Here is a 115,343-nt window from a genome sequence, read left to right as displayed (position 1 = left end):
GGTGTGGAGGCTTTCATGCCGTAAAGAGCATAATCGATCAAGTGAACGCCCCAATCCGTCATTAATCCACCAGCATAGTCCCAGAACCATCTAAAATTAAAATGGAACCTATTTTTATTGAATGTCCTTTTTTCCGCAGGGCCCAACCACATATCGTAATCCACTCCCTCCGGTACGGGACTATTTGGCACTACAGGTATGGATTGCATCCACCCTTGGTAGGCCCAAGTTTTTACCAAGCGAATCTGCCCCAATTTACCGGAATGTACGTAATTGATCGCATCTACAAAATGGGGCTCGCTACGCTGCCACTGGCCTATTTGCACCATTCTATCACTTGCATTTACTTTGGCAAGCATGGCATCGCTCTCTGCTACTGAGTTGGCAATGGGCTTTTCGCAATACACGTCTTTGCCTGCATCAATGGCATCTGTAAGTTGTAGACAATGCCAATGGTCCGGAGTTCCGATAATGGCAATGTGAATATCTTTGTCCTCTAGCAGTTTTCGGTAATCGGAATACCATTTTGGCTTTTTGATACCTCCTTTTTCCAGTTCTGCCGTTTTTTCGCGAAGTACATTTTCATCTACATCACAGAGGGCAACAATTTCCACTTCGCTGTTCTGGAGCATGGAACTTAAATCGGAAAAGCCCATACCCTTACAACCTATAAGACCAACCTGTACTTTATCGTTAGGACTTGTGTTTTTCCGAATTGATGCCAATAACTCGGTAGGAAATACCATTGATGCTCCCAAACCTGCCACATACATTCCACCACGTTTTACAAATTGTCTTCTTGTTCCCATATTCTGTAAAAATTTGGAAAAAGATACAAAAAAACGTCCCTTGAAGTTTAATTTTCAAGGGACGTTTTTGAATTTAATGTATGTACTTTCGTTTACTTCTTTTCGGCGGGAGCGTTCAATTTTTTACTCATTTCCATAGAAATGGCTGAGCGGTCGAACTTTAAACGGCCTGCCATGGTTTCGATGACACAGGAAAAATCATTGTCGTTCAATTCCACGATTTTGCCGTGCAGCCCACTTTTGGTAATGATTTTATCACCTTTTTTTAATTCTGAAGCGAATTTTTTCTCATCCTTCTGACGTTTCATCTGCGGGCGAATCATAAAAAAATACGCCACGGCAAAAATCAATATCAGCGGTAAAAACTGTCCTATATTTTCCATTTAGGTCTTTTAATTATTTAATAGGGCCTGCTGGTGTAGCTCCCGGTGCTTGAACAAATGCCTTGATTCTCAATATTTCTGAACCTTTAGCTGTATTTGCGTTTACGGTAATTGTTTTGGTGACCTGGTTTTGACCAGATCCGTTGAACTTAACCAACAACTCTCCTGTTTCTCCTGGTGCAATAGGGTCTTTTGGAGGGTTTGGCACGGTACAACCACAGCTACTTTTAGCATTTGTAATGATCAAAGGGGCGTTGCCGGTATTGGTAAATGCAAAAGTTGTTTCTTGTGGAGTTCCCCGTTGGATCGTACCGAAATCGTGTTCAGTTTTCTCAAAGGTCATTACGGGAACATTTTTTGCTGCTTCATCCCTGTCCACAGCACTCTCAACGTTGTCAGCAACTATTTTTTTTGATGCTTTGTCCTTGCATGATACGCCCATTATGGCGGCTACCATGATCAAACTTAAAATTGTTGTTATTCTTTTCATGATTAAAATTTGTTTTTCCAAAATTAAGGAATAATTGTTTATTGTAAGCCTCTACCTATTTTTTGAAGCCTACCATCTGATTTATACTCTTTTACCAACTTGTCCAAAACACCATTAATAAAAATGCTGCTCTTTGGTGTGGAGTATTCTTTGGCAATCTCCAAATACTCGTTCAAGGTTACTTTTTCTGGTATGGAATGGAAGTTGAGCAGCTCACAAATGGCCATTTTTAAAATAATGGAATCTATCTCTGCGATACGGTCGTTGTCCCAATTGGGTGTTTTACCTTCGATTTCCTTTTCCCATTTGGCATCGTTGAGCAATGTCTTGGTTAACAGTTCGTTGGCAAAATCCATGTCCTGTTGGTCTTTTAGTAAAGCTGGTAAAAAGAAACGGTCCCCGGAATCCGGTTTGGCCTTTTTTAAACGCTTTACCAAAAATGTGTTCACAATGGGGAAGTCATCCACCCAAGTTAACTTATCATCCTCAAAGTAATCGTAAATTTTTTCGTTGGGCGCTATAATTTCCTTGAACAGTTGAATAACAATATTGCGGTCGTCCGCATAGCTGTCTTCGCCATTGGACATATACTCCTTATAAATATCGCTGGTAATAATTTCTTTATGAATGATTTTTACATATTCATCATTCATGTACCAATTGTCCAATTTTCGCTTGGAAATCTCGTTTTTCAAGACCTCGTTGTTCACCAATTGCAGCAACAAACGATTTTTTATAAACTTTTCGGGGTTTGGGTAGTTGTCTTCTTCGGTGGCCACATATTTTTTGGAAGCGTGGCTCACATGTTTTTCCGCCAAACGATGGAGTTCGGCCAAAAGGCTTAAAATCAAAAGGTATAGAACGTACATGTTTTCTATACTAACTCTCAAAAACTTTTCTTGTTTTTGCAAGGATTCATCCTTGGATTGCACCAATGCATAGATGCACTGCATTACTTTTACTCTGATGTGCCTTCGGGTAAGCATGTTTAAAGAACTTTTAAAGTCATTGTTTGGCTTTCACTCCGCAAAAGTAATCTTATATTTGAATCTTACCTACCAAAGTTACTTTCTTATCAGTTTTATAACGTTTACTTTGTTTGGTATGGTATATATTTGCGGGATTGTCGCTGTACATTTACCCTAAAAATCACTTTTTTACCTTTTTATGAAGGAACTGAAACACCTAAATAAATATTTTAAAAAATATTGGCTCAAACTTTTTTTGGGGATTCTCATTACCATAATTGCCCGTGTTTTTTCCTTGGTAATGCCTTCGTATGTGAACAAATCCATACAGGCAGTCGAAGATTTTGCATCGGATGTGATCAGCCTTTCGGATGCCAAGGGATTATTGCTACAGTACATTCTCATTATCGTTGGAGCTGCTATTCTTTCAGGACTTTTTACTTTTTTGATGCGCCAGACCATCATCAACGTGTCGCGCTATATTGAATACGACCTAAAAAACGAGGTTTTTGACCATTATCAGTTACTTAGTCTCAATTTTTACAAAAAAAACAGGATTGGGGATTTAATGAACCGAATCAGTGAAGACATCAACCAAGTTCGTATGTATGGCGGCCCTGCCATTATGTACGGTATTCAAACCTTAACGCTTTTTGTGTGCTTGGTCCCCCTAATGTTTATAAAGGCCCCTACCCTGGCAGCCTATACCTTGCTTCCGTTACCTATTTTATCTGTTTTGATTTACCAGATCAGTAAAATTATCCACAAAAGAAGCACCAAGGTCCAAGAATATTTGTCCACCCTGTCCACTTTTACGCAAGAATCCTTTTCGGGGATTTCAGTAATAAAGGCATACAGCATTGAGCCCCGAATAAATACAGAGCTTCGTGGATTGGCGCAAGAGGGAAAAGATACCAGTATGGCCCTAGCCAAAGTGAACGCTTGGTTCTTTCCTTTAATGATTTTATTGATAGGTATCAGCAATGTGTTTGTGATATACATAGGTGGACGCCAATATATAAATGGGGAAATTGAGACCATTGGGATCATTGCCGAGTTTATTCTTTACGTAAATATGCTTACATGGCCCGTTGCCGTTGTGGGGTGGCTTACATCCATAGTACAAAGGGCAGAGGCTTCGCAAAAAAGAATAAACGAATTTTTAAAGGAAGAGCCTTCCATTAAAAACCAAGTAAAAAAACCGACCCCGATTATTGGTGGAATTGAGTTCAGAAATGTGACCTTTACCTACGAAGACACCAATATAACTTCCCTCAAAAATGTTTCATTTACTGTTGAAGCCGGTCAAACTGTGGCTATTTTAGGAAAAACAGGTGCAGGGAAATCAACGATATTGGATTTGGTGGCCCGCTTGTACGACACCTCTTCTGGAGAAGTATTGATTGATGGCATTCCTGTTCAACAACTAAACCTTGATAGCCTACGCAGCTCCATTGGCGCCGTACCCCAAGATGCTTTCTTGTTCTCGGATACCATTGAGAACAATATTCGTTTTGGAAATGAAAATGCTACGCACAACGATATTGTGGAAGTAGCCAAAAAAGCTGTGGTACACAAAAATATCCAAGGCTTTGCCAAAAAATACAATACGGTTCTGGGCGAAAGGGGCATCACATTGAGCGGTGGCCAAAAACAACGGGTTTCCATTGCCCGTGCCCTTTTAAAAGACCCCAAAATCTATCTTTTTGATGATTGCCTATCCGCTGTGGATACTGAGACCGAGGAAGAGATTCTCAATAATTTAAAAAGAGTATCGGAAAGTAAAACCACGCTTATTGTAAGTCACAGGGTATCATCTGCCAAGAATGCCGATAAAATCATAGTGTTGGACAACGGCAGCATCATTCAAGAGGGTACCCACGAGGAATTGAACAATACCGAAGGGTATTACAAAGACCTCTACATCAACCAACTCTCGGGTAAAGATTCATAAAAAAGTTGCTGAATTAGCTTTTTTTTTACATTTTTGATGACATAATTCAACATAGTACTAAATACACTATACCATATGGGCCAGAAAGATACAATGGATCAGGAAGAGATTTATTCGAAAGTCTTAAGAGCAGGAAGAAGAACCTATTTTTTTGACGTAAGAAGTACCAAGGCCGGAGATTACTACCTTACCATCACCGAAAGTAAAAAGTTTACCCACGACGATGGTTCTTTCCACTACAAAAAGCACAAGATTTATCTGTACAAAGAAGATTTTAGTGCTTTCCGTGAGATTATGGAAGAGATGATGGATTACATTATTGACGAAAAAGGTACCGAGGTTATCTCCGAACGCCATCAAAAAGATTTTAAAAAGGAAGAAAACAGTTTTAGTGAAAACGGGGCTGCATCGGGCAACTTTACCGATGTAAGTTTCGACGATATCTAAAAACATCTCCTTTAAAAAAAATTAAACGACCTGTATTTTTTGCAGGTCGTTTTTTTATTTTTACCATATACGACCTTGTGCAATTCTAAAATTTAAGAACAATGGCTAGGACTCCCAGTAACATGCTCCCTTTGGGCACCAAGGCTCCCAACTTTGAACTGTTGGACACCGTTTCCGATAAAAAACGCTCTTTGGACGAGCTGAAAGGAGAAAAAGGGACCTTGGTAATGTTTATTTGTAACCACTGCCCTTTTGTGGTTCATGTAAACCCGATGATCGTAAAGTTGGCTCAAGAATATCAGGAAAAAGGAATTGCCTTTGTGGCCATTTCCAGCAACGATGTGGAAAACTATCCACAAGATGCCCCGCATTTAATGACCGAGAAAGCCAAAAAGGAAGGCTATACGTTCCCCTATTTATATGACGAAGCACAAGAAACAGCAAAGGCATACGATGCGGCCTGTACTCCCGATTTCTATCTCTTTGATGCGAATTTGTCCTTGGTCTACCGCGGCCAATTGGACGACTCCAGACCGGGAAACGGAATTCCACTTACAGGAACGGACCTTAAAAATGCAATGGATGCCGTCCTGAATGGTAAAGCTGTAAATTCCGAGCAAAAGCCAAGTCTGGGCTGCAATATTAAATGGATCAACACCTAGCACTATAATAAAGAATGACTCTTACTGTTCAAAAAAACATGGTAAGCTTGGAACCCGTTATCCAAGATAACTTAAATGAATATTTGGCTGTTGGCGTAAAATCGTACTGCGAACATTACCTACATCTTTGGGAAAACGAAGATCCAACCCCCTATATTTCGTATGGACTGACCAAAGAAGTTGTTGAGCGTGACCTTCAGGACCCCAATGCGTTCAACTATCTAATTCAACAAAACAATAAAAACGTTGGTATCCTTAAATTGGTAAAAAACTGTGGCATCGATGAAATTGCAGATACAGATGCGCTTAAAGCAGAGAAAATTTATTTACTGAAAGAGCACTCAGGTAAAGGAATAGGCAAACAAGTGCTTCAATTTATTGAAGATACGGCGAGAGATTTGAACAAGAAAATCGTTTGGTTGGATGCCATGCAAAAAGGAAACCCGATTCATTTCTATCAAAAAAACGGATTTACCATCAAACGGGAGAGCGAGGTGGTTTTGCCCCGCGTTAAACCTACCGAGAAGGCCATGTGGATCTTAACCAAAAACCTTTAGGTTACCACCCTTCGCGCTTTACCAAGTTTTCAATATGGGCAAAATGATGATTGCTGTGCCAAGCGTAGCGAGCTATGTTTTCTTCCAAAGTGGTCTCTTGGTTTCCATCGGGGTGTATAAAGCTTCTTTTTAAATCTCCTTCGGAAAGCCCTTTCAGCAAATAAACCAACTTGGCGTGTATGGCACTCAAATGGTAAAGCGACATTAATATGGGCGCGGTACGGGTATCGAACAATTCGGCCCAAGCCTTTTCATCGTAGGCTTTAATTATAGGAGTATCTTCCGTAAGTGCCCATTTAAAGCGAATATAACTATTGTGATGGCTATCGGAAATATGATGGACCACTTGGCGAACAGTCCACCCCCCTGGTCGATAAGGGGTTTCGAGCTGTTCCTCGGACAATGGAGTAACCAAATCGCTCAAACGTTGGGGCAACTGTTCCAAAACAGAAATCCATTCCTCCAAATTATTTTTTGTGATGATATCAGGAACCTCAAATTTTCCAATAGGGTAACGTAGTTGTTCCAAAGTTTCTTTTTTATTCATTTTGATTGAAGTTAGCGAATTACATTGTTTTTTTCAGAGAAACGGTTTAGACTTTTTCGGATTGAAAGATAGCGCTAAGGATATTTGTCTCACGGAACCTAAATATTATGGCCCAAGTACAAAGTCAATATAGAAAGTAGCTATCAAAAAATTAATCGGGCAAATACCAATTAAAAATACCTCCTATTCTTCAATCGACCCAACTCATCCCCCAAACCCAAAACCAGGTTCAAAATCCAAGGAAATGGTTTCTCCCCCATTCGCAATGGATTTGTAAATGGCTTCCACGATTATCATATCGCGTTTGCCCATTTCACCAGGCGCTTTGTTGGGCTCGTCGAACAATACATGCCGTGCAAAATCGTCCATTTGCAATTTCTGCTGGCTCTCGTGCGGAAATTTAATGACATCGCCATTAGAGGTCACTCCGCTCAACGGACCATAATTGTTGGCCGGTTGTAGCCGAAACCAGCCCGAAGTCCCGGAAACATACATCGCATTCGCATTAAAATTGTGCGAAGTGGAAATGTTGCCCACTGCCCCACTCGGGAATTTAAATTGTGCCGTAATGGTCTCATCGGTTTCCTTAAAATATTCTGGTCGGGTGCTAAATTCCTGTGCAGCAACCGAAATAGGGTTCTCACCCGTACCATAAATAGCACTTTGCACGGCATACACGCCCATATTCATTAAAGCGCCCCCTCCCGAAAGTTTTTTGTCCAAACGCCATTGTTCTGGATTGCCCGTGGAGCGGTAGGCGGCATCTGCGGAAACAAACAAGACATCGCCAAAGGTTTTTTCCCTGACAAATTCCTTTACCTGCTGCGTATAGGGCTCGGAATGTAAGCGATAACCCATGCCCAGTTTTACGCCAGCTTCTTTACATACATTTATGATGGCATCACACTCTGCCACGCTAATGCCCATAGGTTTTTCACAGATAACATGCTTGCCTGCTTTAGCGGCACGAATACTAAATTCGGCATGCATACTGTTGGGAAGCACCACATATACCACATCAATTTCGGGGTTGTTGGCAATATCATCAAAATTTTGATAGTTGTAAATGTTCTTTTCAGGAATACCGTATTTATTCGCCCAAACCTTTTCCTTTTCGGGAGTTCCGGTAACAATTCCTGCCAAATAGCAATGTTGGGTATCCTGCAAAGCAGGCGCTAATTGATAGGTGCTGTAACTACCAAGTCCAACTAAGGCAATGCCCAGCTTCTTTTTATCCTGATTGGCTCCCATGGCACAGGCAAACGGCACCGATGATAACAAGGCGGCACCTCCTATGCCTTTTGCGGTCAGGGTATTAAAATTTCTTCGGGTGAGACTCTTCATGGAATATAGATTTAGTTAACGCTATTAAATTTACACATAATAGAACAATCGAATGCACCTTCATGCATTTTCAGAGCTTTTGTCTGTATAAGAATCTTCAAATTCCCTATTTTTATGAACTCGACTAATTCAACCCGTAAAAATGAAAAAACTCGTATTGTTAGGCATGGCGTTTTGCACATCATTTGCCTTTGCCCAAAGTAGAAAATTACCCGTTGACACCACAGTAACCACACAACATTCCGTAACCATCAACGGTTCCAACATTGACTATACCGCAACAACAGGAACCCAACCCGTTTGGGATGAATTGGGAGAACCGATTGCATCCTTGCATTACACTTACTACACTAAAAACGGTGTGAAGGATAGGTCTTCGCGACCCTTGTTGATTTCCTTTAACGGCGGACCGGGCTCCGGTTCCGTTTGGATGCACTTGGCCTACACAGGTCCGCGTATTCTTAAAATTGATGATGAAGGGTATCCCGTGCAACCCTATGGCGTTAAGGAAAACCCGTATTCTGTTTTGGACGTAACCGATATTGTTTACGTAAACCCTGTGAACACGGGCTATTCACGTACCATTCCCGAAACAGGAAAAGAAGTGGACCGTAAAAAATTCTTCGGAATCAATGCAGATACCAAATATTTGGCCGAATGGCTGAACACTTTTGTATCTAGAAACAACCGTTGGAACTCCCCTAAATATATTGTGGGTGAAAGTTACGGAGGTACCCGTGTTATGGGCCTTTCCTTGGCACTTCAAAACCAACAATGGATGTACTTGAACGGCGTAATTATGGTTTCCCCTGCCGATTACAAGGTATTCCGCGACAACGACCCTGTTTCCAGTGCATTGAACCTTCCTTATTTTGCTGCCGCAGCATGGCACCACAAAGCCCTGCCATCCGATTTGCAAAGCAAAGACCTGTTGGAAGTGTTGCCAGAGGTGGAAGAATTCACAATTAATGAATTATTGCCGGCTATCGCCAAAGGTGGTTTTATTCCTGAATCTGAGCGTAAAGCCATTGCCGATAAAATGGCGCTTTATTCCGGATTGGATGCAAAAGACATTATTGACCACAATTTGGATGTGCCTACGCAATTCTTTTGGAAAGCTTTGTTGCGAGATAAAAGCGGATACACGATCGGGCGTTTGGATAGCCGTTATTTGGGAATCGACAAAACATTGGCAGGAACCCGACCCGATTATTCACCCGAGTTGACCTCTTGGCTGCACAGTTTTACCCCTGCCATTAATTATTACTTGCAAGAAGAGCTTGATTTTAAAACTGACATTAAGTACAATATGTTTGGCCCTGTACATCCTTGGGACAATGATGATGATAACGTAAGGGACAATCTACGTCAAGCGATGGCACAAAATCCATACTTGAACGTTTTGGTTCAATCGGGTTATTATGATGGCGCCTGCACCTATTTTGCGGCCAAGTACACCATGTCGCAAGTAGACCCTAGCGGTAGAATGAAAGACCGATTTGAGTTTAAAGGATACCGTTCCGGTCACATGATGTATTTGAGAAAAGAAGATTTAAAATCGGCCAACGACGATATTAGAGCGTTCATTTTAAGAACCCAAGCCAAAGGAAAGAGCGCGAAATATTAATAGATTCAACAAATGATAATCCCATTATGTATTATGGATGAAATTCGTCAGTTCGAGTGATTTTTTGGTGGTTGAGCGAAGTCGAAACCAAAGAAAAATCGTATCGAGAACCAGAATTTCAAGCCTAAAACAACTCTCGATACAAAATTCCTCTGGAATTTTACTCGAATTGATGGTTTCTGGCTCAAGAAACCTTTAAAAGATATAATGGTATTGATAAATTTTAAAGCGGTATGATTCAAAAGTAATCGCATCGCTTTTTTTCTTAATTCATTTTGATTGAAATTCCCTATTTTTAGAAAAACCACATATAGTGAAAAAACAAACCATACTTTGGATGATGCTTTCTTTTTTAGGATTAATGAGCACTTCTAAAATCAATGCCCAAGATTGGCCCAATTTGGAAAAGTATAAAAATGCTAATACGGAATTAGCTGCATCAACCGAAGATGAAAATCGCGTAGTTTTCATGGGCAATTCCATTACCGAAATGTGGAAAGATGCCCATCTTGATTTTTTTAAGGACCACCCTTTTGTAAACCGAGGCATCGGCGGACAGACCACGCCACAGATGCTGCTTCGTTTCCGTCAAGATGTGATTGATCTAAATCCCAAAGTTGTCGTTATTTTGGCTGGAACCAACGATATTGCGGGCAATACAGGCCCCATGTCGCTGAAACAAATACACGACAATATCCTTTCCATGGTGGAACTGGCAAAAGCAAATGGCATTAAACCAATAGTTTGTTCCGTACTGCCTGCTTACGATTACCCATGGCGTCCAGGTTTGGAGCCGAACATTAAAATACCAAAGCTCAACAACATGCTCAAGGCTATGACGGAAGCCCAAGGAGTACTGTATTTGGATTATTTTTCCGAAATGGCCGATGATAGAAATGGACTACCATCCGACTTGACCACAGACGAAGTACACGTGACCAAAGCAGGTTACGACATCATGGAAAAAATGGTGAAGGAAGCCATTGATACGGTTCTTAAAAGCGAATAAAATGAACGATGCTGATTTTATTAAGGCTTTTGAAAACGGACAATTCCCGCCGGAACAATTCAACCATAAAGCCCATATAAAACTAGCTTGGATTTATCTTAACTTGTTTGATGAGGAAACTGCCATCGTAAAAACTTGTAAAGCCATCAAGAATTTTGATCGATTACATGGAGATGGCACTAAATATCACACAACCTTGACCGTGGCCGCTGTAAAAGTGGTGCGACATTTTAAGCAAAAATCGAGCGCAACCAATTTTGAAGAATTTATCGTTGAATTTCCGAGATTGATTACCTCGTTCAAAGAATTATTGTTCCAACATTATGGTAAAGATGTTATTGCAGACCCAAAGGCAAAAACCACCTATTTGGAACCCGACCTACTTCCGTTTAACTAAAATTACTTGCCTTGAATTAGTTACCTTGCAGCATGCAAAACGGTAAAGTTAGCATCATCATTCCTTTTAAAAACACCGCAAATTTTTTGCCCGAATGTTTGGATTCCATTGTGAATCAAACGTATGCCAATTGGGAGGTTTTGGCCGTTAACGATCATTCTACCGATGAGAGTTTTGAGCTTCTCTCCGACTACTCCAAAAAAGATGGGTGCATAAAAGTCTTCCAAAACAAAGGCACGGGGATTATTCCAGCGCTCCAAACGGCATACGCCCGAAGTAACGGAAGCTTTGTGACCCGTATGGATTCCGATGACATCATGAAACCTAACAGATTGGAGGTAATGGTGAATGCTTTAAAAGAAAATGGAACTGGTCATGTTGCTGTTGGACAGGTAAAATATTTTTCTGACCGGGGCATCAGCAATGGTTACGAACGCTATGAGAAATGGTTGAACCAACTCACATCAACTGGCAATAATTATGATGAAATTTATAAAGAATGCGTAATTCCCTCCCCTTGCTGGATGGTTCACCGAGAAGATTTTGATAAGTGCAATGGTTTTCGACCCAACCGCTACCCGGAAGATTACGATTTATCCTTTCGATTTTATGAACATGGATTTAAAATTATTCCATGCGCCCAAGTACTGCACCTTTGGCGTGATTACGCTACCCGCACTTCCCGCACCCATGAGCATTACGCACAAAACTATTTTTTGGACATCAAACTCCATTATTTTTTAAGGTTGAATTACGATGTAACCCGTCCGTTGGTAGTTTGGGGAGCTGGATTTAAAGGGAAGAAAATTACAAAAGGGTTAAAAAAGCGAGGTCTTGATTTTGTTTGGCTGTGCGACAATCCAAAAAAAATCGGTAAACAAATATATGGTAAAGAACTCGTCCACTTTGAGGCATTACAAGAACTGGACAATCCACAAAGTATTATCACCGTTGCCAATGAGGAAGCCCAAAAAGAAATCAGGGGCTACTTTTCAGAATTGGGCAGATCATCTATGCAGGATTACTTCTTTTTTTGCTGATTCAACCTTGTTTCGAATTAGATTCCTCACATTCGCCCAAAATGATAAGTACAAGTATCTTTTGTCATTCCGTGCTTGACACGGAATCCATAAACCGCGGAACCCCTGAAACTTGCTTGTACTGGCAGGTGGACGAGTACTCAAGGTGCCGGTTTGAAAAGTCATTTAACAATTGCTTCGAGCTATTCGTGAAATCCATCTCAAAAAAGATGCTTTGCCTCGCCTACAATCATAATGGGTTCATTAATAATTGTTCGTTGGTTATTGTTGAATGTTCATTGACAATTGATAAATGAAGTTTGAAATCAGAATGTTTTAATGCCTATCTTTGATCAAGCAATGTTGGGAATGCAGTTTAAACATCCAGAAATTCTTTGGGCACTTTTTCTTCTAGTCATACCCATTTTAATTCATTTATTTCAGTTACGGCGCTTTACCAAAACCCCGTTCACCAATGTGGCCATGCTACAAAAAGTGGTTTCGGAGTCCAGAAAAAGCAATACGCTTAAAAAATGGCTGCTGCTGTTTACCCGTCTCTTATTGTTGGCTGCCATTATAATTGCCTTTGCGCAACCGTTTACCTCGGCCACAACAGCGCTTCAAGAAAAGGAAACCGTTGTTTATCTGGACGATTCTTTCAGCATGCAAGCCAAGAACAATGGCATTTCACTTTTGGAAAAAGCTGTCCAAGATTTAATCAAAAACATTGACGGAGATACGGAGTTCAGTCTGTTCACAAACGAAAAAGCATTCAATAATGTTCGCATAACTGACATTCAGAATTCGTTGCTATCGCTCCCCTACTCGTACAAACAACTCAACCTGAACGAAATTGGCCTAAAGGCCAACAGTCTGTTCTCCCAAAACAGTAGTAGTATAAAAAACTTGATCGTAATTTCTGATTTTCAAGAAAGGGTATCCGATGGAAATACCGATTTGGATACAAATTTGGTGGCTCATTTTGTTCCGATGCAGCCGCAAGAGATTCAAAATAATGTATCGATTGATTCCGTTTTTGTGGATGATGGCTTGAACGAACAGGCCAAATTAAAAGTGTTTCTTTCTGGAGGAAACGAGAATAATGCCTTGCCCATTTCTCTTTATAATGATGAGGAATTGATTGCCAAAACTGCTGCAAAATTTAAATCAAATGGAGATGCTGAAGTCGAATTTACCATTCCGGCCAGTGAAGAGTTAAACGGACGTTTGAGTATCATCGATAATGCATTGGGGTACGATAATCGGTTTTACTTCAACATCAATTCCAAAGAAAAAATTAAAGTTTTGGCCATTAGTGAATCGGATAGCGATTATTTAAAGCGATTGTTCCGAGGCGACGAGTTCGATTTTCAAAAATATGCCTTGAATCAACTGGATTACAGTAATTTGGATAATCAAAATGTAGTGGTTCTGGATAATTTAGCCACAATTCCAAGCGGCCTTCAAAATATCTTGCGCACTTTTAAAAATGATGGTGGCACCTTGATTATAGTTCCTGCGATCAACAGTAATTTATCCTCTTACAATACGTTTTTGTCCAGTTTATCCACAACACAATTTTCGGAGAAAATCACATCCGATGCCAAGTTGACCACCATCACTTTTGATCACCCGCTGTACCGAAACGTTTTTGAACAGGAAGTGACCAATTTTCAATATCCATCCGTAAAAGAGCATTTCAGCATACAGACCACTTTGCCCAAAGCTTTGTCCTTGGAAGGCGGCGATTCGTTTTTGTCCGGGGATGATGGACTGTATGTTTTTACAGTTCCCTTGGCATTGGATAACTCCAATTTTATCAACTCCCCGTTGATTGTGCCCACCTTTTATAATATGGCACAATCGAGTTTGCAAACACCAAAGCCCTATCAAACCCTTGGTGAATCAACTACGGTGGATATTTCTGCTCAAATAGGTAACGACGATATTTTAGAGGTCTCCAAAGCAGGTTACGGGTTTATTCCACTGCAACAAACTTTTCCAAATCGGGTGCGGCTCACTTTTGACCAAAATCCGACCGAAGATGGGATTTTTTTCATTTTACAAAACGAGCAAAGGCTACAAAATATAAGTTTTAATTACCCCAGAGCGGAAAGTCAACTCAAATATATGGATATCGGAGCATTGGAAAATGCAAACACTATGGATTCCGTTCCCGAACTATTTGAATACTTGGAAGCGGAGAACAACATTACCGCATATTGGAAATGGTTTGTTATTTTAGCGTTGCTTCTGGCGCTTATTGAGGTACTCATTCAAAAATTTGTTACATGAACATTCTGCTGAAGTCTGCAAAAATCGTATGCCCAGAGAACAAGGAGCTTCACCTGAAGAAAAGGGATATCCTTATTAAAAAAGGAATTATTGAGAAGATCGGTGCGGCTGTGGAAGCTCCTGCCAATACCAAGGTGGTAGAAAAAGATAATCTGCATGTATCCCTCGGTTGGTTCGATAGCAGCGTGAGTTTTGGCGAGCCAGGATTTGAGGAACGGGAAACCATTGCAAATGGATTGTTTACGGCCGGTAAAAGTGGGTTCACCGATATTGTGCTGAACCCAAACACGAATCCCGTGCCCGATACCAGTTCTGATGTGGTATTTTTAAAAGAGCGCGGAATTGGAAAGGCTACAAAAATTTATCCTTTGGGTACCTTGACCAAGAATTCCGACGGTGTTGATCTTGCGGAGCTTTATGACATGAAGAATGCGGGAGCCGTGGCCTTTTACGATTTCAAAAAACAGGTTTCCAATCCCAACCTATTAAAAATTGCATTGTTGTATGCCCAAAATTTTGATGGATTGGTGTATTCCTTTCCTCAGGATGGCGACATAAAAGGGAAAGGTGTGGCGCACGAAGGTGAAGTCTCAACAAAATTAGGACTCAAGGGAATCCCTGCACTTTCGGAAGAGCTACAAATTGCCAGAGACCTTTTTATATTGGAGTATACGGGTGGTAAACTGCATATTCCGACCATATCTTCAGGGGGTTCGGTAAAACTTATCGCAGAGGCCAAGAAAAAAGGGTTGGATGTAACGTGCAGCGTGGCCATTCACAATCTATTCTTTTCGGATGAGACCCTAACGAGTTTTGATACCCATTTTAAGGTGTCGCCGCCCCTTCGGACAAAATCGGATTGTAAGACATTGATCAAAGGAGTGAAAAACGGAACCATAGATTTTGTGACCACAGACCATATTCCGATGGATATTGAGCACAAACGTGTGGAATTTGATAATGCAAAAAGCGGAAGTCTTGGGCTAGAGTCCGCTTTTGGAAGTTTGAACACCATTTTTGAGTTGGAAGAAACCATTGTTTTTTTAACCAAAGGACGTTCTCGGTTCCAAATAGTGCCTCCTGCCCTAAAAGAAGGCTCCAAAGCATGTTTAACCCTGTTCAATCCTGATGGGGAGTACACTTTTGAGGCAAAGAACATTCTTTCAACCTCAAAGAATAGCATGTTCGTAGGTTCCACATTAAAGGGCAAAGTTTACGGAGTCATCAATAACGGTCAAAGTACACTATAATGAGTAATTCCACCCCAGGAAAAACCACGGCAGTCGTAGCATATATTACCATTGTGGGCTGTTTGATTGCCATCACCATGAACATTGAACCCAAAAATGCCTTTGCCCGTTTTCATATACGGCAGGCCTTTGGAATCCATATCCTTTTCCATGCCTTGGCAATATTGCTAACGTATACAGGGTTGGTTTATCTATCTATTCCCATCTATATTTTTTATATTGTAATCTGGGTGTTTGGCTTTTTGCAAGCCCTTAACGAAAAAACAAAACCATTACCAGTATTGGGAAAATACTTTCAAAAATGGTTCACATTCATATCATAAACTATAATAATGTCCTTAAAACCCCTATCGCTAACATATTTATTACGACCATCCTCTAAAGTTTCCGGCAAAATACCTGCGCTTTTTATGTTACATGGTTATGGTAGCAATGAAGAGGACCTTTTTTCCTTTGCATCGGAATTACCCGGAGAGCTGATGGTATTTTCCTTAAAAGCACCTTATAATCTTGAGCCATTTGGCCATGCTTGGTATGCCATTAATTTTGATGCAGAACAAGGCAAATGGAGCGATGATGAACAAGCTAAAGAATCTAGGGAAAAAATTGTTGCTTTTATGGACGAAGCCATTGAGGCATACGATTTGGACAAAGATAATATCACACTATTAGGATTTAGCCAAGGAACCATTTTAAGTTATGCAGTTGCCCTATCGTATCCGGAAAAAGTGAAGAACGTGATTGCACTGAGCGGATACATCAACGAAAATATTTTGGTGGACGGCTATGCTGAAAAAGACCATAGTAAACTAAATTTTTACGCATCGCATGGGCAGGTGGACCAAGTGATTCCTTTGGAATGGGCCCAAAATTCACCAGAATTCCTAGAAAAATTGGGTATTCCGACTACTTATCAGGAGTTTCCTGTGGGACATGGTGTTTCCCAACAGAACTTCTTTTCCTTTAAAAAGTGGTTAGAGGGACATGTTTGATGCTCGGTGTTAGAAGTTGGAAGCACGATGCACGAAGTCTTGTCTCTTGTGTCTTGGTTCTCTTTTCTTTGCTCTTGAACTTGAAGTAAGCAGTGGCAGTTTGCGGTAGGCACTAACCCAATAACTTCGTAACTTTGAACTCCTAACTCTGAACTCCGAAGCCAATAAGCACATCCGTCTATTTTCTATGTTCTCTCCCTTTTGGCACTGATTAATTACTGCGGAGCATAAAGCAAATGTTCGGCCAAGGTAAAGTCCACGCTCAAATCATCTTTTAGTTCATATTTTATAATAAGGTCTCCCCAATATTTTCCATCGGAAAAATCGGCCAAAATCCATTTATGGTTCAACACCTTGATTTTATTGATTTTAAAATCGCTTTCCATTCCTTCGTAGGGAATTAAAGGATTATCCCCTTTTTGTTCGTTGGTTTCCAATAACTTATCCTGAATATAGCGTGATGGGTCTTCTATATCCAAATGATCATAATAGGCAAGGGCATCATCATTGTTTTCCAAAGTAAAGTACTGCATGTCGAGAACCTTAAGGTGCATGGTTTGCAGGGAATCCTTAAGTTCTTCCACCTCAGTCTGTAGTTGTTCAACATCGGAGGTCAATGCTTTTTGCATATTATTTCCTGTTACATATTGAAACAGGGCCAATAATGCGGCAAAAACAAATAGGTATAGAAAAATTCTACTCTTCATGGATTTTGAAAATTTTATGGATCCTTGATTATGGTTAATGTCACATCGTGTATGGTCGAGATGTTCTTGTCTATCTTTCGACTGCGCTCAAGATAACAATCCAACACTTTGAAACATGTTATCATAACGTATTAAGGGCGTCTATATTTTTATTTTAAGGTTATCGTAGGCCAAATGTATGTTTTTGGGGAGACTTTTTTCAACTTCATCATGGAACCCCAATAAATGACTGATATGGGTAAAATAGGTTCGCTCCGCTCCCACTTCCTCGGCAAACTCCAATGCTTCCTCCAAATTAAAATGGGAATGGTGCGGATCTATCCTTAGCGCATTTATCACCAACACTTCGGCTCCTTTTATTTTTTTGATTTCCTCCTCCTCCACCCTTTTTACATCGGTCATGTATACAAATTCGCCAAAACGATAGCCAAAAACTTTTAATCTGTTGTGGTAAGCTTCAATGGGAATAACTTCCAAGCCGCCCAAAGGAATTTTTTTATCCTTGAAAACTTCATAAACCTGTACGGCTGGTGCACCCGGATATCTATCTTCATCCGCAAAAATGTAATCGAATCGTTTCTTGAGGGAATCAAGCACTCTGGGGTGTGCATAAACAGGAATGTCTCCTTGCCTAAAGAAAAAGGGGCGAATATCATCTATGCCTGCTGTATGGTCGGCATGTTCGTGGGTAAACAAAATTCCATCCAACTTATCTATTGGGTTGGCGAGCATTTGTTGCCTAAAGTCGGGGCCGCAATCAATCACGTAGTTATAATCTTTCCAAGAAATGAGTACGGATACACGCAGTCTTTTGTCTTTTGGATCATTGCTCAGGCAAACGGGGTGTTTGCTTCCGATTATGGGGATTCCCTGTGAAGTTCCCGTACCCAAAAAAGTAATGGTCATCTTATCATCCATTAAATCCAAAATTATAACTTATTTATTTAATAGATTGATTGAAGAGTGTAACTTTGTTTTACTTTAAAAATTCGGATATGCCTAGCGTACCAAGCAGAGAAAATGCTTTTGAAAATATTCCTTCCATAAAGGCCAAGACCCTTAGGATCAACTTGAACCGTGATATTTATGGAACATTTGCTGAAATTGGCGCCGGACAGGAAACTGCCAGACATTTTTTTAGGGCAGGAGGAGCTTCTGGAACCATAGCAAAGGCGATGAGCGCTTACGACAAATCTTTTAGTGATGCCATTTATGGCATTGAGGAAGATGGTCGCTATGTTACCCAATCCCGGTTAAAAAAGATGTTGGATCACGAAATGAGATTGGTCGAGGAACGGATCAGTAGGGACAGTAATCCGGATTATTTGTTCTTTAGTTACGCCAATACTGTGGCTACCATCGATTTTTCCAAACGTTACAAAGGGCATGGATGGGTTGGACTTCGTTTTCAGTTGGACCCTGACCAAAAGGAATATGACGAAATCGTACTTCATATTCGTTTTAAACAAAATGAGGCAAGACTACAGCAAGAAACCTTGGGCATTTTAGGTGTAAACTTGATTTATGGAGCGTTTTTCAAGTTCCATAAGCCCAAAAAACTTTTAAAATACCTATACGATCATATCGACCATGATACTTTGGAAATTGATATGATCAACTTCACAGGACCCAACTTTGCGGATGTTGATAATAGGTTGATGAGCCTTCAGCTTATTAAAAATGACATGACCGACGCGGTTATGTTTGGTCCCGATGGAAACAACTTGCTGCCTGCAGCCGTGTTGTACAAGAAAAATATCTTGGCATTACGGGGTAGTTTTAGGCCTGTTACCAAGGTGAATATGGACATGTTCCAAAAGTCATACGATATTTTTATTCGGGAACAGACCGTGGATATGGAAAATGCCATTGTTGTTTTTGAAATAACCTTATCCAACCTAAAGGCATCTGGAGAAATCGACGAGCAGGATTTTATGGACAGGGCGGAGCTATTGTGTTCACTCGGACATACAGTATTGATTTCCAAATTCCAAGAGTACTATAAATTGGTAGAGTATTTTAACAATTATACCAAAGCCAAGATTGGATTGACCATGGGCGTGAACAATTTAGTGGATGTATTTGATGAAAAATACTACCGTCACTTAAGTGGTGGCATTTTGGAAGCTTTCGGAAAATTGTTCTTTAAGGATCTTAAGGTGTACCTGTATCCGATGAAAGATCCAGAAACGGGTCAAGTACTCACCAGCAACAATGTCAAAGTCCATCCTCGTATGAAGGAATTGTACAAATTCTTTAAGTACAATGGAAAAGTGATGGATATTATTGATTATGACCCGGATGTACTTCATATCTTTTCAAGAAATGTGCTCAAAAAGATTATTAACAATGATGATGGATGGGAAAAAGAGCTGCCAGAAGGTATTGCTGAAATAATAAAAGAGAAAAACCTGTTTACCAGAAAGGTTCTTGAAGAGAAGGAAAAATAAAATAAAAAGGCGCTTATTCAGCGCCTTTTTATTTTAAAATGTCAGTTCGCGCGCAGTCAAGAACTTTTAATGCCTATTGTTCCATAGCATCTCGATTGCCCGTCCGTCCGGCAGGCGGGCGCTCGATGAGACAAATACGTTTTACGCATCAAGTAATTGCGCAGCGTGATCTTTCGTTTTCACTTTGTCGATAACATTTTCCACTACACCATCTCCATTGATCACGAAAGTAGTTCTGTGAATACCATCATACTCCCTGCCCATAAACTTTTTAGGCCCCCAAACACCAAAGGTATTGATCACGGTATGGTCTTCATCGGCCAATAAAGGAAAAGGGAACTCATATTTGGTCTTAAAGTTTGACTGTTTCTTTTCCGAATCGGCACTTACGCCCAAAATTTCGAAGCCTTGATTTTGCAATTCTTTATAGTTATCCCTTAAATTACAGGCTTCTGCCGTGCAACCAGGTGTGTTTGCTTTGGGATAGAAAAAAACGACAAGTTTTTTGCCCTTATAATCACTCAAATTAATTGTATTGCCGTCTTGGTCTTTTGCTGAAAAATCAGGTACTTTATCTCCTACTTTTAACATATTCATTTGCGTTGCTCTTGAATTAATTGTTTAATATTTATATTAACAAAGTTAAACAAATATGACCAAACAAGAAAAGGTTGCGTTCACAATCAATACCTTGGATAAACTATATCCTACTATTCCTATTCCGTTAGACCATAAAGATCCCTATACTTTATTAATAGCTGTGCTGTTATCGGCCCAAAGTACGGATGTTCGGGTCAATCAAATCACCCCTCTTTTATTTGAAAAGGCGGATAACCCTTATGATATGGTAAAACTTTCTGTGAATGAGATTAAGGAAATCATAAAACCTGTAGGACTATCCCCCATGAAATCAAAGGGAATATATGGGCTGTCCCAAATTTTGATTGAAAAATACAATGGTAAAGTCCCTCGCGATATTGCGCTGTTGGAAGAATTGCCAAGCGTGGGACACAAAACAGCCAGTGTTGTGGTTTCCCAGGCCTTTGGAATTCCTGCTTTTCCGGTAGATACCCACATTCACAGGCTCATGTACCGTTGGGGGTTCAGTAATGGGAAAAATGTGGTGCAAACCGAGCGTGATGCCAAACGCTTATTTCCAGAGGAGATTTGGAACCGTTTACATCTTCAGATTATTTGGTACGGTAGGGAATATTCACCGGCCAGGGGCTGGGATTTGGAAAAAGACATTATTACCAAGACGATTGGAAGAAAAACCGTGATCAACGAGTATTATAAAAACAAAAAGAGCCGCTAGTTGCGGCTCTTTTCGTCAGTTTGATCCTTAAATTAATTCAATGTTACTTCAAACTGGTGTTTTTTGTAGTCAACTACATGAATCGATTTTGAAAAGCTAAGCAAAAAATCCACTGTTTTCTGACTAGCTTTTACCGTTTTTACGGATTTTTGTTCTTCAGAGTAAATGTTTTCCATATTCTAGCGTAAGTAATTGTTTCCATTATATAACGGCGCTAGTTTGGAAATATTGCAGACTTCGACGTATTGCTCGATTAATTCGTTAAAACGATGTTTTTACGCTCTACAATTTTTCTTAGATTAATGAGTGCATAACGCATCCTTCCCAAAGCTGTATTAATACTAACATTGGTGTTTTCGGATATTTCCTTAAAGCTCATATCCTTGTAAATACGCATGATGAGCACCTCTCTTTGATCATCTGGCAATTCATCGATCAAAAGTGTTAAATCACTTTCTATTTGATCTTTGATGATTTGCTTTTCGGCATTCAACTTCTCATCGTGGATAACGGAAAAAATGTTGAAATCATCACTGCCTTCGAACTTGGGCATTCTTTTGTTTTTACGGAAATGATCTATCACCAAGTTGTGCGCAATTCGCATTACCCAAGGCAAGAATTTGCCCTCTTCGCTATATCTTCCTTTTTTCAAGGTTTTGATCACTTTTATAAAAGTGTCCTGAAAAATGTCCTCTGCAACATCTCTGTCCAAAACTTTGCTATAAATAAAGCTGGTAATTCTTTGGTTATGCCTGTTAATCAGGATTTCAAGAGCCTTTTCGTCTCCGTCAATGTAGTTCTTTACTAAAATCGAATCTTTAATCTGTAGTTGTTCCATACAAATTACTTTTTTTGGGTTAAAACACAGTCCTCCCTTTTCTAAGAAAGACTTTAGTTATTCAGTTTTTAATCTTTAAAAAAGTAATTATTCTGTATAGGCCTATCAGGATTTTAATTACACTTCAAATATAGATAAATAGGCAGGCGACCTAAAATCTATGTTGTGAGTTGCCGATTTTTATATGTTAACTGATGCAATATACGTATTAAGTGTAGTGTATCGTATCTTTGAGACCCTAATTTTAACAAATGTCAATCAATATAAACGTAGATCCCAAGCAGCATATTATCATTAAAGGTGCCAAACTGCACAACCTTAAAAATATTGATGTGGTTATTCCAAGAAATAAGTTGGTGGTAATCACAGGATTATCGGGCTCTGGTAAGTCGAGCCTGGCTTTTGATACGCTCTATGCCGAAGGCCAGCGTAGATATGTGGAAAGCCTATCGTCCTACGCGCGACAGTTTTTAGGGAAATTGGACAAGCCCAAAGTGGACTATATTAAAGGTATAGCCCCCGCCATTGCCATAGAACAAAAAGTGAATTCTACGAATCCACGTTCAACTGTGGGAACCACTACCGAAATATATGACTATCTAAAGTTGTTGTATGCCCGTATCGGTAAAACCCTATCCCCTATTTCTGGGAAAGAAGTAAAGAAACATACCGTTACGGATGTTATTAACCATATTAAACGATTAAACGAAAGGGACAAACTGTTATTGTTGGCGCCCATTAAAATTAAAGAAGAGCGAGAGCCTTTAAAATCGTTGGAGCTTTTTTCCAAGCAGGGTTATGCCCGTATTAAGTATAAGGGCGAGGTCATCCGAATAGATCAAGCTCCAGAAAATATCGGGAGGGAGTTTGATTTAGTGGTGGATAGAATCATTGTTAAGGATGATGAGGATTTTTATAACCGCTTGGGAAATGCAGTGGACAATGCCTTTTTTGAAGGAAAAGGGCAATGCGCCATCGAAAACCTTCAAACTGGAGAAGTAAAAACGTTTAGCAACCAGTTTGAGTTGGATGGCATGAAATTTTTAGAGCCTAACGTTCACCTGTTCAGCTTTAACAATCCGTATGGTGCCTGTTCCAAGTGTGAAGGATATGGAGACGTAATCGGTATTGATGAAGACTTGGTGATACCCAACACGGCACTTTCCGTTTATGAGAATGCCATTTTTCCATGGCGTGGCGAAAGTATGGGGTGGTACCGCGATCAATTGGTGAATGCTGCGTATAAATTTGATTTTCCAATCCATAAACCTTGGTTCGAACTCTCCGAAGAACAAAAACAACTGGTTTGGGACGGCAACGAACACTTTATTGGCATCAATAAGTTTTTTGAACAGCTAGAAGAGAAAAGTTATAAGATTCAGAATAGGGTGATGCTTTCGCGTTATCGTGGAAAAACCAAATGTTCCGTATGTAAAGGAAAGCGACTTCGCAAAGAAGCCGATTATGTAAAAGTGGGAGGCAAATCCATTTCGGACTTAATCGAATTGCCCATCAATAAACTGGTACCATTTTTTGATGAGCTTCAACTTTCGGAACACGATACGGCCATTTCCAATAGATTACTGAAGGAAATCACTACACGTTTGGACTTTTTGGATAAAGTAGGGTTGAGTTACCTCACGCTGAATCGAAAATCGAACACGCTTTCCGGTGGTGAAAGCCAGCGCATTAATTTGGCAACCTCGCTGGGAAGCAGTCTGGTGGGTTCCATGTATATTTTGGACGAACCCAGTATCGGGCTTCACCCAAGAGATACAGAAAATTTAATAGAGGTACTCAAATCACTCAGGGATTTGGGCAATACCGTCATAGTGGTAGAACACGACGAAGACATTATGCAGGCCGCAGATGAGATTATTGATATAGGCCCCGAAGCGGGAACCCTTGGCGGAAAAGTGGTGGCCACAGGAAATTGGGAAACTATTCTTAAATCGGATTCGTTGACGGCATCCTACCTTAATGGAACCATGGAAATACCAGTTCCCAAGGAGCGTAGGAATTCAAAACACTACATTAAAATAAAAGGGGCAAGGGAAAACAACCTGAAAAATATAGATGTCACTTTCCCATTGAATATGCTCACCGTGGTCACTGGCGTATCCGGAAGTGGAAAAAGTACCCTCGTCAGGAAAATATTGTATCCCACCATATTAAAAGAAACCGGAGGATATGGAGAAAAAGCAGGTCAGTTTTCGGCAATGGAGGGGAAATATTCCCATATAAAGCATGTAGAGTTCGTAGATCAGAACCCTATTGGTCGTTCTTCGCGCTCCAATCCCGTAACATATATAAAGGCTTACGATGACATTCGAAGTCTGTTTGCTTCACAAAAACTGAGCAAGTTAAGGGGATACCAGGCCAAGCATTTCTCATTTAATGTTGATGGTGGTCGGTGTGAAAAATGTAAGGGCGAAGGTGAAATTACTGTAGAGATGCAGTTTATGGCAGATGTGCATTTGGAATGTGATGCATGTGCAGGTAAACGCTTCAAAAAAGATATTCTGGAAGTCCAATTTGAAGGAAAAAATATTGATGACATCCTCAACATGACCATTGACGATGCCATTACACATTTTTCAACCCACAAACAAGACAAGATAGTAACCAAACTGAAGCCCTTGCAAGATGTAGGCTTGGGATATGTGGCTTTGGGGCAGTCCTCCTCTACCCTTTCCGGCGGTGAAGCGCAGCGTATAAAACTGGCCTCATTTTTGGTAAAAGGGCATACTAAGGAAAAAGCCTTGTTCATTTTTGATGAACCTACCACAGGTCTTCATTTCCACGACATTAAAAAATTGCTTAAATCCTTTGATGAACTTATTGACAAAGGACATTCCGTAATTGTAATTGAGCATAATATGGAGCTCGTAAAATGTGCGGATTACATCATCGACCTTGGTCTCGAAGGTGGCGAAAAAGGTGGTAATTTAGTGGTGGAAGGCACCCCCGAAGAAATTATCAACAATAAGGAATCTTACACAGCAACGTATTTGAGGGAAAAATTATAAGAAGTCGGATGTCGGAAGCCCGATGCACGGAGTCAGAAGTACGCAGCACACAGTTTGTAGTAACTCAATAACCGAACAACTTAGTCCGAAGTGTCACGTTGAGCGCAGTCGAAACGTCCGAGGTCGGAAATATGCAGTTTGCAGTAACTCAAAAACTGAATATCATACATAACGCCCCCTAACTCTGAACTTGAGTCTTGGTTCTTGGCTCTTTTCTCTTTGTTATTGAACTTGACACTTAAGTTTGTGCTTGATGTCCAAAGCTAGAAGTTAATAAACATATCTGTTGTTGCAAATTCGTGAAATTCTTGTCCACTCCAGAAAAAACACCCCTAAAGTCCCCTCAAGGGGACAATTGTTCTTGAACTTGACACTTGAACTTGCGCTTTTTGACGGACTACTATCCACTACTTACTACATACAGATTTGGAATTTCATGTTCAATATTTATCATTTATGAGTACAAAAACATATATTTTATACTGATTATCAGTTGTTTACAATTTTTGGCACGCAGATTGCGTACTTTAGGGTGGATGTAAATAGTTGCATCTAGAACGTAAAACCTTGTAGTATGAAAAAGTTAGTACTCATTATAGCAGCGGTTGTTTTTGGAATACCAAGTATCCAAGCAGAAACAACCAATACAGTGGCTACTGCCACCAATTATCGATATGGAAATTCTTTCATCTTTGTGGAAGATGGAGTAACCTTCTCGGTTTATCCAGATGGTGAGTTCGATTTCTACATAGACAACAGGGTAAATGTAGGTGTTGGAGCCAGAATCGGAAACGTTGGTATCACCTTTAACTCAGGATATAATTACAACCCTTATGTACAATATGATGATTATGGTGCCGTGATCCAAGTTGAGAACACCCCTATTTTTTATGATTATTACGGACGTGTTTCACAAATAGGAAATGTGGAAATCTGGTACAACAATGGTAGGGTTCGTAGAATTGGTGGATTGCACGTTTACTATAATGGAGGGGTTTTCAGTCACTATACAGGTTACATCAATATTTATAACAGAAGGTATGTGTACAGACCTTTCCATAGATATTTTGCAAGACCTTCCATTGGATTCTGTAATGTATATGCAAGACCATACAGAAGGTATTACAGACCTGTCAGATATACGTACTATGCGCCTTACCGACATAACACAAGACGTGCGTATGTCAAAGTAGGTAAAGTGTATAGAAACAACAATAAGTATAGAAGAGACAACATCTATAGAAATGATAGGAGAGTTTCTGTTCACGGCAACAATAATAGAAGAGCAGTAGATTATGGCAGGAGCAATGTGAGAGTAGCTCAAAATTCTGCTAGAAGAGGACATACTGCCGTTAACCGTTCCAGTAATAATGGAAAAAGACAGAAAGTTGTTTCCAGGGATTCCAGAAGCAATAATTATAGAAAATCAAATAATGTAACAAGATCTGGAAGAACAACGGCTTCCAATAATAAAGTAACGCGCACGCCCAATAAAAGAAGTGTGAGTTCCAGAAAAGTGGCCCCTAGTACAAAAGGCAGAACTGTTAAGCGTTCTACCCAGAGTACCTATAGAAAACCCAAGACCACATCGAGAACACGAAGTAGGTCTACGGTGAGCAGGGGAAACTCTTCAAGGAAAGCCGTTTCCAGAAGCACTAGACCGAGTATCAGGAAAAGTTCTGTGAGTAGAAAAACAACTTCTAGGCCAAGTGTGAGCAGAAGCTCTAGCAACAGAAAAAGTAGCGCTAGAACCAGTAGTTCAAGAGGTGCTTCCAGAAGAAATAATTAGATAGTTTTTTTAGGTTGGTTAGTTGTTTACCCCGTAGCCGGATTTATTCGCTACGGGGTATTTTTTTTTAACCATTTGGACAAGATGCCCGTAACATCTTCCGAAATATTAAAACGATACAAAATACCCACATACATGACAACAATAAGCAATGACTTTAAGCCAATATTGATGATAGGGTGAAAAGGAAACTGCAACAAATAAAAAAGGCACGATAACAAAACCAAGGTCGCAAAAACCTTGAACGTAGCCTTAGTAATGGGCAAAAAATCAAACTTTGACTTTACAAATATCACTTTGGCCAGATTAAAAATGAAAATGGAGAGAAAGCTGGCCAATGCCGCTCCTTCTATCCCATAAACAGGAATCAACCAAAGATTAAGCAAAATAATGGCCAAAGCAAAACAAATCCCTATCAACAGAATAACCTTGTAATATTCCGAATAATACAAAACGGCATTGATGTTGCCCAAAAGTGAATCGAAGACCTTTGCCAAACCAATTAAAAGAACAATAAAAAAACCACCTCGGTAATCTTCCGGAAGCATCAGGAACAAATCTTCAATGTTCAAAATAATCAATACAAACAAGAGCCCAGATGCAATAAAAGAAGTCAGCGAAGTCTTCTTGTACAATTGCTCAAGTTCAAAAAAGTTGCCCGTGTTCAAATAATTGGCGGTCATCGGATAGGTAATCTGGTTCATGGCCCTGGCCGGCACAACAATGCTAGAGGCAATATATCCTGCAACACTATAATAGGCCACATTATCCAAAACAATAAACTGGTTGATCATAAATTTATCCACCTCCAAAAGTATCAATGCTACAGAACCGCCCAAAATCATCAGTATACCATACCCCAAAATAGTTTTGGATTCCTTGGGAAACTTAAAATCCAACACAGGTCTATGCAGTCTAAAAGCGTACAACTTCATACAAAGGGTACGGAGCAGATATACCCCCACCAAGGCCTTTAGAAAAAAATCCAGCGAAATCACTTCAAAGTACAACAAGCCCAACAAGATGGAAACACAAACCCTGACAAAGACCTCTTTCATGAAATTACCAAACACCGATTTAAAATACACCTTGCTCAACGCAAAGAATATCTCAAAATAGGCCATGGCCATTCCCACCAAGAACACATACCAAACATAATCCTTAACAATTGGATTTTCCTTAGACAAGAACAACGCGATCGGCTCATAAAAAAACCATGTCAATAGTGATAAGACACCCAGAACCATCAATGGACTTAAAAGCATTAAGGTTATAAAACCATTCTTGTGCTGCTCATTTTGGGCACTGTAATATTTTATAGTGGCATTGTGGGCCCCCAGTGCCATTAAAGGCATTAATATGGCACCCGTAGCCAATATAAAAGTTACCAGACCATAATATTTGGGCGCTAAAATATTGGTGTAGAGGAACAGGGTGTTCACGGCCCCGAACGCAAACCCGACAAAAGTTGTTACCGTATTCTGAAAGGATTGTTTTAAAACGATTCCCATTAGATAAATTTAGCCAAAGACTCCGTTAATGCCTTTCTATGATATTGTTCAACCCCTTTAGAGTTGCAAAGCAAAGTTCCTTTTTGATAGTGTTTAAAGGCATCCAAAAGTACATTTTTTAATGCCGCTACATCATAATGCAAACAAGTATTTCCAGCTTTGTGTTGTTCCACCATGGCTCCGGCCTCCCACCCTTTTGGGCCAATCGCCAAAATGGGACGCTTCGCATTTAGGTATTCAAATAATTTTCCCGGAATGATGCCTTTGGTCTCTTCGGAATCAATCTCCAACAACAAAAGTAATTGCGATTTTTGCTGTGTTTCCAAAACTTTATCGTGGGACAGATAACCCAATTGCTCCAAATGATCATCCAGCCCAAATTTTTGGATGGATTGCAAAACCTCTTCCCCTACTACCCCAGCCAATTGGATTTTTGTGTGCTTTTTAAACGTTTCATTTTCCTCCATCAACTCCTGAATGGCCTGCCATAACCCCAATGGGTTTCTTCCAGTTAACAACGAGCCAATATGAGAAATGGTAAATGCTGAATCCAAAGGTCCTGGTTGTAGCTCATCATCAAAACCATTGGTGATTACTTTAATGGGTTTGGGCGTGATGTGCTCAAATTCTGTTTTAGTGGTTTGGCTCGTTACCACGACCTTATCGGCGGAAACAAGCACTTTCTTCTCCAAAGCTTTGTGTTTTTGTTGGGAGGATTTCGTCAACCGTAACTTTTTATGATACCCTATTGATGTCCATGGATCACGGAAATCGGCAATCCATTGGATATTGTATTTTTTTTTGAGGCCCAACCCGATTAAATGTAGACTGTGGGGCGGTCCAGTGGTAATTATGGTTTCTATACCCTCATCTGCAATAACCTTTGCCAAATAGGAAATAGACGGTTTTACCCAAAGCTTTCGGGCATCTGGAATAAAAAAATTGCCACGAACCCACAACAACAACTTTTCCACCAATGATGGGTCATCCTCCTTGATAATCCCCGAGCTAATGGTTTTGGTCTTCTTTTTTGAGAGCAGTGAAGCCCAGCCGTAAGGCTCTTTTATGGGTTGCTTAAGTATTTTAACATCTGGAACTTCCACAATCAACTTTTCATCCACAATGGGATAACTGGGATTTTCGGGAACATACACAAAGGGCTCAAAATCAAAATCGGGCAGATACTTAACAAACTTAAGCCAACGCTGTACCCCTGGTCCCCCTGCCGGAGGCCAATAGTACGCTATGACCAAGGTTTTTCGCATTAGGATGCTTCCTTTTTCCTAGGGAACAGGGTGAAGCCCAGTCCCCCAACAATCATCAATCCCAAGAGAATATTGGCAGCCAAGGTAATCTGGCTTCCCGTTTCCACCACTTCGGGTTCAAACTTGAACTCGATTTCATGTGTGCCAGCGGGAACCTTCATTCCACGAAGCGCATAATCCACTTCATAGTGTTTTTGCGGTTCTCCATCAATAAATGTGTTCCAGCCCGATGGGTAGTGCATTTCCGAGAAAACAGCAAAGCCGTCGTTGGAATTGTTGGATGTGTATTTTAAATAGTCGGGGCGGTAATCCACCAATTTAATCTGGGCCAAGGAATCGACCGAATAACGAAACTTGGTCAATTCAGGATATTGCTTTGTGTTGACCACTGCCTGTGTTTTGGAATTGAAATCCTTAAGTTTCAAAATTTCCTCATTGGCCGATGAAACGGGGACCAACTGATTAACAAACCATGCATTGCCATTGGCATCGGGGTTCACCGCAGGGAAACTATTACCTTCCTCATCTTGTTGAATAATATATTTTACATTCAACATATTCAACACCTGAAGATTGTTTTTGTACAGATGAAACTCGAACAAATTTTGAAGTGCCCGGGGTTTCGCCGCATGATACCCACCTACTGATTTATGGAAATAGGAAGTACGTGCCCCATTTAAACCTTCTTGAGGGTCAAAAACACGGTAAATGGAATCATCCTGCTGAATCATTTGGTCTATTTGATTGGCTTGGAAAGGTTGATTTACCTGATGCTGACGCACAAAGTCACCCTCATTCACATAACGGAGATCCACCCCCACCAAATCAAACAAAATCAATGCACCCAAGGCAAAAACTAAAATGTTTTTATTGATTTTTTCTTTGATGAAAAACCACAGCGCGGCAGCTGCAAGGGCCACATAAATTAATGACCGAATGGTATCGCTGATATAAACGGCTTCACGATCACCTTGGATCATGGTCATCAATTCATCGCCAAAATAACCACGATAGGTTTCGTCGCGCAGTCCTTCAAAATCAAAGAATCCTTTCAACAAGAAAATAAAGATGCCCAGTCCTACGGAAATAAAGAAACCTAGCTTTAGTGCTTTGAGCTTTTCTTTTTGGTCGACCGATGATTTAAACAATTCCCGTATTCCCAAAATTCCGAGTACAGGTAAACAAAGCTCCAATACCACTTGAATGGAGGACACCGCTCGGAATTTATTATACATCGGGAAATAATCGATCATAAAATTGGTGAGCAACGGAAAGTTTCTGCCCCACGAGAGCAGCAGGGATAAAATGGCACCCGCCAACAACCACCATTTCTTTTTACCATCCACCAGAAACACACCCAACAGAAACAAAAAGAACACAATGGCACCCACGTACGCAGGAGCCGCTACAATAGGCTGGTCTCCCCAATATAAGGGCAAACTGCTAGAGAACTCAATAGCTTTTGATGGTGATAATCCTTGGTTGGTCAAATATTCATAGGCTTTGGAATCTTTGCCCAAATCTTCTCCGCCCGAACCTCCGAACAAACGTGGCACAAACAAATTGAGGGATTCTGCAATCCCATAGCTGTATTGGGTAATATAATCGTAGTCCAAACCTGTGGAAATGGCTTTGTCACTTCCATCAGGGTTTATGGTCAATTCCGATGTCCCCCTAGTACTCCAATCGGCATATTCCTTGGTAGCCATAAGACTGGTCGCATTGGTGAAAATGGACAGCACAACGGCCAAAATCAAAATGCCTACGGAAGCAAAAAAGTGTTTGAACTCTTTTTCCTTGATGGCGTAAATCAGATATACCAGACCCATCACCAACACCAAAAGCATAAAATAATACGTCATTTGGTAGTGATTGGCACTTATTTCCAAGGCCATCGCCAATGCAGTCAGTATAAATCCTAAAATGTATTTTTTTCGGAAAACGAGAATAATTCCACCCAAAACCAAGGGTATGTACCCCAGAGCATGTGCCTTGGCATTATGTCCCACCCCTAGAATAATAATTAGATAAGTGGAAAAGCCAAAGGCCAATGCCCCCAATGCCGCCAACCTAAAATCGACCTTAAGGCATAACAGCAAAATGTAAAACCCTATCAAATAGAGAAAAAGATAGTCGGCAGGTCTGGGTAAAAACCGAATCAAACGGTCCAATTCCTTTACATAGTTATGCGGGTAATTGGCACCTAATTGGTAGGTGGGCATCCCACCAAAAGCGCTATTGGTCCAATACGATTCCTCTCCCGTAAGCTCTTTGTATGCATCACGTTCTTGGGCCATGCCCTTGTACTGGGCAATGTCCGACTGATAAATGGCTTTTCCCTGCAATACCGGATAAAAGTAGACCAGCGAGGCAAGAATAAATAAACTGATAACACAAATATGGGTGATGATGGCTTTTGGAGAAAGATTCATGGATAGGTTTTGATAGCGCAAATATTAATCAATTTCCTCAAAATCTATGTATTCTCCAACTTTTTTTGAGGGATTGGATCTACGGGGTGGTTTTTTGGAAATGATGGTCTCCCCTTCTTTTTCTTTAGTATGCGAGTCATCAAAATCTTGTGGGTTGCCAAACTGCTGTCCAAAACGTTCGCTCGTCTTCTTAACTGCATAATTAAGAAGCTTCGGTGCCAACCACTTCAAAAGTAATTTGAGCCCGTAGTATACTAATATGACAATTAAAATCGTTTGTAATAAAACCATATAACCTTAGTTATTGTATCAAAGTTACATTGTTAGTCCCGTAAACCCATCAAACGTATCTTAAAATAGTATTAAAAACCCAGTTATATGGATATTTCCATGATCAAAAAGTCATTATTTCTTTTCGTTCTATTCCCAACATTTCTTACTGCCCAATATACCGATGTCATCAATTCCAATAGGCCTGGAAGGGCCGCCAGTGCTTATGCCGTTGGTAAAAATGTGGCACAGGCCGAGATTGGAATGTTGTACGAACAACAGGATAATGCCGACCTCAATTCAGATTCCAATATTTTTGGGGCCGATTATGCGTTGAGGTACGGTTTCCTTTTTGAAGAACTGGAAATAATTGCTGAGGGATCGTTCATTACTCAAAATATTACTTATCCCGATTTGGGCATAGAGGGCAAGCTGACCAATTTTTCCAGAAACCGGGTAGGTTTGAAATATTTGGTTTTTGACCCTTTTAAGAATCCAGAACGCAACAAACCCAATTTATATAGTTGGAGGGCGAACAATGTATTCCAATGGAAAAATTTGATTCCTGCCGTATCCGTATATGGTGGGGCCAATTTTGTGGTCGGCGACAATCCATTTTACCCTGGCGAGCCTACGGTTTCGTATCGTGGTGGCATCCAAACGCAGAGTAGGCTTTCGCCACGATTTGTTTTGATTTCCAATATTGCTTATGACCGCATTACCACCGATTTTCCCGAATGGCGCTACGCCTTATCGTTGACCCACGCTTTTCGCGATCCACGATGGAGTGTTTTTTTTGAGGGTCAAGGTATTTCTGGCGACCGTTATTCCGATATTATTTTAAGAACCGGGGTGGCCCGTTTGATCAATCCCAATTTTCAGGCAGATTTCCATTTAGGTTCCAATTTTAAAAACGACCCATCCCGTATTTTTGTTGTGCTTGGATTCTCGTACCGTTTGGACTTTCACAAAGACGAGCTTATCCCCATCAACGAGCAACAATCGGGTATGAACGGAAAAATCAAGAAAAACGCCAATAAACGAAAATCCAAAAGAAGAAAGAAAAACCGCGGCGGAACTATAGATTTTTAAGTTTTCCACAAACTTCATTTTTCTACTGCAAGTAATATTCATAATATTGGGCACTAATTTGCAACTATGGTAACCGTTAAGCAGGTACAGTCCAAATCGGACTTAAAGCGTTTTGTAAAATTTCCTTTTTCGCTCTACAAAGATTCTCCGTATTGGGTGCCCCCTATCATTAAAGATGAAATGGCATCTTTTGACAAGGACGTAAACCCTGTTTTTAAAACGGCGGAGGCCAAATTCTTTTTGGCCTACAAAAACAACAAGATTGTGGGACGCGTAGCAGCCATTATCAATTGGTTGGAAGTTAAGGAACAAGGCTTGAAGAAAATGCGGTTCGGATGGTTCGATTTTGAGGACGACTTTGAAGTATCCAAAGCCTTGTTGGACAAGGTGCATGAAATTGGCAAGGAAAACCAGCTCGAATACATAGAAGGTCCCGTGGGCTTTTCCAATTTGGACAAAGTAGGCGTGCTTACCGAGGGTTTTGACCATATCGGAACCATGGTGACCTGGTACAACCACTCCTACTACCAATCGCATTACGAAAAACATGGATTTACCAAGGAAAAAGAATATCGCGAAAGTAAGTTTCCAGCGGCCAATGCCGACCCAAAGTTGTTTGCCAAGGCCAATGTGCTGATCAAAAAGCGCTATGGCCTACGGGAATTGAACTTTGAAAAAAGTGCCGATATAATGCCCTGGGTGGACAAGATGTTCGACCTTTTTAACGAAACCTATGCCAAATTATCATCCTTTGTGAAGATTACCGATATCCAAAAGGAATATTTCAAGAAAAAATACATCAGTTTTATAAATCCGGAGTACATCAAGTTTGTAGTGGATTCGGACGATAACCTAGTGGCCTTTGCCATTGTAATGCCCTCTTTCTCCGAAGCATTGCAAAAAGCCAAGGGAAAATTATTCCCTTTTGGAGTTTTCCACTTGCTCCATGCCCGAAAGCATAGCAAGGATGCGATTTTCTACTTGATCGGCATACATCCCAAATACCAAAACAAAGGGGTGACTTCTATTATTTTTAATGAGTTTCACCATACGTTTAAAAAACGTGGGGTGGTAAATTGTATTAGAACTCCCGAACTGGAAGATAATATTGCCATACAGCAAATGTGGAAACATTTTGACCCGAAAGTGATCAAGCGTAGGCGTACTTATGTGAAGGATTTGTAGCCTTAGCTGTTTTTCTCTCATCCAAAAAGCCCCTATAGCAGTCTCGACCCCTCAAAAGGAGAGGTGAAGTGGAAATCCCAAGGAACGCTATAGCGTAAATACATCAAAGGTGGTCACCATTATCGTCATCAAACGGACTTGAAACGTGAAGCATTGTGGGCTCAGAAACTTGGGTATAGATCATGGTGGTCTTGATGGAATTGTACCCCAAAAGTTTTTGGATGACCCTTATCTCGATACCTTTTTCCAAAAGATGGGTAGCATAACTGTGCCGAAGGGTATGTGCCGTGATATGCATATGTATCTTGGCCCGTTTGCCGCCGATTTCAACAATTTGTTGAAACTGGACGAGGTATATTTTCCTCCTTTTTGCCCCTCGAACAAATAATATTTGGGCAAATATTCCCTATAATAATCCCTGAGCATGTGGAGCGCCTTTTGCGAAAGGGGACTATCCTGTCCTTGTTTCCCTTGGCCGCCTTTATATGCACGACCATCCGTGTCGAATCAATATCGGATATCTTTAAACTTATGAGTTCTCCCACCCTTAGCTCCGCACTATAAGTAAGGGCAATCATACTTTTATGTTTGACGTTTTTTGTTTTATCTATAATTTTTTGCACATCTTCCCTTGCTAAGATTACGGGTAGTTTACTGGGCTTTCTGCTTGGGAACAAGAGTTCTAGATTGATACTTTGCCCGAACATCTCCCTATAATATGGTTTTAATGCCATGGCAATCTGCTTTTGATATGAATAGGACACTTTTTTGGTGTGCACCATTAAATAAAAGTAGCGGTGCAAATCGGTTTCATCTACCCTATCCAAAGGTTTGTTGAAGAAGTGTCCGGCCATCTTCACGATAGAGGTATAGCTATCTATAGTATTCTTGCTATACCTTTTAACCTCCAGTATTTTCACAAAACCGTCAACTGACATGATAAACGAATATATCGAATTCCCTTGAAAAAGTAATATATTTATGACCATTGAATAGGGATATGCGGAAAGTTCCTTGTATCCAGTAGTTGTACACCATTTGAAAAAGACATTCTACATATCGATTTTGATTTTAGTATTCAGCGGAATAGCGAATGCTCAAATATCTGGTCAACTATTTCTAGAAAATTCAGAAATACCTGGAGTTGAAGTATATTTTAAAAATTCGGAGTTGAAAATAAATTCGGATTTTGACGGATTCTTTGAATTGCAAATACCTGAACGAATAGCAAAAGCAGACTTGATTTTAAAAGACCGTGAATTATCAGTTGAAATACGTAATCTGGAATTTGAATTTACAAAGTTGGATTTAGGTAAAATTGAGTTGCCTACTTTTAAAAGTATCGATATTGAGGAATATGAACAACTCTCGGAATTGGAAAAGAAAAGTTGCTATCCGATAAAACACTACGCTAATTTATTAGGTTATTGGTACACTAACAAATTAGAGAATGATTATTTAACCTTGAATTGCAAGAATAAAATAACGGAATTTGAATATAATCCAAAGACTAAAACTGTATCTGAAGATTGGAATTTAATAAAAGACTGTGAATAAAAAACGGTGTACATAGATGCTAACGTCTGTGCTTAACCGAAAATCATTAACTTTAGTCCCGTAACTGACGGTTATACTTGACCGTTGGAAAAGTGACTGCGGCCGCTCGGCCAGTACCGCAAGCGGAACGATTCCCGAGCTATTCTTCCCCAACGGCCACGCAGTACGACTGTTTATTCGCTATATTTATCCCATGTTAAACCAATTAAGGCCTTCGCTCCGCTAAGGATAATAAGCACATTTCTCAACAGTGGCTATAGCAAATCAATCTCCAATAGCTACCTTTAACTGTTGCATACAAATTTAAAACGCTACTCGCCTTAGTTGGGATAGCCATGCAACCAAAAATCAAAAAAATCAACCCCCATAAAAAATCAACCCCCATAAAAAATGAACATATCAGTAGCCCAATTTGAACCAAAAGACGGTGATAAAGCCTATAATCTATCGGTAATCAAAAAACTTGCAAAAAAAGCAAAATCCAAAGGAGCCGACTTAATCAGTTTTCATGAAATGTCGATTACGGCCTATACTTTTACCAAAGACTTAAGTCTTGAACAAATAACGAACTTGGCCGAAGAGGTACCTAACGGAAAAAGCACACAAGAATTGATTGCCATATCCAAAGAATTGGACATTCCTATTTTGGCTGGTCTCGTAGAAATATCTGATGGAAAAATATACAATACATTTATCTGTGTTACTGGAGAAGGACTAATTGCAAAATATCGAAAAATACATCCTTTTATTAGCAAGTATATGTCTGCTGGCGATGAATATTGCGTATTCGACATACTTGGTTGGAAATGTGGAATTTTAATCTGCTATGACAATAACGTGATTGAAAATGTTAGGGCAACGAGCCTTTTGGGAGCAGAATTGATTTTTGCCCCACATGTTACGGGCTGTACCCCATCTGCAATGCCACATCGAGGTTATGTAGCCGATAAATATTGGCAAAACCGCGAAGATGACCCAGTTTCGTTACGAATGGAATTCGATGGCCCAAAAGGCAGACGTTGGTTAATGCGTTGGTTGCCTGCAAGAGCTTATGACAATGGGGTCTATTATGCATTTACAAACCCGATCGGTTACGATGGTGAGCACTTAAAAAATGGCAATTCGATGATAATTGACCCTTATGGTGAAATTTTGTCCGAAATAAAATCCTTTGAAAATGATATTACAATTTCAAAAATAACAAAAGATAAAATTCAACTCTCGGGAGGTTGGAGGTACAAGAATGCCAGAAAACCAGAATTGTACAAAGATATAATTGGCAAAGACCATAAATCGGAAACAACCCCGGTATGGATGAAAGAAAAAAGTAATAGCGATTGAAATAATATCTATATTAACCCAAGTAGAACGACTTGAGTTTAACCATAGCCAAATATCCCCTCGCAAGGCAAGCCCATCATAAAATTTATTCGCCCATAGCCGCAGCTACGGCCGCCGAAAGTCTTTTGTAAGTGCCATTTTCCAAACGCTCCCTAATAGCGGAAAAAGCATCAAGTGTCTCTTCGATATCTTTCATGGTGTGTGTCGCCGTAGGAATCAAACGCAATAAAATCAGTCCTTTTGGAATTACGGGATATACCACAATAGAGCAGAAAATTCCATGGTTTTCGCGTAAATCTTTCACCAAGGCCATTGCTTCTGGAATACTTCCGTTCAAATAAACGGGGGTTACACAGCTAGTGGTGGTCCCAATGTCGAACCCTCTTTCCTTTAGTCCATTTTGGAGTGCGTTTACGTTCTCCCAAAGCTTTGCTTTAAGTTCGGGCATGGTACGTAGCATGTCAAGTCGCTTAAGCGCTCCTTTAACATAAACCATGGGCAATGATTTAGCGAACATTTGGGAACGAAGATTGTATTTTAGGTATTCGATGATTTCCTTATCTGCTGCTACAAATGCACCAATACCTGCCATAGACTTGGCAAAAGTGGCTAAATACACGTCAATTTCATCTTGTACGCCTTGCTCCTCTCCTGCTCCGGCACCTGTTTTTCCCAATGTTCCAAAACCGTGGGCATCATCTACCAAAAGCCTGAATTGAAACTTTTTCTTTAGATCTACAATTTCTTTTAGTATCCCTTGTTCTCCTCGCATACCAAAAACTCCTTCAGAAATCACCAAGATTCCTCCACCGGTTTCATTGGCCAATTTGGTGGCACGCTCCAAGTTTTTTTCCAAGCTTTCAGGATCGTTGTGCTTAAAGGTAAAACGCTTGCCCATATGCAAGCGAACACCATCTATAATACAAGCGTGGCAATCCACATCGTATACAATAATATCATCCTTAGACACCAAAGCGTCGATTACAGACATAAAGCCTTGGTATCCAAAATTCAATAAATAAGAAGCTTCTTTATGTACAAATTCTGCCAGTTCGTTTTGCAACTGTTCATGATAATCGGTGTGGCCGCTCATCATTCGGGCTCCCATTGGGTAAGCAGCTCCGTGTTCCAGTGCTGCCTCTCCGTCCACTTTCTTTATTTCAGGTAGGTTTGCGAGACCCAGATAGTCATTGATGCTCCACGTTATCACATCTTTCCCTTGGAATTTCATTCTGTTGGAAATAGGTCCTTCCAATTTTGGAAAAACAAAATAGCCCTCAGCCTGTGAGGCCCATTTTCCTAAAGGTCCTTTGTTCTCAATGATTCTATCGAATAAATCTCTCATCTACCTTAAATTTAATTCAAATGCAAAAGTATATATTTTTATGAACCTCGCATAACGAAATGTTCAGATATAAAAAACGGCAATGTTTTTCATTGCCGTTCTATAAGTATTATTGGGTATTGGTTTATTTAATATACTTTATTTCTTCTGGTATTTCGGCATTTTGGATGTCGAAAAAACCTTGGTTTTCCATCCATTCGTTACTGTACACCTTGCTCATATACCTAGAACCATGGTCCGGGAACACCACAACAACATTGCTGTCCTCGGTGAACTCCCCTTCGGTGTTCAATTGGTATAATGCCTGAGTTGCGGCACCACTTGTGTAACCTGCAAAAATACCTTCGGTATGGGCCAATTTACGGGCCATGTGGGCACTTTCACCATCAGTCACCTTAATATACCTGTCAATGCTATTAAAGTCCGTAGCTGCCGGAATCAAGTTTTTGCCCAATCCTTCAATTCGGTATGGATACACCTCATTGTGATCAAACTCTCCGGTTTCGTGATATTTTTTCAAAATAGACCCATAAGCATCTACCCCCAATATTTTAATATTTGGGTTCTGTTCCTTTAAATAACGGGCAATTCCGGATATAGTCCCCCCTGTCCCGCTACAAGCCACCAAATGGGTAATTTGACCATTGGTCTGCTCCCAAATCTCGGGCCCTGTACTGGAATAGTGGGCATCTATATTTAACTCGTTAAAATATTGGTTGATGTAAATTGAATTCTCAGTTTCGCTGTGCAAACGTTTGGCTACTTCGTAATAGGAACGTGGGTCATCCGCGCTAACATGGGCTGGGCAAACATATACGTTGGCTCCCATGGAACGCAACATATCGATCTTGTCCGGCGATGATTTTGAACTTACGGCCAATATGCACTTATAGCCTTTGACTATGCTCACCATGGCCAAGCTAAAGCCTGTATTGCCAGATGTAGTCTCGATAATGGTGCTACCCGGTTTAAGAAGCCCTTTTCGCTCGGCTTCTTCAATAATATGAATCGCAATTCTATCTTTTGAAGAATGTCCGGGGTTAAAGCATTCCAGCTTAGCATAAAAATTTCCGGTAAGTGGGGCAGTAATTCTGTTTAGCTTAACTAAGGGGGTACTTCCAATTAGGTCTAGGATATTGCTGTGCGCATTTATCTGTTTCTTCATAACTGGTATTAGGTAGGGAACAATCTTACCTTAAAAATAAAATTATTCCATGCAAATGTAACATTTTTTTTTAAAGGGCTTTTCCCTCAAGGTCTAAAATAAAGGCATATTCCTTCGCCGTTTCCTTTAAAGCCTCAAATCGGCCCGAGGCTCCACCGTGACCAGCATCCATATTTGTATCCAAAAACAACAGGTTGTCGTCGGTTTTATATTCTCTCAATTTGGCCACCCACTTGGCCGGTTCCCAATACTGCACTTGGGAATCGTGCAATCCAGTGGATACGTACATATTTGGGTATGCCTTGGCCTCTACATTGTCATAAGGGGAATAAGATTTAATGTAATCGTAATATTCCTTTTCGTTTGGATTTCCCCATTCGTCATACTCTCCCGTGGTCAACGGAATGGTATCGTCCAACATGGTAGAGACCACATCCACAAAAGGAACTCCCGCGATTACTCCATTATATAGTTCTGGTGCCATATTGATTACGGCTCCCATCAAAAGCCCACCGGCAGAGCCGCCCATGGCATATAAATGTTCCGGGGTCGTATATTTTTGGTCAATCAAATATTGAGAAACATCGACAAAATCAGTAAATGTATTTTTCTTGTTAAATAATTTTCCGTCCTCGTACCAAGGCCTGCCCAAATACTCTCCTCCTCTAACGTGGGCAATGGCGTAGATAAACCCACGGTCCAATAAACTCAACCGTATGGATGAAAAATAGGGGTCTATGGTGGCACCGTAAGAGCCGTAACCGTATTGCAGTAACGGACTTGAGCCATCCAAAGAGGTGTTTTTACGGTAAATTAAGGAAATTGGTACTTTTTTACCATCCCTGGCCGTGGCCCACAAGCGCTCTGTTTTGTAGTTATCTTTATTAAATTTACCTCCCAAAACCTCTTGTTGCTTCATAATGGTTTTGGTTTTGGTTTCCATATCAAAATCAATTATGGCATAAGGTTCTCCCATTTCGTTGTAATAGTAACGAAGTATTTTGGTGTCAAAATCTAAATTGACAGAAGGTCCTGCCACATAGGTTTCACTATCAAAAGGCAAATAATAACTGTCAGAACCGTCCCATTTGGCTATCTTCATTTGATTGAGGCCATTGTTACGCTCTGTAAGCACATAATAATCCCTAAAAATTTCGACATCTTCCAACAAAACATCTTCCCGATGCGGGATAAATTCCTCCCAATGTTCCGATGATGTATGTTTCTCATCTGTTTTCATCAACTTAAAGTTGGTGGCCTTGTCCTTGTTGGTCAACACATAAAATTCATCCTCAAAATGTGATATGCCATACTCGACCCCTTTTTTTCGTGGGGAAAACACCTTGAATTCGCCCTCAGCATCATCCGCATTCAAAATTCTATATTCTGATGTCAACGTGCTGCTAGAGCCAATCACGATATATTTTCTGGATTTGGTCTTGTACACAAAGGTATTGTACGTGGGATCCTTTTCGTGAAAAACCAATTCATCCGCTTCGCTGGAAGTACCCAGCACATGCTTAAAAATTTTATCGGAACGTAAGGTGACAGGGTCTTTTTTGGTATAGAACAGCGTTTTGTTATCGTTGGCCCAAACAGAGCTTCCCGTCGTATTTTCAATGATATCGGGATAAATTTCACCCGATTGTAAGTTTTTCACCTGTATATTGTACTGCCTTCTGGAAATGGTATCCGTTCCAAAGGAGGCCATGGTATTGTCTGGACTGATGGAAACACCCCTCATGTTAAAGAAATCGTGGCCTTGTGCCATTTCGTTGCAATCGAACAACAATTCTTCTTCGGCATCCAAACTTTCCTTTTTTCTGGAATAAATAGGGTATTCCTTGCCCTCTTCGTACCTAGTAATGTACCAATATCCGTCCAATTTGTAGGGAACAGACGAATCATCTTCCCTGATCCTACCCTTCATCTCTTTAAAAAGTTTCTCTTGAAACTCCTTGGTGTGGGCGGTCATTTTTTGATAGTATTCGTTCTCGGCGTTCAAATAATCGAGAACCTGTTGATCCTCCCTATTGTTCATCCAATAGTAATCATCGATTCTTACATCACCGTGCTTCTCAAGTTTTGTTGGATGTTTTGGTGCTACAGGGGGATTTATACTCATGGATTCGTCTTTGTTGTTTTTGCAAGCGGTCGCAAAAATAAGGCATAAAACCAGAATAGAAATTCTTGAATTGATTAGTTTCATGAGATAGTGTTTTAGCCAATTTACTATTTTTGAACTTACGTTTGATAATTATCACTTGTTTGTCCTAGTTTTGTCACCCTGAGCGGAGTCGAAGGGTGAGTTAAAGTGTTTCGACTGCGCTCGACATGACAGATAACCGTAAAGATGTTAGTAAATACATTTAAAATTTAAAGTTATGTTCGGAGATTTAATGGGAATGATGGGTAAAATCAAAGAAACCCAAAAGAAGGTAGAAGCGACGAAGGAGCGTTTGAACACCGTTATGATTGATGAAGAGTCCTCCGATGGACTCCTAAAAGTTACTCTTACGGCCAATAGAGAAATAAAATCCATTGCTGTTGATGATTCGCTTTTGGAAGACAAGGAGCAATTGGAAGACTATTTGGTACTTACCTTGAACAAAGCCATTGAAAAAGCCACCAAGGTAAATGAAGCTGAATTGGCCGCTGTGGCCAAAGAAGGTATGCCGAATATTCCCGGGATGGATGCTTTTATTAAGTAATATGTCAGGTCGAGCCTTTCGGCTTCGCTCAAAACAAACTTAAGTCGAGACCTTTTTGGACTTCTCGACTGCGCTATCCAATGCTTTTCAAAACCTTTAAAAAGTGCTCGTGCATAGCATCGGTATAGTCCAAATGGGTAACAATGCGTAATTTTCCCTGCCCCATCCCTATGATGGATACCTGATTTTTGGTCAATTGTTCCAAAAAAGCTTCGGATGACATTTTATTCTCATTTATTTCAAAAATAATGATGTTGGTCTCGATAGGTTCCACTTTTTTAATGAAATCCAACGATTGAAGCACCTCCCCTATTTCCTGAGCTTTCTTGTGGTCCTCTGCCAATCGTTCTACATTATTATCCAAAGCATAAATCCCTGCGGCAGCCAAATACCCGGATTGACGCATGCCGCCACCAAAAATTTTACGGATGCGCAAGGCTTTGCCTATTTCACCTTTGCTTCCTACCAAAACGGAACCTACGGGACATCCCATGCCTTTGCTCAAACATACACTGATGGTGTCGAACAATTTCCCGTAGGCTTTAGGGTCTTCACCCTTTTTAACCAAGGCATTCCAAAGTCGGGCACCATCCAAATGATATTTTAGATTGTGCTCATCACAAACTTTTCGGATTTTTTTCAACTCCTCAAAACCCCAACAGGCTCCACCCCCTTTGTTCGTGGTATTTTCTATGCAGACCAAAGCGGTTAATGGACTGTGGTAAAAATCGGGCGGGTTTATGGAGGCCTCCACTTGTTCTGCGGTCATCATCCCCCTGTTGCCATCCACCAGTTTACAGGAAACACCACTGTTGAAGCTGACGCCTCCCCCTTCGTAATTGTAGACGTGCGCATATTTATCACAAATTAACTGATCACCGGGATTGGTGTGAATTTTTATCGCCGTTTGATTGGTCATAGTGCCGCTTGGGAAAAATAGTGCGGCTTCCATACCAAAGTACTCGGCAACTTTAGCTTCTAATTCATTTACCGTAGGGTCATTTTTGAATACATCGTCCCCTACTTTCGCATTCATCATTGCCTCCAACATTCCGGATGAAGGCCTTGTGACGGTGTCACTTATTAAATTTATCTCCATAAAATAATTTAGTCCATGCAGTCCATACCAATGGGCGACCCATCTGGAATTTTTTCAACTGGAATAAGTTTGAATTCTGATGGCTTTTTCATGAATGCATCAATTCTCTTGACCATTTCTGCCGATATGGCATTTTTGCCATTGCCCAATAATTGTGTTTTTAAATCATTCAATGCTTCGTTGGCAATGGCGTTTACTTGTGGATGCACTTCATTGTGAGCAGCTAAATTCATAATGTGGTAAAGTACTCTAAAATTGATGGTGTTTTGTACTTCTGCTTCGTAATCATCGCGATGAGAAAGGTCGAATGTACCTTTAATGGTTTCATCCAAAACTTCTTTTAAACCCATTTGACCTTTATCCAAGCTTTTTTGCTGAATCAAACGGGAAGCTCGCTCAGGGTGAAGCAATAGTTCCAAAGTCATATCTGCAGCAGTTTCCGCAACGGAAAGGGCATCAAAACTTACGCCTGTCCTGCCTTTAAAGGATTCTCTGGAGCGGCTAAAACCGATGGCTCTTGGCGGAAAAAGGTCTAATTTGTTCTTAGGAACCGCAATCACCTCGGCGTCCAATGTTTTTAGAATGGATTCCATTGCTGCTTTTTGAACATCTTGATTGACCTGTTTTACAGGCGTTTGACCACCATTTTTAACTGCATAATTATAATCCAAACCACCAATAACCTTGGAAACGGCCTCGGTCTGGTATCTGTGGAAGAAATACAGAGGAACAAACGCATCTTCCAAAACAGAATAGGCTTCGCCTGTTTTAATATTGTCTATTGAAAAGTTTTCTATCGCTTTTTTCCGTATCTCCAACATGCTCTCCAATTCCTGGCTGGCACTTTTTCCATTGTCCCACAAATGGGCCAACACATGTGCACCGCCTTTAGGGCGGGCATCTTGATCGGAAATATAGCGCAATCCATCGTCCTGGGCTTTCTTCAAAATAGCATTCAACGCTTCTTGCTCGTTGGTTTCGCTTGGAAAATCGGAGTAGGCATAGGCTACGGTTACTTTGTCCCATTCACCTATACCAGTATCGTAGGCATTTTTAAAACTGATTTCACCTCCATCCAACTCAAATTGTGGGTGCGGATAATCCATTACAGATGCTTTATTGTTGGTGCTTGCTGCAAAATTATGGGCAAAACCGAGCGTATGTCCTATTTCGTGTGCGGAAAGCTGACGGATTCTTGCCAAGGCCAACTCCAACATAGGTTGATAGTTGTCGTCTCTTTCTTCAAATGGTTGGTTCATCAAGGCCTGGGCTATCATAAAATCTTGACGAATGCGCAAACTCCCCAAACTAACGTGCCCTTTTAAGATTTCTCCGGTTCGTGGATCTACAACACTGGCCCCATAGCTCCACCCTCGTGTGGAACGGTGCACCCATTGTACCACATTGTAACGCAAGTCCAAAGGGTCTGCATCATCCGGTAGCATTTTCATTTGAAAGGCATTTTTGTACCCTGCTGCCTCGAACGCTTGGTTCCACCATTTTCCACCATCCAATAGGGCTGAACGGATAGGTTCCGGGGTTCCGTTATCCAAATAATATATTATCGGCTCAACAGCTTCGCTCACTTCGGCGTTGGGGTCCTTCTTTTTTAAACGGTGTCTTCTTATAAATCTTTTTACCAAAGATTCTTCTACCGGTGTGGCATAATCGTAATAAGAGAATGGGTATCCCCCGCTTCGGGGATCAAAAAGCCTTTTCTCAAAATCATCATCGGGCAATTCAATCAATGAATGGTGTTGTGCCACGGTTACCAAACTGGCTGTAGGCGTTACCGAACGAATCCAATCTCCCTGTGGGTCTCCTTTAAAGGTTAAGGTTACATCAAACTCCACATTTTTAGGGAATGCTTTTGTGCGATCAAAGGCCAAAGCACTTTTGGACTTGTCCAAACTGTACGAACCTTGCTTAGCTCTCTTTAATCGGTTGGAAACTCCATGGGCGTCTCGCATTAAAAAGTCGGTGAAATCTATAAGGTAGCTCCCTTTGGACTCCTCAACAATTTCAAATCCTTCCAAGATTGATTTTGCAAAGGCCTGCTCCACGGATTTTCTTTCCAACTCGTTGTCGGTGATGGCCCTAAACTCCAGATTAGGCTGAACCAGAAGCAGTTTTTTTCCCGCTTTGCGAAAGAATACTACCTGTTCGTTGCCTAACTGGCCACGATCAAGTCCAATATCGTTGCTACCGATGCCACTGCTCAGTGCATAAACATATAGAAATTCTTTTTCGAGCTCATCTACCTGAAGATAGATTTTGTCAGTTGAATCGTCGTAGAAAAAATTGAAGTAGCCATTGAATTTCTGGAAGTCTTTAGCTTTTTCAAAGGTTTGTGCTGCCAATGAGGCACAAACAAAATAAAATAAGGTGATGAGCGTAGTTGTGTTCTTCATAATCTGGTTGATATATTGTTCCTAAAAATATGGAATTCATTTTACATTTCGATATAAGATGATAGACTTATACATTATAGATTCTCTGGGTTCGGTTATTTGAATTTAAAACATACAATCGGAAACTTGTACTTGAAAGTTGGAGATTGAACTAGAACTTGATGCTTGAGCTTGAGTTTGATGTCCGAAGCCCGAAGTCGGAGGTCATTATACAGTCAGCAGTAACTCCCGTCTTTGATATTTGAACTTGAACTTGGGTGCTTGAACTTATCTTTTTCCAAGGTCATGTGCAGAAAGAAACTTATTTTTACCCCAAAATACGATACATGATAACCACAGATCAGCAGAAAGATCTTATTGAGCGCCTTGGTGCGTTAAGGAGGTATCTTTGACATTGATGCCAAACTTATTGAAATAGAGAACGAGGAAGAAAAAACTCTTGCTCCTGGTTTTTGGGACAATCCACAAGAAGCCCAAAAACAAATGCAGTCCATTAAATCCAAAAAAAATTGGGTAGCAGATTTTGAGGAAGCCAAAACCTTGATCGGCGACCTTGAGGTGCTTATGGAATTTCAACAAGCGGGTGAAGTTTCTGAAGAGGAAGTGAGCAAACAGTTTGAAAAAGCCCAATTGGCCATTGAAAAACTGGAGTTCCGCAATATGCTATCGGACGAAGGTGATGAGCTCACGGCAGTACTTCAAATAACCGCAGGTGCCGGTGGCACCGAAAGTTGCGACTGGGCCTCCATGCTAATGCGAATGTATATGATGTGGGGCGAAAAAAATGGCTACAAAATAAAGGAACTCAATTACCAAGCGGGCGATGTAGCTGGAATTAAAACCGTTACCTTGGAAATTGAAGGGGAGTATGCCTTTGGTTGGCTCAAAGGAGAAAATGGAGTCCATCGTTTGGTGCGCATCTCCCCTTTTGATAGTAATGCCAAGCGGCACACTTCCTTTGCTTCCGTATATGTGTATCCGTTGGTGGATGACAGTATCGAGATTGAAGTGAATCCGTCCGACATTGAGATTACCACAGCACGTTCCAGTGGTGCTGGCGGTCAGAATGTAAACAAAGTGGAGACCAAGGTCCAATTGGTGCACAAGCCAACTGGAATCCAAATATCCTGTTCCGATTCACGCTCTCAGCACGACAACAGGGCCACAGCCATGAAAATGTTGAAATCACAGCTGTACGAAATCGAGCTTCGGAAAAAACAAGAGGCACGTGCCGAAATAGAATCCTCCAAAATGAAGATTGAGTGGGGTTCACAAATCAGAAACTACGTGATGCACCCCTATAAACTGGTAAAAGATGTACGTACTGGACAGGAAACCGGAAATGTGGATGCTGTTATGGACGGTGATTTGGACGCATTTTTAAAGGCCTATTTGATGATGATGGGACAAAAAGAAGAACAGGAATAACACAATAATCATGATTAAAATATACCATAACCCACGATGCCGAAAATCCAGAGAAGGATTGGCCATATTGGAAAAATCTGGAAAAGATTTTGAAGTTGTAAAATATTTGGACGATGTTCCCAGTAAAGAAGAGCTTAAAACCTTAGTTGATTATTTAGGAATTTCCCCAATAGATTTGGTACGTAAAACCGAAGCCATTTGGAAAGAAAAATTCAAAGGCAAAACCCTGACCGATGATGAGGTGATCACCGCGATGGCCGAAAACCCAAAATTGATAGAGCGACCCATTGTTGTGAATGGAAAAAAAGCAGTTGTGGGCAGACCTCCAGAGAATATTGCCAAGTTGCTATAACTCTGATATACAGCTACATTTAACAACGAATACGCATATAAATGAATCCTAAATATTATATTTAGCCCATGAAAAGTACACAAACCCTCTTCTTGATTACCCTATTCATAGGTATGTTGGCCATTAACGATATGTATGCACAATATGGTTATGGTTCCCCATACGGTTCTCGCGGCATGTATGGCAGAGGACGTAGTTATGTGCCACAAGCGGGTCCTGTGGACAACCAAAAAGAAGAAACCCCTCCAACTGCAGAGGAATTAGTGGACGAACAAATGCCCTCCATCACCGAGGCAATAGGCTTGGACCCTTTTGAGCAAGCTGTAGTACGCACTTCATTGGTGCAATCTGTGCAACAACGTATAGAGCTTCAAATCTTGGAACTGGAACCTCTTAAAATGAAAGAGGAAATCGAGAAAATAAAGAGACGCCAAGACGCCGAATTAAAGGCAGGTCTGCCTGAAGACAAATACGAAGCCTTTATGGAACTGCAAGAGAACCACTTCAAAGCCAAAAAGAAAAAAAAGAAGAAGAAAAAGAAGAAAAACAGGGATTAACAATTCTTTAAGGTCATTCGCAGGTTCAATTGCGTTGTTGGGGGATTTATATTTCGTAGCCTCCTTTTTTCCTTCAATTTTTGCAGCGTAAAAATCAAACTATGCAAAGGATTATTATCCCGTTGCTGCTATTGACCCTGGCTATTTTTAAAGGGAAGGCGCAACAAGACCAAAAAAACATAACTATTACAGGTAAAGTGGTTGATTCGGAATCTGGACAACCATTGGAATATGCGACATTTGTGTTGCAAAATACGGATAACCCGGACAAAGTTACTGGCGGAATCACTGACCTCTCTGGTAATTTTGAAGTTGAAACCACACCTGGAACTTATAATATTAGAGTAGAATTTATTTCATATAAAACATACTCCCAAAAAGGACAAACGTACAATTCGGATACCAATTTAGGTTCAATTACTTTGTCCCCAGATGTTGCCCAACTTGCAGAAGTTGAGGTGGTAGGTGAAAAAACCACTGTTGAGGTACGTTTGGACAAAAAAGTGTATAACATTGGAAAGGACATCACTACAAGTGGTGGCAACGTTAGTGATGCTTTGGGCAATATCCCTTCTGTTTCCGTAGATGTAGAGGGAGGCATTAGCTTAAGGGGGAACGATAATGTTCGTATCCTAATCAACGGGAAACCATCCGCATTGGCCGGTTTTGGCTCTACCGATGTACTGCAGCAACTACCTGCCGATGCCATAGAAAAGGTGGAGGTAATTACCAGTCCTTCTGCCCGTTATGATGCCGAAGGTACCGCAGGTATTTTGAACATTGTGCTTAAAAAGGAGAAGACCTTGGGCATCAATGGTTCTATTAACCTAACAGGAGGAATCCCCTTTAATGCCAGAGCCACTACCAACTTTAATATCCGAACTGAAAAGTTCAATATTTTTAACACCTTGGGGTATTTTCACCGAGAATCTCCAGGAGGCGGTTACAATGATAATACCTATCTATCCGAACAAAGTGAATTTGATAGAATTTACGAAGACAGAGATATCAGTAGAAATGATGATGGCTTCAATGTAAATATTGGTATGGAGTATTTTATAACCGAAAAATCCTCGATTACCGGTAGCTTTTTCTACAGATGGTCAGATGAAAATAATCTGACTGAAAATGACAATCAACGGTTTTCTGATGGAAGCATCAACAGTAGAACCTTTAGAACGGAAGATCAAGCAGAGAAGGACAACAGCCGACAGTTCTCTTTTAATTACACCAACAATATTGATGATGATGGACAGAAGTTGACTGCTGATTTTCAGTATTCTTATGATAATGAGGATGTTTTGACCGGTATTCGTGAAGATCGTACGGTGCCAAGTGATAGTTTGATAGCACTCGAAAACATTTACGAAAAACAAAAACAGGACGATATTCTGGCTCAGATTGATTACGTTTTGCCCATGGGAGATGCTCAGTTTGAGGCGGGTTACCGAGGTACTTTTGAAAAAGAGGTAAACGATTACCAGTTGGATACCCTAGATCAAGGAACAGGCAATTTCATTACCAATCAAGATCTTACCAACTTATTTACCTATCACGAAAATGTGAATGCACTTTACACCCAATATGGGAACAAGTACGGTGAATTTTCTGTGTTACTTGGTTTACGTTTGGAAAATACGGAATTGAGGGGTGAGGTAGATGCCAGTATAGATAGCCAGGCTTTGGAAGAACTTGTGGGGGAAGATGTTGACCTTAATTTTGATAAGAACTACTTAGGACTTTTCCCTACGGTCAACTTTGTATACGAAATTTCGGAAACCCAAAACATTTCGCTTGGATACAACAGGAGGATAAACAGGCCAAGGGGCTGGTTTATAAACCCATTTCCATCCAGATCTAGTAGGACAAACGTTTTTCAAGGAAATCCAGACTTAGATCCGGCCTTTGCCAATGCTTTTGATTTGGGTTATATGAAGAGGTGGAAAAAGATAACCTTTACCTCTTCTGTATATTATCAACGGGAAACACAATCTTTTGAGTTTATTACCGAAAATACGGGTCAATTTACTTCGGATGGTATCCAGATCATTAGAAGGGTTCCCATAAACCTATCCACCAACGAGCGTATCGGTGCCGAAGCAGGTGTAATGTACAACCCTACTAAATGGTGGAGAATGAACGGTAGTTTCAACTTTTTCACTTTTTCTTCAGATGGAACATTTAACGGGGTCGATTATGGAACAACCAATTCCAGCTATTTTGCCCGTTTGAGCTCCAAGTTTACATTGCCTGGAAAATTAGAGCTTCAGGCCAACTCCTTTTATATGGGCCCAAGGCAAAATGCCCAAACAGAATCCGATCCAATGTTCTCGCTAAACTTAGCGATAAGCAAAGATCTTTTCGATGATAAGGCTACATTATCCTTAAATGCCAGTGACTTGTTCAACTCCAGAAAGCGACGGTCTTTTACACAAACACCTACATTTACATCGGACAGTGAGTTCCAGTGGAGACAAAGACAGGTAAACTTATCCTTTATTTATAGGTTTAACCAACCTAAGGAGCAACGCCAAAGGGGCGGACAACAAGGTCCTGGTGACGATGATGGCGAAGGACAATACTAAGATTAACAAAAAAGCGAGTTTCCCCGAAACTTAAATAAAAAAGCAGCCGAACGACTGCTTTTTTTGCTTTACGTAATTTGATTTTAAACAAGACAAAAAATTAGTTCTCAAACTAAATGAAAACTAATCTTAAAAACAAAAAGAAGCCAATTGGCTTCTTTTTGTTTTTCTTTTTATTCTTCTAGTTGGGCGCGTTTGGCCTCTTTTCTTTCTTTAAACATTTCCCTTAGGTTACCGATCAACCAATAAGGAACTACAAAGGTCAACAAGAATATCATCAACCAAAAACCGATTGTCAAAATTGTTAGAAAAGCTAAAAAACCTAAATATTGGTCAAATTCGAACATCTTTACTCCTTTTGTTTTAACAAAGATACTTTCTTCTTGTCAAAAAAAACAAATACAAGGTCAAAAAAATGTATTTATCCTGCTTAACTACCATATAAATGCCCTATATCCTACCTTTGTACAACAAAATTTTAAACTATGAGCTTTAGGATTGAAAAAGATACCATGGGCGAGGTAAAAGTACCCGCCGATAAATATTGGGGCGCCCAAACTGAACGTTCCCGAAACAACTTTAAAATTGGTGCTCCCGCATCCATGCCCTTGGATGTGGTGTACGGATTTGCGTATTTAAAAAAGGCAGCTGCCTATTCCAATCACGAGCTTGGCGTACTAAGCCAAGAAAAAAGAGACCTTATTGCCCAAGTCTGTGACGAAATACTTGAAGGGAAACATGACGACCAGTTTCCTTTAGTGATTTGGCAAACAGGCTCGGGCACACAGAGCAATATGAACGTGAACGAGGTAATTGCCAACCGTGCGCACGAAATTGCCGGTAAAAAAATTGGTGAGGGCGAAAAAACCATTCAACCCAACGATGATGTAAACAAGAGTCAATCTTCCAACGACACTTTCCCTACGGGAATGCACATTGCCGCCTACAAAAAAATAGTAGAAGTAACCATTCCCGGTGTAGAACAACTACGTAACACCTTACAGAAAAAATCTGAAGGGTTTAAGGATGTGGTGAAGATTGGTAGAACCCACCTGATGGATGCCACTCCCCTAACCCTGGGTCAAGAATTTTCTGGCTATGTTTCCCAATTGAACCATGGATTAAAGGCCTTGAAGAACACCTTGCCCCACTTGAGCGAACTTGCCCTTGGTGGAACCGCTGTAGGTACTGGTTTGAACACTCCAAAAGGATATGATGTTCTTGTTGCAAAATATATTGCCGAGTTTACCGGAAAACCTTTTGTAACCGCTGAAAACAAGTTTGAAGCATTGGCCGCACACGACGCTATTGTGGAAAGTCATGGTGCATTGAAACAATTGGCCGTTTCTTTAAACAAAATCGCCAACGATATCCGCATGATGGCATCTGGTCCACGTTCCGGTATCGGGGAAATTATAATTCCGGCCAACGAACCAGGCAGTTCCATTATGCCCGGTAAAGTGAATCCAACCCAATGTGAAGCCTTGACCATGGTCTGCGCACAGGTTATGGGTAATGATGTTGCCATTAGTGTTGGTGGCACACAGGGACATTACGAGCTCAACGTTTTCAAGCCCGTTATGGCAGCCAACATCTTACAATCTGCCCAATTGATAGGCGATGCCTGTGTAAGTTTTGATGTAAACTGTGCTGCCGGCATTGAGCCAAACCACGAGACCATTAAAACCTTGTTGAACAATTCGCTGATGCTGGTTACTGCGTTGAATACGAAAATCGGTTATTATAAAGCTGCCGAGATTGCCAATACAGCACACAAAAATGGAACAACCCTCAGAGAGGAAGCCATTAACCTTGGTTATGTAACCCCCGAAGAATATGATGAGTGGGTTAAACCAGAAGATATGGTAGGTAGCCTTAAATAGTTTATTTTAAAGACATAAAAAATGCCCGTCCAAAATTGGACGGGCATTTTTATTATGGTGATAGTGTGTGTTTACTATTTCAATTCGAAGCTGGAAGTGCCCAACAATTTCAACTTGTTGTCATAAACATTTACCATGTAATTTCCATCTTGGAAATCTCCACTAGGCTTGTTTATATAGTCACATACGTCCAAAGCATCGTTTTCGTAGTAAAAGTTTGTTCCTTTACTGTACGTAAGGGAGCTACCTTCTTCTGTAGTTTTTGTAAGACCTTCACCTAGAACGTTACCTTGTGGTCCAAGAACTTCGATATAGAATTCTCTGTCTCCAGCTTCGGCGATTAAGTTATCGGCAATCGTAAAACAAACTTTAAATTTATCAGTGGCTCTAGCTCTTCTTGTAGAAACCAATTTACCACTGTTTCTTTCTTTAATGGCGTCAACACTAATAGTGCTTAGATTAAGTGCAGAACCTTTTTCAACAGCATCGGCCAATTGAGTGTTCTGGATGATCAAAGAATCGTTGAAAACTGTTTGTTGTTCCAATTCGGCAAAAGTGCTGTCTCTTTGCATGGCCAACAAGCTGTTGGATTGCGTCAAGGAATCAACTTGTTTCAATAGTTCTTCTCTTTCAGCTTTAAGAACACTTACTTGTCTTCTGTAACGGGAAAGTGTAGCAATGTCAGCTTTCATACTGCTTACAGAATCGATATACTTTGCGATGTTATCTCTAGCAGCAACCAATTCTTCGTTGGTTGCGTTGCTTTCCAAAATAGCCTTGTCGTATTCAGATTTTAAGTTGTTCAAATCCTCTACAACCAATTCCTTCTCTTGAGTAAGGGCTTCTGTGGTTGCTTTTTTATCTTGATAAAGACTAACAGTGTAAATAATGGTTCCCAAAAGAACTACACCTAACAGACCAGCAACTACCTTCAATCCGTTATTGTTATTTTTTGTTTCAGTCATAACTTTTTGTTTTAATTGATTCTCGTTTAAGGTTATTAATCAATCGCATTTGGTTTATATACGCATCAGATTTGTATTTGGATTATTTGATTTAAAATAATGTTCACAAAAAATTACTATTCTGCCCTTTATCCCTTATTTTTAGGAGGATTTAAAAATGATTGACCATGATAAAAAATATACTTTTAACTGCAAGTGCTTTGCTGATATTCCTGATTTCCTGTAAACAGAAGGAAGAAAAGAATGAAAAAACTGCCGAAGTAGAAGAAACCACAATGGAAGTTGAAGCTCCAGTAGCCGCGGAAATAATACCTATTGAACATGCTACAGCCGTAATTGAGTGGAACGGAAATACCATTTATATAGATCCCGTTGGCGGCAAAGCAGCTTTTGAGGGGCAAAAATCGCCAGACATAATTTTTATTACCGATATACATGGCGATCACTTTAATCCAGAAACCTTAAATGAATTAAATCTTGAAGGTGTACAGATTATTGCACCCGATGCCGTAAAACTACAAATGGAGGAAAACTTATCTTCCAAAACAATTACTATGGAGAATGAAGAGACCAAAGAAATCGCTGGTTTCTCCGTAAAAGCCATTCCTATGTACAATTTGCGTGAAGAGGCCAAAGACTTCCATGTAAAAGGCAGAGGAAATGGTTATGTTTTCACCTATGGTGATGAACGTATTTATTTTTCAGGCGATACCGAAGATATTCCAGAAATGCGTTCCTTGGAAAATATTGACAAAGCATTCATTTGTATGAACCTACCCTACACCATGACCGTGGAAAGCGCTGCCGATGCAGTGTTGGAATTCAAACCCAAACAAGTTTACCCATATCACTTTAGAGGAAGACCCGAGGTAAGTGATGTTAAAAAATTCAAAACGATTGTGAACGAAGGAGATTCCGATATTGAAGTGGTACAATTGGACTGGTATCCCAACGATGATTTTTAGGTATGTGAAATAATTACCTAATTTTATCGTTAGAACAACAAACTTAATAACCAAAAAACTTGAATATGGCTCCCAAATCCCATGTTTTAGTAGTTTTGGCAATCTTTTTTGCCGTACAAGCTACCTACTCTAATCAATGTGACAATTTTTACGCTAAAGTAACCTATGCGCTCAGCCATGGCAAAAAAGCCATGAACGCTACGAATTTTGAGCATCAAATGTATTATGCCGAAAGGGCACGTACCGCTTTGGAAAAATCTGAAGCGTTTATGGCCGAATGTAGTTGCGACAAAGCCAAAAACAAAACCTTGGACGCCATGGAAACCTTGGACAAGGCCATAGAACCGGTTGACTGGGAAACTGGTAGGTTTTTCACAAAAAAGGCTCTTGGGGAAATCAACGAATTGATTACAATTATTGACCAATGTACCCTTGGTAATTCAACAACTACAACTGCGACCGTAGATTCTTCTAGTTACTACGAAGAAAATGCTGTTGAAGAAAAAACCAAAACTGCTTCCGTTAACTCTATGGAACTGGAAATGATCAAGGTTTTTGAAAAACATGCCAATGACAAACTCCAATCAGCGGAGCAAGCCATTGAGCAATTGGTGGAACTATCCAGTTCCATTGGTCCAGCCTCTGCGGGTAACAATCAAGACCCTAACAGCTTAGCAGCCCACCAAAAAGCCTATTTGGAAAAAGCAAAAAAGTTATTGGAGGAAGGCATCAAAAATCTCGGCGGAGAAGAATAATTTTCTCCTTTTTTAACGAATCAATTTTTTGTACTTGATACGCTTGGGCATAATATCCGTTCCCAAGCGTTTCTTTTTGTTCTCCTCGTAATCAGAGAAAGAGCCTTCAAAGAAATATACTTGCGAATCGCCTTCAAAAGCAAGGATGTGGGTACAAATCCTATCCAAGAACCACCTGTCATGCGAAATGATCACCGCACAGCCTGCAAAGTTTTCCAGACCTTCTTCCAAAGCACGAAGCGTATTTACATCCAAGTCGTTGGTAGGCTCATCCAAAAGCAACACATTGCCTTCTTCTTTTAATGTCATCGCCAAATGGAGGCGGTTACGTTCCCCTCCGGAAAGCATGTTCACCTTTTTGTTCTGCTCACTTCCTGAAAAATTGAATCGGCTCAAATAGGCGCGTGAATTTACTTGCCTTCCTCCCATCATAATCAATTCTTGGCCGTCGCTAAAATTCTCCCAAATGGTTTTTTCGGGATCAATATTGGAATGCGATTGGTCCACATAGGCCAATTTTGCAGTTTCACCAACGATAAACTCCCCTTTATCGGGAGTCTCCTCGCCCATGATCATTTTAAAAATAGTGGTCTTACCGGCACCGTTCGGGCCAATAATACCAACAATCCCTGCCTGTGGTAGGTTAAAGTTCAAGTTTTCGTATAACAATTTGTCACCGAAAGCTTTGCTTACATCCTTGGCCTCGATCACATTGGTTCCCAAACGTGGTCCATTGGGAATATAAATTTCCAACTTCTCCTCCATCTGTTTTTGATCTTGGCTCAGGAGTTTGTCATAATTCTTTAAACGGGCTTTTTGCTTTGCCTGTCTTCCTTTGGCGCCTTGGCGAACCCAATCCAACTCTCGTTCCAATGTTTTTTGGCGTTTGGAAGCTTGTTTGCTCTCCTGCTCCAATCGTTTCGCTTTTTGATCCAACCAGCTAGAGTAGTTTCCTTTCCAGGGAATACCCTCTCCGCGGTCCAGTTCCAAAATCCAACCAGCCACATTGTCCAAGAAATAACGGTCGTGTGTTACAGCGATAACCGTTCCTTTATATTGTGCCAAATGGTGCTCCAACCAATGTACCGACTCGGCATCCAAGTGGTTGGTAGGCTCATCCAACAAAAGCACGTCCGGTTCTTTCAACAACAAACGGCACAATGCCACTCTTCTACGCTCACCGCCGGAAAGTACGCTTATTTTCTTGTCAGATTCTGGAGTACGAAGGGCATCCATCGCAATCTCCAGTTTTGTATCCAATTCCCAAGCATTGGAAGCATCTATCTGATCTTGAAGCGCAGCTTGCTTGTCCATCAACTTTTGCATTTTGTCCGCATCCTCATATACTTCGGGCAGACCGAACATATCGTTGATTTTATTGTACTCATCCAAAATGGCGACGGTTTCGGCAACACCTTCCTTTACCACTTCAAGAACGGTTTTATCCTCATCCAACTGTGGCTCCTGCTCCAAATAACCAACAGAATAACCTGGAGAGAAAACCACATCCCCCTGATAATTTTTATCGACCCCTGCGATTATTTTCAACAAGGTGGATTTACCCGAACCGTTTAGACCCAAAATTCCAATTTTGGCGCCATAGAAAAAGCTTAGGTATATGTTTTTAAGTACAGGGGTGTTGGCCGTTTTAAAGGTCTTGGTAACCCCAGACATTGAAAAAATGACTTTTTTATCGTCTGACATCTACTATAAATTAAATGGTTTAAGAAAAAGAGGCTATACTCTGCCTTTTAAGGCGTTGAACACCCAAGCTACGGCAAAAAATCCAATTCCAACAGCAGCAAAGCCCCATCCTGCTACTTCATCATATTTAAAAGCTCCAAGTGCTATCATACCCAAACCTACCAAAATCATAATCCATGTGGCATAGGCCAGCACTGTGTTCTTATTCATAATCATTGTTTAAATTTCTGAAGGGTTTCAAATATCGTAAAAATAGATATAATGTAAAGTTATTATTAAGGATTATGTTTCAAAAGGGAAGCTTACACCACTTTTTTCCCTGACCTTGTCCAACAACTCTGATAAATCCAAGCTATTTTGATGTGACCATAGGTCACTTTCAATTTTGTTTTCACGCAAACATTTGTGCACCTCCAAAATCTCGTAGTAGTAGCCAATTCCCGTTAAAGGCAAACTGAACTTATTGGTTTTATCATCTTTTGCCAAGGTATACTCGTCTGCTTCGTGCCATCTAGGTTTTAAAAACAACTGTCCTTTGCTACCTGATATTTCAGCCTCCATTTTAGAATCGCTTGTAAGTCCGCTATAGAGGATTGATTGGGCTTCTTTATAATCAAAAATCATACTGGTTTGGAGTTCTGTTCCATTTTCATGGAACTTGGATGTAGCCATAATATCATCTGGCATGCCCAACAACAAATAAGATAGAAAAATGGGGTAAATACCTATATCCAATATACTGCCCGAAGCTAAATCGGGATTTAATAATCTAGAGTCCAAATCTCTGTCCAAACCGTAAAATGCAAAATCCGCATGGATGTATTTCAAATCACCCACCACCCCTTCATCAACCAATTGCTTTACTTTTTTGATGGATGGATTGAACCTAGACCACATGGCCTCCATTAAAAATGCGTTGTTTTGTTTGGAAGCATTTACCTGTTCCACCACTTCCGCCCTATTGACGCCCATTGGTTTTTCACAAAGTACCCCAATACCATTTTCAAGGGCTTTTACGGACAATTCCTTATGAAAATTATGCGGTGTGGCTATATAAACCACATCTACTGTTCCTGACCGGAACAATGCATCATAACTTCCAAAAGTGTGTTGTACATTATAGTCATTTGCAAAAGCTTCGGCACGTTCCAATGACCTTGATGCCACCGCAGCAATCTCGGCATCATCAACGAGCATAAGGTCCGATACAAATTTTCTAGCTATTTTTCCTGGGCCAACAATGCCCCATCGTATTTTGGTTTCCATAGAGTTCAAAAGTAATAATTATAACTCCTTATCTTTAACCAACTAAATGAATTTTCAAAAAGAATGGATATAAACTTCAATAAGAACGAAGACCACAATAAATTAAAACTTTCAGACCTGAACCGTAGATTGGCCAAAGTGAAACTCGGCGGTGGTAAAAGTCGTATTGAAAAGCATCATGCCAAAGGCAAAATGACTGCAAGGGAACGTATTGATTATTTACTGGATGATGATGGACAATCCATTGAAATAGGTGCTTTTGCCGGGGAAAACATGTATGAGGAACACGGTGGATGTCCCTCGGGCGGTGTTGTGGTAAAAGTGGGTTATGTGCAAGGCAAACAATGTGTTGTCGTGGCGAACGATGCTACCGTAAAAGCGGGTGCCTGGTTTCCCATTACCGGAAAGAAAAACCTACGCGCACAGGAAATTTCCATCGAAAATAAGTTGCCCATTATTTATTTGGTGGATAGTGCAGGGGTATATTTACCCATGCAGGACGAGATTTTCCCTGACAAAGAACATTTTGGACGCATTTTTAGAAACAATGCCGTGATGAGCAGTATGGGAATTACCCAAATTGCAGCCGTTATGGGTAGTTGCGTAGCTGGTGGTGCCTACCTGCCCATTATGAGTGACGAAGCTTTGATCGTCGACAAAACTGGGAGCATATTTTTAGCAGGAAGTTACTTGGTAAAGGCTGCCATCGGGGAGAGTATTGACAACGAAACCTTGGGCGGCGCTACGACGCATTCCGAAATTAGTGGAGTAACAGATTACAAAGCCAAGGACGACAAGGATGCTTTGGACAAAATAAAGAACATCGTAGATAAAATCGGGGATTTTGACAAGGCGGGCTTCAATCGGGTTGAAGCCAAGAAACCGGTCGAGAATCCTGATGATATTTTTGGCATATTGCCCGCATCCCGAAGCGACCAGTACGATATGTTGGAAATTATAAAGCGTTTGGTGGACGATTCCGAATTTGAGCAATACAAAGAGGGTTACGGCAAAACAATACTAACAGGCTATGCCCGCATAGATGGTTGGGCCGTAGGCATTGTAGCCAATCAAAGAAAGGTTGTCAAAACCAAAAAGGGTGAGATGCAGTTTGGCGGTGTCATCTATTCCGATTCCGCGGACAAGGCAACCCGATTTATTGCCAATTGCAATCAAAAGAAGATTCCACTTGTGTTTTTACAAGACGTTACCGGATTTATGGTGGGCAGTAAAAGTGAGCATGGCGGTATTATAAAAGATGGTGCCAAAATGGTGAATGCCGTTAGCAATTCGGTAGTGCCCAAATTTACCATTGTAATTGGCAACAGCTACGGAGCGGGAAATTACGCCATGTGCGGAAAAGCTTATGACCCAAGATTGATTGTAGCCTGGCCAAGTGCCGAACTTGCCGTTATGAGCGGAAATTCTGCCGCAAAAGTGCTTTTGCAGATTGAAAAGGCAAGTTTAGAAAAAAGTGGAAAACCAGTAGATGCCGAAAAAGAGAAAGAACTTTTTGATAACATAAAGCAACGGTACGATGACCAAATATCTCCCTATTACGCTGCAGCCCGACTTTGGACGGACGCCATAATCGACCCGTTGGATACCCGTAAATGGATTTCCATGGGGGTTGAGGCCGCCAATCATGCTCCCATTATAAAGCAATTTAATATGGGAGTGCTACAAGTATAATTTATTTGCTTTGGGCCATTGGTGAGGGAAGAGTAAAATCAAACAAATGCCGATTGGCCCCTTTGGTGCCCAAACGATAAACCTTAATCTCTTTGCTTTGCAATTTGCTGCCGTAGTTGCGGTAAATGGTAACTTTTAGGTAAGAGGGCGTCAATTGTTTGTTGCCATGGTAGGTTGCATTTATCCTCCAGATGCCCGGCAATTCATCATCAAGCAAAAAGTCGGCCATGGAATAGCCCAATTTCTTTTCGGAACGAATCCTCTCTGGCATTTCGGCCAAGGTATGTTTCCAGTTGAAATATTGATTGCTTGGGTTTACAAACTGCAAATCGAACTCGGCTTCCGAATCGTTCCACTCAAAAACAAGTCTAGCAGCATATTTAGCTTCCTTATCCTTTTTTCTATCCTTGATTTTTAAGGTGCTGTTCTCCAGAGTGAACAAATTCTTGATTTCGCGCTTCATGATCATCCCCAGTTCCATACTATCCACAGGCAACATTCCCTCATCCTGAAGATATGCATGCCTTGCATACAAAGTGGTTGCGGACTTGGGTTGATCCAAATTACGATAGCTATTGGCCATATCTATAAAGCTTTGGGCATAATCAGGACGTAATGAATAAACTTTTTTATAGATTTCATGCGCCTTTTCGTACCTCTCCTCGCTCTCCAACGTGTAGGCGAGCGCTTTCAGCATCACTGGGTTTTTATCGGTTACATTTATAAATCTTTCCAAAATTTCCTCTGCAAAGTCCTCCTCCCCGCGTTCCTCATAAAAATAAGTATAGGAATCCAAAAGAAAATACGGGTGATTACCGTAGGTTCCCTTCATTTTACTGTAAATGTTTTTGGCTGTTGCTGCGGATTCACTTTGGTAAAGTCGTTCTAAATAAACGGGCAATGTTTGCGCATCTATTCTTTCTTTTACCTGACCTTCCTTTACAAAATTGTTTCTCAGTCTAGCTTGATCGAAAGGTTTATTGTTTTCACGTGGAGTAACTGTGCCGGTTTTGGTGTTGATTACAACAACACCTCCCACACCAAGTGTACCATACAGGGATGTTGCCGTCAATGAAGATATAAAGGCTATTCTCTTCACATTTCCCAGAAGTTGGCTGCAATTAACTTTAGTCAAAACCACACCATCCACATCGAAAACCGCTATGCTTTTGTGTGAAGATACACTTTGAATCGATCTCATTTTTACAATCAGTTCGTCCGTTGTAAGATTACAAAATGCATTTACACCTGCAAACCGTCCAACAATCAATGAATTCAAGTTGGGTGCTCTATCAATTTCATCTTCACCAATTATTCGTAAAGGAAAACTTGACGTCTCTTGATCCATATAACCAAAAGAAGATTTTATAATTTTAGGGCTTGAATTATATTCTAATTCCATTTCTTTCTGCCCTTTTAAAATAGATTTAGATACGACCACTTCATCCAATGCTTCGATTCTAGGTTGCATGGCTATGTTCAAAATTCGGGTAATATCTTCAACGATAATGGTGACGGTATCCATACCCATGTAGGTATATTGAATTTCTTCACGGGTCTTGGCCATAATTCGGTATTGGCCCTCGGCATCAGACGCCGTTTTACATCCAGTAGCCAAATTGGCAATCTGAACGTTGGACAATGCCAATTTACCATCAGTGACACGTCCTTTGATCTGATTTTGACCATAGGCCATACCAGAAAACAAAATAAATACTCCTGTAAAATATAGCAACCTCATAGCAACTTGAAAATTAGAAGGTTACTAAATCTACAAAAAAATAATCAGTTCCCTAAATGCGATTTTGGCCTTGGGACCAACAATAATTCGGTTTGTCGTCCATTAATGTATCGAAACCCATCTTCACCAAAAAAACCAGGTTCTTCCAGCATTATGCGGATGTCCCTGTTCCATTCGGGGATGTTTACGGTGGCATTCAGTTCAATAGCATAGGCGGTGTTGGGATTTAAGGGATAGTTTTCACCATCATCTTTCATAACCCCGCCTTGTGCATCCCACATACCAATAGTGGTCCCGGCAGAGTGTCCATAGGTACCCAAAGGATGTGTATAAATTGATGGTCTTAGTCCAGCAACTTTCGCATCTTGCAGGGCTTTGGCCAAAATCTCGTTGCCTACCCTGCCCGCTACCATGTTTTGGGTGAGAAAGTCTTGTACACGGTTACCATCATATAAAGCGTTCACCAAAAAAGAGGGGGCTTCGGTTTCTTCTGGTTTAAGTAAGTAGGCCAGTTCCTGGCAGTCCGTATTTAAACGCAAGTAGGTGATTCCAAAATCGCAGTGCAACAGATCCCCTTGTTGGATGACTTCGTCATCTGGTCTTCCCGAAAAAGAATATAGGTGACCTACCAACTCTTCACTTGTCCGCTGAACATCCACGGTAGGATGAAACCAAGTCTCCAGACCCAAATCCGTAACTTTTTGACGCATCCACCATTCCACTTCGGTGGTGGTGGTAACGCCAGGCGTAATCACCTTTTCCGAGAAAGCTTCGGCGATAATGTCGTGGGTAATATCCGTCAACTGATTAAAAATGGTCATTTCCCGAGGTGTACGGGTCTCTATCCAACGTACTGCCAGTTGTTCTGCGGAAACCACTTTGGATCGGTATTTTTTAGGTAGATTGGACATAAACTCATCGTAATCCGTTTTATCAAGACCATCGGCTATGTTGTGGTCCTTGGAAAAATTGAGCCCTATTTTCTCAGGGTTCCGTTCGGTAATCAATTCCATCAAACGTTTCCACTGATTGGGCTCTTTGTCCTTATCCCAAGCGGAAATAATGCTTTTTCCGATATTATAACGGGAGACGGCCAATTTATCTATTGTGTTGTTCTCCTTATTCCTATAAAAGAGGATGATAGTCCTTCGTCTTGCATTCAACCATGTTGCGGGAAGCATCGTCTTAAGAACAGGGTCTTCGTTGTATTCACGGGATATTAATATCCACATATCCAATCCGGTCTCGTCCATTAATTTAGGCAGTAAATTATTGAACCTATCCTCAAGGATTTCGTCCACTACCCTCGCACGTTCCACTTCGGGGAGTATTTGTTGGGAAATGGCAATAAAGGGCAATAGCAGTACTATTAGGTTGATGGTTTTTCGCATGGTTGATTTTTTAGTTTGATGCTTATAAAATTAAGCAATCAGCTGAATTGTTTTTTTCCTATTGATTTTTTTAGTTGCAGTTTCCGAGAAGGCTTTTACAAAATAAACCTCCTTGGGCACCTCGTATTTTGATAGCGTTTTTAATTCCTTGATGGTTTGATGCAGTTCACGCCCATCGGTTGAAACGCCTTCTACTAAGAGCACTAATTTTTGTCCCAAAGTTTCATCTGGTATGCCAGTAACAAAAAAGCGTGATTGTATTACACTTGATAGTTTTTCCTCAATCGTTTCGGGAACCAATTTGATTCCGCCCGAATTGATTATGGAATCATACCTGCCCAGCCATTTAAACTTGGTGTTACTTACAAGTTCCACAAAATCATTGGTGACGACTTTCCGGTCTGAAATTTTAGGTGCATCAATTACCAGACACCCCCTATTGTCTTGGCTTACAAAAACATGGGGCAGCGTCTCAAAACTATTAACTGAATCATCAGTTATTCGTTTTATGGCAATATGGGTTATGGTCTCTGTCATCCCATAGGTTTCGTAAGCTTCAACAGTTAGCGTAAGCTTGCTTTGCAAACTTGAATCCACGGGTGCTCCACCAATAATCAGTTTGTTGACCCTTACTAAATCTTTCAAGGAATTTTGGGCCTGTAAGGGCACCATGGCCACAAAATCGTAGGTTTTATTAGTATTTGACAAGGGTGTCGATGAGGGTTCCACACAATCCAAATGTAAACCGAGAACCATGGCTCGTACCAACATCATTTTACCAGCAATTCCGGCACATGGCAAACACAAAAGGGCCTTATGCTTGGGCTCTAATTTAAAATATGTTCCCGTAGCCAGTGCGGAATTTACCATTTGCTTTTTTTTAAGCACTATGGTTTTAGGTTTGCCCGTAGATCCAGAAGTGTGGACTTTCATTGTTGACTCATCCGAAGACCAGTCCAACAAAAAGTCTCCAATGCTTTTTTCAAACGGCTTTCCTTCCTTTATGAGGGTTTGACCTATTTTAGGTAGACCTTCAAAATTTGATGGAATATTGTTTAACCTAAAATCGGGGTGGACATTATGCCAAGTCGGATGCTCCATCGCTAATTGCTACATATTCTTCTTTGGTCAACACTTTTCCAAAAAGGCGTTCGTTCCAGTTCTTCCAGCCGTATTTTTTTGAGAAAATAAACAGCAAAATGGGATAAACCACAAAAACAGGAATCAGAACATCCCAGCCCAATACGGGTTCCGAAACATCTTTATAAAGTGAGTTGGTTTGGAAGGCTGTCCAGTCCGCCGTAACCAGAATGGCCGTAAAAAAATTATTGGCTGCATGGAAACCTAAAGGTAATTCCAGTCCTTCATCCATTAAAGTCAATATGCCAAGAAAAAAACCGGTTCCTATATAATATACCAAAACACCATAGCCCAATTTCTCTACCTCTGGGTTAAAAATGTGCAATAGTCCAAAAAGTGAGGAACTTATCAAAAATGGAAGCCATTTGTTCTTTGAAGCAATTCCAATGGCCTGCATTAAATAGCCGCGGGTAAAGTATTCTTCAAAACTGGTTTGGACAGGGATAAAAATTACTGAAATAATGACCAACATAAAGAATGGTCCAGGATTAAAATCGAACTCATAGTTTTCGGGAGACAGATACACATCCAGGAAAACCAGTCCAGATGAAATTATCCCCCAAAGGAAAAAGGAAAAAGCGATTCGTCTCCAATCAATCCCTTTTCTAGAAGTGGTGAAATCCTTGAATGGCAACTTATGAATGAACTTTACAACAAACCATAAGCTTACCATTCCTCCCAAAAAGGTCAGGAGTACCAAAAGAAAAAACAAGTTGAGACCTAGAGTCTCGGCCATAGCACCATAATCCGTCGGTATGGAATTCATAAAATCCGACTTTAAAATCAAGGCGAAAATAAGGGGAATTCCTCCAAGCACCTGCCAACCAATAAAAACAATCAACAAACCGACCAAATACCTCCAACGCTCTGTAAATCCTTTATACGCTTGCTCTATGTACATATTTCTTGAATTAAATCCATATCCCAGCCATTTGTTCGGCTGTAAAAAAGCTTGCCCTCGGCTACTTCCAAAGGACTTGCTATATTGTTGGTAAAAAGGCTACCTGTTCCCAACCCTTGCGGCATTGTTGTGTCCAGCGAATACGTATACTGTGCAATGGCGTTTAGCCCAATATTGCTTTCCAGCGCACTTGTAATCCACCAACCAATGCTTTGTTTTTCTGCTAAATCTATCCACTCTTGGCTACCTTTTATCCCGCCGACCAAACTTGGTTTCAATATGATATATTGCGGTTGTATGGTTTGTAGCAATTTTTCTTTTTGTGTTACATCAAAAACTCCAATCAATTCCTCGTCCAATGCAATGGGCAATGGTGTTTTTTTGCAAAGCTTGGCCATTTCTTCCCACTGACCTGCTTTTATGGGCTGTTCAATTGAATGTATTTTAAATTCCGACAATTTTTCCAATTTTTCCATGGCTTCTTCGGGTGAAAACGCTCCATTGGCATCTACACGCAGTTCTATTTCTTCTGGGGTAAAATTTTTTCGGATGGATTTAAGGATAGAAACTTCTTTTTCAAAATCAATGGCTCCTATCTTCATTTTGATGCAGCCAAAACCATCTTTCAGTTTTTGCTCCAATTGTTTTAGCATATAAGCCTCGTCGCCCATCCAAATAAGCCCGTTTATGGGTATTGGGGATCCCTTTTTCGTAAAATCGGACGGAAAAAGCTCAAACGGGTCTTTGGATTGTAACGACAACAAGGCCTGTTCCAGCCCAAACTGAATGGACGGATAAGCCCTTAAATGATGCAACAATTCATCTTTTCCTAAATGGATGTTATTGCAGGCCCAAGCAAGTTGTTGTTCATAATCGGGCAGGTCATCAACGCTCAATCCGCGCAATATTCCGCACTCCCCTATTCCAAATGCATTAGCATCTTTAAGGATGATGTACCAAGTTTCTTTTTGGGTCATTACACCGCGCGAGGTACCGCTGGGGACTTTAAAATTAAGGGTATACTTTTTAGAGCTTGCTTTCATGAAGTAGGCCAAATTTAAGTATCATTATTTGAATATCCCTTTAGCGAGAGAAAAATAAATCAACTAAAGTTGAACCAAAACCGTACCCCTTCAACTTCCCTATCTATGTTCAATTTGGATTGAAGTTGATTCACCAATCGGTTGATAAGGCGAATGCCCATGGAGGAGTGGGCACGTTCATCGGTATCTTCCGGTAGCCCTATACCATTGTCGGTATATTCAAAATAGCCTTGATCACCGTTTTTACGCAGGTGGATGTAGATTTTACCGTTGTCATCGTTATCGGGAAAGGCGTACTTGAAAGAATTGGATACAAGTTCGTTCAAAATCAAGCCAAAGGGAATCGCCCGATCAATGTCCAGTTCGGTGCCTTCTGCATCAATGGTAATGCTGATGTTGTGACCTCCTTTTTTGTAGACGGATTGCACACTGTTGATCAAACTCTCGATGTATCCTTGCATTTCTATCACCGAAAGGTCATCGTTCTGATACAATTTTTGATGGATCAAAGCCATGGCCTTTACCCTGCTCTTGCCTTCTTCCAGAGCCACAATCGCAGCTTTGCTTCGCGTGTTCTTGGTCTGTAGGCTCAACAAACTGCTTACCATTTGCAGGTTGTTCTTTACCCTATGGTGAATCTCTTTTAAAAGAGAATCTTTTTCCACAAGGGAGTTTTCAATAATATGCTTCTGTTCGGCGATCAATCGTTGGTTTTTGATACTCTTTAAATAGGCATATACCAATCCAGCAAAGCCCAAAAGGGTAAATATCAAGGAAATGAACACCAAGTTGATTCGTTCATCCTTGGCTTTCATCTCGCTACGGGCCAGTTCGTTTATTCTTTTTTGCTCATCTATGAGCCTTTGGGAATTTTCCAAGTCCTCGTTGGCAACAATGGTGACCAATTGTTGTTTTATAAGTGCTGATTGTTTTTTTGATAACGAATCCTTGATTCTTTCATTACGCTTGTAATAGATCGAGGCGTTTTTATAGTTTTCGACCTTGTCATAAAAAGCTGCCAGCAAACTGTTCTTTTTTATGGTCTGGAGCACCGAGATATTGTCGAACTCAACGTCTAAATATTTTTTTGCCGCAGAAAAACGATCCATTTGCAAATTGGCCTCGGCCAAGTAAAGGGTGTTTTCCACAACTTCGCTTTGATCCTTATTATTTGGTGATTTATTTAAGGTTTCTATACTGGTTTCCAAAAGTGGGATTGCCTCTTCATATTCGCCAAGCATTACATGACATTTTGCAATGTTCCCCTCTATTTCTGCCTTTAACAGATTACTTTCAAATATATCCGATTCACTTTTTTGGGTAGAAATATCGTTGATATACACATCCAAATAAGCCTTTGCTTTTTTTAATTCGCTCAAGGCCGTCGGTGCAGAGTCGTCCAACCTTAAATAGTTGCCCACCTTACTATGGTATTTTGCCAAACCATAGGAATCGTTGTCCGCAATGGTTGGCTTTACCTCCATTATATATTGGTTACGGGCTTTTCTATACAATCCTAGATTGCTGTAGATGTCGTAAAAAGAAACATTATTGGTCAATCCAAGCTCGCGCTTTTGTTTTCGGATTTCAATCTGTTTATCAAACAATTGGAGGTTGGCGTAGTTATCATCGAGGACATCCAAAACTATTCGCCGGGAGTCAGCATCCAAGGAATCCTTAATCTCGTACAGTTCCATAGCCAAGGCTGTGCTTTTATCATATTCGCCCAAATCGTTGTACACCTGTGCCTGCATTACTTGGTAAAGGTGCGAAGCTGTAGTATCTTGAGTTTTTTGGGCGTTGGCCAAATAAATTTTGATGGTATCCAACCAATCGTAGGCAGAATTTACATTGTACCGATCCAAGGAATTGAAAAAAACCTCGAACCGCTGAGAAGCTTGGTCGGTATCCTGAAACTCTTTGAGGACACTTTCCTCTTCATCTACAGCGTTTTGTGCAGATGAATTGAAAAGAAAAACAAAAAATACCGTGGTAAATAAAAATTTTACGTAACGTCCCATTAATTTAATTGATATAGCGACCACGGATTGTTTCCGCGGGCCCTATATTATTATCGTGCCCTTTTTTCCTTTATTGCCCCGACATCCAATTCAATTCAAAAAACGGAACATTGTACCGAATTGCCACGTATGGGGTATATAAAGAACGTTAGTTTTCCCACAAAATTAAATCCAATAGGAAAGAGTTGACCACTATTGTTGTGAAAGTGTTGTTTTCTGTTGTGAAAACAGAATTTCTGTATGTCAAAATGCATTTTGTCGATGTTTTGTGCTTTTTATGGAATATTTGGATTGGCACAAAGAGCATAAAATTGAAAAAGGTCCTGCTTTTTACAACAAGACCCTTTTACGAGAACACTATATGAAAATGAAAAAATTACTTTCTGATTTATTAACACTGCTAAAGTATGGGCGTAAGGCATTGTATAAAAAATATTGTTGTGAACTCCTTAAAAATTGTTGTCTCCCCCTTTAAAAAATGTTGCCACAAAAAAAAGTGCCCCTAAAGGCACTTGTATATGGTATGTTCCAACTAACATTAACTGTTCATGGATGACAATATAAATTCTTTAAAATCCTTGGAAATCGGAATCAGATTGTTGTTGATCATAATATCCTTGGAGTTGATGGCATCAATGTGGTCAACATTGACAATGTAGGATTTATGGGCCCTATAGAACTTGTTCTTTGGCAATTTTTCCAAATAATCCTTTAAGGGGGATCGTACCAAAAACTTTTTATCGGCCGTATTAACTTCCAAATAAACATTGTCCGCCTTTATAAATTGGATATCACAAAACTGGATCCTATAGTACAGATGTTGTTTTTTTACAAAGATGGAATCCTTTAAAACGGAGTTGGAAGTAATTTCATCGGCTTCGTCCGCTACTTTGTCTATTCCTTTTTTGGCATAGTTAAAGTTGGATAACGCAATCTCTATTGACGTATAAAGGTCTTGTTGCTCAAAGGGTTTCACCAAATATCCGTCCGGTTTTACCGTTTTGGCATTTTCAACGGTGGCCCGATCCGAGTTGGATGTAACGAATATGAAAGGAATGTTATATGTGTCCCGGATATGTTTGCCAAGGTCGATACCTGTTTTGTCCGATGCCAAAATGATATCGATGAGCACCAAATCAACATGATTGTTCTTTAAGACATCTACTGCTTGCTCGTAAACTATGACATTGTCAACAATTTCATAGCCGATTTCCTCTAGCATGGATTGCATGTCATCAGCTATGATGACATTATCCTCTACGATTAAAATTTTTATCGGATGTTCCAAGGTTCCTTTAAGTTTATTTGGTTGTAAATCAAATTTACAAAAAAATATTAACAGAAATTAAGAATAACAACGCCAATAAAAAAGTACTGAGTGCCACTTTTTTTAATTCGATGTCCAATTCCCCCGGATCTTTGGTCATCATCACTTTTCGTAAATGGATCAATAATGGCACAAAGGCCACCATAAAGAAGGATTGTTTCCAATCAAAGTCCTCCATCCAAAGATATAATGCAAAACTGATCAAGGCCATAAAAATCAAAAGGAAATGGTAGCGTTTTCCATTCTTAAAACCCATTTTAACCACCATAGTAATCTTGCCATGCTTTTTATCGGAGACTATATCTCTGAGGTTGTTCAAGTTCAACACGGCTACGCACAAAAGACCGATGGAGATTGCGGGCAAAAGCGAGGACCATCCCAAAGATTTTGTATAGAGAAACATACTGCCCAGTACGCCCAACAAACCAAAGAAAAGGAATACAAATAGGTCTCCCATACCCCTATATCCATACGCATTGGCCCCTACGGTATATGTAATGGCGGCCCAAATACTCAATAGACCCAATAGTAAAAAAAGAAGTATGTAGGGTACATTTTCCAAGCCAAACGCCAAATAAATAAGAGCCAAGGCAATCAACAAGCTAATAATTATAGATGCAACTATGCCCTTTTTTAATGCCCTTTTGGTAATGGTTCCACTTTGTATTGCCCGTGCCGGACCAATTCTATCCTCGTTGTCCGTTCCCTTTACACCGTCGCCATAATCGTTGGCAAAATTGGAGGTTACCTGAAAACCAACAGTGGTCAACAGGGCCAAAATAAAGATGGGCAGTTCAAATTGACCTTCCAACATGGCCAAGGCGGTGCCTACAATTATTCCAGATAAAGAAAGAGGGAGTGTGCGCAGTCTAGCAGCCTGTACCCAAGCCTTTGTGTTTCCCAAGATTAATACGGATCTTCTATTTTAACTCTTTGACCATCCTTGTACGATGCAACAAATGCATCTTGGAAACCCATTTGAACCAATTGCTGCCTAAATTTTTGAGCTTCTTCCAAGGTTTCAAAATTACCAAGGGAATAGGCATAAAACGGATTGGTCTTTACAAAAAGGGTGTTGGTCAATGCTTCGGAAGCCAAGGTTACATTGTTTTCCACAAAAGATTTTACCTGAACTGAATAAATTTTTTCCTTGTTCAAAAACTCTTTGGCCAAGTAAAACTCCTTTACCAAACTGAGCTCTTCGTTCTGGGACCTAAGGTTATCTATCCTAGCCTTGATTACATCCAAACTATCTATGGAAACAAGTACATTACTTTGATTTTCGAAAGATTGCTTGCTACTAAGGCCTGCAGTAAAAGATGTAATGGCCAAGGTACCGATCACGAACAGCCCCACGAAACTCAAAAGAATGTTCCGCTGTAGTTTAATTTTACGAAGATCTTTGTTCTTGAACTTTATCTGATCGAGCAGTCTTTCGTTTATAATCTGGGCCTTATCTATATCCTTATGAAGGTCCAACAAATCGCTTTCTTCAATAAAAGGCATGCTGTGGAGGAGTTTTATGTTATATGTTATGCTAAAAACATAACAACCAATAAGTTAATATGAATCCTTACAAAAATAGGATTTTTGTCCAAAGAAAAAAACTTTACTGCTCGAAAGCTTGAAAGAAACTGGTATCAACAAGGTTTTCATCACAATAAATGAATCCCGTCATCCTGAATATTGATTTTGCGCTGTCGGTACAAAATGCCCGCTCCCTTTTTAAAAGCCTTCTTGCTCAAGTGCAAGATTTTCTTGATGTCTTCCGGTGATGATTTATCGTGCAAAGGCAAAAAACCGTTGTTCTCCTCTAGTTTTTCCAAAATTATTTTGGCTGTTGGTTCCAACATTTTGGCTCCAATGGGCTGTAAGGATATATCTATCTTTTTATCGTCCCGTACATTTTTGATGAATCCCCTTAAACGGTCGCCGATAGCGATGGGTTTAAAAATATCGCTGTCAAATATAAGCCCCTTGTGCCTGTCATCCACTATTACTTCCCAACCCAACGGAGTTTTCCGATAGACCAAAAGGTCAACTTGATCATTCTGCTCGTATTCTACATTTTCGTTGGAAAGGAACTTATCCACCCGGCTAGATCCAGTGAGACGCATGCTTTCATCATCCATATAACAATGAACAATGTATTTGTTTCTCCCCTCCATCCTTTCGGACTGTTCCCTAAAGGGAACAAGTAGGTGTTTTTCCAGCCCCCAATCCAAAAAAGCGCCGTAATTCCCAACTTCAACCACTTCCAAATAGGCAAAACCGTTCCGAACAATCTTCGGTTTTAAGGTTGTGGATATGGGCCGTTCGGCATTGTCCAGATAACAGAACACTTCCAAATCTTGATCTATTTCAAAATCTTCGGGCACATATTTGTTCGGTAAAAGTATTTCCGTGCCCTCATCATCTCCCAAAAAAAGTCCTATACTGGTGCTTCTTAGCACCTTAAGGGTATTGTAGTTTCCCAATTCTATCATTCGGCAAAGGTAGCTGTAAATTATGGGTCTAAAAAAAGCTGCCCTTCAAGAGCAGCCCTTCTTAACTGTATTAACCTATTAATTTTATTAAAAATAATAAATACCACTAATTATAAACCGATTCTTTTCCAAAATGCTTGGTCAACATATAGTAAATTACAGCGCGGTGTTTGTTCTTTTCTGACTTTCCGTACGCATCAATAACACTATTGATAGATTCCATCAATGCTGGTGTTTCGGCAAGACCCAATTTTTTGATCAAGAAATTGTTTTTAACCGTCTCCAATTCCTTCTCATCGGAACCTGAAACTTTGGAGGCATCTAAATTATAAATTGCAGGACCCAGTCCTATAGCCACTTTGGTCAACAAATCCATGTCTGGTGCTTGCCCGAATTTACTTTTGATGTCGGCTGCGTATTTTTCGATCAGTTCGTCTCTTTTGCTCATAATTGGTCAGTATTCTTAATTAATTTATAGCTAAGGCCTAAGATATGAAATCGAAGTACCCAAGCAAAATTTTATTGTTCAATACTCGTGGTGTTGTGACTTCCAAGATTTTCGGTTTGTCCGATTTTGAATAGAATTCTGCCAAACCTTGTTTCAGTTCTGTTTGATTTTGGGCAGTAATATGTTCAAAACCGTACATATTGGCCAAGTGCTGGGCCGATAATTCGTGATTGGTCTCAAAAAAGGTCTCAAACTCTTCCGTTTCCTCCATGCCTGGTAATATCCTAAAAATTCCACCACCCGAATTATTGATGAGCACAATCCTAAAATCTGGACGTATATAGTTGTTCCACAAGGCATTGCTGTCGTAAAAAAAGCTTAGGTCGCCTGTAAACAACACAGTCGGTTCTTTACTGTAAATAGAACTTCCCACGGCTGTTGATGTAGTACCGTCTATACCACTTGTGCCCCGGTTGCAGAATACTTTCAATGATGCGTCCAAAGGAAAAAGCTGCGCATACCTCACCGTGGAACTGTTTGCCAAGTGCACCTGATACCCTTTGGGTATGTTTTCGATGATACGATCAAAAACGCTAAAATCGGAAAATGGAATTTTCTTAAGATAGGCATCTCGTTTTGCTTCGTACTTATTCGTTTTGCTTTCCCAAAACGCCTTGTAATCGCTTGCTGGATTGCTATTTTCCAAAACAATTTTTTTGAAAAACAGATTGGGATTTGTCTTGATGTGCCTTGTTAAGCAATAAAAAGTGTCGTTAGCCTTTTTGGAGTCGATGTGCCAATGTTGCTTGGGCTTATATTCCCGTAAAAATGCCTTTATTTTTTTGGAAACAATCAATCCTCCAAAAGTTACCAAAAGTTCTGGTTGCAAAGCTGTAAAAAGTTTTTCTCTGTTTTTCGATTTTTCAATTGGCGCAATAATACTATCAATACTTTCGAAGAATTCCGGATGGTGCAAATTGGATGTGGTTTCGGTAAACACCAATGTGTTTGGGTCCTGTGCCAAGCTTTCCAAAACTTCTGCTTCAATCGCGCTGGGTTGGTTTACGCCCACCAAAACCAGTTTTCGTGCACTATTGTTCCAAACCTTCGCTAATTCGACCCAATTCTCCTCGCTTGAAGATTTTTGTTCCAAGTATTTTCCATCATCTTTAATTTGTACCGAAGGCTCCTCTGTCCTGCCGTACAAAGGCTCCTCAAACGGAACATTGATATGAACCGGACACGTTTCATCAAAAGCTAGCGCAAGAGCCTTGGCAATTTCCCGTTCATTGTACGATTGTATCTCTTCCTGCTTTTCGTTTAATAAGGACTTACTAAATTTTGAAATGGCATCCGTAGCATGGGAAACATCCTGCTTCAAATTAGCGGAATACCCAATATGCTTTTCCAGTATATTTTCCTGTCGGATCGTTTGCCCGTCACCAATATCAATTCGGTAGCTTGGTCTATCCGCAGAAACTACGATTAAGGGAATATCACTGTAAAAAGCTTCGGCAACGGCTGGATAAAAATTCAATATGGCACTGCCCGATGAACAGATTACCGCAACCGGTTCCTGCAAATGTTGCGCCATACCCATGGCAAAAAAAGCAGCACAACGCTCATCTACAATGCTGTAACATTTAAAAAAAGGGTTTTTGGTAAAACTGATGGTCAAAGGGGCATTTCTGGACCCCGGTGAGATAACTATATTTTTAACGCCCCTTGATTTAAAATACAAAACCAAGGTTTGTGCGGAAGGTATATCTGAGTACGTCATTAACTACAAAAATACATCATCTTGATGGTAAAACTATGCTAGTAAAACATCAATTTACAAGATGCCCAACATGGTCTTGCTTTTGTTTTGGGTCTCCATCCATTCACTTTCCGGGTCGGAGGCCTCGGTGATTCCTCCCCCAACAAAAATGAAAGCCTTACCATCCTCCAATTGCATGCAACGAAGGTTTACAAACAAGGACAGTTCTCCTCGGGAACATAAATTCAGTTCCCCCAAAAAGCCTGTGTAAAACGTTCTTTTATAGTTCTCGTTAGCTTTAATAAATTGTTGCGCTTCTTCCGAGGGTATTCCACAGACCGCAGGAGTTGGGTGCAGGGCCCTGATTACTTCTTTGACATTCAGGTTGGGTAGCATGGTTCCACGCACCTCCGAACGCAAATGCCACAAATTACCTGCACGTACGGACTCGGCCTCATCAATTTCCAGCCGTTCCATGGTATGTGCCAATTTGTCGCCAATATACTCGGATACCATTTGCTGTTCCTCAATCTCTTTGTTGCCCCATTTAGGATCTTCATTCTGAATATAAGGTAAAGTGGCGGCCAAGGACATGGTTTGTAATTTCTTGTCCTTTACTTTAACCAAAGTTTCAGGCGTTGCACCACACCAAGTCCCTACTTTGGGGTGATGAAGAAGGTATCCAAAAGCATTGGGGTATTTTTTAAGAAGTGTTTTAAAGATTTTGACGGGAGATTTTGTGATGGAAACCTCAATTTTTCTAGAGAGCACTACTTTTTGTAGCCTGCCCTTTTCAATTTCCTTGATTCCATTTTCAATCAATTGGATATGGGCGTCTTTCCCCGATTCATCCAAAGTAATCGTGTTTGCTTTTTGTGATTTTTCAGGATGAAACTCTCCTTGCCAAACCTTATCAGGTTGAATCAAAACCACTTTATCCTCTGAACTAAAAGGGGCGAAAACAAAACCTTTTTCCGTAAAATCTTTGGAATAATGGAGTACATTGCCCGACTGAAATACGCCGACAATATTTGTCTTATTTGGCTTTCGGTAAACTACAAAGGGTGACCCTTTTTCCAAACAAGCCCCTGCCCTTTCTAAAATATCTTCGAGGGCTTTATTTTCTGGGTAGTGCAATGGTGGTTAGTTTACAGTTGGAAATCAAACGGTCCTGTTCGTCGGTAATTTTTATTTCCCAAAGTTGAGTGGTCCTACCCTTATGGAGAATGGATGCCTTGGCATACACAAAGCCTTCTTTTATGGAGCGAACGTGGTTGGCGGCAATCTCGATACCGCGAACAAAAAACTTTTGTCCGTCCAAGAAAATATAGGATGCTGCACTCCCCACACTTTCGGCAAGTGCTACGGATGCACCGCCATGCAATACACCATCGGGTTGGTGCACCTTGGGTGTTACGGGCATTTTGGCCAAGAGAAAATTTTCGCCGACATCAATATAGGTAATATCCAATGTTTCCATTAATGTGCCTTTGCAAATCTCGTTGCAAACGGACAGAATCTTCTCTTTATGCTCGTTCATCTTTCTATTTTTTGTAAAATTACACAAAGCTTTGGCAATAGCTAAATCAAGAGACCTCAATCATGTCCAACACAGAGAAGACCGTTACCTACACTACCGAAAATACTTATCTAACGCAGAATGAATTAACCCAAAAAACTAAAAATGTATGGTTGGTTTTTCATGGAATTGGCTATTTGAGCCGTTATTTTGTAAAATATTTTAATGGTTTGAATACTGAGGAAAACTACATTATTGTTCCCCAAGCCCCATCCAAATATTATTTGAAGAACGAGTACAAATATGTTGGCGCCAGTTGGTTGACCAGGGAAAATACATCAATGGAAGTAAAAAACGTGCTCAACTATATTGATGCCGTTCTTGAAGCAGAAAATATTCCAGAAGATGTGAATCTTATCCTTTTTGGGTTTTCACAAGGCGTTTCCATAGCCAGCCGATGGTTGGCAAGTAAAAAAGCAAATTGCAAGCTGGTCGTTTTATATGCAGGTGGCATTCCGAACGAACTTACTACTGAAGATTTTGAGTTTATGGATTACAGTTCCACCGAAATAAAAATAATTTATGGCAACCAAGATGAATTCCTGACCCCAGACCGACTTAAAGGCGAGAGAATCAAAATTGACAAGTTGTTCCAAAGTAATGCGGAAACTACCATATTTGAAGGAGGGCACGAAATAAAGCCTAGTATCATCAAAGATTTGATTTAACTTCTAATTGGAAGTTTCATCGTCGGGCGCCTCTTCTTTATAATATTCAATGGTTCTTGTAATATAAGTGTTGTCAGGGGTAACTATTTGCTTTACCCAATTGCTGGGGGTATGGCTGTCAAACTGAAAAATATACTTGTCCGTAGACTCGGTATTGATAGTTTTCTTAACCATTCTGCTCAATTTGCCATCGGAGTAATAGTAATAGCGTTTTCTTTGCGATACAAACTCTTTCTCGGCCACATCGTACAAAAAGTCTTCACTGGTCACCAACTTTCCCTTGCTGTCAAAAACCTCTTCGTGGGCCGTATTGGGTTCACCGTCAATATATTCCTTGGTCAAAACTACTTCTTGGGTGCCGTTTGGTCCTTTTTTGGTAGAAGTTCTAACTGCTTTTTGAAGAACTCCGTTCGTAAAGGTGCTCACAGTACACTCATTTTTAACTTGAACATATTCAAAAGTTGTCTCGTCCACGCCCTCGCCATTGGATGATATAATACCGGTTAATTTACCCTCATCATCATAATGGTATTGCTGTTGCTCCAAGAACTGTTTATCGTACGAAATGATTTTCTCAGTTACTTTTCGGTTGGGAACCGTATCAATCTCATAAAAATTTACCATAGAAGTGGATTCGTCCAGCACATTGTTCTTATAACTTTCCATACGCTTTTCGACCAATTCACCATTATCATATTTATAATAGGTAATGTCTTGGTCGGTATCGTTGTATTGGGTCACGGTTTTGGTCAAAATACCCTGCCTATCAAACTCAAACAACTCCTTTCCATAATCGGTGGTAACAAGACAGGATTTCACCTTGCCCTTCAAATCAAAATCTTTCACAGTAAAGATTTGCACCTCTTGGGACCACATTCCAACAATCTGGAAGAATGAAAAAAGTAGAAAAATGGTGTAGTGTTTTTTCATGTTGTAAAATTAGTCGTTAAAAACGCAACTGAAAAATCTAAACCACATATATCATGCCCCTATCGGCAAGAAATCACCTAAAATTTACGTTCGGTGGCAAAAGGTGAAATATCCATGGACAATTTATCACCTGAAATAAGTTCTGTAACCAATTTACCTGTTGCAGGGCCCATGCTCCATCCCATCATGGCATGACCTGTTGCAATTGTCAAGTTGTGAATGTTCTTGGGCTTTCCAATGTACGGAAGACCATCGGGCGATACGGGCCGTAGGCCACATTTTGCATTGTTCTTGGCTTCTTCGGGAATCTGGAACCCGTTGTAATATCCTTCAACACCTTTGGCAATGGCCCCTACCCTTTCCTTTCGGATGGTATGGTTAATTCCGGAAAATTCCATGGTTCCCGCAAAACGGGTAAATCCTTCCATGGGAGTAACCGCTATTTTCTTCTCCATTAAAATGGCGGGCATGGTAATATTTGTCGGTTCTTCTACATTGATTCTGTACCCCTTTCCCGCTTGCAATGGCAATTTTAAACTCAATTTTTTTGAAAGCTCGGAAGTCCATGACCCCGCAGCGAAAACTACTTCGTCCGCTTTGTAGAATGTTTTTTGGGTGGTAATCCCAGTTACTTTTCCATCTGAAAGAGATACATCTGTTACGCCCTCATTTTTATGAATATCCACTCCGGACTTCTCCAGATACTCCACCATTCTTTTCATGATAAGCGGTGGTGTGGTATGTCTGTCGCACTCCCAAAGTATGGCTCCTTCTGCATTAAAATCTACATGGGGTTCTATTTTTTTTAAGTCTGATTTGGAAAGGTGTTTGCCCACCAAACCCATTTTGGCTGCTTTTTCCACCACCTTCATTTCGTGGTCGCGGGCTTTCTCGGTTTGATACACCATCATCAAACCTTGATTACCTATTTGAAAATCCCCCAAGTCACCTGAAACTTGTATCTCTTCATACAATTCCCTGCTCAAAAGGTTGATGTCTCGAATAACAGACATGGACCGTTCTACCTTGGTTTGGGTGGCCGATTTTTTAAAAAGCCATGCCCATCGAATAAAGTCGGGATCCAGCCGTGGCTTCATATAAAAAGGGCTGGAAGAATTGAACATATACTTCAACCCCTGTGTAATCATACCTGGCGAAGCTAAGGAAACGATATGGCTCGGGGTAAGATAGCCCGCATTTACAAACGAAGCTCCAGAACTAATGTCCGATTTGTCCAATACTGTTACCTGGTGCCCTGCCTTATGTAAAAAATAAGCCGTGGAAAGTCCCACGATACCACCTCCGACTACGATTACACTTTTATTCTTGCCCATTGCAACATCATTAAAAGAAGCGCCAAGATACATAAAGGGCAGGAAAAATTTAGAGTTTTTGGTATGTATGGTTTCGGGTTTCAGGTTTTTGTTATTTGGAATTTGAAACTAGGCATTTGGAACTTGAACTTGAGCCCAAGCTTGAACCAGAACCATTTCAAATCCATGTTTCCCATTTCTTTCTCAAACTTTTGACTATTTTTGGAGGATTTTGAAAACATACATACGAATGAAAAAACTATCCTTATTGGTCTTGGGCCTAGCCTTTGCCTGTAATTCTTCACAAAAAACCGTTTTAGAGGCACCACAACCCAAGCCAATGGCAAATCCGGTACCCTATGCGGAAACAATTACCCAAGAAGACTTAAAAGAACATTTGTATACCTATGCTTCCGATGAGTTCGAAGGAAGGGAAACCGGTACTCCCGGTCAAAAAAAAGCAGTTGAATACATAAAAACACATTACGAATCTTTGGCTGTGCCCCCTGCCCAATCCAATGGTGATTATTTTCAGAAAGTTCCTTTGGAAGTATCCAAAGTTCCGGAGGGAAGTTTACGTATAAACGATACATCTTTTGAGCTTGGGGAGGACATTTTAACTTTTTCCGAAGCCAAAGGAACCTATAACAATATTGTTTACGTGGGATACGGTATTGAGGATGGTGATTATTCCGATTATGAAGAAATTGATGTTCAAGGAAAATATGTGCTCATAAAAGCGGGCGAACCTGTTAATGAAAATGGTGTTTACACAATTTCAGGAAATATGGAGAAATCGATTTGGAGCAATGCATCTGAAGCGGTAGGTAAAAAACGGGACATTGCCCATGAAAAGGGAGCGTTAGGAGTTCTCTATTATGATATGCTGAGTTTCCCTAGGTTTCAGGGCTATTTTCAATTTATGAAAAACAACAATAGCGGTAGGATGCAATTGGCATCAGATGCGGGTGATGAAGTTCTGATTTATCTGAATGATGACGCTGCAAAAACGCTAAAGAGTGATATTGAAGAGGATAATGTCCCGAAATCCATTAATACAAACATTACAATGGATATTTCAAGTGGCAATGATGCGATAAACTCCGAAAATGTTGTTGCCTTTATTAAAGGCTCCGAAAAACCTGATGAGTATGTGGTTATTTCTTCGCATTTGGACCATATTGGGATTACCGCCGATGGACAAATTAACAATGGTGCCGATGATGATGGTTCGGGAACCGTTGCATTGCTGGAGATTGCACAAGCATTCAAAAAAGCCGCTGATGAAGGCAATGGCCCTAAACGTTCCTTGGTTTTCTTGCATGTTACTGGAGAGGAGAAAGGACTTTTGGGTTCCAGATACTATACGGATGTTGAGCCTGTCTTTCCTTTAGAAAACACCGTCGCCAACCTTAATATTGACATGATCGGTAGAATAGATCCAAAATATACGGGAGCGAGAAACTATTTGTATCTCATTGGTTCTGACAAATTGAGCACAGAACTCCATAATCTATCGGAAGAAGTGAACAAAAAATACACGAATATTGAGTTTGATTATACCTACAACGACGAAAACGACCCAAACAGGTTCTATTACCGGAGCGATCATTACAACTTTGCAAAGAACAACATTCCGATTATATTCTATTTTAACGGCACGCATGCGGACTATCATCGCCCAACTGATACCCCTGACAAGATAGATTATGATCTTTTGGAAAACCGTACTCGGCTTATTTTCCATACCGCTTGGGAAATAGCGAACAGACCAAATCGATTGGTGGTTGATAAAGTTTCGGATTAATAACTTGCGGTTACATCATATTAAAAGCCCTCCATGTTGAGGGCTTTTTTATTGAGTCAAAAACAAAAAATCCCAAACCAAGACTGGTTTGGGATTCTTTTCAAGTTTTTGGGTGGAAGACCGGGTTCGAACCGGCGACCTCTGGAACCACAATCCAGCGCTCTAACCAGCTGAGCTACAACCACCATTTAAAACGGATGCAAAAATACTTTTTTGTAATGATTCAACCAAAAGATTTTTCAATTTCCCTTAATTTATTATGCCTGTCTTCACTTCTTTCTTTTTCTGTAACATTACATCTGCCCGTAACTTACATTAAACCAAATCTGTACAATTTACCGACTAAATACACGTTTTTAAGACCAAACACACTTTTTTGGGCATTTCACAACATTTAATTCTTAAAAAGGTGCTCTGAACTTATTTTTGCATTAAATATTTTCACCTAGGCATTGTCAGAAAATAACCTCATATCCACTCGTAAAAGCTCACTAGCAAAATTAGTGCTTTGTGCCTTCACATTTTGTTTGTCCATACCTATTTTGGCACAGTCTAGCAAAAGAGATAGTCTAGCCTTTAAATTACAACGATTGGAATCTACCAATAGATTCAACCCAAAAGATACTTCCCATATTAACCTTTTGTCCCGCTTGGCCTTTTCTTACAGATATTTGGATACTGACAGTTTGTACTCCATTGGCGAAAGGGTTTTAAAATACAGTAAGGACATTGACTATGCCTATGGTGAAATAAAAGGTTTGGATGCTCTTGGCAATTACTATTATAGTAAAGGTAATCGAGAAAAATCAATGCCACTCTTTAAGGAAGCATTGGAATTGGCGCAGGAAATTGAAAATATAGAGTGCGAAGTATCCCTAATAAACACGCTTGCACAAAACTATAGCTTTGAAGGAAATTATGCCGAAGCACTAAACTGGAATCTTAAGGGAATTGACCTAGCAAAGGAAGCGGGCAATCAACAAATGCTATCTATTCTCAATGAAAACATTGCTGGGCTGTATGCGGATCAAAAAGATTTTAAAAACGCCCTAATGTTCTACGATACTGTCCAAAAAATAAATAGAAGACTGGGCAATGAGGTAATTGATGCTGAAACGTATAGCAACATGGCATCGCTCTATAAAGATGCCAAGGATTACAAAAGTGCAATGTTCAACATTAACAGGAGCATAAACACTTTTGAAAAAAATAAAATATACGATTGGTTGGCTTATGCCTATCAGGTAAAAGGAGATATTTACCTAAATCAAAAAAAGTATAAATGGGCCCTGTACTGGTTCGACCAAAGCAACATGCTGTTTAAACATCAAATTGAGGATGACAGAATAAAAATTGAATTAATGAATGGTATGGCCAAAGTGTATTTTGGATTGGAAAAAGATAGCCTTTCATTAAAATATGCCGAGGAAGGCCTGACTTTATCAAAAAAAATCAAATCACTCCAAGGACAAATTGATTGTTCGGAAACTTTGTACAAAGTACAAAAGAAAAACGGTAACAACCCCGAGGCTTTGGCCTATTTAGAGACTTTTAAAACCTTATCCGATTCCTTGTTCATGGACAAGAATAAACAGAGCTTATCACTTTTAGAGACCAAGCTTCATTACGAACAGGAAAAACAGGAACTGATCGAGGCCAATGAAGCGGCCCTTGCCAAGCAGCGTAACTATATCTATTTTTCGATAATCATTCTTTTCATCCTAAGTATAATACTGTTTGTAATCAGGAGAAGTGAGAATATCCAGAAAAAACTGAACAAAAAACTTAAGGATAAATCAGAAGCTGTGATCCAAAGGGAAGCCCAACTCCACGAAATCAACAAAACAAACACAAAGCTGTTCTCCATTATTGGTCACGATCTTAGAGGTCCCATTGGTGGGTTGCAGGGAATACTTAAAATGTTTACCGATGGTGATATTTCCACAAAGGAACTTATTTCCTTTATTCCCAAACTAAAAACGGATGTGGAAAATATATCCTTTACCCTAAACAACCTTTTATCTTGGGGGTTGAACCAACTCAATGGTGTAGTCACCAAGCCTAAACGGGTATCTTTGTCATACCTTGTGGGCAATAACATCCGATTGTTATCTGAGATTGCAAAAAGTAAATCTATTAAAATTATAAACCAACTACCGGAAAACCCCCGTATTTGGGCCGATAACAATCAAATTGATATTGTTATCCGAAACCTGCTGAGCAATGCAATAAAGTTTACACCAGAGAACGGGCTTATCACCATTGAAGCACAGGAAAAGTCAGATATGTGGCAAGTATCCGTCCGAGATACTGGCATTGGTATGACCGCAGAAATGCAGCGTTCCATTTTCAAGGATTCTTCCAATATTACAACCTACGGTACCAATAACGAAAAAGGTACGGGTCTTGGCCTTTCGCTATGTAAGGAAATGGTGCACAAAAATAATGGTGAAATTTGGGTGGAAAGTATTCCGCGTAAGGGCACAACCTTTTATTTTACTGTACCCAAAGCACAGAGTAGGTATCAAAAAGCTTCTTGATCAGATTAAATCTTCCAAGCTATCCACGCCAATATAGCGTTCCACGGTAAAGCCTTCCGCATATTCCACACCAATAATTCTTCCTAAATCCCTTGCTCTATAATTTACACTATCGGTAAAATTTTTACTGCTGATAGGTGTTTCCGGTTCTTCACTGTCTGGATCGTAGAATTGGGAGCTGTATGCCATGATTGCCTCGGTTTTCTTATCGATAAACCCGGATACATCCACTACAAAATCGGGCTCCAAATTTTTCCATTGAATAAAATGATAGACCAATTTAGGTCTCCAGGCATCCTGCCATTCATCACCTCCGTCCATTTTGGTGTCAATTTTCCTCAACCCGCTTAAAAAACAAGCGTCGCTTACTAACTTGCTACCTCTTCCATGATCAATATGGCGGTCATCAATGGCATTGCACAAAACAATTTCTGGCCTATATTTTCTAATGATTTTGATAAGTTCTAACTGATGTTCTTTATCATTTGTAAAGAAACCATCGGCAAACTCCATGTTTTCCCGAACAGCAACGCCCAATATTTCTGCGGCTTTAGCTGATTCTTTGTCCCTGATTTCGGCTGAGCCACGGGTTCCGAGTTCGCCACGGGTCAAATCAACTATTCCCACTTTTTTTCCTTTGGAAACCTCTTTTGCAATAGTGGCTCCTGCTCCAAGTTCGGCATCATCAGGGTGTGCACCGAAAACTAAAATGTCTAACTTCATATTGTTTTATGCGGTAACGGTCATGGATTTTACTTTGGCGATCGCCTGTTCAATATCCGCTATTAAATCTTCTATCTCCTCAATGCCGAGAGAGAAACGAATCAATGAGTCCTTTATCCCCTGTTTTGCCCTGTCCTCCGGGCTCATAAGGGCATGAGATGTTTGGGTGGGCGAAAGCACGGTACTTTCAATTCCCGCCAAACTCATGGAGGGTTTTATCAGTTTTAGTTCCTTAAAAAATAAGGATACATCTATTTCCGGGGTCAATTCAAACGATAACATTCCACCAAATCCATTCATCTGCGATTTTGCCAATTGGTGACCTGGATGGTCTTCCAAGCCTGGGTAATACACATTATCCACATCTTTACTTTGCTTTAGATAGGTAGCCATTTTCATTGCATTCTCGTTTTGGGCCTTTACACGAATGGCCATGGTTTTGATGCTTCGTTCCAACAACCAGACCGTGTAATCGCTCAAACTTCCACCAAAGCAAATCCCTGTTTGGAACACCTTACCCATATTCTCTTGCGAAGCGGCAACCACACCTGCACAAATATCGGAATGTCCTCCCATATATTTTGTGGCACTGTGCACCACCACATCCACTCCAAAATCAATCGGATTTTGATTAACGGGGCTTGCAAAGGTATTATCGATCATGGACAGGATTCCTTTCTTTTTGGCCAAATTTGCGACTCCTTTTACATCGGTAATCGTCAATAAAGGATTGGAAGGGGTTTCCAAATACAGCACCTTGGTGTTCGATTTGATTTCTTTTTCGAAATCTTCAACTTCCCACCCTGTGGTAAAGGAATATTCAATGCCAAATCTCTCAAATTGGCTTACGGCAAAATGATAGGTTCCTCCGTAAATGGTCTGCTGCAGCACCACATGGTCGCCAGCTTGCAGAAAAGTCATCAATGCCGTGCTAATGGCGGCCATACCACTGCCAAAAATCAAAGCGGCCTCGGCATGTTCCAGGGCAGCCAGTTTTTTGCACAGTGCTTCTTGATTGGGGGTGTTAAAGTATCTTGGGTATCTTTTAACCGCTACGTCTTCAAATTGGTAAGAGGTGCTCATGTACAATGGCGAAACAGCTCCTTTGAATTCTTTATCCTCCAATTCCCCTACGTGGGTGCAGATGGTATTCAATCCTTTTTTATTGCTTTTCATGTTGGCCGATTTTTAGGATAAAGATACGAAACCCATCATACTTGGACTTTCTTCCACTTTCCTTTTTTAAACCATACCATGGCCAAAACAGCCAACAATACTTCTGCCAAAGTGATAGCCACAAAAACACCCGTTGCTCCCCAGCCCAAAACTAAGGCGGATATATAGGCCAATGGCAATTGGAACAACCAGAACGATATCAAATTGATCTTGGTCGGGGTTCGGGTATCCCCTGCCCCATTAAAAGCTTGGGTCACCACCATACCGTAAGCATAAAAAATATAGCCAATGGAGATTACTTGAAGACAAAGTGCCCCACTTTTTACCACCGCTGGGGTGATGTTGAACCAAGAAATAATAGAATTCGCAAAAATGAGGTATCCCAATGAAACGGTTCCCATAAACCAGGCATTGTATTTTCCTGTTTTCCATACAGATTGTTCTGCCCTATCTGGTTGTTTGGCTCCCAGATTTTGTCCAACCAAAGTTGCAGCTGCATTGCTCATGCCCCAAGATGGCATTAAGGTAAACATCATCACCCTTATGGCTATGGTGTAACCTGCCAAAACTTCACTTCCGAATTCGGACATGATACGCATAAGGAAAATCCAACTGGAGGTTCCAATCAAGAATTGAGCGATTCCCCCCAAAGAAACCTTGATCAAATTGATCATAACTTTTAAATTCAAGACTAAATCTTTGGCCACCAATTTGATTTTACCCCATCCAAAGAACAATATTCCTAACTGAAAAATTACGGCGGTTCCCCTACCAATGTTGGTAGCAACAGCTGCTCCCTTAACCCCCATTTCCGGAATAGGACCAAAACCAAAGATGAACATGGGGTCCAAAATAATATTGAGTCCGTTGGAAAGAACCAAGGCCCACATGGCAATAGATGCATTACCTGCGCCTCGGAAAATAGCGTTAATCAAGAACAAGAGCACTACAGTAATGTTACCTCCGATCAAGAATTGGGTGTAGCCGTAGCCCTCTGCAATCAAATCGGGCTCAGCACCCATTAGAGCCAAAATGTCCTTGGCGTAGAAGATTCCAATAATTCCAATTACTACGGAAATTACTACCCCTAAACTAATGGCTTGTACTGCGGCAATTCTGGCACCGTCCACATCCTTTTCGCCAATTCTACGGGCAACGACGGCCGTGGCGGCCATACTAAGGCCAATGGCCAAGGCATACACCAAAGTGATTACGGATTCTGTGAGCCCAATAGTGGCCACGGCATTAACGCTTACTTTGGATACGTAAGCAATGTCCACCAAAGCAAAAATGGACTCCATGAGCATTTCCAAAATCATGGGGATGGAAAGCATAAATATGGCCTTGCGGATGCTGCCTGAGGTGAATTCAGTTTCTTTACCAGAAATAGCTATCCAAAAATAATGGATGAACTTTTTAAATGAATTTGTATGTTGATGATTCATTATCAAAGAATTATGTGTGTAAAAGGTATTGAAATGCCAGCTGTACCCAGAAGTATTTCGGTTACATAATTGGCTTTAAGCCAAAGGTGACATCTATCGTGGACATAATTCTTATAACTTCATAATGGTGCAAATATGCAAAAAAAATGAAATATTATTAATAATTTTTTATGTACTACTTCATTCCTTGTTCCTACCTTCGTAATCAAACCAACTCAAATAATTCAAAAACCATGCGTATTAAAAGTTTGATTGCCATTGGAATACTTTTTTCCATGGTACTTACATCATCCTGTAAAAAGAATCCTGAAACCGCTGAAACCGAGAAAAAAACAGGTTATCAAGGACAAGGAAAAAGCCCTGTTGTGCCCACGGTAGACAAACCCATTCAAAAGCAATGGAGAGGCGTATGGGCATTTAATGACAGTACAACTTTTTTTTCGAACCAATTTGATGGTGCCCGTTTAAATGGTGTGGCCTACGATGGCGACGACCATTACACTATTTGGGTTACTGCCGAAAACACCCCAATAAATGTGAGCCCTTGGTATGCTTTTCAAGTTTGGTCCAAAGAACCTCGCGATATTACGGTGCAGCTAAATTACCAAGATTCCAGAAGTAGATATTACCCAAAAATTAGTACCAATGGTAAAAACTTTACACCATTGGACAGTACAAATTTTAAAGCCATCGAATCAGGAGAAGGAGAATTTGGAATTAAAGCGGCCCCAGAATCCGCAGAAATTACCATAAGTGTTACTGAAAATCCGACATGGGTTACGGCACAAGAACTATACACATCATCTGTAGTAAAAGGATGGGTAGATTCCTTGAGTCAAAAAACATTTATCGAGAATTACCCCATTGGTCTTTCCAAAGAGAAAAGGACCATGCACTTGATGGAAATCAATGAAAACGAAGCAGCAAAAAAAGCCTTGATGATCATTTCCAGACAGCATCCACCTGAGGTAACAGGGTTTCTGGCCATGAAATCGTTTATTGAAACCATTTCGGGCGACTCTGAATTAGCTAAGAAGTTTAGACAAGAGCATACTATTTTTGCGGTACCCTTGATGAACCCTGACGGAGTAGACAATGGGCATTGGAGACATAATACCGGTGGTATTGATTTGAACAGAGACTGGCAAAACTTCAACCAACCCGAAACTCGAAACGTTCGAAATTTTCTTGTGGAGAAAGACAAAACGTACGATTTTGTTTTCGGGGCAGATTTCCACTCCACTTGGGATGACATCTACTACCCTATTGATACAACAGTAACAGGTGAAAAAGGGAAAATTATCTTTGATTGGATCGAGAACATCAGCGAAAGATTACCTCAAAAGCAAACCAACATAAGCGCTTCCGATGAGATTGACCCGACCATGGTTTCGAGCAAATACTTTTACGTGCACCATGGCATGCCTGCCATTGTATTTGAATTGGGCGACAATACTTCCAGACCTTTCCTAAAGGAAAAAGGGAAGGTTGCCGCAGAAGAAATCATGAAGCTTTTAATGGAGGAATAAACTATTTTTTGGCGTAATGCACCTTGTATCGCCAAAAACTGATACCTCCCAGAATAAAGACCCCGAGTACGGTATACCACACAAAGCTCGGGGTTATTACTTGATCCCCACTTGCATAACTGTGCAAGCCAACCAAATAAAAGTTTACCCCGAAATAGGTCATCATAATACTGGCAAAGGCGATAACACTTGCAAAATTGTAAACCCACTTGCTTCTTAGCCCGGGAACCAACCGCATATGAAGCACAAAAGCATATATCATAATCGAGATCAGTGCCCAAGTCTCTTTGGGATCCCATCCCCAATAACGTCCCCAACTCTCGTTGGCCCATTGGCCGCCTAAAAAGTTACCTATGGTCAACATTACCAAACCAGCGGTAAGAGCCAGTTCATTGATAACCGTAAGCTCTTTTATATTAAGGTCCATTCGCTTTTTGTTCTTTTTCGTAGTGAGAACCATGAGCAGTAATGCGACCACTCCCAAAATCATCCCGACCGTTAAAGGACCATAACTGCCCACAATAACGGCAACGTGAATCATCAACCAATAACTGTCGAGTACAGGTTGCAAATTGGCGATAGCAGGATCCACCCAACTCTGGTGGGCTATCCATAATAGCATTGAGGTTACAAAAGCACTTGCCGCAATGGTAAGTTCACTTTTTCGGCCCAAGGCCAAACCAATGCCCATGGTTGCCCACGCTACATACAGAATACTTTCATAGGCATCACTCCAAGGGGCGTGGCCAGAAATGTACCAACGCAACACCAAACCAATAGTATGCCAAATAAAGAATATGATGATGGTCCCTTTCAATAAATAGGCAAAGGCATCCAATACCTTTCTTTCCTTAAAAATTTTAGCAATCAACACAAAAAACAACAACACACCGACCAAGGCGTAGTATTTGTACAAACGGTTGAACAGATCCAGCTTGTTGTAGATTATCTCAGTCTTGATCTTATTTTCCGATGGCAAGACTTCCTCCCCGTGATTTTTTTGATTTTGTTTGAAGGCCTCCAATAATCTATCTGCCTGTGAATAATCGCCAGTGACTATGGATTTTTGCAGGGAATTCAAATAATACGGCATCGCATTTTTGATAAAATTCGCATACAACGAATCTTGCACTTGATATTGCCCAGAGCGATATTCCACAGCAGAGATCCATTTGTTGTTCTCATCGTTGAGCAGGGGAAAAATCTTTACTATTTGCCCACTTAATGCGATGTCCAATAAACTCAACCGCTCACCTACCTTTTTAAAATCCTTCTCAAAGTTTGAAGGATTGTTGGTGGAAGTAGCTTTTTCCAGATAGGGCCTTAGTTTGTATGTCCCTTTTGCATCAAAAAAATCGGTAGCTTTTACAAACTCGGTGCCTTCGGGAACCCCGATAACTTTACGAATACTGTCGTTTTCCTTTTTGCCCAAAGCAATAATGTCCGCAGTGTACCAAACCCCAGGATTCAGCATCATGGAAAGGAAAACCTGATTGGCCGAAAGATCCTTGAATTTGTCATCGCCGCTCAGTTTCCTCAACAATTCGGATGCAAAAGTGTTTATTGGCTTCATCCGTCCACCTTCATCCTGAATCACCAAAGCGCCAAACTTTTCGGCATGTTCCGTGGCCACGGTCGTAGCTTGGATTACAGAGTCAATTTGGGCTTTTGTTGGCAACAGGGAATGTTCGTCATGACCCTCCTGAGCATTTGTAGACACAAAAGCGAAGAAAAGAGCAATGGTGGTCAAAGCTGCTTTCTTTTTCTTAATTTTTTCGAGCATGGTCTGTAAATCCCTAAAACGTGTTTTTCCAAAGAACATAATACCCATCAAACCAATATACAACAGAAAATAACCTATATAAGTAATCCATGTGCCCCACCAATCGTGGTTTACGGAAAGTACCGTTCCACGTTCATCCGGGTCAAAACTGGACTGGAAAAATCGGTACCCTTGATGGTCCAGCACATGATTCATATATATATCATAATCAAAAGGACGGTCGTCGTGTACCGTAACCTTGCTCATAAACGAGGCATACCCCGCTTCGGTTCCAGGATATTTTTCCGCAATAAAATCATTCAACTCTATGGAAAAAGGAAGTTCGTAAACTTTGGAGCCATAACTCAATGAAAAATCCAACCCGCCTACATGGACCTTGTCAGAAAAATTTGATGTTCCCTTACTTCCCAACAGTTTAACCTCTTTAGTTTCTCCATTGGCAGAAATCGAAACAACCAAAGCATCCTGCGTTACCTTGGTAATCTCCTCATCGGGCACTTTAACAATTCCATACTTTCCTTTAACCAAAGGTTCGGGCACTACAAACTGCATACCGCCCATAGTGTATAGCGAACGTAATTGTAAGGGCTGAATGCTATCACTTGCTACTTTCCCTTGGAATTGGTCCGCCATGCGCATAAAATTCCCCTCGAAAGGCGATTTGATGCGGAAGCCATTCTCTTCATCGTAAAAAATATTGATGGCTCCTTCGGTTTCGTTGTTAAGGGCAAAAAGAATGTTATGGACGCTGGCTATTTTACCATTTTCCAGATAATGTTCGTGGCGTTGACCATTGCCAGCTTCTACTATTTGGAGATATTCTGCTCCATTTTCGTCTGGAATCAATCCTTTTTCGGCTCCTTTGATGAAATCCACATAACCAATGGAGAAAGGTTGTCCGTTGAAATCGGATTTCCAAGGCAAACTGGAACGTTTTCCTTCGGGTGTTACCAAAATATCATCCTCCAGAACCCTTCTTTTGGTTTCACCGTTGATGTCCCCATCAACAAAAGCGGTCAAATAGGTTTTGTCCGAATAAAATACTTTCTCCGTTGCCCCCTCGCGAATAGGCATCATTCCCTCATAACTGATATAACGCGTAACAAAAGCACCTACTATGATCAGAATCCAAGATAAATGAAGAGTAAGCACGGGCCACTTTTTCCAAGTCAATAGACGGTATCGATAAATATTTCCAAAGAAATTGATAACAAAAAAGACCATAATGGCCTCGAACCAAGTGGCATTGTAAATGTATATCCGTGCTGTTTCGGTACTGTACCAGCTCTCCACAAAAGTTCCCATAGCCATTGCCGCAGCAAAAACCAAAAAAAGAACAGCCATAAGTCTTGTGGAAAAAAGCGTTTTCTTAAGAATATCAATCATGGAAATTCGGTCTACTTTCGGCTTGCAAAAATACGGCCTTTTTAGAACTTCCTCGCTGTCAAAACGGATAAAAATCATACAGATTTGTTAATTCTTACTGCCATGTATCAACCCTAAATTTGTAGTTTTGGGCATGCTCAAGATTGTGATTTTGGGGACCGGGAACCTCGCCAAACACTTGCACACTGCTTTTACAAAAGCTAATGCTATTGATATTACCCAAGTCGTGGGTCGAAATCAAAAAGAATTAGAACAATTTTCCGGACATTCCTCTATATCCAATTCTTTTTATTCCATTGCTGATGCCGATGTCTACCTAATTGCCGTAAAAGACGATGCCATTACCGAAGTGTCTCAACATTTATTAAAGAAAAAGGGAATCGTGGCACATACCTCGGGCGCTATAAGTTTAAAGGTGATTCAACACCAGAACAAAGGGGTTTTTTATCCATTGCAGACCTTTACCAAAGGTAAAACGGTTGATTTTAGCCCTATTCCCATTTGTATTGAAGCAGAAGAAAAGGAATCACTGGAAATCTTGCATAAATTGGCGGATTCCATTTCTGAAAACGTGCACCATATTGACTCGCAACAACGAAAAAAATTGCATCTTGCGGGCGTTTTTGTGAACAACTTTACCAATTACCTTTACAGTGTTGGCGAAGCATTTTGTTTGGAAGAAGGACTATCTTTTGATTTGTTGAAACCATTGATCATGGAAACGGCCGATAAAATCCAAGCCATGTCGCCAAAAGAAGCACAAACAGGTCCAGCTCGCAGAAATGACACCAAAAGTATGGAAAGTCATCTGGAACTTTTAAGCAAAAAAGAACACATTACACTCTATAAATTATTGAGCCAAGCCATAAAACAAGCACATGAAGAAGAATTATAAAGAGCTTTTGAGCAACATTACCACCTTTGTTTTTGATGTTGATGGAGTTTTTACCGATGGAACGGTTATGATTACCACCAATGGGGAGTTGCTCCGTAAAATGAGTGTCAAGGACGGATACGCCCTTAAAACGGCCATTAAAAAAGGATACAACGTTTGTATTATAACGGGTGGCACCAACCAAGGTGTGAAAGAGCGCTTAAAAGGACTGGGGGTAACCGATTTTTATATGGGCGCACACCACAAACAAGAACCTTTGGAAGAGTATTTGGACATTCACGGTATAGACCCTCAATCGGTGGTTTATATGGGTGATGATATGCCCGATATCCCCCCAATGAAAATGGTGGCATTGGCCACTTCACCACAAAACGCGGTTCCTGAGGTAAAAGCTATTTCCGATTATGTTTCCCATAAAAATGGTGGCGAAGGCTGTGTTCGTGATATTATTGAGCAAGTTTTAAAAGTTCGTGGTGACTGGAACGATAATTTTAGCGCCGAGAATGACTAAAAATCCACTCAAAGAACAACTTAAGTACAAAAAAATTATTTTAGGCTCCGGCTCACCTAGACGAAAAATGTTCTTGGAAGAGTTGGGATTGGATTTTGAGGTACGCCCCAAATCCGTAGAGGAAGTCTATCCTGAAGAATTACAAGGGCAAGAAATATCAGAATATTTGGCACAGCTCAAAGCCACTCCCTTCAAAGAAGAATTGGAACCCGACCAAATAGTGATCACTTCGGATACGGTAGTTTGGCACAACAATACTTCCCTGGCCAAAGCTGCTAATAAAACAGAAGCTTTTAAAATGCTCCGTACCCTCTCAGGGGACTGGCACGAGGTTATAACTTCGGTCTGTTTTACCACTAAAGATTATCAAAAAACGGTTAGTGGCATTACCAGAGTAAAACTAAAGGATTTTACGGATGATGAAATCAACTACTACATTGATACCTGTCAGCCTTTTGATAAAGCAGGGGCTTATGGCATTCAGGAATGGATCGGGATGATCGGTATCACCGAAATTCAAGGTTCTTATACCAATGTGGTGGGACTTCCTACCGATTTGGTCTACCAAACCCTAATGGATATGGTTTCTTGAGTTTGGATGTGTAACTTTACTAAAATCCTCTACTCATGAAAACCTTAAAAATATTCAACAGTATAATTCTTGAATGTATGTTGACCTTGTTTTTATTGATGTCTTGTTCTGATAAAAACAAAACAACAGAGAACGGAGAAACCGTTAGCAATAAAAAATCAAAAACATTAAAAACCGAACCAAAGCAGCCCCTTACCGATAATTTTAAAAATTATTGGTATGCCGGCGATGCTGAAATCACTTCGTACCAATTGAATCAGGCGAGGTATGGTGAACTTCGGGAAGGAAATGCGGTACTAATTTATGTTACCGAACCATTTTTGCCCAAGAAACAAGTTAAGGCGGATAATAGCAGTCCTGAAAACATTTCGGTTTTAAAATTGAATGCCACCAAAAATTTTTTGACAGGAATTTATCCCTACTCCATTATGAGCAGCACATTTTATCCGGTTTACGATAATCAGCATGCAGTGAAGACCAGTTTGTCCGTTCAGGAATGGTGCGGACATGTGTATGCCCAGATCAACAATCGTGAAAAATTTAAATTTACCTCACATTCATATTTTGAAGGTGAGGCCGACCAAGAATTTTCTATGGAAAAATCATTTTTGGAAAATGAAATCTGGACCAAAATCCGAATCAATCCCGAAAACCTCCCACAAGGTGAAATTTCAATGATACCTTCTTTGGAGTTTCTCCGTTTGAGGCATAAGGAGATGAAAGCATATACTGCCAATGCAACCATTTCATCTAAAGATGGAATAACAACTTATACCATTTCCTATCCAAAATTGGAACGAAAATTGATAATAAAGTTCATGGCTGACTTTCCATTTTCCATTGAAAGTTGGACGGAAGAATTCAAGAGTGGATTTGGATCGGATGCGAAAATGTTGACCACTTCTGCTTCCAAGATTAAAACCCTAAAAACCGCTTATTGGAGTCAAAATGAAAACAAAAATCTAATATTAAGGGATAGTTTAGGTTTATAACATCAACCAATGCCTATGTTAAAACTCTTCTAAATAATCCAATATCTAAATGTATACTGGCTATATTTGAATCAACCGCTAAACAACCAACTATGAAGCATTTTTGGGTATTCCTTTCCCTTACCATACTACTTTTCACTAATTCTTTTGCCCAAAAACCGGATAAGCTTACTTCGGCAGAGTTATTCCACGACATACAAAAATTGAATTTTTTAGGGACGGCCCTTTACGTAGCGGCCCACCCCGATGATGAAAATACAAGCCTGATTTCCTATCTCGACAACCACGAAAAAGCGAGAACGGTCTATTTGTCGATGACAAGAGGGGACGGTGGGCAAAACCTGATCGGTTCTGAACTAGCCGAGCTTTTAGGGGTATTGCGAACACAAGAACTTTTAGCTGCAAGACATATAGATGGCGGTGAACAACGCTTTACACGTGCAATTGACTTTGGATTTTCCAAACACCCAAAGGAAACCTTAAAAATATGGGACAAGGATAAAGTTTTGGCCGATGTGGTTTGGGCCATTCGAAACATAAAGCCCGATGTGATCATCAACAGATTTGATCATAGAACCCCTGGCTCCACACACGGTCATCATACGTCCTCGGCTGTTTTGAGCATGGAGGCCTTTGATTTGGCAAATAATCCAGATGTTTATTCCGAGCAATTGCAATGGACAACCCCCTGGCAACCCAAACGTATATTTTACAATACTTCGTGGTGGCAGTATGGTAGCCAAGAGGCATTTGAAAAAGTTGACAAATCCGGTATGGTTCGGCTTGATGTGGGCACCTATTACCCAGAGATCGGACTCTCCAACAACGAAATTGCCGCTATGGCACGTAGCCAACACCTTTGTCAAGGATTTGGTAGGCTGACGGATAGAGGCGTTGACAACGAGTATATTGAACTGCTCAAAGGCGATATGCCCAAAAACAATGATGTGTTTGAAGGCATCAACACCACTTGGTCGCGTGTAAAAGGAGGCGAAGCTGTTGGAGACATCTTATATAAAGTTGAAAATAATTTCGATTTCCAAAATCCATCCAAACATATACCTGAACTTGTAAAAGCTTATCAGCTATTACAAAAAGTTGAAGATGAACACTGGAGAACATTAAAATCGGAAGAATTAAAAAACATCATTCTAGCTTCGGCTGGATTATATTTGGAAGCCAGTTCTGCAAGTGCTTCTGCAACTCCTGGCAGTAAGGTAACCATCAACATAGAAACTATAAACAGATCTTCTTCAAATATCACTTTAAAAGAAATTAAGATTGTTGGTACCGATGCACATCTAACCACAAACAAAATTTTGGAAAACAACCAAAAAGAAAATTTTGAAATTAGCTTCACCGTTCCCGAAAACACTTCCTATACCAGCCCATATTGGCTAAACGAACCTGGAACTTTGGGAACCTATACCGTGAACGACCAAAGTTTGATTGGTAAACCCGAAACCCCAAGTGCATTTAAGGCAATTTTTTCTTTGGTTATTGATGGAGTGGATATTCCGTTTGAAAAATCCGTGGTGCACCGCTACTCCAGACCCGACAGGGGAGAATTGTACGAACCCTTCGCCATTTTGCCCGAAGTCACATCCAAAATTGATGAAAAGGTGCTCATTTTTGCCAGTGCAAACACTAAGGAAGTGCAGGTAAAAGTAAGAGCAGGTAAAAATGAAGTATCCGGAACGGTTGAGCTAGATCATCCAGCCGGGTGGACTGTTTCACCACAAAACATTCCTTTTTCCATTGCGCAAAAAGGCGAGGAAATTTCGGTAACATTCAACGTTACCCCTCCTAATACCGAAAGCGAAGGAAAAATTGGGCCAAAAATCAAAATGGGCAACAAAATCTACGACAAAGAACTGGTAGAAATCGATTACGACCATATTCCAAAGCAATCCGTATTACTCCCTTCGGAAGCTAAAGTGGTTCGCATGGATATAAAAAAGTCTGGGGAGCATATCGCTTACATTATGGGTGCTGGAGATATGGTGCCCGAAAATTTGGAACAAATCGGTTACCAAGTCCATATTGTTGACCCTAATGATATTCAAAATGGGGATTTGGATAAATACGATGCTGTTGTTGTGGGCATTCGAGCCTACAATGTGGTGGAGTCCTTAAAATTTAAGCAACCCGTACTGTTCGATTATGTAAAAAATGGTGGCACCATGATTGTACAGTACAATACGGCCGGAAGATGGGCCAGACAGTTTGAAAACATTGCCCCATACGATGTAACGCTTTCCAGAGACAGGGTTACTGACGAAAATGCAGAGGTAAAAATATTGGCCCCCAACCATTCTTTGATAAATTTCCCGAATGTCATCACAAAAAAAGATTTTGATGGGTGGGTACAAGAACGTGGATTGTATTTTCCAAGTGAATGGAGTTCTGAGTTTACACCGATTCTCTCAATGAAAGATGAAGATGAAACCGAAAAACAAGGAAGCCTTATTGTAGCACCTTATGGAGAAGGTCACTATATTTACACAGGTTTAAGCTTTTTCAGGGAATTGCCTGTAGGGGTTTCGGGGGCATATAAGCTCTTTGCAAATATGCTTTCTATAGGAAAAAATGAAGTAAAAAGAGACAGTAATGTCAAAGGATAATATGGATACCAAATTTGAATGGAAAAAGGAATACAGCATTGTTATCCTTTTAAATGCCATATATATATTGGTTTTTTACCTCATAATGATTTTAAACAATTAGACCCCTGAATGGCATTACTCGACTGGATTATTCTTGGTAGCACCCTACTCTTCATCGTGGCATACGGTGTTTGGAAAACACGCGGGAACAATAATGTGGACGATTATGTCCGTGGTGGTGACAACGTAAAATGGTGGACTATCGGATTGTCCGTAATGGCCACCCAAGCGAGTGCCATAACCTTTTTATCTACCCCGGGGCAAGCTTTCCACGACGGCATGGGCTTTGTTCAATTCTATTTTGGATTGCCCTTGGCCATGATCGTGATTTGCCTTGTGTTTATACCCATTTACAAAAAATTAAAGGTGTTTACCGCCTATGAAATGCTCGAAGGGCGTTTTGATCTTAAAACAAGAACCCTTACTGCTCTTTTGTTCTTGGTACAACGTGGGTTGGCTGCAGGGATTACCATATTTGCCCCTTCCATAATCCTATCCGCCGTATTGGGATGGGATTTAAGGACATTGAATGTGATCATCGGAATCCTTGTGATTATTTACACCGTGTCGGGAGGCACCAAAGCGGTTAGTATGACCCAGAAACAGCAGATGTTCATCATTATGTTGGGGATGTTTTTTGCTTTCTTCTTTATCATGGGAGCACTCCCTACGGATATATCTTTCGATAAGGCCTTAAAAATAGCCGGGGCGAACAATAAACTCGAAATTTTGGATTTCTCTTTAGATACCAATAACCGATATACGTTTTGGAGCGGTATCACGGGAGGCTTCTTTTTGGCCTTGGCCTATTTTGGCACTGATCAAAGTCAAGTGCAACGTTATTTATCGGGCAAATCGGTTCGTGAAAGTCAGTTGGCATTGATTTTTAACGGGATTTTTAAAATACCGATGCAGTTTTTTATCCTATTGGTGGGTACCATGGTGTTTGTATTTTATCAATATAACTCATCTCCCTTAAACTTTAACCCTGCGGCTACCGAAGCTGTAATGCAATCGGAATATGCCAACGATTACCAATCGCTAACAAAGGACCATAAAGAACTGGAAAAGGAAAAAAGAATGGCGCAACATTCCTTTTCCGCAGCGCTCGAACTTAAAGAGTACAATGCCATTGAGCAGGCAAAACAGGATATCATAAAAATCAATGAACGGGAAAATACAAACAGGGAAACTGCAAAAAAATTAATTTCCAAAGCAGATGGCACTGTGGAAACCAACGACAAGGATTATGTGTTTATCCATTTTATCCTAAACAATTTGCCCATGGGGCTAATCGGTCTCCTTTTGGCCGTAATTCTCTCCGCGGCCATGTCTTCCACTGCTTCTGAATTAAATGCGCTTGGCACCATTACAGCTTTGGATTTATATAAAAGAAATGTAAAAAAAGAACATACCCAAGAACACTATTTAAAAGCGACCAAGGCCTTTACCCTACTTTGGGGAATCATTGCAATAATAATAGCCAATGTGGCCAATCTTTTTGATAATTTGATTCAATTGGTCAATATTATTGGTTCTATTTTCTACGGAAATGTGCTTGGTATCTTTCTACTGGCGTTCTTCTTCAAATTTGTAAAAGGAAATGCCGTTTTTGTAGCAGCAATCGTAACCCAGATTATTGTGATTGTAGGTTACAACTTAGACTGGATGTCCTACTTATGGTTGAATGCCTTTGGATGTGTTTTGGTAATTGTACTGGCCACTATTACTCAGGTGTTCGATAACTTTTTAGGGAACTCCTCTGCCGTAGAGGAATAAAAAAACCCACTTAAAAAGTGGGCTTTTCAATTTTATTTATTGCTATGTGGCAACTACATTTTTGCCCACTCTTTCAAAGAGTCCTTGTTCAATTTCACATAATCTTGGTTGCCTGCGGCTTGGGCAGCGGCCAATGACCTTTTGGCTGCTTCAATAGCTGCATCTTTATCGCCCAATTTTGCATAGATCAAAGACTGTGTGCGCATCATCCAATAAGCTTTTCCGTCACCCATTTCAACAGCTTTGTCCACCCATTCCTTAGCTTGTTCCATGTTCATGCCCTCAGAAAAATAATAAGAACCCGCTGCAAAATAGTCATTGGCTTTTAAATCCTCTTTGTTCGCCATGGTCTCTTCAATACTTTTGATGGCTTTTTTGGCTGTAGGGACTATAAAATCAACACCAACATAAGTGTTCTCCCACATAATGCCAAGGGTCCCTCCATTGTTATGAAGGTCATCTATGGTAATGGTAAAAGATTCAATTGGCATCGGTATTTCCATTGTTTCCACTTTTACCGTTGCCGCAACTTTGGATGCATCCCACTCTTGTGGTATACCCCAATTATCGGTATCAGTATAAAAGAAAACATCCCAAACGGCCTCATTGGGTCTTGTATAAATAGCGTAGGTACCTGCTTTTAGCGGCTTATCCTGTACGGTAACATCGTCACTAAAAGTAATGGTAGTGTTTTCATTGGCTCCTGTTCTCCAAATAGCATCAAAAGGAACCAAGTCTCCGAATATTTTTCTTCCCTTCATTGCAGGGCGCGAATATTTTACGGTAACATCGGTCAATCCCACCTTTTGCTCCAATGTTGAAGCTGGGCTGGGCGCTGGCGTCTGTATTTGTGCTTCCAAAGAAAAACACATGGACACCGCAAATAATAAGAGTGCAAATTTTTTCATAGTTGTTATTTATATTAATAGTTCAGCATAACAAAGCTAAATATAAAGCCTCCCTCAAACGTTAAGGAAACCTTAAAATAATAGCGTTAAAATCAATCAAATATACACATTTGTTTAATCTTTTTAATTTTTAATTAAACATTATCGTCTTATCTTTGTACAAAATGATTTTAATGCAGCTGTATCAACTAAAGTCCAAACAACTACTCCCCATAACTATAAAAGAAGCTTGGGATTTCCTTTCCAATCCAAAAAATCTGGCCCTAATCACTCCGAAACACATGGGTTTCCATATTTTGGCGGGTGCCGATAGACCCATGTTCCAAGGTCAAATAATACAATACATCGTAAAACCATTTCCCTTGGTTTCCACGAAATGGGTCACAGAAATAACCCATGTTCGGGAAGGTAAATATTTTGTTGATGAACAACGCTTTGGCCCATACGCTCTATGGCACCATAAGCATTTTTTAAAAGAAGTACCCGAAGGGGTCGAGATGGAAGATGTTATCGACTACAAATTACCCTTTGGGTTTTTAGGTCAACTAACCCATCCTATTCTAGTGAAAAAACAATTGCACAAGATTTTTGAGTTTCGGGAAAAAAAGCTAGCCGAGCTATTTGGTACAGTAGATGGGAAAGAAAACTTTTTAAGCATTAGAAAAATATAACATGAAAAAGAACATATTATTGATTGGCGGCTCCTACGGCATTGGGTTGGAAATGGCCAAAAAACTATCTACTGATCACAATGTATATGTAGCCAGCCGAAGTAGCGAACAACTTTCAAATTTGGATGTAACCCATATCCCTTTTGATGTTTTAACCGAGGACATCTCCGAAAAAGCAATTCCGGAAAAATTGGATAGCTTTGTATATTGTCCGGGTAGCATCAACCTGAAGCCATTTAAGACCATGAGTGTTGATACCATCCAAACGGACATGGAAATCAACTTTATCGGTTTGGTAAAAACGGTCAAATCCATCATAAACAGCATGAACGAAGGTTCGAGCATGGTATTTTTCAGCACGGTGGCTGTTGGAACGGGAATGCCTTTCCATACGAGCGTTTCTGCTGCAAAAGGAGCTATCGAGGGCTTCGCACGTGCGCTGGCGGCGGAATATGCCCCAAAAGTAAGGGTCAACGTGATTGCGCCATCCTTGGTGGACACCCCGTTGTCCGAAAGGTTGTTGAGCAACGATAAGAAAAAAGAAATGATGTCCGAAAGGCATCCCATGAAAAGAGTGGGCGTTCCAAAAGATATCGCAAACATGGCACTGTTTTTACTTGATTCCAATAACTCATGGATTACTGGACAGGTAATAGGCGTTGATGGAGGAATGTCAAGTTTAAATGTGAGTTAATGAAAGACAAAGTCATGCTTTTTTGGTTCAGGCGCGATTTAAGATTGGATGACAACGTTGGCTTTTATCAAGCACTTCAAAATAATGCTCCAGTATTACCGCTATTTATTTTTGATACCGAAATACTGGAAAATCTGCCCAAAACCGATGCGAGGGTAACTTTTATCCACGAACAGATTCAAAAAATAAACCATCAGCTAAGTGCCAGTTATGGCAGTGGCATTGTACAATTTCATGGTGCCCCAAAAGCTGTCTTCAAAAAATTGATGAAGGACTACGACATTGAAGCTGTATACGCTAATCACGATTACGAACCCTATGCCAAAAAACGTGACGCCCAAATAAAAGTGCTCCTAAACGAAAACGGTATCCCCTTCAACACTTTTAAAGACCAAGTTATTTTTGAAAAAGAAGAGGTTGTCAAGGACGATGGAGACCCATACGTGGTGTACACCCCGTACATGCGAAAATGGAAAGAAAACCTTGATCCATCCGTCCATTTGGTGGAATGCGATACCCTGAGTGACCTTAGCAAAAACCTGTATCGGACCAAGTCTTTACCACAACTTTCTTTGGAAGATATGGGTTTCGAAGAATCTTCCATTAAAGTTCCGGATTTCACGGTTTCTTCTGAGCTGATCCAAAAATACAAGGACACACGGGACTATCCTGCCAAAGAAAAAGGCACATCCCGATTGGGACCACATTTGCGTTTTGGCACCGTTTCAATCCGTAGGATGATTAAAAAAGCCATTGGTGAAAAGAACGAAACCTTTTGGAACGAGCTTATCTGGCGAGAATTCTTTATGCAGATTCTCTGGCATTTTCCGCATACCGTAAACGCATCTTTTCGACCTAAATACGATAGAATTGAATGGCGCAACAATCAAGATGAATTCGAAAAATGGAAAGCAGGAGAAACAGGTTACCCCTTAGTAGATGCAGGAATGCGCGAATTGAACGAGACGGGCTATATGCACAATAGGGTTCGTATGTTGGTGGCCAGTTTTTTATGCAAACACTTATTGATCGATTGGCGTTGGGGCGAAGCCTATTTTGCCGAAAAGTTGTTGGATTATGAGTTGGCCAGTAATGTGGGGAACTGGCAATGGGCGGCAGGTAGCGGTGTAGATGCGGCGCCATACTTCAGGATATTCAATCCTACCACCCAAATCAAGAAATTCGACAAAGACAAAAAATACATCAACATATGGGTGCCCGATTTACAAGAGTTAAGTTATCCAGAACCCATGGTCGATCATAAAATGGCTCGCGAACGATGCTTAAAAACTTACAAAGAAGCGGTAAGTTGATGCTTTTTCGTTAATTTTAGTTCCTGTTGATGCTGTTTTGCTTTATCCAAAAACAGAAAAAATCAATATCATTTAACTAACTCAAAACCTTTACAATGAAAAAACTTTCAACCTTACTCATTTTGGGCTTGGTATCGCTTAACCTATCCGCCCAAAAGATGACCAAGGACAAAAAAGCCGTTGTCGCTTCGGTAGAAAAGCACAAAGAAAACCTTATCAAAATCAGTGATTCCATTTGGGCACTGGCCGAAACTGCCTTTGAAGAATCCGTTTCCTCCAAATTACTAGCTGATTATGCAGAGGAAAACGGAATGACCGTGACTCGGGGCGTTGCAGATATCCCAACTGCATTTACTGCCACTTATGGGTCAGGTTCGCCCGTTATTAGTGTATTGGGCGAATTTGATGCACTTCCTGGACTTTCTCAGAACACAGTACCCACTAAAGACCCTAGAATTGAAGGCGAACCAGGTCACGGCTGCGGACACAATATGTTCGGTGCCGCTAGTTTAGGTGCTGCCATTGCCATTAAAGAGCAAATAGAAGCCGGAAACATAAAAGGAACCGTAAAATTCTTCGGAACCCCTGCAGAAGAAAAGTTTTTTGGCAAAGTGTGGATGGTAGAAGCAGGTCTTTGGGACGATGTAGATGTGAATGTAAGCTGGCACCCATCCGCAGAAATTGAGGCCGATGTACAGAGTGGACTGTCTTTAATTGACTTTATGATCGAGTTTTATGGTCAAGCCGCTCATGCTTCTTCCGATCCTTGGAATGGTCGTAGCGCTTCCGATGCATTGGAATTATATACTACTGGAATCAATTACTATCGTGAACACATCAAACCAACGTCGCGTATCCATTATCATATCCAAGATGGTGGGCAAGTGGTGAATGTTGTTCCCGATTATGCCCGCTTGTGGGTCAGGGTCCGCGATCCAAAAAGAGAAGTGATGCTTCCCACTTTTGAACGCGTAAAAGCCATGGCAGAAGGAGCTGCCATTATGGCCAATGTAGATTACAAATATTCATTGATTTCTGGTATTTATGAGACCTTGGTGAACCGTGAAGGAGGTAAAATCATGCAAAACAATTTAGAGCTTTTAGGTCCAATTACCTACACCGAAGAAGAAATTACCTATGGTAAAGCCATTCAAGAAGCTACAGGAAAACCACAGGTGGGCATGGACGGTGAGATACATCCATTGAAAGAAACCGAAGAGCTTCCAGGTGGAGGTTCCACGGATGTTGGCGATGTAAGCTGGAACGTTCCAAACATCAACCTTGGAGTAACCGTAGCACCAAAAGGCACTCCATGGCACTCTTGGGCCGTTGTTGCCTGTGGCGGAATGAGCATTGGACATAAAGGAATGATCTATGCATCCAAGGCAATGGGAATGACCATGTTGGACCTTTTTGACGACCCTAAATTGGTAGAAAAAGTAAAAGAAGAATATAACACCAGAAAAGGTGATGTAAAATATGAGGCCATGATTGATGGTCCACCACCAATTCCTGGTAAATAATTTTAATTATTGTTTGATTGAAAAGCCTGCCAAGAGCAGGCTTTTTGAACTACAAAAAGCACATGTCATTCCTGCGAAAGCAGGAATCCAATGTTAATTAAATATAAAACTTACATCGTGTGAGGAATGACAATAATAACTATTGAATAATGAAAAATCCCGTTCTACAAACCTTTCCATTAAGCACTCCATGGCAAACCTTGGACCCTTTTTTATTTAGTGTATACCATTTGGACCACTTCCCAAAAGGCAATGGGGAAATGGGACCGGATGAATCTTTACTAAAAGGAAGAAACTTGGGAAGTGATTTCAACCCCAACGAAAAATGGCGCATGTACCATGGACAGACCATTCCTGGATTTCCATCGCATCCCCATTGTGGCTTTGAGACCATCACCATTGTAAACAAAGGGTTTTGCGATCATTCCGATTCTTTGGGAGCTGCTGGTAGATTTGGTCAAGGCGATGTGCAATGGATGACAGCCGGAAGAGGTGTGCAACACTCCGAAATGTTTCCGTTATTAAAAGATGAGGAGGAGAATCCTTTGGAATTGTTCCAGATTTGGTTGAATCTGCCCAAAGCTGGAAAATTTGTAGCCCCTCATTTTAAAATGCTTTGGAATGAAGATATCCCGATCGTTGAAGAAGAAAACGCTAAAATTAAGGTAGTGGCGGGTACTTATAAAAATGTAGCACCAATTTCACCCGCTCCTGATTCTTGGGCTGCATCTCCTGAAAACGAAGTGGCCGTTTGGAACCTTCATGTCCATAAAGGTTCGGAATATATGTTGCCAAAAGCAAACAAATCGGTTAATCGTGTGCTATACTTTTATGAGGGCAGTGAAATTCATATTGGTGACAATAAAATCAATCCTAACTTTGGGATTGTGTTGGATCCTAGCGAAGCAGTGGGCATTAAAACTGGTTCGGAAACTGCTCATTTTATGTTATTACAAGGTAAACCCATTGGTGATCCTGTTGCCAAATACGGTCCATTCGTCATGAATACGCAAGCCGAAATCCAAAAAGTGATGGAGGAATACCGTCTTACCCAATTTGGTGGATGGCCATGGCCACACCCAGACAATGTCCATGATAAAAATAGAGGACGTTTTGCTCTTTATCCAGATGGAAAATTGGTAGAGAAATAATCTTCCTAAACATTTTCAAGATTACTTAATTACTCCATGAACGGCGTATTACTTGTACAATAACCAATTCAGCTCTTAGATTTTTTTACACATAAATTTGCGTAGCCATTTAACTACACTTATATTTGTAGCCATATACCTTCATATCATATGAAATTACGACGAGATCCTTTCCAGGCAATTGCAGACCCTACCAGAAGGGCCATTTTAATGTTATTGGCTTCACAGGCCATGACAGCTGGGACTATAGCAGAAAATTTCGATGCTGCGCGCCCTACAATTTCAAAACATCTCAAAATACTTCACGAATGTGATTTGGTCTCTTATACCCAAAAAGGTCGTGAAGTCCGCTATGAATTAAAAATGGATAAATTGAAGGAAATTGATCAATGGCTCTCGCAGTTTAAGAAGATATGGGAAGATCGTTTTAGTAAGCTCGACAATTATTTTACACAAATTCAGAATAAGCAAAAACAATAAAGATGAAACCTAGCCTATTATTTAATTTCACAGTAAACAAAGAAAACAATACAGTATTGGTGGAACGTGAATTTGTCGCCAAAAAAGACTTGGTCTGGGATGCCTTTACAAAGGCAGAAATCTTGGATCAATGGTGGGCTCCAAGCCCATGGGTCTCCAAAACAAAATCCATGGATTTTATAGTTGGTGGTTCCAGGTTTTATGCTATGTGCGGTCCCAATGGCGAGGAACATTGGTCCTTGATGCACTTTACGTCCATTTCTCCAAAGAACAACTTTAAATTTAAAGATGCCTTTTGCGACGAAAACAGGATTGTCAACAATGATTTCCCTCAATCTGAATGGAATTTGGATTTTGAGGACTTAGAAGATACCACCAAAGTAAATATTACCATTAAGCACAAAACATTGAACGATCTTGAAAAAATAATTGAAATGGGTTTCAAAGAAGGATTCACCATTGCATTAAACGGATTGAACACACTTTTAAACAAATAAATAACCAAAAAAATCAGTATGGAAACAATAAGCGTAGCATCCTCAATTTTCGTACCTGTCAAGAAAGTTTGGAACTACTACACTACTCCAGAGCATATAATCAAATGGAACTTTGCCGACCCCAGTTGGCATTGTCCCAAAGCTGAAAACGACTTACGTGTAGGGGGCAGTTACTTGGCCCGTATGGAAGCTAAAGATGGTAGTTTCGGATTTGATTTTGAAGCAGTTTACGATGATATAATCAAAGAAAAGAAAATTTCTTATACCATGGGAGATGGTAGAAAAGCTACTATCCTTTTTGATGGAAACGATAAAGTGACCAAAGTGACCATAACCTTTGATGCCGAAAGTAATAACTCTTTGGAAATGCAAAAAAATGGCTGGCAAGCCATTTTAAACAATTTTGCAAGCTATACAGAAGCCAATTAGTTAAACCCTAACAATATTGGCACCGATGGCACGCAAGCGTTCATCGATGTTTTCATAACCACGATCGATCTGCTCTATGTTGTGGATAGTGGAAGTACCCTTGGCTGAAAGTGCTGCTATTAAAAGGGATACCCCTGCCCTAATATCGGGAGATACCATGGTGGTGGCCTTTAATGTTGATTTAAAGTCGTGCCCAATAACTGTGGCCCGGTGTGGGTCGCAAAGAATAATTTTTGCCCCCATGTCAATGAGTTTGTCCACAAAGAACAAACGGCTTTCGAACATTTTTTGATGGATGAGAACTTCTCCCTTAGCCTGAGTGGCAACCACTAATATGATGCTCAATAAATCCGGTGTCAATCCAGGCCATGGTGCATCGGCAATGGTTAGTATAGAGCCATCTATAAAATTCTGGATCTCGTAGCCATCTTCGTGCTTCGGGATAAAGATGTCATCATCCCTTCGCTCCAAGTTTATTCCCAACTTTCGGAAAACCGTCGGAATTTGACCCAAATCGTCCCAACTTACATTTTTGATGGTAAGTTCGCTTTGTGTCATCGCAGCCAAACCAATCCAACTACCGATTTCAATCATATCGGGCAACATAGTATGTTCGGTTCCACCCAAGGAATCCACACCTTCAATAGTCAACAAATTTGAACCGATTCCAGAGATTTTGGCTCCCATTCGGTTCAACATTTTGCATAATTGCTGTAAATAAGGCTCGCAAGCGGCATTGTAAATGGTAGTCGTGCCTTCGGCCAAAACAGCAGCCATTACAATGTTGGCCGTACCGGTTACCGATGCTTCATCCAAAAGCATGTAAGTACCCTTCAGTTTATCGGCTTCTACTCCGTAGAAATACTCTTCTTTATTGTATCGAAACTTTGCCCCGAGCTTAATAAAGCCTTCAAAATGGGTGTCCAACCTTCTTCGGCCAATCTTGTCACCGCCTGGCTTTGGAATGTATCCCTTGCCAAATCTTGCCAATAATGGACCAACTAGCATAATGGAACCCCGAAGCCCCCTTCCATCTTCTTTGAACTTGGCAGATTGTAAATAATCCAAGTTGATATCGTCTGCCTTAAAAGTATAAGTGCCTTTGCCTTTTTTCTGGATTTTTACACCCAAATCTTCGAGAAGGGCAATCAGTTTATTGACATCGACAATGTCTGGTATATTGTTTATGGTAATTTTCTCTTCTGAAAGTAATACGGCGCAAAGAATCTGAAGTGCCTCGTTCTTTGCTCCTTGGGGAGTAATTTCACCATGTAGTTGGTGTCCGCCCTCTATTCGAAATGTACCCATCTATTCCCTTGGAATTTAATATCTTTTTTTGCGACTTCTTTGCCCTTTTTTACCTCTGTTATTGTTGCTGCTGGATCTAGTGCTGGGTCTATTTTTAAGGAACTGTCCACTTTCCGTTAAGCTTTCCTCACTTTTGGCCAAATCTATTTGTCCGTCACTAAGTTCTTTTAGGTGATTGAAGATTACGGAGTCTTCCACGGTATCCTTGTTCCAAACCAAGTAACATTTTTTCATGTGGTTGGCAATGGCGTATTCCAAACCAGACCTCATATCCCCTTCATCCCATTTCACAGCAACATCAATCATTCTTTTGATATTATTACCATAAAAACGGTATTTTGGGTGGTTTTGCGGGTATTCCAAAGGTTCTGGTCGTTGTTGCAAAACTTCTTTTGAAGTAATCGGGAAAGGTGAATCCACGTCCAATTTAAAATCGGCCATGATAAACAATTGGTCCCATAGTTTGTGCTGAAAATCCGGGACATCCCTTAAATGGGGCTGTAAATTCCCCATTACGCTAATAATGGATTTCGCCACTTTATTGCGTTCGTCTCGGTCTTCAATGGCAACAGCGTGATCTACCATTTTCTGAAAATGGCGACCATACTCGGGTATAAAGAGTTTTGGACGCTCTGTATTGTATTCTAAGTTGTATACTTCGTTCAAATTAATGTATTTAGAAACTTGATTATTGGAAAGTCAATCTGTTAACGACTGCAAATTAAGAAAATTATCGCAAACAATGGGCTTACAGGGAAATTACACCTTCTACCACGGAAACTTCTTTGTATTTTTTTATTACCTCGTCGGGGTTTTTTAAATGCACCATAACGGAAAGACTGGTGTACGTACCCTTTTTTGACTTTTTGGATTCAATAACCGCACCAGTGTTATCAAAAATCTTATTTATCTGGGCTATGCGCTTTTCATCCGTAGGCACTATAAATTTATAGAGATAATCGGATGGCCAATTTGTGGTCTCCAATAATTTTTCCCTAAGCTTTGTATAGAACTCCTCTGTACTCTTTTTATCCATGCCGCATTTTTCTACAAATATATGGCTTAACCTAGAATTTTTTTTCCTTCTGGCGTTTTCATTACTTTGTATAATTAATTTTAAGGTCTTTGGGCAAGAATAAGGTAGTTATCACGGGAGCACCCGGAACGGGCAAAACATCCATAGTAAATGGATTGGAAAGCAAGGGTTTTTATTGTTTTCACGAAATTATTCGGGATATGACCTCCAAAGCCAAGCAAGAAGGGCAGTCCGAGGAATATATTTCCAACCCTTTGGTGTTTGTTGACGATGCCATGCAGTTCAACAAAGATTTGCTTCAGGGCAGAACCGCACATTTCCAACAGTCCTTAAAAATAGATGTTCCCGTAAGTTTTTTTGATCGGGGCATCCCAGATGTGCTCGCTTATATGGACTTTTTTGGTCAGACCTACGACCAACACTTTATTTCCCATTGCGAGAACCACAGATATGATTCTGTTTTTATTGTTCCCCCATGGCAAGAGATATATGTTTCCGACAACGAAAGATTGGAAACCTTTGAGGAAGCCGAAAGCATCCATCATTCCTTGATGAAAACATACACCCAATTTGGCTATAACCCCATCGAAGTGCCAAAAGATGCAGTCCCAAATCGGATTGATTTTATTTTGGAAACACTTAATGAATTATAGTGCATAAGGACACCACAAGCATTTTAAAAAAATTTTGGGGTTATGATGATTTCAGAGGACCCCAAAAGGAAATTATAGATAACGTACTTTCGGGCAAAGACGTTTTGGCCTTAATGCCCACAGGTGGTGGTAAATCCATTTGCTACCAAGTTCCTTCATTGGCCATGGAAGGCATCTGTATTGTAATCTCACCTTTGGTGGCCCTAATTCAAGATCAAGTGGCGCAACTAAAGAAAAGGAACATTAAAGCTGTTGCCCTAACTGGCGGCATTCCCCCAGATGAGCTAAATGACCTTTTGGACAATTGCCTTTATGGCAACTACAAATTCCTGTACCTGTCGCCGGAAAGGTTACAACAACCCATTGTACAGGAGCGCATCCCACAAATGAATATCAACCTTATTGCTATTGATGAGGCCCATTGTATATCGCAATGGGGAAACGATTTTAGACCTGCCTATCTCGAATGTGCCATTTTAAAGGAACTGGTGCCCAATAAACCGATTATCGCCTTAACGGCAACGGCTACCCCACGAGTGGTAAACGACATTGTGGAAAACTTGGAATTGGAAAATGTGGTGATTTTCAAAGATTCTTTCTCCCGCTCCAACATTAATTTTAGGGTAAAGCGTTCCGAGGACAAATTGTATCAGCTTAAAAAATACATGGCCAAAGTCCCTGGAAGTGCCATTGTTTATGTTCGCTCCAGAAAAATGTCCATTTCCTTGGTCAATTTTTTAGTCAAGAATGGTATTTCTGCTTCATTCTTTCATGGTGGAATTCCAAAATCCGATAAAGAAGAAAAACTTAACCTTTGGTTAAGCTTTAAAGTAAGGGCCATGGTGGCCACCAATGCTTTTGGCATGGGGGTGGACAAACCCGATGTTCGTTTGGTAGTCCATTATCATATACCCGATAGTTTGGAAAGCTATTTTCAAGAAGCGGGAAGAGCGGGACGGGACGGTAAACCATCCACAGCCATTATTTTAACTTCAAAAGAGGACAAGGATAAAGCAAAGCAACAGTTCTTGTCCACCTTGCCCGATGTGGCCTTCGTTAAAAAAGTATATTCCAAACTCAACAACTATTTCCAAATATCTTATGGTGAATTGGTCTCGGAGCCTTTGGCCTTCGAATTCAATGCGTTTTGCAAACGGTACGAGTTTAACCCAAACTTGACCTTTAATGCCATCCGCATTTTGGATCAGAATTCCGTTTTATCGCTTGCTGAAAATTTTAAGGAGAAAACCACCCTTCAGTTTGTAGCCTCCAAATCCGGGATATTTGAATATTTGGACAAAAACAGGAAAACTGCCCCGATAATACAGACCATTTTGCGCACATACGGGGGCATTACCGAATATGATACAAAAATTAACCTGTACATGTTGTCCAAAAAAACTGGGGCGAGCGAGGAGTACTTAAAAAAAATTCTCCAACAACTCGCCGACGATGGCATTGTGGAATATCAAAACAATACAAGCGATTTAGAAGTTACTTTTTTGGTACCTAGGGAAGATGATCATACCATTAACCTATTTGCCAAAAAAATCAAGGATTTCAATCAGGTGAAGCAGAACAACATGGCGGCTATGCTAGGCTATGTTTCCAATAAAAAGGTATGCCGTAATATTTACTTACTGAATTATTTTGGAGAAAAGACTGCAGAAAAGTGCGGTACATGCGATATTTGTACCAAGAAAGAAAAGGTAGCATCTCCTTATGATTTGGAGAAAAGAATTATGGAGCTTTTGGAAATTCGCCCCCACAGTTCCCGGCAGTTGGAAAAAGCAATTGGGGCAAACGAAAAAGAACTTTTAAAAACATTGGAAAGACTGCTGGAAGATGAGCTGGTCTCCCTAAATTTTAAGAATGAGTACATCAAAAAATAATTCCCTGCGCATTGTATTTATGGGCACTCCGGATTTTGCCGTGGGTACCCTCAAAAAGATTTTGGAAGCCGATTTTAATGTAGTTGGTGTCATTACCGCACCGGACAGGCCCGCAGGCCGTGGCCGTAAGGTTCAAGAATCTGCCGTAAAGCAATTTGCGGTGCAACATAATTTAAAGGTATTGCAGCCCACCAACTTAAAGGACGCAGCTTTTTTGGATGAACTCAAAAGCCTCGACGCCAATTTGCAGGTGGTCGTGGCCTTTAGGATGCTGCCCAAAGCAGTTTGGCAAATGCCAGAGCACGGTACCTTTAACCTTCATGCCTCCCTCCTGCCCCAATATCGCGGTGCGGCGCCAATCAATTGGGCGATAATAAACGGAGAAACGGAAACAGGTGTCACTACCTTTTTTATTGATGAAAAAATTGACACGGGAAACATCGTACTTCAAAAAACAGAAAAAATACTGCCCAATGACAGTGCAGGAACCTTGCATGATAGGTTAATGGAGCTCGGTGCCGATTTAGTGGTGGATACTTGCAAACAGATTGAAGCCGGAACCGTAACAAGGCAAGCACAAGATGAAAGCTTGGAACTTAAACCTGCACCAAAAATCCATAAGGATACCTGCCGAATTGATTGGAATGCACCTATAAAGGATATTTATAATCATATTCGAGGATTGAGTCCCTATCCTGGAGCTTGGACACAATTTGTAAATGATGGAAAGGCCGACCAAATGAAGATTTTTAAAACCAAAACGGAACAGGCCGAACACGACTACAACGTTGGAAAGCTAGTGGTAGCGAAAAAATCGTTGAAAGTTGCCGTAAAAGAAGGCTATATTTCTTTATTGCAATTGCAACTTCCGGGAAAGCGAAGAATGCAAATAATGGAGGTTTTGAACGGGTTGAATCTTGATAAAGAAGCACATCTTCGCTAAAGCCTTGCCACGATTGGGCTGGGAAAAGTTGTCATTTTTTTCCGACTTTATCAACAAACGTTTCAAGTTATCAACAAAAACCCCTATTTCCCTTGGTTTTACTTGCGTGACTGGCAAATCCATATAAATTTGTTCAGCATTAAAATTATATTAACAACAATTAATTTAATTCCATTATGAACAAAACAGAATTAATCGATGCTATGGCAGCTGATGCTGGCATCACTAAGGCAGCAGCAAAAAAAGCATTGGAATCTTTCTTGGGAAATGTAGAAGGAACGCTTAAAAAAGGAGACAGAGTTTCCTTGGTAGGTTTTGGTTCTTGGTCAGTTTCCAAAAGAAGTGCTAGAGAAGGTAGAAATCCACAAACTGGAGCTACCATTAAGATTGCCGCTAAGAACGTTGTAAAGTTCAAAGCAGGTGCTGAATTGAGCGGTGCAGTAAACTAATCAATTATTTATTTAATATACGAAAGCACTCCTTTTTGGGGTGCTTTTTTAGTTTATATGGTATCTGTTTTTTTTGTATATGTTAAATAATATGTTAAATTTAAATACAAGAAATTACAAGAATGGTAAGTCAAAAGCCAAAAAAAGGAAATTTGCTTGTTGCGGAACCTTCACTTACGGGTGATATTTCTTTCAATAGGTCGGTAGTACTTATTGCTGAGCACAATAACGAAGGCTCGGTGGGCTTTATTTTAAACAAACCTTTAGACTATACCATTTGCGACCTTATTTCTGACATTACAATCCCTTTTCAAGTATTTAATGGCGGTCCAGTGGAGCAGGATAACCTATACTTTATTCATAAAGTACCAGAACTTATTGAAAACAGTATTGAGATTTCTGATGGTATTTTTTGGGGCGGTAATTTTGAAATGACCGTAGAACTTATCAATAGTGGAACAATTACCGAACAGGATATCCGGTTTTTCTTGGGATATTCCGGCTGGGGCACCAGTCAATTGGACCAAGAACTTTCTTCCAAATCGTGGGTAGTGCTCCCAAATGAGTACGAAAGCAATATTCTGGAAAAATCTGCCTATGCTTTTTGGAAAGAGAAAATGGTAGAATTGGGGGGAGATTATCTTCTGTGGTCGAATGCTCCTGAAAATCCCTCGCTCAACTAAACTATCCAATCCGAGCTTTGGCATTTAACTTTCCAACCAAACTCGTGGCCACTTTGGTATCAAATTTCTTTTTCCTGTATTTGCTGATAGGCTGTATGCCCACAATGGAATTGGTGATAAACAGTTCATCCACTTTTTGAAGTTCGAAAGGGGAAATGGATGCTTCTACCAAATCAAGTTCCTCGGTACCGGCGATGATTTTCATAAGGTTTTTTCGGATAATGCCATCCAAGCAACCATCGCTCAAAGGCGGTGTTTTTATCTCCTTGCCCTTCACTGAAAAAAGGTTTCCATTTATAGCCTCGACCACCTTTTTGTCGGTATTGACCAATAAACAGTTGGCATACCCATTTTCTTGGGCATAAACTCCTGCCACCACATTCAATATTTTGTTAGTGGATTTTAGATTGGAGAGCATGTCCTTGTTTACATAATAATCCTTGAACAATTCAACCTCGTAGTCTCCCTCTTCAATAATGTAAAAAGGGGACTCCATAGGGCTGGTCTCAATAAGGTAGGAAACATCATTGGTGCTTGGGGTATACAAGCCTCCCTCGTTTCTAAAAACCGTTAAGCGAACGCGAACCGCACCATTTTCCTGTGCGTTGGCTTTAATGGTATTCTTAATTTCCTCCTCCAAAAACTCCAAGGTAAATTCCATAGGAATTTCCATACGCAGGATACGCATGGAAGCCATTAACCTAAAGTAGTGATCTTCCCAAAAAAAAAGGGTTCCGTTCACATAACGAACCGTTTCAAAAAGGGCATCGCCATATTTGAGGGCTCTGTTGTTGTGGGTGAAAATTGCCTTGTCTTCCGCTAAAAGTGCTCCGTTATAATTGACCATAAAAAAGTCCCGAATTTTATCGGGACCAAAGATACGGTTTAGTTGAGAATCGGACTAGGTAGATCCAAGGACCTGTTTAAGGTCGGATACTTGGTTTTCCCACAGCATTTTAGATTCATCTACTTCGTCTTCCTCTGCAAAATCTGTTATAAATAGGGATACATCCTTTGTAATCTCATCAACTATTATACGCATTTCAAAAAAGGAATCATCCTCACTTTCTTCCCATGCCAATTTCACAAATTCCTCACTTTTACGCTTGAGCATTTTTGCTCTCTCTTCTGCACCATCCCAAATAAATGTGAACATTTCCCCACGGGAATTAACATTGTCGGCATACCATTCAGATAGTCCCGAGGGTGTGGAAATATATTGGTAAAGCAACTGAGGTGAAGCCTGGATCACAAACTCCAGTTCAAATTTAACCTTATCACTCATTGTCGTGTTCTTTAAATCGTTTTTCAACTTTAGTATAGTTTGGGAAGATATAAAAATAAATGTCAAATAATAAATTAATCCTGAATTTTGATTCAGCGAAAATTTAAACATATATTTGCACCCGCTTAGCAAAACCATGGCGAGGTAGCTCAGCTGGTTAGAGCGTCGGATTCATAACCCGGAGGCCGGGGGTTCAAGTCCCCCTCTCGCTACAAATTTCAAAGTCATTTAACTGTATTTCAGTTGGATGACTTTCTTTTTTTTTCCAATACTCTTTTTTTCCTAACTTCATCCATTTAAACGGGTCAATCTCAAAAGTTGTGTGTAAATTGAATTTATAGTTTGAACTTTGTTTTAAAAACTGACCGTATTGGATCCATACATTGACCTACTGAAGGTTCTCCTTCCCGAACTATTGATTACCCATTTCGATATTGCCAAGC

General features: G+C 40.5%; 104 protein-coding genes and 2 tRNA genes (1 of these 106 running past the window's edge). 53 read left to right on the top strand and 53 right to left on the bottom strand.

Features of this window, described 5'->3' with window-relative positions; genetic code table 11:
- From AC13CC_RS06135 to nusB, 4 genes are all read right to left on the bottom strand, one after another.
- Nucleotides 1-809, bottom strand: partial view of a Gfo/Idh/MocA family protein gene (locus AC13CC_RS06135; RefSeq protein ID WP_326277310.1) — the 5' portion only. The gene continues 538 nt to the left of window position 1, outside the view; 809 of the gene's 1,347 nt are visible here — the first part of the coding sequence; the start codon lies at nt 807-809; the stop codon falls past the left edge of the window.
- Between the two features lie 92 nt (nt 810-901).
- A complete protein-coding gene (yajC, locus tag AC13CC_RS06130; protein WP_326277311.1) occupies nt 902-1,192 on the bottom strand; it encodes a preprotein translocase subunit YajC in 291 nt (96 codons plus the stop codon).
- A 13-nt stretch (nt 1,193-1,205) separates the two neighbouring features.
- A complete protein-coding gene (locus AC13CC_RS06125) occupies nt 1,206-1,682 on the bottom strand; it encodes a DUF1573 domain-containing protein (RefSeq protein ID WP_326277312.1) in 477 nt (158 codons plus the stop codon).
- A gap of 38 nt (nt 1,683-1,720) precedes the next feature.
- Nucleotides 1,721-2,668 (bottom strand): transcription antitermination factor NusB, encoded by a 948-nt coding sequence (gene nusB / locus AC13CC_RS06120; protein WP_326277313.1) that lies wholly within the window; start codon nt 2,666-2,668, stop codon nt 1,721-1,723.
- A gap of 181 nt (nt 2,669-2,849) precedes the next feature.
- On the opposite strand from nusB, the gene AC13CC_RS06115 reads away from it, so the two are divergent.
- The 4 genes from AC13CC_RS06115 to AC13CC_RS06100 all read left to right on the top strand — a co-directional run bounded on the left by AC13CC_RS06115 (nt 2,850) and on the right by AC13CC_RS06100 (nt 6,270).
- Complete coding sequence (locus AC13CC_RS06115) at nt 2,850-4,604, top strand: ABC transporter ATP-binding protein (protein ID WP_482876497.1); 1,755 nt, start codon at nt 2,850-2,852, stop codon at nt 4,602-4,604.
- 75 nt (nt 4,605-4,679) lie between these two features.
- On the top strand, nt 4,680-5,051 hold the full coding sequence (locus AC13CC_RS06110) for a PUR family DNA/RNA-binding protein (RefSeq protein ID WP_163624780.1): 372 nt from the start codon (nt 4,680-4,682) through the stop codon (nt 5,049-5,051).
- 101 nt (nt 5,052-5,152) lie between these two features.
- Nucleotides 5,153-5,713 (top strand): thioredoxin family protein, encoded by a 561-nt coding sequence (locus AC13CC_RS06105; protein WP_326277315.1) that lies wholly within the window; start codon nt 5,153-5,155, stop codon nt 5,711-5,713.
- A gap of 38 nt (nt 5,714-5,751) precedes the next feature.
- Nucleotides 5,752-6,270, top strand: coding sequence for a GNAT family N-acetyltransferase (locus tag AC13CC_RS06100; RefSeq protein ID WP_326277316.1), 519 nt, complete (start codon nt 5,752-5,754; stop codon nt 6,268-6,270).
- Between the two features lies 1 nt (nt 6,271).
- Here AC13CC_RS06100 and AC13CC_RS06095 read toward each other — a convergent pair whose 3' ends face one another.
- Complete coding sequence (locus tag AC13CC_RS06095) at nt 6,272-6,817, bottom strand: YfiT family bacillithiol transferase (RefSeq protein ID WP_326277317.1); 546 nt, start codon at nt 6,815-6,817, stop codon at nt 6,272-6,274.
- Between the two features lie 204 nt (nt 6,818-7,021).
- Nucleotides 7,022-8,161, bottom strand: a complete 1,140-nt coding sequence (locus AC13CC_RS06090; protein ID WP_326277318.1) for a Gfo/Idh/MocA family protein — start codon at nt 8,159-8,161, stop codon at nt 7,022-7,024.
- Nucleotides 8,162-8,303: 142 nt separating this feature from the next.
- On the opposite strand from AC13CC_RS06090, the gene AC13CC_RS06085 reads away from it, so the two are divergent.
- The 8 genes from AC13CC_RS06085 (at nt 8,304) to AC13CC_RS06050 (ending at nt 16,750) form a co-directional block, all read left to right on the top strand.
- The gene (locus tag AC13CC_RS06085) at nt 8,304-9,788 is read left to right on the top strand and encodes a S10 family peptidase (protein ID WP_326277319.1); all 1,485 of its coding nucleotides are present in this window, start codon (nt 8,304-8,306) and stop codon (nt 9,786-9,788) included.
- A gap of 313 nt (nt 9,789-10,101) precedes the next feature.
- Complete coding sequence (locus AC13CC_RS06080) at nt 10,102-10,797, top strand: SGNH/GDSL hydrolase family protein (protein ID WP_326277320.1); 696 nt, start codon at nt 10,102-10,104, stop codon at nt 10,795-10,797.
- A 1-nt stretch (nt 10,798) separates the two neighbouring features.
- Nucleotides 10,799-11,194: a hypothetical protein gene (locus AC13CC_RS06075; RefSeq protein WP_326277321.1), complete on the top strand. Its 396-nt coding sequence runs from the start codon at nt 10,799-10,801 to the stop codon at nt 11,192-11,194.
- A 32-nt stretch (nt 11,195-11,226) separates the two neighbouring features.
- Entirely contained in the window at nt 11,227-12,234 is a 1,008-nt protein-coding gene (locus AC13CC_RS06070) for a glycosyltransferase (protein ID WP_482876495.1), read from the top strand.
- Between the two features lie 348 nt (nt 12,235-12,582).
- Nucleotides 12,583-14,508 carry a BatA domain-containing protein gene (locus AC13CC_RS06065; RefSeq protein ID WP_326277323.1) on the top strand — a complete coding sequence of 642 codons (1,926 nt, stop codon included), beginning with the start codon at nt 12,583-12,585 and terminating at the stop codon, nt 14,506-14,508.
- Nucleotides 14,505-15,758, top strand: coding sequence for a dihydroorotase (locus tag AC13CC_RS06060; protein WP_326277324.1), 1,254 nt, complete (start codon nt 14,505-14,507; stop codon nt 15,756-15,758). Before AC13CC_RS06065 ends, AC13CC_RS06060 begins: the two co-directional genes overlap by 4 nt.
- Nucleotides 15,758-16,081, top strand: a complete 324-nt coding sequence (locus AC13CC_RS06055; protein ID WP_326277325.1) for a hypothetical protein — start codon at nt 15,758-15,760, stop codon at nt 16,079-16,081. The genes AC13CC_RS06060 and AC13CC_RS06055 overlap by 1 nt, the downstream gene beginning before the upstream one ends.
- Nucleotides 16,082-16,090: 9 nt before the next feature.
- Entirely contained in the window at nt 16,091-16,750 is a 660-nt protein-coding gene (locus AC13CC_RS06050; RefSeq protein WP_482876493.1) for an alpha/beta hydrolase, read from the top strand.
- Between the two features lie 215 nt (nt 16,751-16,965).
- Here the strand turns inward: AC13CC_RS06050 and AC13CC_RS06045 are convergent, their stop codons facing one another.
- Both AC13CC_RS06045 and AC13CC_RS06040 read right to left on the bottom strand, forming a co-directional pair.
- Nucleotides 16,966-17,457 carry a hydrolase gene (locus AC13CC_RS06045; protein WP_326277327.1) on the bottom strand — a complete coding sequence of 164 codons (492 nt, stop codon included), beginning with the start codon at nt 17,455-17,457 and terminating at the stop codon, nt 16,966-16,968.
- 141 nt (nt 17,458-17,598) lie between these two features.
- Nucleotides 17,599-18,363, bottom strand: coding sequence for an MBL fold metallo-hydrolase (locus AC13CC_RS06040; protein ID WP_326277387.1), 765 nt, complete (start codon nt 18,361-18,363; stop codon nt 17,599-17,601).
- Between the two features lie 89 nt (nt 18,364-18,452).
- On the opposite strand from AC13CC_RS06040, the gene AC13CC_RS06035 reads away from it, so the two are divergent.
- Entirely contained in the window at nt 18,453-19,907 is a 1,455-nt protein-coding gene (locus tag AC13CC_RS06035) for a TonB-dependent receptor (protein ID WP_293162955.1), read from the top strand.
- Between the two features lie 141 nt (nt 19,908-20,048).
- Here the strand turns inward: AC13CC_RS06035 and bcp are convergent, their stop codons facing one another.
- Complete coding sequence (gene bcp, locus AC13CC_RS06030) at nt 20,049-20,504, bottom strand: thioredoxin-dependent thiol peroxidase (protein WP_326277328.1); 456 nt, start codon at nt 20,502-20,504, stop codon at nt 20,049-20,051.
- Between the two features lie 55 nt (nt 20,505-20,559).
- Between bcp and AC13CC_RS06025 the strand changes: the two genes are divergently transcribed.
- On the top strand, nt 20,560-21,222 hold the full coding sequence (locus tag AC13CC_RS06025; protein ID WP_326277329.1) for an endonuclease III domain-containing protein: 663 nt from the start codon (nt 20,560-20,562) through the stop codon (nt 21,220-21,222).
- A 253-nt stretch (nt 21,223-21,475) separates the two neighbouring features.
- On the opposite strand, the gene AC13CC_RS06020 is transcribed toward AC13CC_RS06025, so the two are convergent.
- A complete protein-coding gene (locus tag AC13CC_RS06020) occupies nt 21,476-22,060 on the bottom strand; it encodes an RNA polymerase sigma factor (protein ID WP_014034330.1) in 585 nt (194 codons plus the stop codon).
- Between the two features lie 251 nt (nt 22,061-22,311).
- Here AC13CC_RS06020 and uvrA point away from each other — a divergent pair, with 251 nt between their 5' ends.
- Both uvrA and AC13CC_RS06010 read left to right on the top strand, forming a co-directional pair.
- Entirely contained in the window at nt 22,312-25,089 is a 2,778-nt protein-coding gene (uvrA, locus tag AC13CC_RS06015; protein ID WP_326277330.1) for an excinuclease ABC subunit UvrA, read from the top strand.
- Nucleotides 25,090-25,663: 574 nt separating this feature from the next.
- Nucleotides 25,664-26,878: a hypothetical protein gene (locus AC13CC_RS06010; protein WP_482876492.1), complete on the top strand. Its 1,215-nt coding sequence runs from the start codon at nt 25,664-25,666 to the stop codon at nt 26,876-26,878.
- A gap of 50 nt (nt 26,879-26,928) precedes the next feature.
- Here the strand turns inward: AC13CC_RS06010 and AC13CC_RS06005 are convergent, their stop codons facing one another.
- From AC13CC_RS06005 to AC13CC_RS05990, 4 genes are read right to left on the bottom strand one after another with little or no spacing between them, the layout of a single operon-like run.
- On the bottom strand, nt 26,929-28,389 hold the full coding sequence (locus tag AC13CC_RS06005) for a lipopolysaccharide biosynthesis protein (RefSeq protein ID WP_326277332.1): 1,461 nt from the start codon (nt 28,387-28,389) through the stop codon (nt 26,929-26,931).
- Nucleotides 28,389-29,654 carry a glycosyltransferase gene (locus tag AC13CC_RS06000; protein ID WP_326277333.1) on the bottom strand — a complete coding sequence of 422 codons (1,266 nt, stop codon included), beginning with the start codon at nt 29,652-29,654 and terminating at the stop codon, nt 28,389-28,391. Before AC13CC_RS06000 ends, AC13CC_RS06005 begins: the two co-directional genes overlap by 1 nt.
- Complete coding sequence (locus AC13CC_RS05995) at nt 29,654-32,086, bottom strand: YfhO family protein (protein WP_482876491.1); 2,433 nt, start codon at nt 32,084-32,086, stop codon at nt 29,654-29,656. Before AC13CC_RS05995 ends, AC13CC_RS06000 begins: the two co-directional genes overlap by 1 nt.
- 24 nt (nt 32,087-32,110) lie before the next feature.
- Nucleotides 32,111-32,377 (bottom strand): DUF4834 family protein, encoded by a 267-nt coding sequence (locus AC13CC_RS05990; protein ID WP_326277335.1) that lies wholly within the window; start codon nt 32,375-32,377, stop codon nt 32,111-32,113.
- 87 nt (nt 32,378-32,464) lie between these two features.
- Between AC13CC_RS05990 and AC13CC_RS05985 the strand changes: the two genes are divergently transcribed.
- A complete protein-coding gene (locus AC13CC_RS05985; RefSeq protein WP_326277336.1) occupies nt 32,465-33,448 on the top strand; it encodes a transporter in 984 nt (327 codons plus the stop codon).
- 66 nt (nt 33,449-33,514) lie between these two features.
- Nucleotides 33,515-34,633 carry an N-acetyltransferase gene (locus tag AC13CC_RS05980; protein WP_326277337.1) on the top strand — a complete coding sequence of 373 codons (1,119 nt, stop codon included), beginning with the start codon at nt 33,515-33,517 and terminating at the stop codon, nt 34,631-34,633.
- Nucleotides 34,634-34,736: 103 nt separating this feature from the next.
- Here AC13CC_RS05980 and AC13CC_RS05975 read toward each other — a convergent pair whose 3' ends face one another.
- A complete protein-coding gene (locus AC13CC_RS05975; RefSeq protein WP_482876498.1) occupies nt 34,737-34,967 on the bottom strand; it encodes a tyrosine-type recombinase/integrase in 231 nt (76 codons plus the stop codon).
- Complete coding sequence (locus AC13CC_RS05970) at nt 34,960-35,571, bottom strand: tyrosine-type recombinase/integrase (RefSeq protein WP_326277338.1); 612 nt, start codon at nt 35,569-35,571, stop codon at nt 34,960-34,962. Before AC13CC_RS05970 ends, AC13CC_RS05975 begins: the two co-directional genes overlap by 8 nt.
- 127 nt (nt 35,572-35,698) lie before the next feature.
- Here AC13CC_RS05970 and AC13CC_RS05965 point away from each other — a divergent pair, with 127 nt between their 5' ends.
- Nucleotides 35,699-36,190: a peptidase associated/transthyretin-like domain-containing protein gene (locus AC13CC_RS05965; RefSeq protein ID WP_326277339.1), complete on the top strand. Its 492-nt coding sequence runs from the start codon at nt 35,699-35,701 to the stop codon at nt 36,188-36,190.
- 390 nt (nt 36,191-36,580) lie between these two features.
- On the top strand, nt 36,581-37,531 hold the full coding sequence (locus AC13CC_RS05960) for a nitrilase family protein (protein ID WP_326277340.1): 951 nt from the start codon (nt 36,581-36,583) through the stop codon (nt 37,529-37,531).
- Nucleotides 37,532-37,616: 85 nt separating this feature from the next.
- Here the strand turns inward: AC13CC_RS05960 and capB are convergent, their stop codons facing one another.
- The 3 genes from capB to AC13CC_RS05945 all read right to left on the bottom strand — a co-directional run bounded on the left by capB (nt 37,617) and on the right by AC13CC_RS05945 (nt 42,250).
- Entirely contained in the window at nt 37,617-38,876 is a 1,260-nt protein-coding gene (capB, locus tag AC13CC_RS05955; protein ID WP_293162878.1) for a cysteate-C-fatty acyltransferase, read from the bottom strand.
- A 124-nt stretch (nt 38,877-39,000) separates the two neighbouring features.
- Nucleotides 39,001-40,041, bottom strand: coding sequence for a cysteate synthase (capA, locus tag AC13CC_RS05950; RefSeq protein ID WP_293162875.1), 1,041 nt, complete (start codon nt 40,039-40,041; stop codon nt 39,001-39,003).
- Nucleotides 40,042-40,111: 70 nt separating this feature from the next.
- Entirely contained in the window at nt 40,112-42,250 is a 2,139-nt protein-coding gene (locus AC13CC_RS05945; protein ID WP_482876490.1) for a S9 family peptidase, read from the bottom strand.
- A 175-nt stretch (nt 42,251-42,425) separates the two neighbouring features.
- Here AC13CC_RS05945 and AC13CC_RS05940 point away from each other — a divergent pair, with 175 nt between their 5' ends.
- A complete protein-coding gene (locus AC13CC_RS05940) occupies nt 42,426-42,752 on the top strand; it encodes a YbaB/EbfC family nucleoid-associated protein (protein ID WP_326277343.1) in 327 nt (108 codons plus the stop codon).
- Between the two features lie 73 nt (nt 42,753-42,825).
- Here AC13CC_RS05940 and AC13CC_RS05935 read toward each other — a convergent pair whose 3' ends face one another.
- The gene (locus AC13CC_RS05935) at nt 42,826-43,851 is read right to left on the bottom strand and encodes a threonine aldolase family protein (RefSeq protein WP_326277344.1); all 1,026 of its coding nucleotides are present in this window, start codon (nt 43,849-43,851) and stop codon (nt 42,826-42,828) included.
- 8 nt (nt 43,852-43,859) lie between these two features.
- The gene (locus AC13CC_RS05930) at nt 43,860-46,262 is read right to left on the bottom strand and encodes a zinc-dependent metalloprotease (RefSeq protein ID WP_326277345.1); all 2,403 of its coding nucleotides are present in this window, start codon (nt 46,260-46,262) and stop codon (nt 43,860-43,862) included.
- Nucleotides 46,263-46,588: 326 nt separating this feature from the next.
- On the opposite strand from AC13CC_RS05930, the gene prfB reads away from it, so the two are divergent.
- The 4 genes from prfB to AC13CC_RS05910 all read left to right on the top strand — a co-directional run bounded on the left by prfB (nt 46,589) and on the right by AC13CC_RS05910 (nt 51,184).
- Nucleotides 46,589-47,690, top strand: a protein-coding gene (gene prfB / locus AC13CC_RS05925; RefSeq protein ID WP_326277346.1) for a peptide chain release factor 2 whose coding sequence is annotated in 2 segments (ribosomal slippage) — nt 46,589-46,651 and nt 46,653-47,690 — 1,101 coding nt in all. Because the reading frame shifts where the segments join, the coding sequence is not laid out codon by codon here.
- Nucleotides 47,691-47,700: 10 nt separating this feature from the next.
- Entirely contained in the window at nt 47,701-48,042 is a 342-nt protein-coding gene (arsC, locus tag AC13CC_RS05920) for an arsenate reductase (glutaredoxin) (RefSeq protein WP_293162859.1), read from the top strand.
- 68 nt (nt 48,043-48,110) lie between these two features.
- A complete protein-coding gene (locus AC13CC_RS05915; protein ID WP_326277347.1) occupies nt 48,111-48,599 on the top strand; it encodes a hypothetical protein in 489 nt (162 codons plus the stop codon).
- A 101-nt stretch (nt 48,600-48,700) separates the two neighbouring features.
- On the top strand, nt 48,701-51,184 hold the full coding sequence (locus AC13CC_RS05910) for a TonB-dependent receptor (protein ID WP_326277348.1): 2,484 nt from the start codon (nt 48,701-48,703) through the stop codon (nt 51,182-51,184).
- A gap of 173 nt (nt 51,185-51,357) precedes the next feature.
- Here the strand turns inward: AC13CC_RS05910 and AC13CC_RS05905 are convergent, their stop codons facing one another.
- Nucleotides 51,358-51,531 (bottom strand): hypothetical protein, encoded by a 174-nt coding sequence (locus tag AC13CC_RS05905; protein ID WP_014034293.1) that lies wholly within the window; start codon nt 51,529-51,531, stop codon nt 51,358-51,360.
- 138 nt (nt 51,532-51,669) lie between these two features.
- Here AC13CC_RS05905 and fumC point away from each other — a divergent pair, with 138 nt between their 5' ends.
- Nucleotides 51,670-53,067, top strand: a complete 1,398-nt coding sequence (gene fumC, locus AC13CC_RS05900) for a class II fumarate hydratase (protein WP_326277349.1) — start codon at nt 51,670-51,672, stop codon at nt 53,065-53,067.
- Between the two features lie 74 nt (nt 53,068-53,141).
- Here fumC and AC13CC_RS05895 read toward each other — a convergent pair whose 3' ends face one another.
- Complete coding sequence (locus AC13CC_RS05895; RefSeq protein ID WP_293162847.1) at nt 53,142-54,032, bottom strand: hypothetical protein; 891 nt, start codon at nt 54,030-54,032, stop codon at nt 53,142-53,144.
- A gap of 167 nt (nt 54,033-54,199) precedes the next feature.
- Between AC13CC_RS05895 and AC13CC_RS05890 the strand changes: the two genes are divergently transcribed.
- Together AC13CC_RS05890 and AC13CC_RS05885 are read left to right on the top strand one after the other, a co-directional pair.
- On the top strand, nt 54,200-54,997 hold the full coding sequence (locus AC13CC_RS05890; protein ID WP_482876489.1) for an MBL fold metallo-hydrolase: 798 nt from the start codon (nt 54,200-54,202) through the stop codon (nt 54,995-54,997).
- 65 nt (nt 54,998-55,062) lie between these two features.
- A complete protein-coding gene (locus AC13CC_RS05885; RefSeq protein WP_326277351.1) occupies nt 55,063-55,752 on the top strand; it encodes a hypothetical protein in 690 nt (229 codons plus the stop codon).
- Between the two features lie 12 nt (nt 55,753-55,764).
- On the opposite strand, the gene ettA is transcribed toward AC13CC_RS05885, so the two are convergent.
- The 3 genes from ettA to AC13CC_RS05870 all read right to left on the bottom strand — a co-directional run bounded on the left by ettA (nt 55,765) and on the right by AC13CC_RS05870 (nt 58,722).
- Nucleotides 55,765-57,456, bottom strand: coding sequence for an energy-dependent translational throttle protein EttA (gene ettA / locus AC13CC_RS05880; RefSeq protein WP_326277352.1), 1,692 nt, complete (start codon nt 57,454-57,456; stop codon nt 55,765-55,767).
- A 33-nt stretch (nt 57,457-57,489) separates the two neighbouring features.
- Nucleotides 57,490-57,672: a CAL67264 family membrane protein gene (locus AC13CC_RS05875; RefSeq protein ID WP_326277353.1), complete on the bottom strand. Its 183-nt coding sequence runs from the start codon at nt 57,670-57,672 to the stop codon at nt 57,490-57,492.
- Nucleotides 57,673-57,738: 66 nt separating this feature from the next.
- Entirely contained in the window at nt 57,739-58,722 is a 984-nt protein-coding gene (locus AC13CC_RS05870; protein WP_482876488.1) for a Gfo/Idh/MocA family protein, read from the bottom strand.
- Between the two features lie 63 nt (nt 58,723-58,785).
- Here AC13CC_RS05870 and AC13CC_RS05865 point away from each other — a divergent pair, with 63 nt between their 5' ends.
- Complete coding sequence (locus tag AC13CC_RS05865) at nt 58,786-60,414, top strand: acyl-CoA carboxylase subunit beta (RefSeq protein WP_326277355.1); 1,629 nt, start codon at nt 58,786-58,788, stop codon at nt 60,412-60,414.
- Nucleotide 60,415: 1 nt separating this feature from the next.
- On the opposite strand, the gene AC13CC_RS05860 is transcribed toward AC13CC_RS05865, so the two are convergent.
- The 14 genes from AC13CC_RS05860 to AC13CC_RS05795 form a co-directional block, all read right to left on the bottom strand.
- Nucleotides 60,416-62,155, bottom strand: a complete 1,740-nt coding sequence (locus AC13CC_RS05860; RefSeq protein ID WP_482876486.1) for a carboxypeptidase-like regulatory domain-containing protein — start codon at nt 62,153-62,155, stop codon at nt 60,416-60,418.
- Nucleotides 62,156-62,199: 44 nt separating this feature from the next.
- Nucleotides 62,200-63,546 (bottom strand): M24 family metallopeptidase, encoded by a 1,347-nt coding sequence (locus tag AC13CC_RS05855; RefSeq protein ID WP_326277358.1) that lies wholly within the window; start codon nt 63,544-63,546, stop codon nt 62,200-62,202.
- A 30-nt stretch (nt 63,547-63,576) separates the two neighbouring features.
- Nucleotides 63,577-64,647, bottom strand: a complete 1,071-nt coding sequence (locus tag AC13CC_RS05850; RefSeq protein ID WP_326277359.1) for an AMP-binding protein — start codon at nt 64,645-64,647, stop codon at nt 63,577-63,579.
- On the bottom strand, nt 64,625-65,587 hold the full coding sequence (locus tag AC13CC_RS05845) for a CPBP family intramembrane glutamic endopeptidase (protein ID WP_326277360.1): 963 nt from the start codon (nt 65,585-65,587) through the stop codon (nt 64,625-64,627). The genes AC13CC_RS05850 and AC13CC_RS05845 overlap by 23 nt, the downstream gene beginning before the upstream one ends.
- The gene (gene menC, locus AC13CC_RS05840) at nt 65,578-66,630 is read right to left on the bottom strand and encodes an o-succinylbenzoate synthase (protein WP_326277361.1); all 1,053 of its coding nucleotides are present in this window, start codon (nt 66,628-66,630) and stop codon (nt 65,578-65,580) included. The genes AC13CC_RS05845 and menC overlap by 10 nt, the downstream gene beginning before the upstream one ends.
- A 59-nt stretch (nt 66,631-66,689) precedes the next feature.
- The gene (locus AC13CC_RS05835) at nt 66,690-68,651 is read right to left on the bottom strand and encodes a sensor histidine kinase (protein ID WP_326277362.1); all 1,962 of its coding nucleotides are present in this window, start codon (nt 68,649-68,651) and stop codon (nt 66,690-66,692) included.
- A 538-nt stretch (nt 68,652-69,189) separates the two neighbouring features.
- Entirely contained in the window at nt 69,190-69,939 is a 750-nt protein-coding gene (locus AC13CC_RS05830; protein ID WP_014034279.1) for a LytR/AlgR family response regulator transcription factor, read from the bottom strand.
- A 34-nt stretch (nt 69,940-69,973) separates the two neighbouring features.
- The gene (gene menA, locus AC13CC_RS05825) at nt 69,974-70,882 is read right to left on the bottom strand and encodes a 1,4-dihydroxy-2-naphthoate octaprenyltransferase (RefSeq protein WP_326277363.1); all 909 of its coding nucleotides are present in this window, start codon (nt 70,880-70,882) and stop codon (nt 69,974-69,976) included.
- A 2-nt stretch (nt 70,883-70,884) separates the two neighbouring features.
- The gene (locus AC13CC_RS05820) at nt 70,885-71,484 is read right to left on the bottom strand and encodes an SPOR domain-containing protein (RefSeq protein WP_326277364.1); all 600 of its coding nucleotides are present in this window, start codon (nt 71,482-71,484) and stop codon (nt 70,885-70,887) included.
- 149 nt (nt 71,485-71,633) lie between these two features.
- Complete coding sequence (locus AC13CC_RS05815) at nt 71,634-72,464, bottom strand: CvfB family protein (protein ID WP_326277365.1); 831 nt, start codon at nt 72,462-72,464, stop codon at nt 71,634-71,636.
- A gap of 106 nt (nt 72,465-72,570) precedes the next feature.
- Entirely contained in the window at nt 72,571-72,912 is a 342-nt protein-coding gene (locus AC13CC_RS05810; RefSeq protein WP_482876484.1) for a DUF2853 family protein, read from the bottom strand.
- 37 nt (nt 72,913-72,949) lie between these two features.
- On the bottom strand, nt 72,950-74,692 hold the full coding sequence (gene menD / locus AC13CC_RS05805; protein WP_326277367.1) for a 2-succinyl-5-enolpyruvyl-6-hydroxy-3-cyclohexene-1-carboxylic-acid synthase: 1,743 nt from the start codon (nt 74,690-74,692) through the stop codon (nt 72,950-72,952).
- Between the two features lie 54 nt (nt 74,693-74,746).
- Nucleotides 74,747-75,808 carry a chorismate-binding protein gene (locus AC13CC_RS05800; protein WP_326277368.1) on the bottom strand — a complete coding sequence of 354 codons (1,062 nt, stop codon included), beginning with the start codon at nt 75,806-75,808 and terminating at the stop codon, nt 74,747-74,749.
- On the bottom strand, nt 75,789-76,211 hold the full coding sequence (locus tag AC13CC_RS05795) for a PaaI family thioesterase (RefSeq protein WP_326277369.1): 423 nt from the start codon (nt 76,209-76,211) through the stop codon (nt 75,789-75,791). Before AC13CC_RS05795 ends, AC13CC_RS05800 begins: the two co-directional genes overlap by 20 nt.
- Nucleotides 76,212-76,273: 62 nt before the next feature.
- Here AC13CC_RS05795 and AC13CC_RS05790 point away from each other — a divergent pair, with 62 nt between their 5' ends.
- Nucleotides 76,274-76,918, top strand: coding sequence for an alpha/beta hydrolase (locus tag AC13CC_RS05790; protein ID WP_482876483.1), 645 nt, complete (start codon nt 76,274-76,276; stop codon nt 76,916-76,918).
- A 3-nt stretch (nt 76,919-76,921) separates the two neighbouring features.
- Here the strand turns inward: AC13CC_RS05790 and AC13CC_RS05785 are convergent, their stop codons facing one another.
- Nucleotides 76,922-77,848, bottom strand: a complete 927-nt coding sequence (locus AC13CC_RS05785; protein ID WP_482876482.1) for a hypothetical protein — start codon at nt 77,846-77,848, stop codon at nt 76,922-76,924.
- A 77-nt stretch (nt 77,849-77,925) separates the two neighbouring features.
- Nucleotides 77,926-79,182 carry an NAD(P)/FAD-dependent oxidoreductase gene (locus AC13CC_RS05780; RefSeq protein WP_326277372.1) on the bottom strand — a complete coding sequence of 419 codons (1,257 nt, stop codon included), beginning with the start codon at nt 79,180-79,182 and terminating at the stop codon, nt 77,926-77,928.
- 229 nt (nt 79,183-79,411) lie between these two features.
- On the opposite strand from AC13CC_RS05780, the gene AC13CC_RS05775 reads away from it, so the two are divergent.
- Nucleotides 79,412-80,968 (top strand): M28 family peptidase, encoded by a 1,557-nt coding sequence (locus AC13CC_RS05775; protein WP_326277373.1) that lies wholly within the window; start codon nt 79,412-79,414, stop codon nt 80,966-80,968.
- Nucleotides 80,969-81,078: 110 nt separating this feature from the next.
- On the opposite strand, the gene AC13CC_RS05770 is transcribed toward AC13CC_RS05775, so the two are convergent.
- Nucleotides 81,079-81,154, bottom strand: a tRNA-His gene (locus AC13CC_RS05770).
- Nucleotides 81,155-81,558: 404 nt separating this feature from the next.
- On the opposite strand from AC13CC_RS05770, the gene AC13CC_RS05765 reads away from it, so the two are divergent.
- Nucleotides 81,559-83,508, top strand: a complete 1,950-nt coding sequence (locus AC13CC_RS05765; protein ID WP_326277374.1) for a tetratricopeptide repeat-containing sensor histidine kinase — start codon at nt 81,559-81,561, stop codon at nt 83,506-83,508.
- Here the strand turns inward: AC13CC_RS05765 and bshB1 are convergent, their stop codons facing one another.
- The 3 genes from bshB1 to AC13CC_RS05750 are packed head-to-tail and all read right to left on the bottom strand — an operon-like array spanning nt 83,509 to nt 86,852.
- Nucleotides 83,509-84,231, bottom strand: coding sequence for a bacillithiol biosynthesis deacetylase BshB1 (bshB1, locus tag AC13CC_RS05760; protein WP_293162775.1), 723 nt, complete (start codon nt 84,229-84,231; stop codon nt 83,509-83,511).
- A gap of 6 nt (nt 84,232-84,237) precedes the next feature.
- Nucleotides 84,238-85,407 (bottom strand): trans-sulfuration enzyme family protein, encoded by a 1,170-nt coding sequence (locus tag AC13CC_RS05755; RefSeq protein WP_482876481.1) that lies wholly within the window; start codon nt 85,405-85,407, stop codon nt 84,238-84,240.
- A 35-nt stretch (nt 85,408-85,442) separates the two neighbouring features.
- On the bottom strand, nt 85,443-86,852 hold the full coding sequence (locus AC13CC_RS05750; RefSeq protein WP_326277376.1) for an MATE family efflux transporter: 1,410 nt from the start codon (nt 86,850-86,852) through the stop codon (nt 85,443-85,445).
- 233 nt (nt 86,853-87,085) lie between these two features.
- Here AC13CC_RS05750 and AC13CC_RS05745 point away from each other — a divergent pair, with 233 nt between their 5' ends.
- The gene (locus AC13CC_RS05745) at nt 87,086-88,381 is read left to right on the top strand and encodes a M14 family metallopeptidase (protein ID WP_326277377.1); all 1,296 of its coding nucleotides are present in this window, start codon (nt 87,086-87,088) and stop codon (nt 88,379-88,381) included.
- Nucleotide 88,382: 1 nt separating this feature from the next.
- Here AC13CC_RS05745 and AC13CC_RS05740 read toward each other — a convergent pair whose 3' ends face one another.
- Nucleotides 88,383-91,550 (bottom strand): cytochrome c biogenesis protein, encoded by a 3,168-nt coding sequence (locus AC13CC_RS05740; protein WP_326277389.1) that lies wholly within the window; start codon nt 91,548-91,550, stop codon nt 88,383-88,385.
- A 133-nt stretch (nt 91,551-91,683) separates the two neighbouring features.
- Between AC13CC_RS05740 and AC13CC_RS05735 the strand changes: the two genes are divergently transcribed.
- The 6 genes from AC13CC_RS05735 to AC13CC_RS05710 all read left to right on the top strand — a co-directional run bounded on the left by AC13CC_RS05735 (nt 91,684) and on the right by AC13CC_RS05710 (nt 98,985).
- Nucleotides 91,684-92,445, top strand: a complete 762-nt coding sequence (locus tag AC13CC_RS05735) for a Rossmann-like and DUF2520 domain-containing protein (RefSeq protein WP_326277378.1) — start codon at nt 91,684-91,686, stop codon at nt 92,443-92,445.
- A complete protein-coding gene (locus tag AC13CC_RS05730) occupies nt 92,429-92,956 on the top strand; it encodes a KdsC family phosphatase (RefSeq protein WP_326277379.1) in 528 nt (175 codons plus the stop codon). The genes AC13CC_RS05735 and AC13CC_RS05730 overlap by 17 nt, the downstream gene beginning before the upstream one ends.
- Nucleotides 92,949-93,548 carry a Maf family nucleotide pyrophosphatase gene (locus AC13CC_RS05725; RefSeq protein ID WP_326277380.1) on the top strand — a complete coding sequence of 200 codons (600 nt, stop codon included), beginning with the start codon at nt 92,949-92,951 and terminating at the stop codon, nt 93,546-93,548. The genes AC13CC_RS05730 and AC13CC_RS05725 overlap by 8 nt, the downstream gene beginning before the upstream one ends.
- Before the next feature lie 35 nt (nt 93,549-93,583).
- Nucleotides 93,584-94,540 (top strand): septum formation inhibitor Maf, encoded by a 957-nt coding sequence (locus AC13CC_RS05720; RefSeq protein ID WP_326277381.1) that lies wholly within the window; start codon nt 93,584-93,586, stop codon nt 94,538-94,540.
- A 92-nt stretch (nt 94,541-94,632) separates the two neighbouring features.
- Nucleotides 94,633-97,164 (top strand): PIG-L family deacetylase, encoded by a 2,532-nt coding sequence (locus AC13CC_RS05715; protein WP_326277382.1) that lies wholly within the window; start codon nt 94,633-94,635, stop codon nt 97,162-97,164.
- Nucleotides 97,165-97,275: 111 nt separating this feature from the next.
- Nucleotides 97,276-98,985 (top strand): sodium:solute symporter family protein, encoded by a 1,710-nt coding sequence (locus AC13CC_RS05710; protein WP_326277383.1) that lies wholly within the window; start codon nt 97,276-97,278, stop codon nt 98,983-98,985.
- A gap of 53 nt (nt 98,986-99,038) precedes the next feature.
- Here the strand turns inward: AC13CC_RS05710 and AC13CC_RS05705 are convergent, their stop codons facing one another.
- Complete coding sequence (locus AC13CC_RS05705) at nt 99,039-99,893, bottom strand: DUF2911 domain-containing protein (RefSeq protein WP_326279992.1); 855 nt, start codon at nt 99,891-99,893, stop codon at nt 99,039-99,041.
- A gap of 173 nt (nt 99,894-100,066) precedes the next feature.
- On the opposite strand from AC13CC_RS05705, the gene AC13CC_RS05700 reads away from it, so the two are divergent.
- The 8 genes from AC13CC_RS05700 to AC13CC_RS05665 all read left to right on the top strand — a co-directional run bounded on the left by AC13CC_RS05700 (nt 100,067) and on the right by AC13CC_RS05665 (nt 106,651).
- A complete protein-coding gene (locus AC13CC_RS05700) occupies nt 100,067-100,564 on the top strand; it encodes an SRPBCC family protein (protein ID WP_326279990.1) in 498 nt (165 codons plus the stop codon).
- Nucleotide 100,565: 1 nt separating this feature from the next.
- Nucleotides 100,566-101,258, top strand: coding sequence for an SDR family NAD(P)-dependent oxidoreductase (locus AC13CC_RS05695; RefSeq protein WP_326279988.1), 693 nt, complete (start codon nt 100,566-100,568; stop codon nt 101,256-101,258).
- Nucleotides 101,258-102,571, top strand: coding sequence for a cryptochrome/photolyase family protein (locus AC13CC_RS05690; RefSeq protein ID WP_326279986.1), 1,314 nt, complete (start codon nt 101,258-101,260; stop codon nt 102,569-102,571). Before AC13CC_RS05695 ends, AC13CC_RS05690 begins: the two co-directional genes overlap by 1 nt.
- A 95-nt stretch (nt 102,572-102,666) precedes the next feature.
- The gene (locus AC13CC_RS05685; RefSeq protein ID WP_326279984.1) at nt 102,667-104,094 is read left to right on the top strand and encodes an amidohydrolase; all 1,428 of its coding nucleotides are present in this window, start codon (nt 102,667-102,669) and stop codon (nt 104,092-104,094) included.
- 149 nt (nt 104,095-104,243) lie between these two features.
- Entirely contained in the window at nt 104,244-105,245 is a 1,002-nt protein-coding gene (locus AC13CC_RS05680; RefSeq protein ID WP_326279982.1) for a pirin family protein, read from the top strand.
- Nucleotides 105,246-105,395: 150 nt separating this feature from the next.
- Entirely contained in the window at nt 105,396-105,725 is a 330-nt protein-coding gene (locus tag AC13CC_RS05675) for an ArsR/SmtB family transcription factor (RefSeq protein WP_482876478.1), read from the top strand.
- Nucleotides 105,726-105,727: 2 nt separating this feature from the next.
- Entirely contained in the window at nt 105,728-106,222 is a 495-nt protein-coding gene (locus tag AC13CC_RS05670; RefSeq protein WP_326279978.1) for an SRPBCC family protein, read from the top strand.
- An 18-nt stretch (nt 106,223-106,240) separates the two neighbouring features.
- Nucleotides 106,241-106,651, top strand: coding sequence for an SRPBCC family protein (locus AC13CC_RS05665; protein WP_326279976.1), 411 nt, complete (start codon nt 106,241-106,243; stop codon nt 106,649-106,651).
- Here the strand turns inward: AC13CC_RS05665 and murA are convergent, their stop codons facing one another.
- The 3 genes from murA to AC13CC_RS05650 all read right to left on the bottom strand — a co-directional run bounded on the left by murA (nt 106,652) and on the right by AC13CC_RS05650 (nt 108,995).
- A complete protein-coding gene (gene murA, locus AC13CC_RS05660; protein ID WP_326279974.1) occupies nt 106,652-107,959 on the bottom strand; it encodes a UDP-N-acetylglucosamine 1-carboxyvinyltransferase in 1,308 nt (435 codons plus the stop codon).
- A gap of 15 nt (nt 107,960-107,974) precedes the next feature.
- Nucleotides 107,975-108,625, bottom strand: coding sequence for a DUF4290 domain-containing protein (locus AC13CC_RS05655; protein WP_326279972.1), 651 nt, complete (start codon nt 108,623-108,625; stop codon nt 107,975-107,977).
- Between the two features lie 82 nt (nt 108,626-108,707).
- Entirely contained in the window at nt 108,708-108,995 is a 288-nt protein-coding gene (locus tag AC13CC_RS05650; RefSeq protein ID WP_293162717.1) for a DUF493 family protein, read from the bottom strand.
- A gap of 89 nt (nt 108,996-109,084) precedes the next feature.
- Here AC13CC_RS05650 and AC13CC_RS05645 point away from each other — a divergent pair, with 89 nt between their 5' ends.
- The 5 genes from AC13CC_RS05645 to AC13CC_RS05625 all read left to right on the top strand — a co-directional run bounded on the left by AC13CC_RS05645 (nt 109,085) and on the right by AC13CC_RS05625 (nt 113,615).
- Nucleotides 109,085-109,648, top strand: a complete 564-nt coding sequence (locus AC13CC_RS05645; protein WP_326279970.1) for an AAA family ATPase — start codon at nt 109,085-109,087, stop codon at nt 109,646-109,648.
- Nucleotides 109,648-111,540, top strand: coding sequence for a RecQ family ATP-dependent DNA helicase (locus AC13CC_RS05640; RefSeq protein ID WP_326279968.1), 1,893 nt, complete (start codon nt 109,648-109,650; stop codon nt 111,538-111,540). Before AC13CC_RS05645 ends, AC13CC_RS05640 begins: the two co-directional genes overlap by 1 nt.
- The gene (gene fmt, locus AC13CC_RS05635) at nt 111,521-112,483 is read left to right on the top strand and encodes a methionyl-tRNA formyltransferase (protein ID WP_326279966.1); all 963 of its coding nucleotides are present in this window, start codon (nt 111,521-111,523) and stop codon (nt 112,481-112,483) included. Before AC13CC_RS05640 ends, fmt begins: the two co-directional genes overlap by 20 nt.
- 176 nt (nt 112,484-112,659) lie before the next feature.
- Entirely contained in the window at nt 112,660-112,932 is a 273-nt protein-coding gene (locus AC13CC_RS05630; protein WP_014034238.1) for an HU family DNA-binding protein, read from the top strand.
- Between the two features lie 122 nt (nt 112,933-113,054).
- Nucleotides 113,055-113,615: a YqgE/AlgH family protein gene (locus AC13CC_RS05625; protein ID WP_014034237.1), complete on the top strand. Its 561-nt coding sequence runs from the start codon at nt 113,055-113,057 to the stop codon at nt 113,613-113,615.
- A gap of 1 nt (nt 113,616) precedes the next feature.
- Here AC13CC_RS05625 and AC13CC_RS05620 read toward each other — a convergent pair whose 3' ends face one another.
- On the bottom strand, nt 113,617-114,462 hold the full coding sequence (locus tag AC13CC_RS05620) for an aminotransferase class IV (protein WP_326279961.1): 846 nt from the start codon (nt 114,460-114,462) through the stop codon (nt 113,617-113,619).
- A 54-nt stretch (nt 114,463-114,516) separates the two neighbouring features.
- The gene (locus AC13CC_RS05615; protein ID WP_326279958.1) at nt 114,517-114,900 is read right to left on the bottom strand and encodes an START-like domain-containing protein; all 384 of its coding nucleotides are present in this window, start codon (nt 114,898-114,900) and stop codon (nt 114,517-114,519) included.
- 138 nt (nt 114,901-115,038) lie between these two features.
- On the opposite strand from AC13CC_RS05615, the gene AC13CC_RS05610 reads away from it, so the two are divergent.
- Nucleotides 115,039-115,112 (top strand) — tRNA-Met (locus AC13CC_RS05610).
- The last annotated feature ends 231 nt before the right edge of the window (nt 115,113-115,343 follow it).

Source organism: Flagellimonas sp. L-11 (genome assembly GCF_056857735.1).
This window is presented reverse-complemented; position numbering and strand designations above follow the sequence as displayed.

What these genes read in the sequence shown, in the direction of transcription:
- AC13CC_RS05860 (WP_482876486.1), bottom strand. Translation starts at nt 62,155, where the DNA reads ATGAGGTTGCTATATTTTACAGGAGTATTTATTTTGTTTTCTGGTATG.
- AC13CC_RS05960 (WP_326277340.1), top strand. Translation starts at nt 36,581, where the DNA reads ATGAACATATCAGTAGCCCAATTTGAACCAAAAGACGGTGATAAAGCC.
- AC13CC_RS05910 (WP_326277348.1), top strand. Translation starts at nt 48,701, where the DNA reads ATGCAAAGGATTATTATCCCGTTGCTGCTATTGACCCTGGCTATTTTT.
- AC13CC_RS05735 (WP_326277378.1), top strand. Translation starts at nt 91,684, where the DNA reads ATGCTCAAGATTGTGATTTTGGGGACCGGGAACCTCGCCAAACACTTG.
- AC13CC_RS06010 (WP_482876492.1), top strand. Translation starts at nt 25,664, where the DNA reads ATGAAAAAGTTAGTACTCATTATAGCAGCGGTTGTTTTTGGAATACCA.
- AC13CC_RS05665 (WP_326279976.1), top strand. Translation starts at nt 106,241, where the DNA reads ATGGAAACAATAAGCGTAGCATCCTCAATTTTCGTACCTGTCAAGAAA.
- AC13CC_RS05700 (WP_326279990.1), top strand. Translation starts at nt 100,067, where the DNA reads ATGCAGCTGTATCAACTAAAGTCCAAACAACTACTCCCCATAACTATA.
- AC13CC_RS06070 (WP_482876495.1), top strand. Translation starts at nt 11,227, where the DNA reads ATGCAAAACGGTAAAGTTAGCATCATCATTCCTTTTAAAAACACCGCA.
- AC13CC_RS05810 (WP_482876484.1), bottom strand. Translation starts at nt 72,912, where the DNA reads ATGAGCAAAAGAGACGAACTGATCGAAAAATACGCAGCCGACATCAAA.
- AC13CC_RS05970 (WP_326277338.1), bottom strand. Translation starts at nt 35,571, where the DNA reads ATGTCAGTTGACGGTTTTGTGAAAATACTGGAGGTTAAAAGGTATAGC.
- AC13CC_RS05670 (WP_326279978.1), top strand. Translation starts at nt 105,728, where the DNA reads ATGAAACCTAGCCTATTATTTAATTTCACAGTAAACAAAGAAAACAAT.
- AC13CC_RS05710 (WP_326277383.1), top strand. Translation starts at nt 97,276, where the DNA reads ATGGCATTACTCGACTGGATTATTCTTGGTAGCACCCTACTCTTCATC.
- AC13CC_RS05730 (WP_326277379.1), top strand. Translation starts at nt 92,429, where the DNA reads ATGAAGAAGAATTATAAAGAGCTTTTGAGCAACATTACCACCTTTGTT.
- AC13CC_RS05625 (WP_014034237.1), top strand. Translation starts at nt 113,055, where the DNA reads ATGGTAAGTCAAAAGCCAAAAAAAGGAAATTTGCTTGTTGCGGAACCT.
- AC13CC_RS05905 (WP_014034293.1), bottom strand. Translation starts at nt 51,531, where the DNA reads ATGTTCGAATTTGACCAATATTTAGGTTTTTTAGCTTTTCTAACAATT.
- nusB (WP_326277313.1), bottom strand. Translation starts at nt 2,668, where the DNA reads ATGCTTACCCGAAGGCACATCAGAGTAAAAGTAATGCAGTGCATCTAT.
- AC13CC_RS05785 (WP_482876482.1), bottom strand. Translation starts at nt 77,848, where the DNA reads ATGAAAAAACACTACACCATTTTTCTACTTTTTTCATTCTTCCAGATT.
- AC13CC_RS05650 (WP_293162717.1), bottom strand. Translation starts at nt 108,995, where the DNA reads ATGGATAAAAAGAGTACAGAGGAGTTCTATACAAAGCTTAGGGAAAAA.
- AC13CC_RS06050 (WP_482876493.1), top strand. Translation starts at nt 16,091, where the DNA reads ATGTCCTTAAAACCCCTATCGCTAACATATTTATTACGACCATCCTCT.
- AC13CC_RS05685 (WP_326279984.1), top strand. Translation starts at nt 102,667, where the DNA reads ATGAAAAAACTTTCAACCTTACTCATTTTGGGCTTGGTATCGCTTAAC.
- AC13CC_RS06095 (WP_326277317.1), bottom strand. Translation starts at nt 6,817, where the DNA reads ATGAATAAAAAAGAAACTTTGGAACAACTACGTTACCCTATTGGAAAA.
- fumC (WP_326277349.1), top strand. Translation starts at nt 51,670, where the DNA reads ATGAGCTTTAGGATTGAAAAAGATACCATGGGCGAGGTAAAAGTACCC.
- AC13CC_RS05895 (WP_293162847.1), bottom strand. Translation starts at nt 54,032, where the DNA reads ATGACTGAAACAAAAAATAACAATAACGGATTGAAGGTAGTTGCTGGT.
- AC13CC_RS05850 (WP_326277359.1), bottom strand. Translation starts at nt 64,647, where the DNA reads ATGGAGCATCCGACTTGGCATAATGTCCACCCCGATTTTAGGTTAAAC.
- AC13CC_RS05790 (WP_482876483.1), top strand. Translation starts at nt 76,274, where the DNA reads ATGTCCAACACAGAGAAGACCGTTACCTACACTACCGAAAATACTTAT.
- bcp (WP_326277328.1), bottom strand. Translation starts at nt 20,504, where the DNA reads ATGAATATGTTAAAAGTAGGAGATAAAGTACCTGATTTTTCAGCAAAA.
- AC13CC_RS05705 (WP_326279992.1), bottom strand. Translation starts at nt 99,893, where the DNA reads ATGAAAAAATTTGCACTCTTATTATTTGCGGTGTCCATGTGTTTTTCT.
- AC13CC_RS06060 (WP_326277324.1), top strand. Translation starts at nt 14,505, where the DNA reads ATGAACATTCTGCTGAAGTCTGCAAAAATCGTATGCCCAGAGAACAAG.
- AC13CC_RS05630 (WP_014034238.1), top strand. Translation starts at nt 112,660, where the DNA reads ATGAACAAAACAGAATTAATCGATGCTATGGCAGCTGATGCTGGCATC.
- AC13CC_RS05980 (WP_326277337.1), top strand. Translation starts at nt 33,515, where the DNA reads ATGGTAACCGTTAAGCAGGTACAGTCCAAATCGGACTTAAAGCGTTTT.
- AC13CC_RS05820 (WP_326277364.1), bottom strand. Translation starts at nt 71,484, where the DNA reads ATGCCTTTTATTGAAGAAAGCGATTTGTTGGACCTTCATAAGGATATA.
- AC13CC_RS05725 (WP_326277380.1), top strand. Translation starts at nt 92,949, where the DNA reads ATGACTAAAAATCCACTCAAAGAACAACTTAAGTACAAAAAAATTATT.
- AC13CC_RS05940 (WP_326277343.1), top strand. Translation starts at nt 42,426, where the DNA reads ATGTTCGGAGATTTAATGGGAATGATGGGTAAAATCAAAGAAACCCAA.
- capA (WP_293162875.1), bottom strand. Translation starts at nt 40,041, where the DNA reads ATGAAGAAACAGATAAATGCGCACAGCAATATCCTAGACCTAATTGGA.
- AC13CC_RS06040 (WP_326277387.1), bottom strand. Translation starts at nt 18,363, where the DNA reads ATGACCATTACTTTTTTGGGTACGGGAACTTCACAGGGAATCCCCATA.
- AC13CC_RS05985 (WP_326277336.1), top strand. Translation starts at nt 32,465, where the DNA reads ATGGATATTTCCATGATCAAAAAGTCATTATTTCTTTTCGTTCTATTC.
- AC13CC_RS05745 (WP_326277377.1), top strand. Translation starts at nt 87,086, where the DNA reads ATGCGTATTAAAAGTTTGATTGCCATTGGAATACTTTTTTCCATGGTA.
- AC13CC_RS05815 (WP_326277365.1), bottom strand. Translation starts at nt 72,464, where the DNA reads ATGATAGAATTGGGAAACTACAATACCCTTAAGGTGCTAAGAAGCACC.
- ettA (WP_326277352.1), bottom strand. Translation starts at nt 57,456, where the DNA reads ATGTCAGACGATAAAAAAGTCATTTTTTCAATGTCTGGGGTTACCAAG.
- AC13CC_RS05690 (WP_326279986.1), top strand. Translation starts at nt 101,258, where the DNA reads ATGAAAGACAAAGTCATGCTTTTTTGGTTCAGGCGCGATTTAAGATTG.
- AC13CC_RS05875 (WP_326277353.1), bottom strand. Translation starts at nt 57,672, where the DNA reads ATGATTATGAATAAGAACACAGTGCTGGCCTATGCCACATGGATTATG.
- menC (WP_326277361.1), bottom strand. Translation starts at nt 66,630, where the DNA reads ATGAAAGCAAGCTCTAAAAAGTATACCCTTAATTTTAAAGTCCCCAGC.
- AC13CC_RS05675 (WP_482876478.1), top strand. Translation starts at nt 105,396, where the DNA reads ATGAAATTACGACGAGATCCTTTCCAGGCAATTGCAGACCCTACCAGA.
- AC13CC_RS05915 (WP_326277347.1), top strand. Translation starts at nt 48,111, where the DNA reads ATGAAAAGTACACAAACCCTCTTCTTGATTACCCTATTCATAGGTATG.
- AC13CC_RS05870 (WP_482876488.1), bottom strand. Translation starts at nt 58,722, where the DNA reads ATGGAAACCAAAATACGATGGGGCATTGTTGGCCCAGGAAAAATAGCT.
- AC13CC_RS05990 (WP_326277335.1), bottom strand. Translation starts at nt 32,377, where the DNA reads ATGGTTTTATTACAAACGATTTTAATTGTCATATTAGTATACTACGGG.
- AC13CC_RS06105 (WP_326277315.1), top strand. Translation starts at nt 5,153, where the DNA reads ATGGCTAGGACTCCCAGTAACATGCTCCCTTTGGGCACCAAGGCTCCC.
- AC13CC_RS05935 (WP_326277344.1), bottom strand. Translation starts at nt 43,851, where the DNA reads ATGGAGATAAATTTAATAAGTGACACCGTCACAAGGCCTTCATCCGGA.
- AC13CC_RS06025 (WP_326277329.1), top strand. Translation starts at nt 20,560, where the DNA reads ATGACCAAACAAGAAAAGGTTGCGTTCACAATCAATACCTTGGATAAA.
- AC13CC_RS06075 (WP_326277321.1), top strand. Translation starts at nt 10,799, where the DNA reads ATGAACGATGCTGATTTTATTAAGGCTTTTGAAAACGGACAATTCCCG.
- AC13CC_RS06020 (WP_014034330.1), bottom strand. Translation starts at nt 22,060, where the DNA reads ATGGAACAACTACAGATTAAAGATTCGATTTTAGTAAAGAACTACATT.
- AC13CC_RS05720 (WP_326277381.1), top strand. Translation starts at nt 93,584, where the DNA reads ATGAAAACCTTAAAAATATTCAACAGTATAATTCTTGAATGTATGTTG.
- arsC (WP_293162859.1), top strand. Translation starts at nt 47,701, where the DNA reads ATGATTAAAATATACCATAACCCACGATGCCGAAAATCCAGAGAAGGA.
- AC13CC_RS05680 (WP_326279982.1), top strand. Translation starts at nt 104,244, where the DNA reads ATGAAAAATCCCGTTCTACAAACCTTTCCATTAAGCACTCCATGGCAA.
- AC13CC_RS05795 (WP_326277369.1), bottom strand. Translation starts at nt 76,211, where the DNA reads ATGAACGAGCATAAAGAGAAGATTCTGTCCGTTTGCAACGAGATTTGC.
- AC13CC_RS05865 (WP_326277355.1), top strand. Translation starts at nt 58,786, where the DNA reads ATGGATATAAACTTCAATAAGAACGAAGACCACAATAAATTAAAACTT.
- AC13CC_RS06085 (WP_326277319.1), top strand. Translation starts at nt 8,304, where the DNA reads ATGAAAAAACTCGTATTGTTAGGCATGGCGTTTTGCACATCATTTGCC.
- AC13CC_RS05715 (WP_326277382.1), top strand. Translation starts at nt 94,633, where the DNA reads ATGAAGCATTTTTGGGTATTCCTTTCCCTTACCATACTACTTTTCACT.
- AC13CC_RS05615 (WP_326279958.1), bottom strand. Translation starts at nt 114,900, where the DNA reads ATGAGTGATAAGGTTAAATTTGAACTGGAGTTTGTGATCCAGGCTTCA.
- AC13CC_RS05845 (WP_326277360.1), bottom strand. Translation starts at nt 65,587, where the DNA reads ATGTACATAGAGCAAGCGTATAAAGGATTTACAGAGCGTTGGAGGTAT.
- AC13CC_RS05885 (WP_326277351.1), top strand. Translation starts at nt 55,063, where the DNA reads ATGGCTCCCAAATCCCATGTTTTAGTAGTTTTGGCAATCTTTTTTGCC.
- AC13CC_RS05695 (WP_326279988.1), top strand. Translation starts at nt 100,566, where the DNA reads ATGAAAAAGAACATATTATTGATTGGCGGCTCCTACGGCATTGGGTTG.
- uvrA (WP_326277330.1), top strand. Translation starts at nt 22,312, where the DNA reads ATGTCAATCAATATAAACGTAGATCCCAAGCAGCATATTATCATTAAA.
- AC13CC_RS05755 (WP_482876481.1), bottom strand. Translation starts at nt 85,407, where the DNA reads ATGAAAAGCAATAAAAAAGGATTGAATACCATCTGCACCCACGTAGGG.
- bshB1 (WP_293162775.1), bottom strand. Translation starts at nt 84,231, where the DNA reads ATGAAGTTAGACATTTTAGTTTTCGGTGCACACCCTGATGATGCCGAA.
- AC13CC_RS05835 (WP_326277362.1), bottom strand. Translation starts at nt 68,651, where the DNA reads ATGGGACGTTACGTAAAATTTTTATTTACCACGGTATTTTTTGTTTTT.
- AC13CC_RS05620 (WP_326279961.1), bottom strand. Translation starts at nt 114,462, where the DNA reads ATGGTCAATTATAACGGAGCACTTTTAGCGGAAGACAAGGCAATTTTC.
- fmt (WP_326279966.1), top strand. Translation starts at nt 111,521, where the DNA reads ATGAGTACATCAAAAAATAATTCCCTGCGCATTGTATTTATGGGCACT.
- AC13CC_RS06100 (WP_326277316.1), top strand. Translation starts at nt 5,752, where the DNA reads ATGGTAAGCTTGGAACCCGTTATCCAAGATAACTTAAATGAATATTTG.
- AC13CC_RS06005 (WP_326277332.1), bottom strand. Translation starts at nt 28,389, where the DNA reads ATGGGAATCGTTTTAAAACAATCCTTTCAGAATACGGTAACAACTTTT.
- AC13CC_RS06090 (WP_326277318.1), bottom strand. Translation starts at nt 8,161, where the DNA reads ATGAAGAGTCTCACCCGAAGAAATTTTAATACCCTGACCGCAAAAGGC.
- AC13CC_RS05740 (WP_326277389.1), bottom strand. Translation starts at nt 91,550, where the DNA reads ATGATTGATATTCTTAAGAAAACGCTTTTTTCCACAAGACTTATGGCT.
- AC13CC_RS06125 (WP_326277312.1), bottom strand. Translation starts at nt 1,682, where the DNA reads ATGAAAAGAATAACAACAATTTTAAGTTTGATCATGGTAGCCGCCATA.
- AC13CC_RS05995 (WP_482876491.1), bottom strand. Translation starts at nt 32,086, where the DNA reads ATGAATCTTTCTCCAAAAGCCATCATCACCCATATTTGTGTTATCAGT.
- AC13CC_RS06110 (WP_163624780.1), top strand. Translation starts at nt 4,680, where the DNA reads ATGGGCCAGAAAGATACAATGGATCAGGAAGAGATTTATTCGAAAGTC.
- AC13CC_RS06000 (WP_326277333.1), bottom strand. Translation starts at nt 29,654, where the DNA reads ATGCGAAAAACCTTGGTCATAGCGTACTATTGGCCTCCGGCAGGGGGA.
- AC13CC_RS06065 (WP_326277323.1), top strand. Translation starts at nt 12,583, where the DNA reads ATGCAGTTTAAACATCCAGAAATTCTTTGGGCACTTTTTCTTCTAGTC.
- AC13CC_RS05775 (WP_326277373.1), top strand. Translation starts at nt 79,412, where the DNA reads ATGAAAAAACTATCCTTATTGGTCTTGGGCCTAGCCTTTGCCTGTAAT.
- murA (WP_326279974.1), bottom strand. Translation starts at nt 107,959, where the DNA reads ATGGGTACATTTCGAATAGAGGGCGGACACCAACTACATGGTGAAATT.
- AC13CC_RS06035 (WP_293162955.1), top strand. Translation starts at nt 18,453, where the DNA reads ATGCCTAGCGTACCAAGCAGAGAAAATGCTTTTGAAAATATTCCTTCC.
- yajC (WP_326277311.1), bottom strand. Translation starts at nt 1,192, where the DNA reads ATGGAAAATATAGGACAGTTTTTACCGCTGATATTGATTTTTGCCGTG.
- AC13CC_RS05855 (WP_326277358.1), bottom strand. Translation starts at nt 63,546, where the DNA reads ATGCGAAAAACCATCAACCTAATAGTACTGCTATTGCCCTTTATTGCC.
- AC13CC_RS05780 (WP_326277372.1), bottom strand. Translation starts at nt 79,182, where the DNA reads ATGGGCAAGAATAAAAGTGTAATCGTAGTCGGAGGTGGTATCGTGGGA.
- AC13CC_RS05930 (WP_326277345.1), bottom strand. Translation starts at nt 46,262, where the DNA reads ATGAAGAACACAACTACGCTCATCACCTTATTTTATTTTGTTTGTGCC.
- AC13CC_RS06115 (WP_482876497.1), top strand. Translation starts at nt 2,850, where the DNA reads ATGAAGGAACTGAAACACCTAAATAAATATTTTAAAAAATATTGGCTC.
- AC13CC_RS05890 (WP_482876489.1), top strand. Translation starts at nt 54,200, where the DNA reads ATGATAAAAAATATACTTTTAACTGCAAGTGCTTTGCTGATATTCCTG.
- AC13CC_RS06055 (WP_326277325.1), top strand. Translation starts at nt 15,758, where the DNA reads ATGAGTAATTCCACCCCAGGAAAAACCACGGCAGTCGTAGCATATATT.
- menD (WP_326277367.1), bottom strand. Translation starts at nt 74,692, where the DNA reads ATGACGTACTCAGATATACCTTCCGCACAAACCTTGGTTTTGTATTTT.
- capB (WP_293162878.1), bottom strand. Translation starts at nt 38,876, where the DNA reads ATGAGAGATTTATTCGATAGAATCATTGAGAACAAAGGACCTTTAGGA.
- AC13CC_RS06045 (WP_326277327.1), bottom strand. Translation starts at nt 17,457, where the DNA reads ATGAAGAGTAGAATTTTTCTATACCTATTTGTTTTTGCCGCATTATTG.
- AC13CC_RS05945 (WP_482876490.1), bottom strand. Translation starts at nt 42,250, where the DNA reads ATGAAACTAATCAATTCAAGAATTTCTATTCTGGTTTTATGCCTTATT.
- AC13CC_RS05750 (WP_326277376.1), bottom strand. Translation starts at nt 86,852, where the DNA reads ATGAATCATCAACATACAAATTCATTTAAAAAGTTCATCCATTATTTT.